The 114,342-nt window shown below is 72.1% G+C and carries 99 protein-coding genes and 2 tRNA genes (1 of these 101 only partly in view); 37 read left to right on the forward strand and 64 right to left on the reverse strand.

What is annotated here, in order from left to right; all coding sequences use genetic code 11:
• The first annotated feature begins 942 nt into the window (after positions 1 to 942).
• The gene (locus tag HHX33_RS19195) at positions 943 to 1,335 is read left to right on the forward strand and encodes a hypothetical protein (protein WP_220501976.1); all 393 of its coding nucleotides are present in this window, start codon (positions 943 to 945) and stop codon (positions 1,333 to 1,335) included.
• 32 nt (positions 1,336 to 1,367) lie between these two features.
• On the opposite strand, the gene HHX33_RS19200 is transcribed toward HHX33_RS19195, so the two are convergent.
• A complete protein-coding gene (locus tag HHX33_RS19200; protein ID WP_182875813.1) occupies positions 1,368 to 2,963 on the reverse strand; it encodes an ABC transporter substrate-binding protein in 1,596 nt (531 codons plus the stop codon).
• A gap of 174 nt (positions 2,964 to 3,137) precedes the next feature.
• Here HHX33_RS19200 and HHX33_RS19205 point away from each other — a divergent pair, with 174 nt between their 5' ends.
• Together HHX33_RS19205 and HHX33_RS19210 are read left to right on the forward strand one after the other, a co-directional pair.
• Positions 3,138 to 5,144, forward strand: coding sequence for a nitrate- and nitrite sensing domain-containing protein (locus tag HHX33_RS19205; RefSeq protein ID WP_182875814.1), 2,007 nt, complete (start codon positions 3,138 to 3,140; stop codon positions 5,142 to 5,144).
• The gene (locus HHX33_RS19210; protein ID WP_310738361.1) at positions 5,141 to 5,512 is read left to right on the forward strand and encodes a DUF742 domain-containing protein; all 372 of its coding nucleotides are present in this window, start codon (positions 5,141 to 5,143) and stop codon (positions 5,510 to 5,512) included. Before HHX33_RS19205 ends, HHX33_RS19210 begins: the two co-directional genes overlap by 4 nt.
• Here HHX33_RS19210 and HHX33_RS19215 read toward each other — a convergent pair.
• The 13 genes from HHX33_RS19215 to HHX33_RS19275 form a co-directional block, all read right to left on the reverse strand.
• Positions 5,478 to 7,232 (reverse strand): hydantoinase B/oxoprolinase family protein, encoded by a 1,755-nt coding sequence (locus HHX33_RS19215; protein ID WP_182875815.1) that lies wholly within the window; start codon positions 7,230 to 7,232, stop codon positions 5,478 to 5,480. The two genes, HHX33_RS19210 and HHX33_RS19215, sit on opposite strands and share 35 nt — an antisense overlap.
• Positions 7,229 to 9,247 (reverse strand): hydantoinase/oxoprolinase family protein, encoded by a 2,019-nt coding sequence (locus HHX33_RS19220; protein ID WP_182875816.1) that lies wholly within the window; start codon positions 9,245 to 9,247, stop codon positions 7,229 to 7,231. The genes HHX33_RS19215 and HHX33_RS19220 overlap by 4 nt, the downstream gene beginning before the upstream one ends.
• A gap of 43 nt (positions 9,248 to 9,290) precedes the next feature.
• A complete protein-coding gene (locus tag HHX33_RS19225) occupies positions 9,291 to 10,730 on the reverse strand; it encodes a helix-turn-helix domain-containing protein (protein ID WP_182875817.1) in 1,440 nt (479 codons plus the stop codon).
• Positions 10,714 to 11,700 carry an ABC transporter ATP-binding protein gene (locus HHX33_RS19230; protein ID WP_182875818.1) on the reverse strand — a complete coding sequence of 329 codons (987 nt, stop codon included), beginning with the start codon at positions 11,698 to 11,700 and terminating at the stop codon, positions 10,714 to 10,716. Before HHX33_RS19230 ends, HHX33_RS19225 begins: the two co-directional genes overlap by 17 nt.
• Positions 11,697 to 12,473, reverse strand: coding sequence for an ABC transporter ATP-binding protein (locus HHX33_RS19235; RefSeq protein ID WP_182875819.1), 777 nt, complete (start codon positions 12,471 to 12,473; stop codon positions 11,697 to 11,699). Before HHX33_RS19235 ends, HHX33_RS19230 begins: the two co-directional genes overlap by 4 nt.
• Positions 12,470 to 13,327 (reverse strand): ABC transporter permease, encoded by an 858-nt coding sequence (locus tag HHX33_RS19240; protein WP_182875820.1) that lies wholly within the window; start codon positions 13,325 to 13,327, stop codon positions 12,470 to 12,472. Before HHX33_RS19240 ends, HHX33_RS19235 begins: the two co-directional genes overlap by 4 nt.
• Positions 13,324 to 14,340 carry an ABC transporter permease gene (locus HHX33_RS19245; protein ID WP_182875821.1) on the reverse strand — a complete coding sequence of 339 codons (1,017 nt, stop codon included), beginning with the start codon at positions 14,338 to 14,340 and terminating at the stop codon, positions 13,324 to 13,326. Before HHX33_RS19245 ends, HHX33_RS19240 begins: the two co-directional genes overlap by 4 nt.
• A 2-nt stretch (positions 14,341 to 14,342) precedes the next feature.
• Entirely contained in the window at positions 14,343 to 15,977 is a 1,635-nt protein-coding gene (locus HHX33_RS19250) for an ABC transporter substrate-binding protein (RefSeq protein ID WP_182875822.1), read from the reverse strand.
• Between the two features lie 16 nt (positions 15,978 to 15,993).
• A complete protein-coding gene (locus tag HHX33_RS19255) occupies positions 15,994 to 17,547 on the reverse strand; it encodes a hydantoinase/oxoprolinase N-terminal domain-containing protein (protein WP_182875823.1) in 1,554 nt (517 codons plus the stop codon).
• Complete coding sequence (locus tag HHX33_RS19260; RefSeq protein ID WP_182875824.1) at positions 17,544 to 18,611, reverse strand: DUF917 domain-containing protein; 1,068 nt, start codon at positions 18,609 to 18,611, stop codon at positions 17,544 to 17,546. Before HHX33_RS19260 ends, HHX33_RS19255 begins: the two co-directional genes overlap by 4 nt.
• Positions 18,612 to 18,711: 100 nt before the next feature.
• Positions 18,712 to 19,971 carry an NAD(P)/FAD-dependent oxidoreductase gene (locus HHX33_RS19265; RefSeq protein WP_182875825.1) on the reverse strand — a complete coding sequence of 420 codons (1,260 nt, stop codon included), beginning with the start codon at positions 19,969 to 19,971 and terminating at the stop codon, positions 18,712 to 18,714.
• Between the two features lie 112 nt (positions 19,972 to 20,083).
• Positions 20,084 to 21,613 carry a PucR family transcriptional regulator gene (locus HHX33_RS19270; RefSeq protein ID WP_182875826.1) on the reverse strand — a complete coding sequence of 510 codons (1,530 nt, stop codon included), beginning with the start codon at positions 21,611 to 21,613 and terminating at the stop codon, positions 20,084 to 20,086.
• 105 nt (positions 21,614 to 21,718) lie between these two features.
• A tRNA-Met gene (locus HHX33_RS19275) sits at positions 21,719 to 21,795 on the reverse strand.
• 112 nt (positions 21,796 to 21,907) lie between these two features.
• On the opposite strand from HHX33_RS19275, the gene HHX33_RS19280 reads away from it, so the two are divergent.
• Positions 21,908 to 22,171, forward strand: coding sequence for a hypothetical protein (locus HHX33_RS19280; RefSeq protein WP_182875827.1), 264 nt, complete (start codon positions 21,908 to 21,910; stop codon positions 22,169 to 22,171).
• Between the two features lie 163 nt (positions 22,172 to 22,334).
• Here the strand turns inward: HHX33_RS19280 and HHX33_RS19285 are convergent, their stop codons facing one another.
• The 7 genes from HHX33_RS19285 to HHX33_RS19315 all read right to left on the reverse strand — a co-directional run bounded on the left by HHX33_RS19285 (position 22,335) and on the right by HHX33_RS19315 (position 30,138).
• Positions 22,335 to 22,844, reverse strand: a complete 510-nt coding sequence (locus HHX33_RS19285; protein WP_310741442.1) for a GNAT family N-acetyltransferase — start codon at positions 22,842 to 22,844, stop codon at positions 22,335 to 22,337.
• Between the two features lie 109 nt (positions 22,845 to 22,953).
• Positions 22,954 to 23,880: an alpha/beta hydrolase gene (locus HHX33_RS19290; protein ID WP_259402640.1), complete on the reverse strand. Its 927-nt coding sequence runs from the start codon at positions 23,878 to 23,880 to the stop codon at positions 22,954 to 22,956.
• 231 nt (positions 23,881 to 24,111) lie between these two features.
• Positions 24,112 to 24,185: transfer RNA gene (locus tag HHX33_RS19295), tRNA-Met, on the reverse strand.
• A gap of 83 nt (positions 24,186 to 24,268) precedes the next feature.
• Positions 24,269 to 27,247: a UPF0182 family protein gene (locus HHX33_RS19300; protein WP_310741443.1), complete on the reverse strand. Its 2,979-nt coding sequence runs from the start codon at positions 27,245 to 27,247 to the stop codon at positions 24,269 to 24,271.
• Between the two features lie 239 nt (positions 27,248 to 27,486).
• Entirely contained in the window at positions 27,487 to 28,536 is a 1,050-nt protein-coding gene (locus HHX33_RS19305; protein WP_182875830.1) for a PDZ domain-containing protein, read from the reverse strand.
• Between the two features lie 28 nt (positions 28,537 to 28,564).
• Positions 28,565 to 28,993, reverse strand: a complete 429-nt coding sequence (locus HHX33_RS19310) for a molybdenum cofactor biosynthesis protein MoaE (protein WP_111697882.1) — start codon at positions 28,991 to 28,993, stop codon at positions 28,565 to 28,567.
• Between the two features lie 56 nt (positions 28,994 to 29,049).
• Positions 29,050 to 30,138, reverse strand: coding sequence for an NAD-dependent epimerase/dehydratase family protein (locus tag HHX33_RS19315; protein ID WP_182875831.1), 1,089 nt, complete (start codon positions 30,136 to 30,138; stop codon positions 29,050 to 29,052).
• 64 nt (positions 30,139 to 30,202) lie between these two features.
• On the opposite strand from HHX33_RS19315, the gene HHX33_RS19320 reads away from it, so the two are divergent.
• The 3 genes from HHX33_RS19320 (at position 30,203) to HHX33_RS19330 (ending at position 33,154) form a co-directional block, all read left to right on the forward strand.
• On the forward strand, positions 30,203 to 31,507 hold the full coding sequence (locus HHX33_RS19320; protein ID WP_396785162.1) for a zinc-dependent metalloprotease: 1,305 nt from the start codon (positions 30,203 to 30,205) through the stop codon (positions 31,505 to 31,507).
• Between the two features lie 31 nt (positions 31,508 to 31,538).
• Positions 31,539 to 32,081 carry an NUDIX hydrolase gene (locus HHX33_RS19325; RefSeq protein WP_111697884.1) on the forward strand — a complete coding sequence of 181 codons (543 nt, stop codon included), beginning with the start codon at positions 31,539 to 31,541 and terminating at the stop codon, positions 32,079 to 32,081.
• A 71-nt stretch (positions 32,082 to 32,152) separates the two neighbouring features.
• The gene (locus tag HHX33_RS19330) at positions 32,153 to 33,154 is read left to right on the forward strand and encodes an endonuclease/exonuclease/phosphatase family protein (protein WP_182875832.1); all 1,002 of its coding nucleotides are present in this window, start codon (positions 32,153 to 32,155) and stop codon (positions 33,152 to 33,154) included.
• A gap of 51 nt (positions 33,155 to 33,205) precedes the next feature.
• Here the strand turns inward: HHX33_RS19330 and HHX33_RS19335 are convergent, their stop codons facing one another.
• On the reverse strand, positions 33,206 to 33,808 hold the full coding sequence (locus HHX33_RS19335) for an NTP transferase domain-containing protein (protein ID WP_259402641.1): 603 nt from the start codon (positions 33,806 to 33,808) through the stop codon (positions 33,206 to 33,208).
• Positions 33,802 to 34,317 carry a M48 family metallopeptidase gene (locus tag HHX33_RS19340; RefSeq protein WP_111697887.1) on the reverse strand — a complete coding sequence of 172 codons (516 nt, stop codon included), beginning with the start codon at positions 34,315 to 34,317 and terminating at the stop codon, positions 33,802 to 33,804. The genes HHX33_RS19335 and HHX33_RS19340 overlap by 7 nt, the downstream gene beginning before the upstream one ends.
• A gap of 200 nt (positions 34,318 to 34,517) precedes the next feature.
• On the opposite strand from HHX33_RS19340, the gene HHX33_RS19345 reads away from it, so the two are divergent.
• Together HHX33_RS19345 and HHX33_RS19350 are read left to right on the forward strand one after the other, a co-directional pair.
• A complete protein-coding gene (locus tag HHX33_RS19345; RefSeq protein WP_220501977.1) occupies positions 34,518 to 35,600 on the forward strand; it encodes a ThiF family adenylyltransferase in 1,083 nt (360 codons plus the stop codon).
• A gap of 119 nt (positions 35,601 to 35,719) precedes the next feature.
• The gene (locus tag HHX33_RS19350; protein ID WP_111697889.1) at positions 35,720 to 37,063 is read left to right on the forward strand and encodes an ABC1 kinase family protein; all 1,344 of its coding nucleotides are present in this window, start codon (positions 35,720 to 35,722) and stop codon (positions 37,061 to 37,063) included.
• Positions 37,064 to 37,119: 56 nt separating this feature from the next.
• Here HHX33_RS19350 and HHX33_RS19355 read toward each other — a convergent pair whose 3' ends face one another.
• The 6 genes from HHX33_RS19355 to HHX33_RS19380 all read right to left on the reverse strand — a co-directional run bounded on the left by HHX33_RS19355 (position 37,120) and on the right by HHX33_RS19380 (position 41,890).
• Positions 37,120 to 37,614 (reverse strand): hypothetical protein, encoded by a 495-nt coding sequence (locus tag HHX33_RS19355; RefSeq protein WP_182875833.1) that lies wholly within the window; start codon positions 37,612 to 37,614, stop codon positions 37,120 to 37,122.
• A 244-nt stretch (positions 37,615 to 37,858) separates the two neighbouring features.
• Entirely contained in the window at positions 37,859 to 38,026 is a 168-nt protein-coding gene (locus tag HHX33_RS19360; RefSeq protein ID WP_165900460.1) for a hypothetical protein, read from the reverse strand.
• 52 nt (positions 38,027 to 38,078) lie between these two features.
• Positions 38,079 to 38,342 carry a WhiB family transcriptional regulator gene (locus tag HHX33_RS19365; RefSeq protein ID WP_111697892.1) on the reverse strand — a complete coding sequence of 88 codons (264 nt, stop codon included), beginning with the start codon at positions 38,340 to 38,342 and terminating at the stop codon, positions 38,079 to 38,081.
• 121 nt (positions 38,343 to 38,463) lie between these two features.
• Positions 38,464 to 38,772, reverse strand: coding sequence for a hypothetical protein (locus tag HHX33_RS19370; protein ID WP_182875834.1), 309 nt, complete (start codon positions 38,770 to 38,772; stop codon positions 38,464 to 38,466).
• A gap of 140 nt (positions 38,773 to 38,912) precedes the next feature.
• Complete coding sequence (locus tag HHX33_RS19375) at positions 38,913 to 39,809, reverse strand: acyl-CoA thioesterase (protein ID WP_182875835.1); 897 nt, start codon at positions 39,807 to 39,809, stop codon at positions 38,913 to 38,915.
• Between the two features lie 14 nt (positions 39,810 to 39,823).
• The gene (locus HHX33_RS19380) at positions 39,824 to 41,890 is read right to left on the reverse strand and encodes an ATP-dependent DNA helicase UvrD2 (RefSeq protein WP_259402642.1); all 2,067 of its coding nucleotides are present in this window, start codon (positions 41,888 to 41,890) and stop codon (positions 39,824 to 39,826) included.
• Between the two features lie 139 nt (positions 41,891 to 42,029).
• On the opposite strand from HHX33_RS19380, the gene HHX33_RS19385 reads away from it, so the two are divergent.
• Both HHX33_RS19385 and HHX33_RS19390 read left to right on the forward strand, forming a co-directional pair.
• Positions 42,030 to 43,052, forward strand: coding sequence for an alpha/beta hydrolase (locus tag HHX33_RS19385; RefSeq protein WP_310741444.1), 1,023 nt, complete (start codon positions 42,030 to 42,032; stop codon positions 43,050 to 43,052).
• A 105-nt stretch (positions 43,053 to 43,157) separates the two neighbouring features.
• Positions 43,158 to 43,397, forward strand: coding sequence for a mycoredoxin (locus HHX33_RS19390; RefSeq protein ID WP_150938033.1), 240 nt, complete (start codon positions 43,158 to 43,160; stop codon positions 43,395 to 43,397).
• A 4-nt stretch (positions 43,398 to 43,401) separates the two neighbouring features.
• Here HHX33_RS19390 and nudC read toward each other — a convergent pair whose 3' ends face one another.
• Positions 43,402 to 44,316: an NAD(+) diphosphatase gene (gene nudC, locus HHX33_RS19395; protein ID WP_396785216.1), complete on the reverse strand. Its 915-nt coding sequence runs from the start codon at positions 44,314 to 44,316 to the stop codon at positions 43,402 to 43,404.
• 117 nt (positions 44,317 to 44,433) lie between these two features.
• Between nudC and HHX33_RS19400 the strand changes: the two genes are divergently transcribed.
• Genes HHX33_RS19400 through HHX33_RS19410 form a run of 3 tightly spaced genes read left to right on the forward strand, consistent with a single transcriptional unit; the run spans position 44,434 to position 50,371 of the window.
• The gene (locus HHX33_RS19400) at positions 44,434 to 45,765 is read left to right on the forward strand and encodes an ATP-grasp domain-containing protein (protein ID WP_182875837.1); all 1,332 of its coding nucleotides are present in this window, start codon (positions 44,434 to 44,436) and stop codon (positions 45,763 to 45,765) included.
• Entirely contained in the window at positions 45,750 to 49,154 is a 3,405-nt protein-coding gene (locus tag HHX33_RS36225) for an IucA/IucC family protein (protein WP_259402643.1), read from the forward strand. The genes HHX33_RS19400 and HHX33_RS36225 overlap by 16 nt, the downstream gene beginning before the upstream one ends.
• The gene (locus tag HHX33_RS19410; protein ID WP_182875838.1) at positions 49,151 to 50,371 is read left to right on the forward strand and encodes a type III PLP-dependent enzyme; all 1,221 of its coding nucleotides are present in this window, start codon (positions 49,151 to 49,153) and stop codon (positions 50,369 to 50,371) included. Before HHX33_RS36225 ends, HHX33_RS19410 begins: the two co-directional genes overlap by 4 nt.
• 43 nt (positions 50,372 to 50,414) lie before the next feature.
• Here HHX33_RS19410 and HHX33_RS19415 read toward each other — a convergent pair whose 3' ends face one another.
• The 4 genes from HHX33_RS19415 to HHX33_RS19430 all read right to left on the reverse strand — a co-directional run bounded on the left by HHX33_RS19415 (position 50,415) and on the right by HHX33_RS19430 (position 56,747).
• Positions 50,415 to 52,190, reverse strand: coding sequence for a copper resistance protein CopC (locus HHX33_RS19415; protein ID WP_182875839.1), 1,776 nt, complete (start codon positions 52,188 to 52,190; stop codon positions 50,415 to 50,417).
• The gene (locus tag HHX33_RS19420; RefSeq protein ID WP_182875840.1) at positions 52,187 to 52,957 is read right to left on the reverse strand and encodes a YcnI family protein; all 771 of its coding nucleotides are present in this window, start codon (positions 52,955 to 52,957) and stop codon (positions 52,187 to 52,189) included. The genes HHX33_RS19415 and HHX33_RS19420 overlap by 4 nt, the downstream gene beginning before the upstream one ends.
• Positions 52,958 to 53,054: 97 nt before the next feature.
• Entirely contained in the window at positions 53,055 to 54,440 is a 1,386-nt protein-coding gene (locus HHX33_RS19425; protein ID WP_182875841.1) for a multicopper oxidase domain-containing protein, read from the reverse strand.
• A 147-nt stretch (positions 54,441 to 54,587) separates the two neighbouring features.
• Entirely contained in the window at positions 54,588 to 56,747 is a 2,160-nt protein-coding gene (locus HHX33_RS19430; RefSeq protein WP_220501979.1) for a hypothetical protein, read from the reverse strand.
• Between the two features lie 1,126 nt (positions 56,748 to 57,873).
• On the opposite strand from HHX33_RS19430, the gene HHX33_RS19435 reads away from it, so the two are divergent.
• A complete protein-coding gene (locus HHX33_RS19435; RefSeq protein ID WP_182875843.1) occupies positions 57,874 to 58,302 on the forward strand; it encodes a hypothetical protein in 429 nt (142 codons plus the stop codon).
• 49 nt (positions 58,303 to 58,351) lie between these two features.
• Here the strand turns inward: HHX33_RS19435 and HHX33_RS19440 are convergent, their stop codons facing one another.
• On the reverse strand, positions 58,352 to 58,552 hold the full coding sequence (locus tag HHX33_RS19440) for a hypothetical protein (protein WP_182875844.1): 201 nt from the start codon (positions 58,550 to 58,552) through the stop codon (positions 58,352 to 58,354).
• 107 nt (positions 58,553 to 58,659) lie between these two features.
• On the opposite strand from HHX33_RS19440, the gene HHX33_RS19445 reads away from it, so the two are divergent.
• Positions 58,660 to 59,352, forward strand: a complete 693-nt coding sequence (locus HHX33_RS19445; protein WP_182875845.1) for a Uma2 family endonuclease — start codon at positions 58,660 to 58,662, stop codon at positions 59,350 to 59,352.
• 34 nt (positions 59,353 to 59,386) lie between these two features.
• Here the strand turns inward: HHX33_RS19445 and HHX33_RS19450 are convergent, their stop codons facing one another.
• Together HHX33_RS19450 and HHX33_RS19455 are read right to left on the reverse strand one after the other, a co-directional pair.
• Entirely contained in the window at positions 59,387 to 60,148 is a 762-nt protein-coding gene (locus HHX33_RS19450; protein ID WP_182875846.1) for an ABC transporter permease, read from the reverse strand.
• Positions 60,135 to 60,986 carry an ABC transporter ATP-binding protein gene (locus HHX33_RS19455; RefSeq protein ID WP_182875847.1) on the reverse strand — a complete coding sequence of 284 codons (852 nt, stop codon included), beginning with the start codon at positions 60,984 to 60,986 and terminating at the stop codon, positions 60,135 to 60,137. Before HHX33_RS19455 ends, HHX33_RS19450 begins: the two co-directional genes overlap by 14 nt.
• Positions 60,987 to 61,031: 45 nt before the next feature.
• Here HHX33_RS19455 and HHX33_RS19460 point away from each other — a divergent pair, with 45 nt between their 5' ends.
• Positions 61,032 to 61,664, forward strand: coding sequence for a TetR/AcrR family transcriptional regulator (locus tag HHX33_RS19460; protein WP_182875848.1), 633 nt, complete (start codon positions 61,032 to 61,034; stop codon positions 61,662 to 61,664).
• A 59-nt stretch (positions 61,665 to 61,723) separates the two neighbouring features.
• Here HHX33_RS19460 and HHX33_RS19465 read toward each other — a convergent pair whose 3' ends face one another.
• From HHX33_RS19465 to HHX33_RS19515, 11 genes are all read right to left on the reverse strand, one after another.
• The gene (locus HHX33_RS19465) at positions 61,724 to 64,999 is read right to left on the reverse strand and encodes an ATP-dependent helicase (RefSeq protein ID WP_182875849.1); all 3,276 of its coding nucleotides are present in this window, start codon (positions 64,997 to 64,999) and stop codon (positions 61,724 to 61,726) included.
• Positions 64,993 to 68,211, reverse strand: coding sequence for an ATP-dependent helicase (locus tag HHX33_RS19470; RefSeq protein WP_182875850.1), 3,219 nt, complete (start codon positions 68,209 to 68,211; stop codon positions 64,993 to 64,995). The genes HHX33_RS19465 and HHX33_RS19470 overlap by 7 nt, the downstream gene beginning before the upstream one ends.
• 128 nt (positions 68,212 to 68,339) lie before the next feature.
• Positions 68,340 to 69,002, reverse strand: coding sequence for a Uma2 family endonuclease (locus tag HHX33_RS19475; RefSeq protein WP_182875851.1), 663 nt, complete (start codon positions 69,000 to 69,002; stop codon positions 68,340 to 68,342).
• 221 nt (positions 69,003 to 69,223) lie between these two features.
• Positions 69,224 to 69,775 carry a signal peptidase II gene (locus HHX33_RS19480; protein WP_220501980.1) on the reverse strand — a complete coding sequence of 184 codons (552 nt, stop codon included), beginning with the start codon at positions 69,773 to 69,775 and terminating at the stop codon, positions 69,224 to 69,226.
• Positions 69,776 to 69,792: 17 nt separating this feature from the next.
• On the reverse strand, positions 69,793 to 72,651 hold the full coding sequence (locus HHX33_RS19485) for a CDP-glycerol glycerophosphotransferase family protein (RefSeq protein WP_259402644.1): 2,859 nt from the start codon (positions 72,649 to 72,651) through the stop codon (positions 69,793 to 69,795).
• A gap of 202 nt (positions 72,652 to 72,853) precedes the next feature.
• Positions 72,854 to 73,165 carry an MGMT family protein gene (locus tag HHX33_RS19490; protein ID WP_182875853.1) on the reverse strand — a complete coding sequence of 104 codons (312 nt, stop codon included), beginning with the start codon at positions 73,163 to 73,165 and terminating at the stop codon, positions 72,854 to 72,856.
• Positions 73,158 to 73,526, reverse strand: coding sequence for a hypothetical protein (locus HHX33_RS19495; protein WP_117409452.1), 369 nt, complete (start codon positions 73,524 to 73,526; stop codon positions 73,158 to 73,160). Before HHX33_RS19495 ends, HHX33_RS19490 begins: the two co-directional genes overlap by 8 nt.
• Before the next feature lie 101 nt (positions 73,527 to 73,627).
• Positions 73,628 to 74,836 (reverse strand): S8 family serine peptidase, encoded by a 1,209-nt coding sequence (locus HHX33_RS19500; protein ID WP_182875854.1) that lies wholly within the window; start codon positions 74,834 to 74,836, stop codon positions 73,628 to 73,630.
• On the reverse strand, positions 74,830 to 75,702 hold the full coding sequence (locus HHX33_RS19505; protein ID WP_138462742.1) for a hypothetical protein: 873 nt from the start codon (positions 75,700 to 75,702) through the stop codon (positions 74,830 to 74,832). The genes HHX33_RS19500 and HHX33_RS19505 overlap by 7 nt, the downstream gene beginning before the upstream one ends.
• Before the next feature lie 9 nt (positions 75,703 to 75,711).
• On the reverse strand, positions 75,712 to 76,986 hold the full coding sequence (locus tag HHX33_RS19510; RefSeq protein WP_244302370.1) for a S8 family serine peptidase: 1,275 nt from the start codon (positions 76,984 to 76,986) through the stop codon (positions 75,712 to 75,714).
• Positions 76,980 to 77,699 (reverse strand): hypothetical protein, encoded by a 720-nt coding sequence (locus HHX33_RS19515; protein WP_117409094.1) that lies wholly within the window; start codon positions 77,697 to 77,699, stop codon positions 76,980 to 76,982. Before HHX33_RS19515 ends, HHX33_RS19510 begins: the two co-directional genes overlap by 7 nt.
• A 156-nt stretch (positions 77,700 to 77,855) precedes the next feature.
• Here HHX33_RS19515 and HHX33_RS19520 point away from each other — a divergent pair, with 156 nt between their 5' ends.
• Both HHX33_RS19520 and HHX33_RS19525 read left to right on the forward strand, forming a co-directional pair.
• Positions 77,856 to 78,323, forward strand: a complete 468-nt coding sequence (locus HHX33_RS19520; protein WP_182875855.1) for a hypothetical protein — start codon at positions 77,856 to 77,858, stop codon at positions 78,321 to 78,323.
• Positions 78,323 to 78,655, forward strand: coding sequence for a winged helix-turn-helix domain-containing protein (locus tag HHX33_RS19525; protein WP_182875856.1), 333 nt, complete (start codon positions 78,323 to 78,325; stop codon positions 78,653 to 78,655). The genes HHX33_RS19520 and HHX33_RS19525 overlap by 1 nt, the downstream gene beginning before the upstream one ends.
• A 71-nt stretch (positions 78,656 to 78,726) precedes the next feature.
• Here the strand turns inward: HHX33_RS19525 and moeZ are convergent, their stop codons facing one another.
• Positions 78,727 to 79,905, reverse strand: coding sequence for an adenylyltransferase/sulfurtransferase MoeZ (gene moeZ, locus HHX33_RS19530; RefSeq protein WP_117409097.1), 1,179 nt, complete (start codon positions 79,903 to 79,905; stop codon positions 78,727 to 78,729).
• A gap of 112 nt (positions 79,906 to 80,017) precedes the next feature.
• Positions 80,018 to 80,935, reverse strand: coding sequence for an alpha/beta fold hydrolase (locus HHX33_RS19535; RefSeq protein ID WP_182875857.1), 918 nt, complete (start codon positions 80,933 to 80,935; stop codon positions 80,018 to 80,020).
• A 392-nt stretch (positions 80,936 to 81,327) separates the two neighbouring features.
• Here HHX33_RS19535 and HHX33_RS19540 point away from each other — a divergent pair, with 392 nt between their 5' ends.
• The 6 genes from HHX33_RS19540 (at position 81,328) to HHX33_RS19565 (ending at position 87,279) form a co-directional block, all read left to right on the forward strand.
• Complete coding sequence (locus tag HHX33_RS19540; RefSeq protein WP_117409099.1) at positions 81,328 to 81,915, forward strand: hypothetical protein; 588 nt, start codon at positions 81,328 to 81,330, stop codon at positions 81,913 to 81,915.
• 428 nt (positions 81,916 to 82,343) lie between these two features.
• Positions 82,344 to 82,952: a hypothetical protein gene (locus tag HHX33_RS19545; RefSeq protein WP_182875858.1), complete on the forward strand. Its 609-nt coding sequence runs from the start codon at positions 82,344 to 82,346 to the stop codon at positions 82,950 to 82,952.
• A 542-nt stretch (positions 82,953 to 83,494) separates the two neighbouring features.
• Entirely contained in the window at positions 83,495 to 83,962 is a 468-nt protein-coding gene (locus HHX33_RS19550) for a hypothetical protein (RefSeq protein ID WP_182875859.1), read from the forward strand.
• Between the two features lie 708 nt (positions 83,963 to 84,670).
• Complete coding sequence (locus HHX33_RS19555) at positions 84,671 to 85,195, forward strand: hypothetical protein (protein ID WP_182875860.1); 525 nt, start codon at positions 84,671 to 84,673, stop codon at positions 85,193 to 85,195.
• A gap of 679 nt (positions 85,196 to 85,874) precedes the next feature.
• On the forward strand, positions 85,875 to 86,420 hold the full coding sequence (locus tag HHX33_RS19560) for a hypothetical protein (protein WP_182875861.1): 546 nt from the start codon (positions 85,875 to 85,877) through the stop codon (positions 86,418 to 86,420).
• Between the two features lie 550 nt (positions 86,421 to 86,970).
• Positions 86,971 to 87,279, forward strand: coding sequence for a hypothetical protein (locus HHX33_RS19565; protein ID WP_182875862.1), 309 nt, complete (start codon positions 86,971 to 86,973; stop codon positions 87,277 to 87,279).
• Positions 87,280 to 87,392: 113 nt separating this feature from the next.
• Here the strand turns inward: HHX33_RS19565 and HHX33_RS19570 are convergent, their stop codons facing one another.
• Positions 87,393 to 88,352 (reverse strand): Ku protein, encoded by a 960-nt coding sequence (locus HHX33_RS19570; protein WP_182875863.1) that lies wholly within the window; start codon positions 88,350 to 88,352, stop codon positions 87,393 to 87,395.
• Positions 88,353 to 88,588: 236 nt separating this feature from the next.
• On the opposite strand from HHX33_RS19570, the gene ligD reads away from it, so the two are divergent.
• The 4 genes from ligD (at position 88,589) to HHX33_RS19590 (ending at position 90,777) form a co-directional block, all read left to right on the forward strand.
• Positions 88,589 to 89,470: a non-homologous end-joining DNA ligase gene (gene ligD, locus HHX33_RS19575; RefSeq protein WP_182875864.1), complete on the forward strand. Its 882-nt coding sequence runs from the start codon at positions 88,589 to 88,591 to the stop codon at positions 89,468 to 89,470.
• Between the two features lie 80 nt (positions 89,471 to 89,550).
• Positions 89,551 to 89,751, forward strand: a complete 201-nt coding sequence (locus HHX33_RS19580) for a hypothetical protein (protein ID WP_182875865.1) — start codon at positions 89,551 to 89,553, stop codon at positions 89,749 to 89,751.
• Positions 89,752 to 89,823: 72 nt separating this feature from the next.
• Positions 89,824 to 90,444, forward strand: coding sequence for a TetR/AcrR family transcriptional regulator (locus HHX33_RS19585; RefSeq protein ID WP_117409108.1), 621 nt, complete (start codon positions 89,824 to 89,826; stop codon positions 90,442 to 90,444).
• Between the two features lie 102 nt (positions 90,445 to 90,546).
• Entirely contained in the window at positions 90,547 to 90,777 is a 231-nt protein-coding gene (locus tag HHX33_RS19590) for a DUF3107 domain-containing protein (RefSeq protein ID WP_182875866.1), read from the forward strand.
• A 401-nt stretch (positions 90,778 to 91,178) separates the two neighbouring features.
• Here HHX33_RS19590 and HHX33_RS19595 read toward each other — a convergent pair whose 3' ends face one another.
• Entirely contained in the window at positions 91,179 to 91,838 is a 660-nt protein-coding gene (locus HHX33_RS19595) for a ferritin-like fold-containing protein (RefSeq protein ID WP_182875867.1), read from the reverse strand.
• 464 nt (positions 91,839 to 92,302) lie between these two features.
• Here HHX33_RS19595 and HHX33_RS19600 point away from each other — a divergent pair, with 464 nt between their 5' ends.
• The 3 genes from HHX33_RS19600 to HHX33_RS19610 all read left to right on the forward strand — a co-directional run bounded on the left by HHX33_RS19600 (position 92,303) and on the right by HHX33_RS19610 (position 96,654).
• Positions 92,303 to 94,501, forward strand: coding sequence for a DEAD/DEAH box helicase (locus HHX33_RS19600; RefSeq protein ID WP_259402645.1), 2,199 nt, complete (start codon positions 92,303 to 92,305; stop codon positions 94,499 to 94,501).
• A 346-nt stretch (positions 94,502 to 94,847) separates the two neighbouring features.
• Positions 94,848 to 95,726 carry an alpha/beta fold hydrolase gene (locus HHX33_RS19605; RefSeq protein WP_117409111.1) on the forward strand — a complete coding sequence of 293 codons (879 nt, stop codon included), beginning with the start codon at positions 94,848 to 94,850 and terminating at the stop codon, positions 95,724 to 95,726.
• Between the two features lie 10 nt (positions 95,727 to 95,736).
• On the forward strand, positions 95,737 to 96,654 hold the full coding sequence (locus HHX33_RS19610; protein ID WP_182875869.1) for an oxygenase MpaB family protein: 918 nt from the start codon (positions 95,737 to 95,739) through the stop codon (positions 96,652 to 96,654).
• A 24-nt stretch (positions 96,655 to 96,678) separates the two neighbouring features.
• Here HHX33_RS19610 and HHX33_RS19615 read toward each other — a convergent pair whose 3' ends face one another.
• The 3 genes from HHX33_RS19615 to HHX33_RS19625 are packed head-to-tail and all read right to left on the reverse strand — an operon-like array spanning position 96,679 to position 99,058.
• The gene (locus HHX33_RS19615) at positions 96,679 to 97,656 is read right to left on the reverse strand and encodes a PD-(D/E)XK nuclease family protein (RefSeq protein ID WP_310741445.1); all 978 of its coding nucleotides are present in this window, start codon (positions 97,654 to 97,656) and stop codon (positions 96,679 to 96,681) included.
• Between the two features lie 4 nt (positions 97,657 to 97,660).
• A complete protein-coding gene (locus tag HHX33_RS19620; RefSeq protein WP_117409113.1) occupies positions 97,661 to 98,371 on the reverse strand; it encodes an MBL fold metallo-hydrolase in 711 nt (236 codons plus the stop codon).
• A gap of 39 nt (positions 98,372 to 98,410) precedes the next feature.
• On the reverse strand, positions 98,411 to 99,058 hold the full coding sequence (locus HHX33_RS19625) for a DUF6758 family protein (protein WP_182875870.1): 648 nt from the start codon (positions 99,056 to 99,058) through the stop codon (positions 98,411 to 98,413).
• A 72-nt stretch (positions 99,059 to 99,130) separates the two neighbouring features.
• On the opposite strand from HHX33_RS19625, the gene HHX33_RS19630 reads away from it, so the two are divergent.
• Entirely contained in the window at positions 99,131 to 99,568 is a 438-nt protein-coding gene (locus HHX33_RS19630) for an NUDIX hydrolase (protein ID WP_182875871.1), read from the forward strand.
• On the opposite strand, the gene HHX33_RS19635 is transcribed toward HHX33_RS19630, so the two are convergent.
• The 4 genes from HHX33_RS19635 to HHX33_RS19650 all read right to left on the reverse strand — a co-directional run bounded on the left by HHX33_RS19635 (position 99,555) and on the right by HHX33_RS19650 (position 106,212).
• A complete protein-coding gene (locus HHX33_RS19635; protein WP_182875872.1) occupies positions 99,555 to 102,938 on the reverse strand; it encodes a hypothetical protein in 3,384 nt (1,127 codons plus the stop codon). The two genes, HHX33_RS19630 and HHX33_RS19635, sit on opposite strands and share 14 nt — an antisense overlap.
• A 135-nt stretch (positions 102,939 to 103,073) precedes the next feature.
• A complete protein-coding gene (locus HHX33_RS19640) occupies positions 103,074 to 104,174 on the reverse strand; it encodes a CPBP family intramembrane glutamic endopeptidase (protein WP_182875873.1) in 1,101 nt (366 codons plus the stop codon).
• Between the two features lie 67 nt (positions 104,175 to 104,241).
• Positions 104,242 to 105,180: an HpcH/HpaI aldolase/citrate lyase family protein gene (locus tag HHX33_RS19645; RefSeq protein ID WP_182875874.1), complete on the reverse strand. Its 939-nt coding sequence runs from the start codon at positions 105,178 to 105,180 to the stop codon at positions 104,242 to 104,244.
• 87 nt (positions 105,181 to 105,267) lie between these two features.
• Entirely contained in the window at positions 105,268 to 106,212 is a 945-nt protein-coding gene (locus HHX33_RS19650) for an EamA family transporter (RefSeq protein WP_182875875.1), read from the reverse strand.
• 85 nt (positions 106,213 to 106,297) lie between these two features.
• Between HHX33_RS19650 and HHX33_RS19655 the strand changes: the two genes are divergently transcribed.
• From HHX33_RS19655 to HHX33_RS19665, 3 genes are read left to right on the forward strand one after another with little or no spacing between them, the layout of a single operon-like run.
• Positions 106,298 to 107,503 carry a magnesium transporter MgtE N-terminal domain-containing protein gene (locus HHX33_RS19655; protein ID WP_182875876.1) on the forward strand — a complete coding sequence of 402 codons (1,206 nt, stop codon included), beginning with the start codon at positions 106,298 to 106,300 and terminating at the stop codon, positions 107,501 to 107,503.
• The gene (locus HHX33_RS19660) at positions 107,500 to 107,994 is read left to right on the forward strand and encodes a DUF1003 domain-containing protein (protein WP_182875877.1); all 495 of its coding nucleotides are present in this window, start codon (positions 107,500 to 107,502) and stop codon (positions 107,992 to 107,994) included. The genes HHX33_RS19655 and HHX33_RS19660 overlap by 4 nt, the downstream gene beginning before the upstream one ends.
• Positions 107,995 to 108,011: 17 nt before the next feature.
• The gene (locus HHX33_RS19665; protein WP_182875878.1) at positions 108,012 to 109,151 is read left to right on the forward strand and encodes an Mrp/NBP35 family ATP-binding protein; all 1,140 of its coding nucleotides are present in this window, start codon (positions 108,012 to 108,014) and stop codon (positions 109,149 to 109,151) included.
• A gap of 5 nt (positions 109,152 to 109,156) precedes the next feature.
• Here the strand turns inward: HHX33_RS19665 and HHX33_RS19670 are convergent, their stop codons facing one another.
• The 4 genes from HHX33_RS19670 to sigE form a co-directional block, all read right to left on the reverse strand.
• On the reverse strand, positions 109,157 to 109,510 hold the full coding sequence (locus HHX33_RS19670) for a sec-independent translocase (RefSeq protein WP_182875879.1): 354 nt from the start codon (positions 109,508 to 109,510) through the stop codon (positions 109,157 to 109,159).
• 107 nt (positions 109,511 to 109,617) lie between these two features.
• Positions 109,618 to 110,919, reverse strand: a complete 1,302-nt coding sequence (locus tag HHX33_RS19675; protein WP_182875880.1) for a S1C family serine protease — start codon at positions 110,917 to 110,919, stop codon at positions 109,618 to 109,620.
• A gap of 81 nt (positions 110,920 to 111,000) precedes the next feature.
• Positions 111,001 to 111,555 (reverse strand): anti-sigma factor family protein, encoded by a 555-nt coding sequence (locus tag HHX33_RS19680; RefSeq protein WP_182875881.1) that lies wholly within the window; start codon positions 111,553 to 111,555, stop codon positions 111,001 to 111,003.
• Positions 111,552 to 112,160 (reverse strand): RNA polymerase sigma factor SigE, encoded by a 609-nt coding sequence (gene sigE, locus HHX33_RS19685; protein WP_111701367.1) that lies wholly within the window; start codon positions 112,158 to 112,160, stop codon positions 111,552 to 111,554. Before sigE ends, HHX33_RS19680 begins: the two co-directional genes overlap by 4 nt.
• A 185-nt stretch (positions 112,161 to 112,345) precedes the next feature.
• Here sigE and HHX33_RS19690 point away from each other — a divergent pair, with 185 nt between their 5' ends.
• On the forward strand, positions 112,346 to 112,975 hold the full coding sequence (locus tag HHX33_RS19690) for an O-methyltransferase (protein WP_182875883.1): 630 nt from the start codon (positions 112,346 to 112,348) through the stop codon (positions 112,973 to 112,975).
• A 7-nt stretch (positions 112,976 to 112,982) separates the two neighbouring features.
• Here the strand turns inward: HHX33_RS19690 and HHX33_RS19695 are convergent, their stop codons facing one another.
• On the reverse strand, positions 112,983 to 114,342 hold the 3' portion of the coding sequence (locus HHX33_RS19695; RefSeq protein WP_310740622.1) for a leucyl aminopeptidase. Its footprint extends 77 nt past the window's final position; the window shows 1,360 of its 1,437 coding nt (coding positions 78-1,437); its start codon lies off the right edge, out of view; its stop codon occupies positions 112,983 to 112,985.

Below are 114,342 nucleotides of genomic sequence, written 5' to 3' on the forward strand. Positions count from 1 at the left end.
TGTTAAGCACGCCGCCAGCGTTCGTCCTGAGCCAGGATCAAACTCTCCAAACAATGTCTGAAAAGTGTCACCCCTGGCCGGCACCCCCCGGCTAAGGAAAGGCACCGTCAAAGGAATCCGCCACCAATCAACGGTGACGGGGTCATGCATGATTCATGCACTGGCTTTTAGCACACTGTTGAGTTCTCAAGAAACGGACGCGACCACCATCACCCGAAACCCGTCAACCAGGTCCCACGCTCCGGGGCGTTTCGTTTCGCTTGTGGTCTTAATCCTTCCCGATCAGCCATTCCGTGTCAAATCCGCCCTGTTCAGAACCGACTTGACCCGAAACCCGCCAACCGACAGGAATTCGACCGCCCCGTTTCCGGGGCAACCCCTCTAACTTACCCGAACCCTCACCCCGGCGCAAAACCACCGGTGCGAAGACCCAGAAGCCACAGGAGACGCCGGCCAACCGGCCGCGCACACACAACACAACCACCAAGGTGATCGAAGAGGAGTGCGCCGGACCGCGCCGACACCAGAAGATTACCAGGCTCCGGCAGCACCATGACCCAGCCCGAGAAGAACGCTCCCGGGGCCGGACCTATTCCCGCAGGTCGAGGGGTGGGTTGACGGGCACGAGATCCGGCCCGTACCGGATCTCTCGAAACGCGGGGGCGCGCGCGGACAACCAGATCCGGTCCTCAGGCATCTACTTAGCGCTGCGGCGATCACGCCGGTGTGGCGCGGAGGATCGGGGAGGTGCGACGTGCGGGACAACGCTCCGGACGCACCCGTCGCTCCTCGTCCGGTGACGGTCCCGCGGGGACGTCGCCTACCCGGTCAACCAAACGTCAAGCCGCCCGCAATCGCCCCGCGGTACGTACAAGACGCGGAAGTCTCCGTTCGGCGCCAACCCGGCCGCCCGGACTTCCGCCGCTGGAGGTGGCCATCATCATGCGGTCGGAGTTCGACGACATCCGTGCCCACATCGCGGCCGAGCCGGCCCGCGCGGGCGACCTGCTCGAGCTCGCGCACGCCCTGCTCGACGATCTGGAGCAGCTCCGCACGCGCGAGGCGATCCTGCGTTCGCACTATCTCGGGCTGCTCACCGCCGCTCGCGCCACCGTCGCCGCCGACGTCGTCGGAGACCAGGCGCCGCTGACCTTCCTGGAGCACGAGCTGGCCAGGCACGGGCAGCTTCCCGACGGGGAGCAGGCGCCGCGGATCCTGGCGGACGCCGCGGGCGCGCAGGCCATGCTCACCCACCTCGACGAGCCGGCTCCCCCGCGGCCCCGCGCGCCCCGCGGCCCCCACTGCGGAGGCGTCAGCCGCCGCCTCCGGAGCTGAGTCACCCGCCGTTCATCCCTGCGCGCCGCCGCTCACCCTCCTGGGATGAGGTCGTGCACGAAGACGACGTTGGAGTAGGCCGGGTTGTCGGTGTAGCCCTGGACGTTGCCCAGGTAGGCCCGCTGATAGGTGGACACCCACGGCACGGCGACCACCGCCTCCTGCTCGACGAGCCTCTTCTGGAGGTCTGCGTACGCCTTCTCCGCCGCCACGCGGTCGCTCGTCACGAGTGACGGCAGGGTGTCGATCCGCTCGTCGAGGTTCTTGTCCTTCAGGTAGGTGAGGTTGAAGGACACCGGCTCCGCGCTGTGGAAGACGTTCAGGAACCACGAGTAGGCGTCGGCGTAATCGGGGTACCAGTACATGACGAAGATGTCCTGGCGTTTGGCGGGATCGGTGGCCTTGCCCCGGCTCCACTGGTCGTTCCACTGCATCGCCTTGGCCTGGACCTGGACGTTCAGCGGCTTGAGCGCCTGGGTGAGCAGGCGTACGAGCAGGGCCTCGTCGTCGTCGCCCTCGGCGTAGGTCAGGGTGAGGCGCAGCGGCGCGCTGCCGGGGCCGTACCCCGCCTGGGCGAGCAGCTCGGCGGCGCCGGCCAGATCCTGCCGGGCCTGCCGCCCGGGCACGTGACCGAGCAGGCCCTCGGGCACCAGGCCGGAGGCGGGGGCGGCCGCTCCCCTCATCCGGGTGATCAGGCCGTCGTAGTCGATCGCCTTCTGCACCGCCTTACGCAGCCGTACGTCGGCCAGCGGGCCGGAGGCGGTGTTGAACAGCACGAGCATGTTCTGGAACGACGGCACCTGGATCGTCCGCACGCCCGCGGTCGCCTTGGCCCGCAGGAACAGCTCGGTGTTCAGCCGCTGCACATAGCTCGCCTCGCCCCGCAACAGCATCCGGTACGCCCTGGCGGGGTCGGGGGTGACGCGGAACTCGACGTTCCGGTAGTGCGGACCGTCCCAGCCGCCCCAGTAGCCGTCGAAGGCCCGCAGGACCAGCTCCCTCTCCCTGCCCTTCTTCCAGCTCGCCACGGTGTACGGCCCCGAGCCCGCGTCGCGGCCGGCCTGGAACCACTTCCCGAGGTCGCCCGAGCCCGCCGCGTGGGTGTCGTAGACGAACGCGGCGTAGCCGGAGGAGGCGATGATGTCGAGCGGGGCGGCGTACTTGAGCCGGAACTCCACGGTGAGCGGGTCCCGCACGACGATCTGCTGGACGGAGTCCCAGATGTAGGCCGCTCCGGCGCCCAGCCGTTTGGTGCGCTCGACGGACGCCTTGACCGCCGCCGCGTCCACCGGCCGGCCGGTGTGGAAGACCACGCCGTCGCGCAACGTGAAGGTCCAGGTCTTGCCGTCGGCCGACGACGTCCAGGCCACGGCCAGGCGCGGGCCGGCCCGTCTCGTCCGGGGGTTGTACATCGTCAGCGAGTCGTAGATGTTCTGCATCGCGACGATCTCGTTGGAGTAGGAGCTGGCGGGGTCCCAGTCGGTGACGATGTCGAGATGGTGCAGGTAGACGAAGGTCGAGTCCTTCGCCGAGGGCAGCCCCGCGGCTGAGATCGCGGCGGGCTCACCCCCGCCGCACCCCGTGAGGGCCAGCACCGCCATCACTCCCAGGACGAGGAAACGGCGCATGCGGGCGGGTCCTTTCCGTGTCTATCATGATCGAACCTACTGCAAGATCACGATTGGACGTGATATTTCCGGCAATTGATCACGAGGGCGGCGTGCTGGCGATCTCACTGCTAACCTCTATCTCTGTCGCAAAAGTGTTTAATGTGAGGCTTGTACCTCACGTGGCGAGGTGCCATGAGTGCGCGCGGGCGTGACCGGCCGATCAGGTCCCGGATCATCGGCCTGCTGCTCGTCCCCCTGTTCTCTCTGGTCACACTGTGGGCGGTCACCGCCGGTGTGACCATCGAGGAGAGCCTGAGCCTGCGCACGTACAACACGCTGTGGTCCACCCTGCGGCAGCCCGCCGACTCCCTGATCGTCGAACTGCAGGCGGAGCGGCTGGCGACGGCCCGCTCCCTCGGTTCGCGCAGCGAGAGCGACCGCACCGCGCTGGGCCTCCAGCGCCAGCGCACCAACGCCGCCAGGGAGCGGGTGCGCACCCTGGCGCTCTCCCGGGAGTCCCGCTCGGCCACCACCACCGCCATGCGCGCGCAGGTGGACGAGATGCTGCAGGGGCTGGCCCGGGTGGACGAGATCCGCGCCGAGGTGGACGAGGGGCTGTCGGAGCGGCTGCACGCCATCGAGACCTACAACCTCGTCAGCGACGCGATCTACCGGATGCACTACAGCCTCGCCCTGATCAACGACATCCCGATCTACCAGCAGTCGCGGGTCGTGATCTCGCTGGGGTACGCCAAGGAGCTGCTGACCCGGGAGCAGGCGCTGGCCGCGGCCGCGTCGGGCGGGCTCACCGACGAGGAGCGCAAGCTGTTCACCCAGCTCGTGGGCAACCGGCGGTTCCTCATCGACCAGGCGTTGCCCGAGCTGGACACCAGCCTGCGGCAGCTCCACGTGAACCTGATCACCACGCCCCTCTACCAGCGGTTGCGGCTCCAGGAGGAGCAGATCATCAGCGCGCCGCGGATCTCGCCGCGTACGCAGCGGGTCTGGCAGTCGACCTCCGACGACCTCGCCGAGTCGTTCCAGAAGGCGCAGACCGAGGCGGCGTCGCTGCTGGCCCGGCGCGCCGCGCCGATCGCCGACTCGATCCTGCGGCGGGCCGTGCTGGCCGGCGGCTTCGGCCTCCTCGCGGTCGTCGCCTCGATCCTCATCTCGATGCGCGTCGGCGGCCGTCTCGCCCGCGAGCTGGCCGGGCTGCGGCAGGCCGCGCTCGACCTCGCCAACCAGCGGCTGCCCCAGGTGCTGGCCAAGCTCAGGAGCGGCGACGACGTCGACGTGGCGTCGGAGGCGCCGCCGATCCGGACCATGGGCGGGACCGCCGAGATCCAGGACGTGGGGCGGGCCTTCTCGACCGTGCAGGAGGCCGCGGTGGAGGCCGCCATCGGCCAGGCGCGCCTGCAGCGCGGGGTCAGCCAGGTCTTCCTCAACCTCGCCCGGCGCAGCCAGACGCTGCTGCACCGGCAGCGGACCCAGCTCCACGGCATGCAGCGGCACGCGACCGAACCGGACATGCTGGAGGAGCTCTTCCGGCTCGACCACCTGACGACCCGCATGCGCCGCCACGCGGAGGGCCTGATCATCCTGTCCGGCTCGGCCCCGGGCCGCGCCTGGCGCAAGCCCGTCCCGATGTACGACGTCGTGCGCGGCGCCGCGGCCGAGGTGGAGGACTACGCCCGGGTGAACGTGCTGCCGATGGAGGATCACGGGCTCGACGGGTCCGCGGTGGCCGACGTCATCCACCTGATCGCCGAGCTGATCGAGAACGCCACGGTCTACTCCCCGCCGCACACGCCGGTCGCGGTACGCGGCGAGATCGTGGGCACCGGCTTCGCCGTGGAGATCGAGGACCGCGGGCTCGGGCTGACCAAGGAACGCCTCGCGGAGCTGAACGGGCGCCTGGCGAACGCCCCGGAGTTCGACATCGCGGACACCGACCGCATGGGGCTGTTCGTCGTCGCGCGGCTGGCCGCCCGGCGGGATATCCGTGTGACCCTTCGGCCCTCGCCATACGGAGGAACGACCGCCATCGTGCTGATCCCATCCGCGCTCATGGTCTATCCGAAGGACGACGACCTCACCCGCCTGCAGACGGAGGAGGTCACCCCGGAGGACATCATTCTCGCCTCGTTCAACCGGGGGCCCAAGAACGACAAGCACGCCGGCCAGGAGGACCCGAGGTGAGCGACCGCATGCAGGACCAGTGGCTGGACGAGGACGCGGGACCCGTCGTCCCGGCCTACGCCCTGACTCGCGGGCGCGTCCGGCCGTCCAACAAGGACATCGACATCATCGCGATCGTGACCGCGATCGGCGGGCCGACGCCGGTCAGCCTCGGTCCCGAGCAGTGGATGATCCTCAGCCTGTGCGCGCGTGCGGCGTCGCTGGCGGACATCGCCGTGGCCATCGACCTGCCGCTCGGCGTCGTACGAGTGCTCGTGGGCGACCTCCACGAGCAGGGGCTCGTGGAGGTGCGCCCGCCCGCCAACGTCGCGCGCTTCCCGACCGAGAAGCTCCTCACCGAGGTGATCGGCGGGCTGCAGGCCCTGTGATCCCCGGCTCTCCGACCGCGTGGGGGTAGTGGCGCCGGGCGTGCCCGGGGGTGATGTAGCCCTCCCGCAGGTCCGCGCGCACGGCCTCCGGGTCGCGCTCCTCCGGCGGGCCGTACCCGCCGCCCGAGCCGGTGCGCAGGTGCACGACCGTGCCCCTGGGCAGGAAGATCCGCGTCTTCAGCGAGAACTCCTCGGCCCGCCCGTCGGGATACTCCACGGTCAGCCGGTTCGGCCGGCCCGGCAGGCCGCCCTCCAGGCCCCAGGGCGCGAGCGCGGTCCTGGCCAGGCCCGCGGTGAGGTACTGGTCCTCCAGCACCCGGAAGGACAGGTCGAGCCCGAGCCCGCCGCGGTGGCGGCCCGGGCCGCCGGAGTCCTCGGCCAGCGCGAGCCGTTCGATCCGCCAGGGGTTGCGCGCCTCCCAGACCTCGGCCGGGGTGAAGCGGGTGGCCGACTCGGAGATGTACATCAGCGCGCTCGCGCCGTCGGCCGAGCGTGAGGCGCCCTGGCCCACCGGGTGCGGCGCGCCGTCCGCCCAGGGCTCGCCGGTGGCCTCGCGGTTGCCCCACCACACCAGGGCGTTGATGTCCCCGCCGCTCGCGGCGGGCACCGATCCCGGCACGGCCCCGGCGAGCGCCCTGATGATCAGTTCGATGGCGTGGTCGGACGGGATGCCGTACATGAAGCAGGGCGCGGGCCGCAGAGGGTGGAACAGCGAGCCGGGCCGGGTGAGCAGCTCCAGCGGGCGGAAGTGGCCCTCGTTGGGCTGCTCGCCCGCCCCCGCGAGGAAGGACACCGCGATCCGCACCGCCGCCACCGTCGAGGGCAGCGGGCAGTTGACCGGCCCGCCCACCTGGTCGGGGCAGCCGGTCAGGTCGACCGTCACCGACGAGCCGTCCACGACGACCTCGACACCGAACGGGATCGGCCTGCCGGTGACGCCGTCGGAGTCGATGACGCTTGACGCCTGGTAGACGCCGTCCGGGAGGCGCTCGAACCAGCCGCGCACCAGCGCCTCGCCGTGCGCGTACATCCGGGCCACGCACCGGCGGAAGGTGCCGAGGCCGTGCCGCCGCACGAGCGCGCCGAGGGCCTCGGCCCCGGTCCGCGCCCCGGCGACCATCGCGTTGATGTCCCCGATGACCATCTCGGGCATCCGGCTGTTGGCGAGGATCATCCGGTAGACGTCACTGACGAGGCGCCCCGCGTCGTACAGCTTGACCCCGGGGAAGATCGTGCCCTCCTGGTGGACGTCGATCGTGTCGGTGCAGTAGGGGTCCTTGCCGCCGATGTCGAGCCAGTGGGCCTTGATCACGGAGTAGCCGGCCAGCACGTCCTCGTGGAAGATCGGCACCACCATCGCCGCGTCCTGGGGATGCGAGCCCGTGCCGTACGGGTCGTTGTAGAGGATGACGTCGCCGGGGCTGAGGGCGGCGGACCCGCCGACGCCCTCGACGGCCTCCCGGACGCAGAAGCCGAGCGTGCCCATGAACGCGGGCAGCGTCGGGGCCTGCGCCAGCATGCACATGTCCGCGTCGTAGAAGGCGACCGCGAAGTCCAGCGCCTCGTAGATGATCGGCGAGAACGCGGTGCGGATCAGCGACTGCTTCATCTGGTCGGCCGCCGCGTTGAGGCCCTGCCGGATGATCTCCGTGGTGACCGGGTCGGCGCCGTCGCCCAGCCCGGGGTGGACCTCCGCGTAGCGGGTGCGGACGACTGTCATCGCCGGTCCTTCCTTGTGATGACGAGGCTGCCGCTCTCGTGCGTCTCCACGGCGAAGCCGGCGTCCACGTAGGTGGTCGCGGTCGGCTCCACCACCAGCAGGGGGCCCTCGGTCACGCCGCGCAGGTCCTCCCGGCGGACGACCGGAGCCTCGGCGAAGGACTCCCGGCGGAACGACCACAGCCGTGTCGTCCCCCGCCCGGCCACGCCCTCGCCCGACGGCGGGGCCGGCACCAGGGGGCGGGCGTCGTCGAGCACGACCCGGCTGGTCGCCCGTACGGTGACGACCTCCAGCGGGTCGGGCAGTGTGTGGCCGAAGGCCCGGTGGTAGGCCTCGGAGAACCGGGCGGACACGGCCGCCACGTCGTCCTCCGCCGGCCGCACCGGGATCGTCAGCGTGTGCTCCTGTCCCCGGTGGCGCAGGTCGAGGTCGACCTCCCGAACGGCCTCCGGCTGCGCGAGCCGTTCGAAGAGCGTCTCCGCCAGCCGTTCGATCACCGGCAGCGCCGCGTCGTCCAGGGGACGCACCAGTGTGCGGGCGGCCGAGCGGACGACGTCGGCCTGCACCAGGCCGACGGCGGAGAAGTTGCCCGCGTTGGGCGGCACGACGACGACGTCCACGTCGAGTTCGTCGGCGAGCAGGCAGCCGAACACCGGCCCGGCGCCGCCGAAGGCGACGACGGCCGCACCGCGCGGGTCCACGCCCCGCTCCACGGTCACGCCGCGCACGGCCTGGGCCATGTGCGCGGCGGCGATCCTGATCACGCCCACCGCGACGGCGTCCACGCCGTCGATGCCGGTCGGGCCCGCCAGCGGCGCGAGCGCGCGGGCGGCCGCGTCCTCGGACAGCTCGATGCCGCCCGAGATGTGCCCGCGCGGGATCATGCCGAGGTGCAGGGCCGCGTCGGTGACCGTCGGCTCGGTCCCGCCGCGCCCGTAACAGGCGGGCCCGGGGTCGGCGCCCGCGCTGCGCGGGCCGACCCGCAGCAGGCCGCCCGCGTCGGCGTACGCCACGGACCCGCCGCCCGCGCCCACCGACCGCACGTCCACCCAGGGGCTCTGCAGCGGCAGGCCGACGACCTCCCCCTGGTAGAGCAGCGGCAGCCGCCCGTCCTCGACGAGCGCGGTGTCGAAGCTGGTGCCGCCCACGTCGGCGGCCACGGCCGTGCCGATGCCGAGGGAGGGGCCGAGGGAGGCGGCGAGGCGGGCGGTCGCGGCGGCCCCGGCCACCGGGCCGGACAGGATCGTCTCGAACGGCCGGGCCGCGGCCTCGGCCAGCGTCAGCGCCCCGCCGCCGGAGCGGGTGACGAGCAGGTCGCCGGCGAAGCCCCTGGTCCGCAGCTCACGGTCGAGGTCGTGCAGGTAGGGGCCCATCCGGTGCCGGACGAACGCGTCCACGACCGTGGTGCAGGTGCGCTCGTACTCCCGGTACTCCCCCGAGACCTCGTGCGACAGCGAGACCGGCCCCGCGAACCCGGCCCGCGCGAGCAGCTCGGCGGCCCTCGTCTCGTGCGCGGCGTTCGCGTAGGAGTTCACCAGCACGATCGCGACGGCGTCCACGCCCTCGGCGGCGAACACCTCCGCGGCCCGGCGCACGTCCTCCGGCTCCAGATCCCGTACGACCGAGCCGTCGGCGGCCACCCGTTCGGTCACCTCCAGGCGCAGCCGGCGGGGCACGAGCGGCGGCGGCGGGGTCCAGAACAGGTCGTAGGGGTCGTCGCGGTCACCGCGGCGGATCTCCAGCACGTCGCGGAACCCGGCCGTGGTGATCAGGCCGACGGTCGCGCCGCGCCGTTCGAGCAGCGCGTTCAGGCCGACGGTGGTGCCGTGCACGAAGTGGCGGCAGCGGGCGAGCAGGTCCGGCGGCACCGCCGCGTCGACCGCGGCGAGCACCCCGCGCTCCGGCGCCGTCGGCGTCGTGGGCCGCTTGGCGACCCTTATCTCGCCGGTCGCGGCGTCGTGCAGGACGAGGTCGGTGAAGGTGCCGCCGACGTCCACTCCGATCACGGTGGTCATGCCCGGCACGGTAGGACGAGGCGCACGGCGCGTCGATGTGCCCTCACGACGACGTGATCGGAGTTGTTGTCCCCGGGAGACAGTCGTGGTCGAGCACCACGTGGCAGGCGAGCTGGAGCGCGAACCGGGTCTGCGGATCGGACAGGTCGGCGTCGAGGGTCTCGGCGATGCGCCTGATCCGGTGGGCCACCGCGTTGGGGTGCAGGCTGAGCAGCTCCGCCGCCCTGGTCCGGGAGCCCCAGCAGTCCAGGTACGCCTTGAGCGTGGGCACCGCGTGGGCGCTGAGGGCGCCGAGACGCTCCAGCGGGGCGAGCAGGTCGCGGGCGGCCATCAGGGCGCTCTCGCTGCCGCCCAGCTCCGCGAGGAGCGCGTGCACCCCCAGCCGGTCGAACGCCACGGCCTGCCCCGCCTCCGCGCGGGCGGCGGCGGCGCGGGCCTGCGACGCCGTACGGCGCAGCCCGTCGGGCCCCGCCTGACAGGTCCCCACTCCCGCGCCCAGGTCCGTGCCCAGGCCCGGCGGCCCTTCCGCGGGCGCGCGGGCGGTCGTCCGCTCGTCGGTGGTGAGGACCACGAGCACGCCGTCCTGCCAGCGGGTGACCAGCGGCGGCGCGGCCAGGTCGGTGGCCTCGCCGAGGCCCAGCAGGCCGGGCAGGGTCGCGCCGGCCGTCCTGCGCACTTCGCGGAGCACGGCATCGGCCACCCCGGCGGCGGGGTCGCGCAGGAACACCGCCACGTGCCAGCCCTCGACGGGCACGCCGGCGTGCCGGGCGCGGCGGGCGGCGGCTCCGCCGTCCCTGGCTCCGAGCAGGGCCAGCAGCGCGCGCTCGCGGGCCGCCTCCGTCTCGCGGGCGGCGGCCCGCACCCGGCCGAGCGTGGTGGCGACGACCTGGGCGACGATCGCCGCCGCGGGATCCTCGCCGTCCCAGCACACGTAGCCGTCCGGCCGTCCGCCGATCCGGATCACGGTGGCGTTCGCCCCCGGCGCGGCCAGGCCGGACGCCTGGTAGGCGACCCCGACCGAGGCGGAGGCCGCGCGCAGGATGTCGTCCTCGCCCGCGCCCTCCATGGCGCCGAGCCCGTCGATCGCCTCCCGCGTACGGCGCAGCAGCAGCCCGGGGTCGGCTCGCACGGCGGCGCTGAGGCCGAGCACGGTGTCCGACAGGGAGTGGTCGGAGGCCCCGGCGAGCAGGGCGACCCTCTCCCGCCGGGCCACCTCCACCATCTCCGGGGAGGTGCCCGAGGGGCCGGGCAGCACGATCCCGGCCAGCCCGCGGCCTCCGGCCAGGCGCAACGCGCCGGCCACGTCGCACGACCGCATGGCGTGGCGGGACAGGATCGCAAGGGCCCCGGGGGCCGCCGCGGCGAGTTCGCGCATCTCGTCGACGAGGACGACGCTGTCGACCTCCCGGGCGTCCCAGGGCCCGGCGACGAGCGTCAGCCTCCGGCCCGCGGGGGTCCTCAGCAGGTCACTGACGCGGCGCATCGGGTGCCTCTCCTCCGTCGCGGGGGACGCGCGCGACCGAGGAGGCCGGGGTGGTCAGCACCTCCTCCGCGCGGTGACACGCCACCTTACGTCCTGCCAGCTCGCGAAGCTCCGGCGCCTCGTCCCGGCAGCGGTCCGCCGCCCAGGGGCAGCGCAGCCGGAACGGGCAGCCGGTGGGGGCCGGCGCCGCCTCCGTCCGCCCGGCCGTACGCGGCGGCTCGCCGCCGAGGCGCGGCACCGCGTCACGCAGCGCCCGGGTGTACGGGTGGGCCGGCCGGGTGAGGAGGTCCGCGGTCGGGCCCGACTCGACCACCCGCCCGGCGAAGAGCACCGACGACGTGCGGCACAGCCGCCCCACGACGCCGAGGTTGTGGGTGATGAGCAGATAACCCAGCCCGCGGTCCGCGGCGAGGCCCTCCAGCAGTTCGAGGATCCGGGCCTGCACGGTGACGTCGAGCGCGCTCGTCGGCTCGTCGAGCACCAGCAACCGGGGCTCCACGGCGAGGGCGCGGGCGATGGCCACCCGCTGCCGCTGGCCGCCGGACATCTCGTGCGGCCTGCGGACGGCCAGCGCGGGATCGAGCCCCACGCCGGCGAGGAGCGCGGCCACCCGGTCCCGCCGCTCGTCCCTGGGCACGCGGTGATGGGTGGTCAGCGCCTCGGCGATCGACGCCCCCGCGGTCATGCGTGGGTCGAGCGCCTCGCTGCCGTCCTGGAAGACCGGCTGCACGGCCCGGCGGAACTCCGCCCGGCCCGCGCGGCCGAGCCCGGCCAGGTCGCGGGAGCCGTACCGGACGACGCCGGAGCGCGGGCGCAGGAGACCGAGCAGCGCGCGGGCGAGCGTGGTCTTGCCCGAGCCGCTCTCCCCGATCAGGCCCACCCCGCCCTCGTCCACGGTGAGGCTCACGTCGTGGACCACCGCCGTCGTGCCGTACGCGAGGGTGACCCCCTCGGCGGCGAGCAACGTCACGACCCCTCCTCAGGCTCGGGCAGCCGGGGGACGGCGGCGATCAGCTCGCGGGTGTAGGGATCACGCGGCCGGGCGAACACCTCGGCGGCGGGCCCGCTCTCCACCACCGCGCCGTCGCGCATCACCACGACCCGGTCGGCGATCGTGGAGACCAGCGCGAGGTCGTGGGAGACCAGCAGCACGGCGAGGCCGCGCTCGTCGCGCAGCCGCCGCAGCACCGCGACCACCTCCGCCTGCACGGTGACGTCCAGCGCGCTGGTCGGCTCGTCGGCCAGCAGGACCTGCGCGCCGAGCGCGAGGGCCAGCGCGATGACGAAGCGCTGCGCCTGGCCGCCGGACACCTGGTGAGGGTGGCGGCGCAGGATCTCGGGGTCGAGCAGCACCGCGCGGACGGCCTCCTCGGCCCGTTCCCGCGCCCGCGCGCCCTTCACCCCGTGCCGGGCGAGCGCGCGGCGCATCAGCGTGCCGAGGCGCATGGTGGGGTTGAGCGCGGCCTGCGGGCTCTGCACGACCAGGGCGGCCCGCGAACCGCGGATCTCCCGCAGCCGCGCCGGGCTCGCCGTGAGCACGTCGACCTCGCCGACGCGGATCCTCCCCGCGATGTCGGCGCCGTGGACGAGGCCGAGCGTGCTGAGCAGGGTCGTCGTCTTGCCCGACCCGCTCTCGCCGACGATCGCCACGCACTCCCCGGCGGCGACGTCGAGCTCGGGGACCGACGCGATGACCCGGTCGCCGATCCGGACGACGAGATCCCTGACGCTGATCAGGTTCATCGGGCCAGCCTCGCCCTCAGCCCCTCGCCGAGCACGTTGAACGCGAACGCGGTGACCAGGATGGCGAGGCCGGGGAAGGTCACCACCCACCAGTCGGTGGTGAAGAGCGACTGGCCCTGCTGGACCATCAGGCCCCACTCGGGGGTCGGCTCGTGGGCCCCCAGGCCCAGATACGACAGCGCGGCGGCGGTGAGGATGACCCCGCCGCCGTCCAGCGACAGTTGCACCAGCACGGGCGTGAGCGAGTTGGGCAGCACGTGCCGCAGCACGATGAGCGGCGCGGGCACGCCGAGGCAGCGGGCGGAGTCGACGAACCCCCGGGTGGCCACCGACGCGGCGACCGACGCCGTGAGCCGGGCGTACCAGGGCCACCAGGTGATCGCGATCGCCACGATCACGGTGGTCACGCTCGGCTGGAGCACCACGGCGAGCGCCAGCGACAGCAGCAGGGCGGGGAAGGCGAGGAAGACGTCGGTCACCCGCATGATCACGTCGCGGGCCCAGCCGCCGGCGTACCCCGCGACCACTCCGAGGAGGACCCCGGCCACGCCGCTGACGGCGAGCACCGCGACGGCGATGAACAGCGAGGTGCGGGCGCCGAACAGGACCCGGCTGAACACGTCGCGGCCGACCTGGTCGGTGCCGAACCAGTGGGCGCCGCCCGGCGGCAGCAGGGACTCCAGGGGATGCGTGGCCGAGCCGCCATCCTCCGGGTAGGGGGCGATCCACGGCGCGAGCAGCGCCGCGAGCACGACGATCCCGAGCAGCACGCCGCCCGCCACCGCCAGCCGGTCCACCCCGGCCAGGCGCCGCAGCGGCGTACGGCGGTAGACGGGCAGGGCGGGGGTGGTCATCGCGCCCTCACCCTCGGGTCCACCACGCCCTGGAGGAGGTCCACGGCGAGGTTGGCGACGACGTACAGCACGGCGACCAGCAGCGTCACCCCGGCGATGGCGGGCGTGTCGAGCGAGCGGATCGAGTCGGCGGCGTACCGCCCGAGGCCCGGCCAGTTGAAGACGGCCTCCACGAGGAAGCCGTTCACGATCGAGTACGCGAAGACGAGCGCGATCAGCGCCAGCACCGGGTTCAGCGCCGGGCGCAGGGAGAAGCGGGTGAGCACGGCGGTCTCCCCGAAGCCGAGGGCGCGCTCCAGCCGGGCGTGCTCGCGCGACGACTCCTCGATGAGCGCGGCCCTGGTCATCTGCGCGACCACCCCCGCCGGGTACGCCGCGATCACGAGGGCGGGCAGCACCAGATGCGACAGCGTGCTCGTCAGGATCGGCCAGTTGCCGGTGATCAGCGCGTCCACGGCGGTGACGTTCGTGTAGAGGTGCAGCGGGCTGGTCCGGTCGAGCGACGCGTCGTACTCCCCCGCGACGGGAAACCAGCCGAGGCCGCTGGCGAAGACCGTCTGCAGGGCCAGCGCCAGCCAGAACACCGGCACCGAGACGGCCAGCATCGACGACAGCCGTACGGACAGGTCGGGCAGGCGGCCCTTGTGGCGGGCGGCGGCGATCCCCAGCGGGATGCCCGCGGCCAGCGCGACGACCAGCGCGGCGCCGACGAGTTCCAGGGAGGCGGGGAACGCCTGGAAGAGGTCGTCGCGCACCGGCCGCCGGGTGTGCAGGCTGGTCCCCCAGTCGCCGCCCAGCAGGTCGCGCACGTAGTTCCACAGCTGCACCGGCAGCGGGTCGTCCAGCCCGAACCGCCGCCGGGCGTCGGCGAGCTCGGCCGCCGTCGCCTTGGGTCCCGCGTACGCCACCGCCGGGTCGCCGGGGACCAGGCGCATGACGGCGAACGTGAGGACGATCACGCCGGCCACGACCAGGAGGGCCTGGCCGAGCCGGCGGATCAGGTACCCCGGCATGGTCAGGCGCCGGGCTTCAGGTCGTAGGCGAACACCACGTTCGGATAGGCCGGGTTGTCCGTGTAGCCCTGGACCGACTTGGCGAACGCCCGCTGGTAGGTCTGCACGTACGGCACGGCCACCGCGGCCTTCTCGTTGATGATCTTCTCCTGGAGGCCGGAGTACGCCTTCTCCGCGGCGGGCTGGTCGGTCGCGGTGAGCGCGGGCAGCCCGTCGATCTCCTTGTCGACCGCCGCGTCCTTCAGGTAGGAGAGGTTGAACTGCACCGCGTCCTCACCGTGGAAGACGTTGACGAACCACGAGTAGGCGTCGGCGTAGTCGGGGAACCAGTACATGACGAAGACGTCCTGCCGCTTGGCGGGGTCCTTCGCCTTGCCCTGGTCCCACTGGGTGGTCCACTGCAGCGGCTTGGCCGACAGCTTGACGTTCAGCTTGTCGAGCGCCGAGCTGAGCAGCGTGACCAGCAGCTCCTGGTCGCTGTCGCCCTGGGCGTAGGTCAGCGACAGCTCCAGCCGCTTGCCGCCGGGGCCGTAGCCGGCCTCCTTGAGCAGCGCCTCGGCGCCCGCGAGGTCCTGCTTGGGGGTCATGCCCTGGGTGTGGCCGAGCAGGCCCTCCGGCACCAGGCCGCTGGCGGCCACGCCCGCGCCCTTCAGCGCCGCCACGAGGCCGTCGTAGTCGATCGCCTTCTGCAGGGCCTGGCGCAGCTTCACGTCCTTGAGCGGGCCGTCGGCCGTGTTGAACAGCACGAGCAGGTTCTGGAAGGACGGCGTCTGCGAGGTCTGCACGGTGCCGGTGTTCGCGGCCTCGCCGAACAGCTGCGCGTTGAGCCGCTGGACGAACGTCACCTCGCCGCCCCGCAGGAGCTGCCAGGCGGTGGTCAGCTCGGGCGTGACGCGGAAGGCGAGCTTCTTGTAGTGGGGGCCGTCCCAGCCGCCCCAGTAGCCGTCGAAGGCCTTGAGCGTGAGCTCGGTCTCCTTGCCCTTCTGCCAGCTCTCGACCGTGTACGGCCCGGAGCCCGCGTCGTGGCCCTCTCCGAACCACTTCTTCAGGTCGCCGGAGGCCGCCGTGGTGTCGTAGACGTACGCCGCGTAACCGGCCGAGGCGACCAGGTCGAGCGGGGTGGGGTACTTGAGCGTGAACTCCAGCGTCGTGGCGTCCTTGGCCTCGATCTTCTTGACCGCGCTCCAGATGTAGGCCGCGCCCTGGCCCTCCTTGATGGTGCGCTCGATCGACGCCTTCGCGGCGGCGGCGTCCACCGGCTTGCCGGTGTGGAACGTCGCGCCCTGCCGGAGGGTGAAGGTCCACTTCTTGCCGTCGGGCGAGGAGGTCCACGACGAGGCCAGGCGCGGCTCGGCCTTCTTCGTCTGCGGGTTGTACCGGGTCAGCGACTCGTAGATGTTCTGCATCGCGATGATCTCGTTGGAATACGAGCTCGCGGGGTCCCAGTCGGTGACGACGTCGAGGTTGGGGACGTACGTGAACGTGCTGTCGGCCGCGTTCCCGGCCCCGCCCGCCGCCGAGGGGGCGGGCTCGGTGGAGTCGGCGGCGCCGCGGACCTGCCCGCCGGCGCAGGCCGCGGCGGAGAGGGTCACTGCGGCCACGGCTCCCGCCGCGAGAAGACGCTTGTGCCAGCGCATGAAGGGGGTTCCTTTCCTATCCGGCCAGCCGGGCGAGAGGGCCGGCGGCCTTGACGTGCAGGCGCACCGCGGGCTCAGGCAGGTAGCTGAGGGGGATCTCGCTGAGCTCGACGATCTGGACAGACTCGGGGTCGGCCCCGGCGGCGACGGCCCTCGCGGCCGCCTCCTCCTTGGCGTTGTCGATCAATCTAGCCCTGGCGCTCCCGCCCCCCGCAGCGGGGACGATCGTCTCGATCCGCCCGCTGGCGAGCGCGATGGCCGCCCCCACGGCGTTGGCGACCTCCGCGTGTTCCGGCCGGATCACCTCGCGCGCCCCCGGCACCCGCTCGGCCAGCAGGAACGCGCCGCCGCCGACCGCCACGAGCGGCCGGTCGGCCCGGCCCGAACGCGAACGGCCCAGCGCCACCCGGTCCACCGCGTCCGCGACGGCCTCGTCGGCGGCGCGTACGGCTCGCTCCAGCCTGTCGCGCCACTCCCCGGGGACGGGGTGGGTGCCGACCACGCCCCGCCCGGCCGCCACGGCCGCGTCGGTCATGGTCGGCGTGGAGCCGCCGAAGACGAGGGCCTCGGCGCCGATGCGGTAGCCCACCGAGCGCGGCTCCTCACCGACGATCGTGCCGCCGCCGAGCGCGATCGACAGGATGTCGGGCATCCGGAAGTTCGTCGCGACGCCGCCGATCTCGACCGCCGCGGCCGACTCCCGGGGGAAGCCGCCCACGAGCACGCCGAGGTCGGTCGAGGTGCCGCCGACGTCGGCGACGATCGCGTCGGCGACGCCCGACAGGTACGCCGCGCCGCGCAGCGAGTTGGCCGGGCCCGAGCCGATGGTGAGCACCGGGTAGCGCGCGGCGTAGCCGACCGCCATCAGCGTGCCGTCGTTCTGCGCGAAGTACGTCTCGACCTCCAGGCCCCTCGCCTCCAGGGCCTCGCGCAGCGCGGCGGTGACGTCGCGCGCCACGCCGTACAACGCGGCGTTGAGCACCGTCGCGTTCTCGCGCTCCAGCAGGCCGAGCGAGCCGATCTCGTGGCTGAGGCTCACCGGCACGTCGCCGATCTCGGCCCGGATGATCTCGGCGACCCGGTTCTCCTGGTCGGCGCTCGCCGGGCTGAACACGCCGGTGACGGCGACCGCGTCGGCGGGCGTGCCGGCCACGAACCTCCGCACCGCGTCCTCGTCCAGGGGCGCGATCTCGCTCCCGTCGACGAAGTAGCCGCCCCGGACGATCGCCGTCCCGGCCGCCACGGTGTCGCGCAGGTCGTCCGGCCACTCGCTGAGCGGCGGCACGGACGTGGTCGCGGGAGCGCCGAGACGCAGCACGGCGACCCGGCCGAGCGCCCGCCGCTCCAGGATCGCGTTGGTCGCGTGGGTGGTGCCGAGCATCACCCGGGTGACCAGGCGCGGGTCGGGCAGCCCGGCGAGGACCGCGTCGAGCGCCGCGCGCAGGCCCTCGGTGACGTCGGGGCTGGTGGGACGCTTGGCCGTGGCCAGCACCCGGTCGTCGTCGTCCAGCACCACCGCGTCGGTGTTGGTGCCGCCCACGTCGATCCCGACACGCAGGCTCGCGCTCATGCGATCTTCTCCACCGGCAGATAGTCGAGGTCGTAGCCGAAGGCGCGCGGGCCCGCCGTGTCCAGGCCCTTGGGCGTACGCCACAGGGGATCGCAGGGCCAGGCGAGCACGGTGACCCGCTGGCCGTACCGCAGCGCCTCGGTCTGGACCGCCGTCGCCGTCTGGGTGTCGACCACCGTGATCAGGTCGGGCACCATGGCCCGGACCCGGCCGTCCTCCAGGGCGACGAGGTTCTCGTTCTGGATCTCCAGGGTCAACGTCCTGCCCCGGTCGTCGCCGGTGCCCTCGACCGTCGCCGTGCCGCGGGCGAAACCGCCGGTGGTCCGGCGGTCGAGATCGGCCAGCTTGCCGGTGAGCAGCCGTACAGCGCCCAGCTCGGCGGTGAGGGCGGCGAGCGGGTCGGCGGCGCCCTCGGTCGCCCGGCCCACCGCGATCGCCCGGCTCACCGTCCCCTCGATCACCGCTCCCGCGCACTCGCGGGCGGTCAGCACGTAGTCGGCCATCAGCGCGCTCGACCCCGCCGCCACGCAGACGGCCCGCGCGATCCGCTCCGACCACAGTCCGTCGACCGGCCGGATCGTCACGACGTTGCCGGCGACGTCGGCCATGACCACGAGGTCGGCCGGGATGCCCGCCACGTACATCGAGACCATCTGGACCTCGGGGAACGCCCGGCCCATGGCGTCGGCGTCGAGCAGCGGCAGGCCGAGCCGCGCCGCCCAGGCGACCGGCGCGACCCCGTTGCCGCCGCCGATCTCCGAGGACATCACGGCGGCCGGCGGCCGGCCGAAGATCCGCTCGACCTCCTCGGCGATCCGTACCGGTTCGTCCTCGCCGTGGATCATCTCGTGGCTGACCGTCGGCGCGCCGATGCCCGACAGCGGCAGCACGAGGGCGTCATCGGGCAGTTCGTCCAGGGACACGAGCGGCACCTCGCCGTGCTCGCGGATCGCGCGCCGGGCGGCGATGGCGCCGGGGCGCACGTCACCGCCGCCGCCGGTGCCGAGCACGGCGCAACCCCGGGCCAGGGCGGCGACGTCCTCCAAGGTGATGCGGGCCTGCATGCGGGGAGCCTTCACTACCGGGGGGTGCCGCCTCAATGTCACAGTGCGACATCTATCACCAGAATGTTGTCGCCCCACGACAAACCCGGAAAAACGGCTATCAGCGCAGCGGGTCGAACTCCCGCAGAGCGGCCGGCTGCTTGCCCGTGGTGATCTGCTCGGCGAGGAGCCGGCCGGTTGCCGGGCCCTGGGCCAGGCCCCACATGCCGTGCCCGCCGGCCACGTAGATCCCCGGGGCGTCCGTCGCGCCGACCAGCGGGCGCCCGTCGGGCGTGACCGGCCGGGGACCGACCCAGACGTCCGTGTGCTCCTCCCAGCGCACCCCCCGCAGCAGCGGGCGGGCGGAGGCGGTGATCGCCCGCAGCCGGGCCTCGACGGCCGGGGCGTCGGGGTCGCGGAACTCCATGGTCCCCGCCACCCGCAGGCCGCCCTGGTAGGGCGTGCACGCCACCCGTACGTCCGGCAGGTAGATCGGGCCGGGGACGGGGTGGTCCACAGGGACGGTGAAGGAGTAGCCGCGGCCGGCCCGCACGGGGACGCGTACGCCCCAGCGGCCCGCCAGCCTGGACAGCCAGGCGCCGGTGGCCAGCACCACCGCGTCGGCGGACAGGACGGCGCCGTCACGGGCCACCACGACGACCTTCCTGCCGTCGCTGCGCACGTCGGCGACCTCGTGCATCTCGACCGTGGCGCCCCGGGCCGTGACGGCCTCGCCCAGCGCGTGGACGAAGCGGCCGGGGTCGATGTAGCGCTGCCCGTCGATCCGCACGCCCGCGGTCAGGGCCTCCGAGGCGAGCGGCACGGTCTCAACCAGCTGCCGGGCGTCCAGCGGCGTGTGGTCGACCGGCTGCCCGGCCTCGGCCATCCTGCGCAGCTCATGGAGCAGGCCCTCGGCTTGGCGCGGCGTGCGGAACCCCGCGGTGATCGGCGCGTCCTCGACGGGGGCGGCCACGCCGTTGGCCGCGAGCACGCCGTACGCCTCGATGCACTCGTCGTTGAGCGGCAGGTTGGCGCGCACCGCCCGGGTCCAGGACGACCACCGGCAGTTGGCGGCGAAGCGGGTCAGGAACGCCCACAGTCCCGGATCGACGGTCGCCGGGATGCGCAGCGGCGCGGCCGGATTCAGCAGCGAACGCAGGCCGTAGCGCAGGACCGAGGGCTCGTTTAGGGGGATGGCCAGGCCCGGCGCGATCCATCCCGCGTTGCCCCAGGACGCGCCGGCCGCGACGCCCCGGCGGTCGACCACGGTGACCTCCACACCGCGTTCCTGCAGGAACCACGCGGTCGACAGACCCACGATCCCCGCGCCGACCACGATCACCGACCGCGGCCACTCGTTGACGCGCTCGGCGCCGGACATACCCCACCTCCATACCAGGCGATCACTTCCCCCAGCGTGGCCCGTACGGCGCCGCGAACCGTTGTGGCAGCCGCACAATCGCAACGTCCGTCTTGTGGGTTCCAGACAACCCTTATTCGTCCTCGGCGGCCAGAGTGATGACCATGGCGAGGCGCTTGCGCGGGTCGTCCAGGTTCAGCAGAGTCACCTCACTCATCCTGCGCAGCCTGTTGCGGACCGTGTTGGTATGTACGCCGAGCCGTTCGGCGGCGACAGCGAGATCGCCCTGGGCCTCCAGCCATGCCCGCAACGTCGGCACGTAGTGGGTGTCGTGGAGGGCGTCGTGCCGTCGCAGCACACTCACCGGCCCGCGTGCCGGGGTCCGGCCCGCGCGCGCCGCGGCCCGCAACCGCTGCAGCAGGATGTCGTCCCAGGACTCGTCGTACGCGGGTGGCTCGGCCTGGGGTGCGCCTCTCTCATGCAGCGCCAGGCACTCCTCCGCCTCCTGCCGGCTGGCCGGCAGCTCCGCCGCCTGGGCCACGCCGCCGATCCCGGCCGTCATCCGCACTCGCGACGGCAGCGCGGCCCGCAGCGCGTCCACCCACTCCCGCGCCGCCGACGCCCGCGTGCCCGGCAGGATCGTATGGAGCGTGTCGCCCAGCAGGGCGCTCCGCCCGGGCCTGGACCAGCCGAAACCCGCGGTGGCCCGGTCGAAGGCCAGCAGAAGCATGGCGTGCCGGTCCTCGGCCGTGTGCGCGCGGACCGCGATGACGCGCATCTCCCGCGGGGCCAGCCCCAGCTGGCTGACCACCGTCTCAGCGTCGGCGGTGCCCTCAAGCAGCCGGATGACCAGGTCGGACTCCACCTTCCGCTCCAGGTCGGCGCTCGCCCGGGAGCGGAGCAGGTGCAACGCCACCGTGCGCGCGCCGTTCGCCAGCGCGGTGTGCGCCGCCCCGGTCAGCGGGCCGGCGCAGGTCACCCACACCGAGCCGAGCAGTTCGCGCCCGGCCCGCACCGCCACCACCATCCGTCCGGTCAGGCCGTGGTCCGGGTCCGGCTCGACGAAGATCGGCTCGTCCGTCGACGACAGACGAGCGAACACCCCCCGTGACCGGAAGAGGGCCCGCAGCCGGTCCGGAACCTGCCGCACCAGGATCGTCTCCAGCCGGGCCGGGTCGCCCGCCTGCTGGGAGCGGGAGTACGCGAGCACCCGCGAGAGCCGATCCTCGATGGTCACCGCGCCGCCGACGACGTCCGCCAGGCTGTCGGCCAGCGCGAACAGGTCCGTGGGCCCCCGCCCCGACTCGGTCTCCCGCCCTTCCAGCACCAGGCCGTAGACCAGGCCCACCAGGTGGCTCCAGGGCACCGCGGGGTCGGCCCGCATCACGGCCACGCCCTGGGCGTCGCCGGTCGCGGCGGCCTCGCGCTCGCTTTCGGCTCCGGCGCGCACCAGGACCGCCTTCGCCTGCGCCGCGACCGCCCACCGCACCGCCTCGGTCACCGACCCGGCTCCCACGGCCACGAGCACGTCACCGGTGACCCGGCTGTCGGTCGCGTCCGGTATCGCCACACTTCGCAACTGTGCCGAACGCGTCTCGGGCCGCCCGCACAGCCGTACGCCGTACCCGCCCAGCACGTTGACCAAGCGATCCAACCTGATCATGTGCAACTCCACCGTGGTGGAAGGTTTTCGAACGTTCGTGGTGGATTGGGCCCGAAAATGACCAAAGGCCCGATCTCCGATTCGGAAGACCAGGCCCTTGACTCTTGGTAGCGGGGACAGGATTTGAACCTGCGACCTCTGGGTTATGAGCCCAGCGAGCTACCGAACTGCTCCACCCCGCGTCGTTGTGTCTCAACCATACCCGTCACCGGGGCCAGGCGGCAAATCGGGCCAGAGGAAGGCCGGCTCGTCCGCGAGTCCGGGTGTGCCGAGTCGCGGCCGGACGTCGTGCTGGTGGACGTCGACCTCGGGCAGGCGAGCGGACTCGACGCCGCCCGAGAGATCGACGGCACAGACGCCGGAGGCCGGCCGCACATCATCTTGATCTCGGCCCGCCACGAGCAGGACCTCGCGAAGCTGGTCGAGACCTGCCCCGCCATCGCCTTCCTGTCCAAGCTGGACCTGTCCGGGGCGGCGGTCAACGAGATCCTGGCGACGGCGGGCCCGCGATCGAGTGGTCCGGGAACATCCGACCTCGCGACCGAAGCCGGTCCGTGATGCGCCGGCGGTGCCCCATCAGGGCCTGCCTGACCAGGGTCTCCGGCGAAGACAGCGGCCAGGCGCGCGGTTCGTGCTGCGGATCCCCACCACTCGCCCACGGCGACCGGCCGACAGCCCATGAGTCACGCTTCCGGGGTGCCGGACGGGGGAGAGGCCGGGGTCAGGGGAGAGACAACTCGTACTCGACCTGCTCGATGGGGTTGCCGTCGCCGAAGTCGTGGTCGCGGACCGCGCCCGATTCGGTGAAGCCGCTCTTCCGGTAGAAACGGCGCGCCTGCGGGGTGTCCCGGAGCGTCCAGAGGTGGGCCCGGCCGAAGCCCTGTTCGCCGATCCTGCGCAGGGTCGCGGCCATCAGCGCGTTGGCGACACCGGTTCCCCAGCCGTCCGGATGGGCGTAGCAGCCGAAGATCTCCGCGGCTTCCGGCCGTGCCGGCGAGGAGCCGAAGTAGGTGAAGGCGAGCGGCCGGCCGTCCAGCGCGCCGAGCAGGACGGTGTCCCTCTTCTGGAGAAGCACGTCACGCCATTTGCCACGCCGATGCCTGATCGCCTCCGCGGCGAACTCCGGGGAGAAGAACCCCACGTAGACCGCCTGCCACGACTCCGCGTGGATCTCGCCGACCACGTCCCCGTCCTCGGGCGCGGCCTCGGTGACCGTCAACACTCCACTCACACCACGACGCTAGAGAACCCCGCGTGCTCCTGGCAACGCGAAGGCCCCGTGCCCGTTCCCGGGGCACCGGGCCTTCGGCTTCAGCGGCGCGGAGCCGCGACCGAGGCGATCAGGGCTGCGCGAGCACGCCGCGCAGGAACGCGACGGCCTGGGCGATGGCCGCCCCGGCGGCGTGGGTGTCGCGCAGGGCGTTCAGCATGACGAAGTCGTGGATGACGCCGAGATAACGGACCGCGGTGACGGGCACGCCCGCCTCGCGCAGCTTCGCCGCGTAGGCCTCGCCCTCGTCGCGCAGCACATCCGCCTCGGCCGTGATGACGAGGGCGGGCGGCAGACCGGCGAGCTGCTCGGCGGTGGCCCGCAGCGGAGACGCGGTGATCTCGGCCCGCTGCTCCTCGCTGGTCGTGTACTGGTCCCAGAACCACTGCATCGCGTCCCGCCGGAGGAAGTAGCCCTCGGCGAACTGGTGGTAGGAGCCCGTGTCGAAGCTCGCGTCGGTGACCGGGTAGAACAACACCTGACCGGCCAGTCGCACGTCGCCGCGTTCCTTCGCCGTCAGGGTGAGCGACGCGGTCATGTTGCCGCCGACCGAGTCGCCGGCGACGGCGATGCGGGCCGGGTCGAGCCCGTGCTCGGCGCCGTGCTCGGCCACCCAGCGCAGGGCGGCGTAGTTCTCGTCGGTGGCGACGGGATAGCGCGCCTCGGGCGAGAGGCTGTAGTTGACGAACACCACGGCGGCGCCGACGCCGAGCGCCAGTTCACGGGCGAGACGGTCGTGCGTGTGGTCGTTGCCGAACACCCAGCCCGCGCCGTGGATGTAGAGCACGACCGGAAGCGGCCCGGCGACCCCGGTGGGCCGGAAGACCGTCACCGCACCCAGGCTCTCCTTCTCGGTCCCGGGCACCTCGATCTCCGGGCTCTGCACCTCGTCCACCGTCTTGCGGCCGTCCACCGGCCCGAGGTCGAAGAGATAGGGCGGATTCGCGGTGGCCTCCACGAACGCCTGCGCCGCGGGTTCCAGGACGGGACTGCTCAAGGGATACTCCTCGTTCTCACGATCGACGGCCACAGCAGGAGGACAGGCCGCCCAGGGCATGCGTCATCCGACTCAGTGTCCAGTACGCCGCATACGCTAACTGACGCACACAAATGTGGATAATTGGGACATATGGCCATCGAAGGCGTCCGGGGCGACGATCAACCTCGCGGACTCCGCACAACGCGAAGGCCCGGTGTCCGTTTCCGGGCACCGGGCCTTCGACTTGAGTAGCGGGGACAGGATTTGAACCTGCGACCTCTGGGTTATGAGCCCAGCGAGCTACCGAGCTGCTCCACCCCGCGTCGGCTCTACGAGATTATCCCGCCACGGGCCGGGAGGCAAACCGGAGCCTCGCGCCGCGGTGGGCGCGAGGCTCCGCGCCTGCTCAGCCGCTCGGCGCCGGAGTGGGAGCGGCGGCCGAGGGACCGCCGCTCGGGCTCGCGCTCGCACTCGGTGCGGCGCTTCCGCTCGGGGCCGGGGTCGCCGTCGACGACGGCGTTGCCACCTTGAGCTTGGCCAGGTCGTCCAGCGCCTTCTTGAGCGCGTTCTGCGCGTCGCCGTACGCCTTCCAGTCGGGCGGGGTGTCCGACAGCGCCTTCTGCGAGTCCTGGAACGCCCGCTCCGCCCGGTCGAGCGCGGACGCGAGCGCCGAGGAGTTCGCCGGCTGCTGGCCCGCCTGGTCCGGCGGCTGGTTGGGCTGCTGGTCGGGCGTCTGCTCCGGCGGCGTGGCCACGGTGCCGCCGAACACCTGCTGCAACGCCTCGCTCAGGTTGTCGCCGAAGCCGACCTTCTCGCCGAACAGCACGAGGACCTTGCGCAGCGTCGGATACTTGCCCGAGCTCTCCGCACGCGGCTGGATGTAGACCGGCTCGACGTAGAGCAGGCCACCGCCGAACGGCAGCGTGAGCAGGTTTCCGTACAGCACGTCGGTCGCGCCGGCGGTGCCGCGCAGCAGGTTGAGCCGCTCCGAGACCGTGGGGTTCGACTCGAACAGGTTCTGCGCCTGCGGCGGCCCCTGGACCGCGGTCGTGCTCGGTAGCTGGAGGATCTCCAGTTGCGGGTTCGGTGTCGCGGCGGTCGCGTCGACCGCCATGAACGCCGCCATGTTCTGCCGCTGGTTGGGCACGAACGTGGACGTCAGCGAGAACCGCTCGGTGTCGCTGCCCGGCATCTTCATCGTCACGTAGTACGGCGGCTGCTTGCTCTTCTGGGTCGCCGGGTCCTCGGGGACCTTCCAGAAGTCCTGCGCGCCGAAGAACGCGTTGGCGTCGGTGACGTGGTAGGAGGTCAGGATCTCCCGCTGGGCCTTGAACAGGTCGGCCGGGTAGCGCAGATGGTTGCGCAGGTCCTGGCTGATCTCCGAGGCCGGCTTGACGACGCCGCCGAAGGCCTTCCGCCAGGTCTGGAGGACGGGGTCCTTCTCGTCCCAGGCGTAGAGCGTCACCGTGCCGTCGTAGGCGTCGACGGTGGCCTTCACCGAGTTGCGGATGTAGTTGATCTCGTCCCTGGGCACCTGCGGCACGCCGAGCCGGCTGCTCTGGACGTCCGTGGTCAGCGACTCCAGGCTCTTGCGCTCGGAGTAGGGATAGGAGTCGGAGGTCGTGTACGCGTCCACGATCCACACGATGCGGCCGTCCACCACGGACGGGTACGGGTCGCGGTCCAGCGTGAGGAACGGCGCGACCTGCTGGATGCGCTCCACCGGCTCACGGTTGTAGAGGATGCGCGACTCGGAGTTGATGTTCGAGTTCAGCAGCAGGTTGGTCTCGCCGTACTTCACGGCGTAGAGGAGGCGGCGGAAGAAGTTGCCGACCGAGACGCCGCCCTTGCCTTCGTAGGTGCTGTTGACCTGGCCCGTCTTGTTCTGCTGGTCGTCGCCCTGCTGCCCCTGCTGGGGGTAGTCGAGCTCGATCGGCTTGGCCGACTTGGGGCCGCCGACGATCGAGTAGTCGGGCGAGTTCTCCCCGAAGTAGATGCGGGGCTCGTAGTCGCCGAGGTCGCCGGCCGGCGGGATGTCCTTCTCGCTGAAGACCGGCAGGCCGCTGCTGTCCACCTTGTTGCCCGGCGCGGCGACGAACCCGAAGCCGTGCGTGTAGACGAGGTGACTGTTGATCCAGTTGCGCTGGCCCTCCGGAGGGAGGCCGATCTCCCGGACCGCCACGACGGTGTCGCGCAGCTTGCCGTCGACCATGTATCTGTCGATGTCGAGCTGCTCGGGGAACTGGTAGTAGCCGCGGATCTGCTGCTTCTGCTGGAAGGTCGGCGACAGCAGGCTGGGGTCGAGCAGGCGCATCCCGGGGATGGCCGACGCCTCGGTCTGCAGCACGGAGGCGTCGGTGTCGGTCTTGGCGCTGTACTCCGTGACCTTCGCCGTATCGACGCCGTACGCCTTACGGGTCGCGTCGATGTTGCGCTGGATGTACGCCTGCTCCTTGCTCTGCTGGTTTGGCCGCACCTGGAACTGCTCGACCAGCGAGGGATAGACGGTGCCGATCAGCACGGCCGACAGGACGAGGAGCCCGAACGCCGCTCCCGGCCACATCCCGCCGGGCCGGATGACGCCGGCGAAGAAGATCAGCGCGCAGATGATGGAGATGGCCGCGAGGATCCCCTTGGCCGGGAGCACGGCGTGCACGTCCGTGTAGGAGGCGCCGAAGACCTTGCCCCGGTCGGAGAAGACCAGGCTGTACCGGTCGAGGAAGTACGCCGCGCCCTTCAACAGGACGAACACGCCGAGCAGCACCGACAGGTGGACCCGGGCGGCCCGGGTGGCGTGCACCCCTCCGGGCGAGGAGATGCGGAAGCCGCCGTACAGGTAGTGCACGGCGGTGGCCGCGATGATCGACAGGATCACGGCGGTGAACAGGAAGTTCAGCAGCATCCGCAGGAACGGATACGTGAACATGAAGAACGAGAGGTCTAGCCCGAACTGGTCGTCCTTCTGGCCGAACGGCGTGGCGTTGGCGAAAAGGAGCCAGGTCTTCCACTGCCCGGCCGTGGACGATCCGGTGAACAGGGCGAGGACGCCCATGCCGACCAGGAAGACCAGCCGCCGGTGCGGGTCGAGGGCCACCCGGTAGCGGTCGGCGCCCTGCGGCGCGCCGAACATCCCCGGGCCGAACATCGGGCGGGTGCGGTGCGCGAGCACCATGTTGCCGCCCACGATGGCCAGCATCAGGGCGGCGCCCACGACGAACAGCAGCACCTGCGTGAGCAGCATCGTGGAGAACACCGAGGAGAAGTGCACCGAGTCGTACCAGAGGTAGTCGGTGTAGATCCCCGCGAAGACGAGCAGTAATACGACGATCGCCACCACGGCGATCAGTACGGGTATCAGCAGGCGCGGCCGTCGGGGCAAGCGCACCGCCCGTCCGGCTCCGGGGCTCCGGAAGCTCAACGCTCAACCCCTTGTCTCGGATTGTCGGAAACTCAGATGGGTGTCAGATTGTCGCGGCGCAAACGGTCCGTGCTTGGAAACCTACACCGCGGGGAGCGTGCCCGCGGTAACGGATCTGATCGTTATGGTGGCGCCCCGTCGCCACGTGACGAACGCGGGACGGGAGCGGAAGGGCCAGGTCAGCCGCCCACGCGCCCGCCGCACGCTCAGCCCGCGGGGCAGGAGGGCACGTCGCCCGAGTGGTCACGCAGCGCGTCGATGGCCTTGACCGCGCTTTCGAGGGTGTCGGCGCGCACCAGGCGCAGCCCTTCGGGCACGGCCTTGACGGCGTCGGCGCAGTTGTCCGCGGGGGTGAGGAACACGGTGGCGCCCGCCCGGCGCGCGCCGACCATCTTCTGCTCGATCCCGCCGATGGGCCCAACCTTCCCGTCGGGCTCGATCGTGCCGGTGCCCGCGATGGACATGCCGCCGGTGAGCGCGCCCGGGGTCAGCTTGTCGTAGATGCCCAGCGAGAACATCAGCCCGGCGCTGGGCCCGCCGATGTCGCCGACGCTGATGTCGACCTTGAAGGGGAACCGGTAGGAGCTCGACCGCATCTGGACGCCCACGATCGTCGTGCCGTCCTTGCCGGCGATGGTGGAGACCGGGATTCGCGTCTCCGACCCCCCACGCTTGACGGTGAACGTCACCTGCTCGCCTGGTTTGTGCCTGCGGACGGCTCCCGCGACAGAGTCCAGCGCGGTCGCCGGGGCGCCGTCCACCGCGGTGATCTCGTCGCCGGGCTTGAGCTTCCCGTCGGCGGGCGTCCCCTTGTTGGTCGAGACGACCGTGACCGTCTTCTCGATGGGGATCTTCAGCGCGTTCAGCGCGGCGGCGGTGGCCCACTGCTGTGAGTCGGTCATCTCCTGGGTGTTCTGCTCCTCCACCTCCTTCGGCGAGGAGGTCTTGGGGAACAGCGTCTCCTCCGGCACCACCGCGACCGTGGGGTCGAGCCAGCCGCGCAGCGCGGTGACCAGGTCGAGGCGGTTGCCCGGCCCGCCCTGGTAGGCCACGGTGACCATGCTCAGCCTGCCCTGCGTCGGGTACGTCTCATGCCCCGAGATCGAGATGACCGGCTTTCCCTTGACGTCCCCGATCGTGTTCTCCGTCGGCCCGGGGCTCAGCACGACGTACGGCACCGGGACCATGGCGCCGATCACCGCGAACGCGAGCGTGAGGAAACCCGCGACCAGCAGGGTCAGAGCGCGTCGGGACATGGACGAACTCTATGCGTTCCGGACCGCTCTATTCGCAGGCACCGACCCATTCGGCGCCGCCGTCGGCGAACACCTGGTGCTTCCAGATGGGCACCTCGCGCTTGAGATCGTCGATCAGCCTGCGGCACGCGTCGAACGCCTCGGCGCGGTGCGGACAGGCGGCGGCCACGACCACGGCGATCTCTCCGAGTCTCAGGTCGCCCACCCGGTGGACCGCCGCCAGCGCCGTCACCTGATGATCGGCGGCCACCTTCTCCGCGACCCTGCGCAGGTGCTCCTCGGCGGACGGGTGCGCCGAGTACGACAGGAGCGTCACCGGCCTGCCGCCGTCCTGCTCGCGCACCGTCCCGACGAAGACCGCCGTGCCTCCGGCCGCGTGGTCCTCGACGGCGCCCAGCACCTCGTCGACGGACAGGGGGGTGTCCCGGATCCCCAGCAATCGGATGACGTCCACCATCCCGAGGGTAGTACGTGAACGTCACGTGACCGGGGACCGGGACCACCGGCCCGGGCTCAGGTACGGCGCTTGCGGCGGGCGGCGCGGACGATCGCGGCGGTGCCGATGACCGCCACGGTCGCGCCGGCGGCCGTGATCGTGGCCTCCTTGCCCGACAGGCGGCGGCCGACGACCGCGTGCCTGCCCTCGACCAGTTCGAGCAGTTCGCGCAGGGCCGCCTCGTTGGACCAGGCCGGTTTCCAGCCCGCCTCCCGCAGCGCCACGCCGTCGACCACCCAGGGATAGACGACGTAGTGCAGGTCGGTGGCCGCGGTCGGGGTGATGCCGAGCCGGTGCAGCCGCTGCGCGGTGCCGAACGTCACCCCTGCCGGAAGCTCGAATCGTTTCAGGCCCGAGATCTCCTCCACCTGGTCCATCTCCAGCCAGCCCTCGGAGCCGACCGCCACCACCCCGGAGACCCGGCCGAGCGCGGCGGCCTCCAGCGCCGACACCAGGTCGTCGACGTGGCAGAACTGCCAGCGGGGCAGGCAGCCCTTCACCACCAGCAGCCGGGGCGCCTCGAAGTGGCGGGTGATGACGGTGTCGACGCCCGGCCCCACCAGGGCGGCGGGCCGCAGCACGGTCACCTCCAGGCCGGGATGCGCCCGCAGCGACCGCCGTACCAGTGCCTCGATCTCCAGGTGGTCGCCCACCAGGCCGGTGTCGGGCTCCGCCGCGACCGGGGCGTCCTCCCCCAGCGGGACCGGGTTGTCGGCGGCGGCGCCGTACACCATCGCGCTCGTCACCAGCACGACCCGGCGCACCCGCGCCGCCGCGCAGGCCGTCAGCACGGTCTGGGCCGCCCGGATGTTGTAGCGCCGGCGCTCGGCGGCGTCGGTGTCGAGCGACTCGTCCGCGCCGAGATGCACCAGGACGTCCACGTCGGAGATCCGGTTCGCCAAGAGCGGATCACGAATGTCGAGGACTCGCCAGGTGACGTCCTGGACGTCTCCGCGCTGCTCGTCGATGGCCACGACGCGGCGGAAATCCGCAGACGAGGCCACTTTCGCGAGGAACGCACGGCCGAGACCGGAGGCGGCGCCAGTGACCGCGACGACGGGGGGACGCAGGCGTTTCGAGGTAGGCACGAGGTCCTCACTTTGCACTGATCCGCCCCACGGCGGCTAACGTGGCGGATGTGGACTCCTCCATCCTGCACGAGGTGGCGCGGTGACTGACCTGCCAGGTCGCGAAAACGACCCCAACGACAATCCGTTCGCCATGTTCGGCAGCCCGGAGCAGATGGCCGCGGCCATGCGGCAGTTCGCCGACATGCTGTCGGCCTCGCCGGAGGCCGGGCCCGTCAACTGGGACATGGCGAAGAACATCGCACGGCACGCCGTGGTCGCCGAGGGTGATCCGAGCGTCATGGAGGGCGAGCGGCGGCAGATCGCCGAGGCCCTCAACCTGGCCGACCTTTGGCTGAACGAGGTGACCCCGCTGCCCGGCGGTGTGACGGCGCCCCAGGCCTGGAGCCGGTCGGAGTGGATCGAGAAGACGATCCCGGTGTGGAAGCAGCTGTGCGATCCCGTCGCCGCCCAGATGGTGGAGACGATGGGCGGCACGCTCGGCGCCGCCGGTCTGCCGCCGGAGGCGCAGGCCGTGGCCGGGCCGCTGATGGGCATGCTGAAGCAGATGGGCAGCATGATGGTCGGCCAGCAGATCGGCCAGGCCCTCGGCTCGCTCGCCCGGGAGGTCGTCGGCTCCTCCGACATCGGCCTGCCGCTGTCCGACACCGCCGCCCTGCTGCCGGGCGGCGTGGCCGCCTTCAGCAAGGGCCTGGAGACACCCTCGGACGAGATCCGGCTCTACCTGGCGCTGCGCGAGGCCGCGCACCACCGGCTGTTCCAGCACGTGCCGTGGCTGCGGGCGCACCTGCTCGGCACGGTCGAGGAGTACGCCCGGGGCATCACGGTCGACGTGTCCGCGCTGGAGGAGAAGCTCCAGGGGCTGGACATCAGCAACCCGGAGCGGATCCAGGAGGTCCTGGGCGGCGGCGAGTTGCTCAAGCCCGAGGAGACCGAGCGGCAGAAGGCCGCCCTCACCCGCCTGGAGACCGCGCTGGCGCTGGTCGAGGGCTGGGTGGCCACGGTGGTGGACGCCGCCGCCGAGGGCAAGCTCCCGTCCGCCGCGGCGCTGGCCGAGACCGTACGGCGCCGCCGCGCCACGGGCGGACCGGCCGAGCGGACCTTCGCGACGCTGGTGGGCCTGGAACTGCGGCCGAGGCGGCTCCGTGAGGCGGCCGCCCTGTGGAGGGCGCTCGGCGACGAGCGCGGCGTCGACGGGCGGGACGCCGTCTGGGGCCACCCCGACCTGATGCCCACGGCCGACGACCTCGACAACCCCGAGCCGTTCGTGAAGGGCGGCGCCGCCTTCGACCTGTCCGCCCTGGAAGAGCCCGGGGAGTCGGGTGAGCCCGGTGGTGGGTCCGATGGGTCCGGCGAACCCGGTCCCGGCCCGGAGCGCGACCGATAGAGGGACCGGCGGCGGCCGGTAGGCTGCGCCGGTGAGCCTGAACCGTGACGCGTGGGCCGTGCTGACCGGGTGGACGGCCCCCACCCCGGAAGAGGAACGGCTCCGCGCGGACTTCCTCGCGCACCTGGACGCCCACGAGGACGCGATGTGGCGCGAGTGCGTGCCGGCGCACCTGACGGCGACGACGGCCGTCCTCTCGCACGACGGCGCGCGGGTGCTGCTGACCCTGCACGCCAAGGCCGGAATGTGGCTGCCGATGGGCGGGCACTGCGAGGCGTCCGACGCCACGCTTGGTGAGGCCGCCCTGCGCGAGGCCACCGAGGAGTCGGGCATCCCCGGGCTGGTGCTGCTGGACGGCCCGCTCGCCGTCGACCGGCACAAGGTGTGGTGCCACCCGCCGCACAGCTGGCACCTGGACGTCGAGTACGGCGCGGTCGCGCCGCCGGGAGCCGAGGCGGTGATCAGCGACGAGTCGCTCGACCTGCGCTGGTTCCCGGTGGACGAGATCCCGGAGCTGAGCGACGAGGCCACCCGGCGGCTGGTCCGCCGCTCCCTGGCCCTGCTGCGCGCCTGAGCACCGTTCCGCACCGTACGCGCACGTCAACGTTACGCCCGCTTTCGACGGCGTTCATTAGGGTCGGGTTCATGACCAAGGTGGACGTGGGCGGTGAGATCGTCGTTCCGCCCCGCCGGAGGCTGCGGGTCTCCCCTCCGCTGGCGTGGCTCACGGTGACGCCGTTCGCCCTGTGGGCGGTGGCCCGGCTGGCCGGTCTCGACGCCGCCGGTGCGGGAGTCGCGCTCATGACCGGCACGCCGTACGTCGCCGCCGCGTCGACGGTGGCGGTGCTGGCCGCGCTGGCCGGCCGCCGCCGGGCCGTGATCGTGACCGCGGTCGCGACGACGGCCGCGCTGGCCGCCGTGGTCCTGCCCCGGGCGATCGGAACGGCGCCGGCGGCCACCTCCGCCACCGGGCCGGTGCTGCGGATCCTCACCGCCAACCTCTTCTACGGGGTCGGCGACGCCGAGGCCGTGGTCGGCCTGGTCCGCAGGCTCAAGCCGGACGTGCTCAGCACGCAGGAGCTCACGCCCGCGGCCGTCGAGGCGCTCGACGACGCGGGCCTGGGGAGGCTGCTGCCGTACCGGCATCTGGAGGACGCTCCCGGGGCGTCCGGCAGCGGCGTCTACTCGCGGCACCCGCTGACCAGGCTGCCGGACTTCGCGCCCGAGGGCAGCCACAACATGCCGCGGGCCCGGATCGCCCTGCCGTCCGGGCCGCCCGTCGAGATCGTCGACGTGCACACCCTCTCGCCGGTCGTCCGCGACGTGGCCCTGTGGGCCGCCGACCTGGCGGCGCTGCCGGCCGCCTCCCCCGGCGTCGTACGCGTGCTGGCCGGCGACTTCAACGCGAGTCTCGACCACGCGGCGCTGCGCGCGGTCCTCGCGCGCGGGTACGTGGACGCGGCCGGCGCGACCGGGAACGGCCTGGCGGCCACCTGGCCCGCGAACAGGCGGTTCCCGCCGCTGATCACGATCGACCACGTGCTGTACGACCGGAGGGCGGTGGCCGTGGACACCGGCGTCCACGCCGTCCCGGGGAGCGACCACCGCGCGTTCTTCGCCGAGATCCGCCTGCCCGGACGCCTCTGACGGCATTGGTCTCCGGCCGGGCCCGGATACCGGTCCCCGGCCGGCCGGCGGTCACATGAGCAGGGCGCGGGTGTTGTCCCAGCCTTCGAGGCCGGGGTCGAGGCGGGCCACGTCCTCCGGCTTCCGCAGGCGGTGCCAGCCGGGACCGGTGGCGACCATGCGCGGCCCCGGCGCCCGGCGGCGCATCGCGGCGACGACGTCCGGCTCGTCGAGATCGGGCGCGGCCCAGCCGGGGACCGGCAGGCGGGCCGCGACGGCCACGGCTCCGCCGCCCTCGGCCGGGCAGACGGCGAGGTCCGCCCGGCCCAGCTCGCGGAACAGCTTGCCGATCAGCAGCGGCGGCAGGTCGGGGGCGTCGCCGCTGACGACGACCGCCTCGTCCGCTGTCTCCGCCCCCGCCTCGTACAGCGCGGCCAGCGCCGCGAAGGCGCCGGCCGGCGAGCCGATCGTCAGGACCGGCGTGCCCGGCCAGGCGATCTCGGCGAGCCCCGGCACTCCGGCCGACAGGATCACCGGCCGCACGAGTTCGAGCCCGGCGATCATCTCGTAGGTGTCCTCGGCCATCGCCGTCAGGAACTCGGCCGGGTCCACGCCGGGCGGAGCCGCGCCGGCCATGCCGGGGGTGACCAGCACCGCGGCCACGCGGGTCAACATTCCTCCGTCGAACCGTTGGCCGCCATCGAGAAACCCTCGAGGAACCCCCTGGCACGTTCCGCGCGAGGGTAGCGCTCGACCAGCGCCCAGAAGCGCGGGCCGTGACTCGGCACGAGCAGATGGACGAGCTCGTGCATGATGACGTAGTCGACGACCCAGGCCGGCATGCCCCGCAGCCGCACCGAGAGCCTGATCGTGCCGTGGTCGGGCGTGCACGAACCCCACCGGTGGAGCTGGTTCTCCACCCACCGCACACTCGCCGGGACGGCCTTGCCGTCCAGGTAGCGCGCGGACAACTCGCTCGCCCGTTCCAGGAGGTCGTCGTCGCTCGGACGTCTTCGCTGCTCCTTGGCCGCAAGCCGGTCGAGCATGCGGCGTACCCACTGCTCCTCGTCGGTCGTGCTCAGACCGGCCGGAAGCAGCACGATGGTCTTGTCGCCATCGCGGTACGCGGAAACGGTTCGCCGCCGTCGTGCGCTCCGACGAACCTCGACTGTCTCGGGGGGCACATATGAAAGGTAGCCGACAGACGCCGATTTCCACAGGGGGTGGTACACGTTCTCCCTGGTCAATCGGGCGAACGTTACCTTGCGGGCGTGGAAGTTACGGGGTTGCGGATGTTCACCAACCACGATCACCCCGGTAATTATCCACAGCCCCGACCGTTCCGGCGCCGGGCCGCGCCCGGCTGTGCCAAGGTCTGGCGACCATGGGACACACCATTCGACCACGCCTCAAGCCCGTCCTGCGCAGGGTCGAGCGGGACGGCCGCACGCTGCAGTTCGGCGTCCATCCGCTGCGGGCCGTCGTCCTCACCGGTGTCGAACCACCGGTGCGCCGCCTGATCGACGGGCTCGACGGCACCCGCACGCTCGGGCAGGCGGTGGCCGGCAGCGGGCTGGACGAGGCGTCCGCCCACGAGGTGGTCGCCCGGCTCACAGCCCACGGCCTCATCGAGGACGCCGCGACCCGGCCGGGCCCGCTCGCCGACCTGCCGCCGGCCGAGCGGGACCGGCTCCGCCCCGACCTGGACAGGCTCTCGCTCACCTGTTCCGACGGCGGCATGAGCGGTCTGGCCGCGAGGAGGGCGGCCCGGGTCCGCGTGTACGGCGCCGGCCGGGTGGGCGCCCAGGTCGTCACCCTGCTCGCCGCCGCCGGCGTCGGCCACATCTGCGTGGTCGATCCCGCCGTGGCCGGGCCGGGCGACGTGGTCCCGGGCGGTCTCAGCCGGAGTGACACCGGCATGTCCCGGGAGGACGCCGCGGTGCTGGCGGCCCGGCGGATCTCCCCCGGCGTCAACGCCTGGCCCGGCCGGACCGCCTCCCGCCTGGCGGACGGCGGCGCGCGCCCCCACCTCGTGATCCTCGCCCCCACCACGCCGCTCAGCGCCACGCTGGTCGGCGAGATCGTCGCCTCGGGCGTGCCGCACCTGCTCGCCTGCGCCTTCGAGGGGTACGGCTCGACGGGCCCCTTCGTCGTCCCCGGCCTCACGCCCTGCCTGCGGTGTCTCGACCTCGCCCGCCGCGACCGGGACCCGTCCTGGCCGGTGGTGGGCGCCCGGCTCGGCGGTTACCCCGCCGGCGAGATCGCCTGCGACGTCGCCCTGTCCTGCCTGGTCGCGGCGCAGGCGGCCGGCCAGGCACTGGCGTACCTCGACGAGGGGAGCGTGCCGGGCGGCCTGACGGAGGTGTCGCCCGCCTGGCGCTGGCGGCACCGCCGCCTCGCCGCCCACCCCGGCTGCGGCTGCCTCGGCGACGACGTCGCCGGCCTCCACAAGGAAGATCGGCCATGAATGTGACGAAAGACACACCTGACGGAATCCTCGCCCGCTGTTGGCGTCACCGGGCTCCTGTGGGTGATACGAACAGGGAATTGTGGTCGAAAGGCCCCGCCATCGCTAAGAATGGTTGAGTGAGTGACGTTCCCCACGGTGCCGTGACACGCTCGGCCAAGCTCGCGACGCTCCCCCTCGGGTTCGCCGGCCGTACCGCGCTCGGACTGGGCAGGCGGATCGGCGGCGCCTCCGCGGAGATCGTCGCCCAGGAGATCCAGCGACGCACGGCCGACCAGGTCTTCAAGGTCCTCGGCGAGCTCAAGGGCGGCGCCATGAAGCTCGGCCAGGCTCTGTCGATCTTCGAGGCGGCGCTGCCGCCCGAGATCGCCGGCCCGTACCGGGCGACACTGACGAAGCTGCAGGACGCCGCGCCGCCGCTGCCCGCCTCCGTCGTGCACCGGGTTCTGACCGAACAGCTCGGCGACGACTGGCGGGAGAACTTCCTGGAGTTCGACGACAGGCCGAGCGCCGCGGCGTCCATCGGGCAGGTCCACCGCGCGGTGTGGCACGACGGCCGCCAGGTCGCCGTGAAGATCCAGTATCCCGGCGCGGGCAAGGCCCTGATCTCCGACTTCAACCAGCTCTCGCGGCTGGGCAAGCTGTTCGGCGCGCTGCTGCCGGGCCTGGACCTCAAACCGGTCCTGGCCGAGCTCAAGGAGCGGGTGGCCGAGGAGCTCGACTACTTCAAGGAGGCCGAGGCCCAGCAGGCCTTCGCCGAGGAGTTCCGCGACGACCCCGACTTCCGGGTCCCGGCGGTCATCGCCGCCAACGAGCAGGTGCTGGTCACCGAGTGGATGACCGGGACCCCGCTGTCGAAGATCATCACCGACGGCACGCAGGAGGAGCGCAACCACGCGGGCCTGCTGTTCGTCCGCTTCCTGTTCTGCTCTCCGGCCCGGGTGGGGATGCTGCACGCCGACCCGCACCCCGGCAACTTCCGGCTGATGGAGGACGGGCGGCTCGGCGTGCTGGACTTCGGCGCCGTCAACCGGATGCCCGGCGGCCACCCGGTCGCCTTCGGCAGGCTCACCCGCATCTTCAACCAGGGCGACATGGACGCCGTCGTGCACGGGCTCCGCGCGGAGGGCTTCATCCGCCCGCACATCGAGGTGGACGTCGACGCCCTGCGGGCGTTCCTCGCACCGTACGTCGAGCCCACCCGCGTCGAGGAGTTCACCTTCAGCAGGGAGTGGCTGCGCGAGCAGGCGGCCAACGTGGCCGACCTACGGCCGAACAACGTGGTCCGCCAGCTCAACCTCCCCGCGTCCTACGTGCTGATCCACCGCGTTCACGCCGCTGGCGTGGGCGTGCTGTGCCAGCTCGGCGCGACCGCCAGGTTCCGGGACGAGGTAGTCCGCTGGGTCCCCGGCTTCGCCGACGACCCCGGCGCCCCTGAAACCACCCCTCTCGCCCTCGGCTAGCGGGACGCCCACGAACTCTGGCACCTCCACCCCGGTGAACGGCGGCGGACAACGCCCTAGCCGGCATGGGCCCGGCCGCCGCGGCCCTCGACGGCCCGCAGCGTCTGGTTGATGACGCAGCGGTCGATGCCCCGCCTGCAGTTGCCGTTGACGGTGTTGGTGAAGACGCTGACGCTCGACACCTGCTGGACACCGGCGAACGTGACGGCGCTGTTGGCAGCCGGAGCGTTCACGTTGCGCCGCCCGGTCGCGACCTGCCGTGCGGGGCTGCCGATGCTGGGCGAGCTCGAGGTGCCGGTGCCGCCGGTGCTCTGGGTCGCCCCGCGCCCGTGCTCACCGCCATGATCATTGCCGTGAGCGCGGGCATGAGCATGGACGTGCCGAACCGTCCGCAGGCCCGCAGGGAGCTGCGCGGCGCCGGCCGGCGACACGGCGAGAAACGGCAGGCCGGCGACGATCAGACCGGCGGCGACCAGACCGGTGATCTTGGTGGAGGGCGGCCGCCGTGCTCTGGTGGTCGGGCCGCGGAAATGTCTCGCTCTGTCGCTCATCCGCATCCCGTCCGCCGCTCGTCTGCCCACTCGGCCGCCACATGCCGTCGCTCCCGCCCGGCGTCGTCAGCGGCCGTCCGGCTCATACCCCGCGGCCCGGGGCACCTCCCGCGGCAGGCGCTCTGCTGCGCGGCCGATGACTCATTCTTTGCGGCAGGCCGGGTTAGATGCCCGATATGGGCGAAGGCCCGGGCCGGTCACCCCGGCCCGGGCCTTCTCTGTTCACTCTGCTCCGGTCACGGCGTCAGACGCGCGCCAGCGCGGACCGCAGCCGGCGGGACGCGCGCTCCACTTCCCGGCGCGCCTTCTCGACGCTCCTGACCCGGCCGGCGAGCCGCTCCTGCTCCGCCTCGCGGTGGAGGGTTCGTATTCGCTCGTGTACCAGTTCTTGATTCAGATACATGGTCGTCATGGGGGCGATGTTCATTTCGGTCGGTTTCCTTCCGGATTCGATGTCGTGCGGTTCAGGCGGCGACAGGGGTCTTGCGCGGGCGCCCACGGGGACGCTTGCGGGGGACGACGACCCCCCGCAGGATGAGCTCTCCGCCCCAGACGCCCCACGGCTCCTCGCGCTCCAGCGCGCGGGCCAGGCAGGCCTTCTGGATCGGGCAGCCGCCGCAGAGCGCCTTGGCGAACTCCACGTCCTCGGGAGACTCGGCGAACCACAGGTCGGGCTCGGTACGGCAGGGGATTTCGGCTTCGATCAGGTCCATGACCGGGGCCGCCATCTGCGTCACCTCTTCGAGTGTTTCTGGTCTGGTGTCCTCGTTGCGGGGTGTGGATTCGTGGCCGACAAACAAAAGGGCCGCGGATCCTGGTGCGGATCCGCGGCCCGGAGAGGGAGACCGGTCAGGGTATGACTGGTTCTCTCCAGGCGTGGTGCGGACCCTGGGCGGCGCCGCCGCGAGCGGCGGCGCGGATCTGCTCATCACCCATCGGCCGGTTCACGTACACCGGAAGGTGGGTGGGGGTGCTGTGGCCGGTCCGGCCGGCGAACGCGCCGAAGGCGGCCGAGCCCGCGACTCCGCTCACCGGAGCCAGGGCGGCGACGGCCTCGTCACGCCGCAGTTTCACCGGCGTTCCAGCCGGCGTGACAGTCGACGCGACAACGGCGGCCGGGCGCGCGGAGACGAGCCACAGCACACGGGACGTCGTCATGTTCCTCACTGGACTCACCTCCATTTCTCTGCGCTCTACTGTTCGTCGTGCGTCTCGGCCGGGCAGGAGCGTCCGGCTGACTTGTCCAAGACCCTAAACCGCCGCGACAGACCGGGCAACCTATTTTCTACCTGCGATTTTCACGACTTCGTGACACGAGGATGTGGCTCCGGCGACACCCGGATCAGGCACTCCTGGACCACGGAGACGACGAGCTCCCCCGAGGCGCTGAACATCTGCCCGCGGGCGAGCCCTCGCGCCGCCCCGGACCAGGGCGACTCCTGGGCGTACAGCAGCCAGTCGTCGGCCCGGAAGGGCCGGTGGAACCACATGGCGTGGTCCAGCGACGCGCCGGACACGGCGGAGGACCCCCAGGCCAGCCCGTGCGCCAGCAGCACGGTGTCCACCAGTGTGAAGTCACTGGCGTACGCCGCGAGCACGATGTGCAGCAGCGGGTCGTCGGGCAGGTCGGCGTCGTACCGGAACCAGACGCGGTTCTCGGGGGTGACCAGGCTCGGGTCCTTGGCCGCCTCCCAGGGCAGCGCGTTGACGTACCGGACGTCGACCGGGCGCGGCTTCGACAGCAGGTCGCGCCACCCCGGCTCGTCGCCGAAGACGTCGCGCATCCGCTCCTGGAAGGTCGGCAGCGTCTCGGGGGCCGGCGCCTCCGGCATCCGGGCGGCCTGGTGGCTCACGCCCTGTTCATCGACGTGGAACGACGCCGACATCGAGAAGATCGCCTTGCCGTGCTGGATGGCCGTGATGCGCCGGGTGGTGAACGACCGGCCGTCCCGCACCCGCTCCACGTTGTAGACGATCGGCACGGCGGGGTCGCCCGGCCGGATGAAGTAGGCGTGCAGCGAGTGCACCATCCGGTCGCCCGGCACCGTGCGCCCGGCCGCCACGAGCGCCTGCGCGGCCACCTGGCCGCCGAAGACCCGCTGGAACCGCTCCTCCGGGCTGCGCCCCCGGAAGATGTCGAGCTCGATCTGCTCCAGGTCGAGCAGGTCCAGCAGCTCCTTCAGGGCCGAGTTCACGGGAGGCCTCCAGCTCAGGCGGGGGAATACTCGCCGGTAACACTACCGTCGCCGCGGCACAGCCCCAGGACCGCGTCGCCGTACCGCTCAAGTTTGACGCGCCCGATTCCCGCGATCGCGAGCAGGTCCTCCTCGGCGGTGGGCACCCGCTCCGCGATGGCCTGCAGGGTGACGTCCGTGAAGACGACGTACGCGGGGACCTTGGCCTCCTTCGCCGCCGTCGTCCGCCACGCCTTGAGCCGTTCGAGCAGCGCCTCGTCGTAGTCGGCCGGGCAGGTCGCGCACCGGCCCAGCTTCTGCTCGGCGGCGACGGACAGCGTCTTGCCGCAGATCCGGCAGTGCAGCGGCACCGCCGCCGCGCGCCTGCCCTTCCCCCCGCCGCTTGGCCGCTCGGCCCGGCTCACGCTCGCCGTACGCGGGGAGAGGCCGTCGAGGAACCGGGACGGCCTGCGGGCGCGCCGCCCGCCGGGCGACCTGGCGAGGGCCCACGACAGGTGCAGGTGCTCGCGGGCCCGGGTGACCCCGACGTAGAGCAGCCGCCGTTCCTCCTCGACCTGGTCCGGCGTCTCCGCGTAGACGATCGGGACCATGCCGTCGGTGAGGCCGACGAGGAAGACCGCGTCCCACTCCAGGCCCTTGGCGGCGTGCAGCGAGGCGAGCGTCACGCCCTCGACCGGCGGCGCGTGCTGCTCGGCCGCCCTGCGCTCCAGTTCGCCGACGAAGCGGGGCAGGTCGGCGCCCTCGGCCGCCATGTCCTCGGCGAGGTCGGCGAGGGCCTTGAGCGACTCCCACTTCTCCCTCGCCTTGCCGCCTCCGGGCGCTTCCGCGGTGAGCCCGATGCCCGAGAGGATCGCGTGCACGGCGGGCGCCAGCGGCTCCTCGCCCGCCGACCGCGCGGCGCCGCGCAGCAGCACCACGGCCTGGCGCACCTCGGGGCGCTCGAAGAACCGCTCCGCCCCGCGCAGCAGGTAGGGCACGCCGGAGTCGTTGAACGCCTGCTCGTACGCCTCCGACTGGGCGTTGACCCGGAACAGCACCGCGATCTCGCGGGTGGGCACGCCGTCGGCCATCAGCTTCTTGACGGTGAGCGCGACGCCGAGCGCCTCGGCCTGCTCGTCGTCGTACTCGGTGAAGACCGGTTCGGGGCCGTCCGGCCGCTGGGCGACCAGTTCCAGCCGGTGCCGCGAGCGGGCCATGACCCGGTTGGCCAGCGTGACCACCTGCGGCGTCGACCGGTAGTCGCGCACCAATCGGATCACCGCCGCCGAGGGGTGCTCGACGGCGAAGTTCGTCAGGTAGTGGGGCGTCGCGCCGGTGAACGAGTAGATCGTCTGGTTGGGGTCGCCCACCACGCACACGTCGTCGCGCCCGCCGAGCCACGTGTCGAGCAGCAGCTTCTGCAGCGGGTTGACGTCCTGGAACTCGTCGACCACGAAGTAGCGGTACTGCTGGCGGATCTGCGCCGCGACCTCCCGGTGCTCGGTCATCACGGCCGCGGTGAGCTCCAGGATCGTCTCGAAGTCGATCAGGTTCCGCTGGCGGCGCACACTCTCGTAGCCCTCGTACAGCCGCGCGACCTCCTCGGGCGCGATCGGCGGGGTGCGCCGCGCCTTGACGGCGGCGGCCGGGTAGTCCTCCGGGGCGACCTGGGTGACCTTCGCCCACTCGATCTCGCTCGCGACGTCGCGCAACTCGCCGCGCTCGGGGTTCCTGCGCAGCCGCCGGGCCGCCTCGATCAGCAGCGGCAGCTTCGACTCGACCACCTGCGGCGGGTCGCCGCCGATCACCCGGGGCCAGAAGTAGCTGAGCTGGCGCAGGGCCGCCGCGTGGAACGTGCGGGCCTGCACCCCCGGCGCGCCGAGCCGGCGCAGCCGCTGCTTCAACTCGCCCGCCGCACGGGTCGTGAAGGTGACCGCGAGCACCCCCTGCGGATCGACGACCCCCGTGTGCACGGCGTACGCGATGCGGTGGGTGATGGCACGGGTCTTGCCGGTGCCCGCGCCCGCGAGCACGCACACCGGTCCGCGCACCGCCTGGGCGACCTCGCGCTGCTCGGGATCCAGACCGTCGAGGACGTCCAAGGAGCCGCTCCCAACATGCGTGGCGGACGTTGTTACTGGCATCATCCTTGCAGCAGCAGACCGAGCGTGTCCCATTGACCGGTCGGGGCACGACGCGACAGCGACGCGACATGGACGCGACATCGGGGAGGATGACGCCGTGGGAACCGCGGTCCGAACTGCCATGGGCATGGGCGCCGCCGCCCTCGCCGCGCTGATGCTCACCTCGCCCGGCGCGCGGGCCGCCACCGTGGCCGCCGCCCCCGCCGGCAACCCCGCACCCCAGCCGTCGGCCACTCCGGTCCCGTCCGCCTCCCCGGTGTCGTCCGCGTCGGCCACGCCGTCGGCGCCGCCGACGCCCTCCGCTAGCGCCTCGCCTTCGGCGTCTCCCACGCCGCCCGCCGGGGCGAGGATGCACACCTACTCGTACGGCCCGCACCCCCGCCAGATCATGGACGTGTGGTGGCATCCCACCGGCCCGCGGCGTCCCGCCGTGTTCGTCGTCCACGGCGGCTGGTGGTCGGGGGGCGACAAGAAGTACATGACGTCGGTCACCCGCTACTACGTCCAGCAGGGCTACACCGTCGTCAACCTCGACTACCGCCTGTCCGGCGACGCGCCGTGGCCGGCCCAGCGCACCGACGTCCTGTCCGCGGTCGCCGCCGTCCGCAGGCACCCGGCCCTCTTCAACACCGACCCCGGGCGCTACGTGCTCCTCGGGTTCTCCGCCGGGGGCCACCTCGCCGCCGCCGTCGGCACCTACGGCGACGGCCGGCCGGGCCTGCGCGGGGTCGTCGGGATCTCCCCGCCCGTCTCGCCGCTCTCGGCGTACGAGGACGGCACCGCGGCCGGCACGTTCGACCAGCGCAAACTGCGCCGGGCCGCGGTACGGCTGGCCGGAGGCTGCTCCCCGGCCCGGTGCCCGCGTGTCTGGTCGAGCATGGAGGTGCCGTTCCACGCCACCCCCGGCGACGCGCCGATGCTCGCGGTCCACTCGGCCGACGAGTTCGTGCCGCCGTACCAGAGCGAGGTGCTCAAGGAGTCGCTGGAGAACGTCGGGGTCCCGATGACCGTCAAGACGATGGCCGGCACCTTCCACAGCGCGCCGCTCTACCGTGAGCCCGGGGTCGCCGAGACCGTCCGGGCGTGGATCGCCGCCCGGCTGGCGCAGCCGGCCCGCTGACCGGAGGACCGGCGAGGAACCGGGAACAGCCGGGGCGTCCGCGATGTTGCCATGACTGCTCAATCAACGCGTTGCCCCACGAAGCTGCCCGGGAAAGGGACGAAGATGGCGCTCACGGTTTACACCACGAGCTGGTGCGGCCCCTGTAAGCGACTGAAGAGCCAGCTCACGCGGGAGGGCATCGCCTACAGCGAGGTCGACATCGAGCGCCACCCGGACGCCGCCGAGTTCGTAATGAGCGTGAACAACGGCAACCAGGTCGTGCCGACCGTGGTCACCGACTGCCACACCATGACGAACCCCTCGGTCGCCGAGGTCAAGCGGCACCTCCAGGGCGCCTGCTGACGACCTACCAGCCGGTGTCGGGGATCGGCCCTCCGTACCAGGTCTCGATCATCCGCCGGGCGATCGAGACCTCGGTCGGCAGGAGCAGCTCACCCGACCGCACCTGGGCCGCGAGCTCCTCCCGGGACAGCCAGCGGGCCTCGGCGATCTCGTCCAGGTCGGGGCGCAGGTCGGTCGTGACGGCGCGGGCGAAGAAGCCGAGCATCAGGCTGCGCGGGAAAGGCCAGGGCTGGCTGCCCAGATAGCGGGGGGTGACGACGGCGATGCCGACCTCCTCCAGGACCTCGCGCACCACCGCGTGCTCCAGCGACTCGCCGGGTTCGACGAACCCGGCGAGCACCGACATCCGGTTCGCCGGCCACGCCGGGCCGCGCGCCAGCAGTACGCGGCCCTCGTCGTCGTGGACCAGCATGATCACGGCGGGGTCCACGCGGGGGAAGTGCTGACTGCCGTCACGCGGGCACACCCGCATGTGCCCCGAGGCCGTCACGTTCGTGGGGCCGCCGCACCTGGGGCAGAACTCGTGGGTGGCGTGCCAGGCCTCCAGGGCCACCGCGTAGACGAGCAGCCCCGCGTCGCGGTCGTCGAGCAGCACCGCGGCCTCCCGTAGGCCCACCGTGTCACCGGCGCCCTGGGCGGGCTCGGGCAGCGGCGCGTTCACCGCGAAGTAGGGCACGCCGTCCTCGTCCACGCCGAGGAGATAACGCGTGCCCTCCGGCGCCTCCGCCGGAGAGGTGAGCACCAGCGCCGCGCCGTCGGTGAAACGGCGGATCAGCGTGCGGCCGTCCTGGACGAGGAGGACCCTCGTCTTCTCCGCCTCCCAGGCCTGCCGCAGCCACTCCTCGTCGCCGCGCAGGGCCGCCGACCGGTCGATGGCGCTCCGCGCGAGGAGCAGGGGGCCGAGCAGTCCGTCCGCGATTTCCACCCCGTCATCCTTCCACTGGCGCCGCCGCGGCAATCTCCCCGTCAAGCCCGTTCCCCGCGCCACCGCGCTAGGATGCACTCACTTAGGTTAGCCTTACCTATCGGAGGGCCGGTGCGGCTGTACCTCACCACGCTCAACCCGACCGACTCGGTGACCGGCGGTTTCCTTCCCGCCGCGACCGCGCTGGGCTGGGACGTGACGATACTCACCGACCGACCTGATCGGTATGCCGGGTACCCGGGATGCGAGGTCGTCGCGGCCGACGTCCGCGACGCCAGGGCCGTGATCGACGCCGTCGCCGCCCGTCACCCGCCTGGCGTGATCTTCTCGAACTCCGACCACCTCCAGGCCCCCGCCGCGCTCGCCGCCGAGTATTTCGGCCTGCCGGGCAAGGACTGGCGGGCCTGCGTCACCGCCAAGAACAAGGCGCTGACCCGCCGCGCCCTCGCCGCCGTGGAACCGGTCAGGTCCGTACGGATCCCTCCCGGCGGCGACCTGCCGCTCGACCTGCCGTACCCGGTGGTGGTCAAACCCGCGCTCGGCGTGGCGAGCGAGGACGTCGTGCTCGTGGACGGCCCGGACGCGCTGCGCGCGGAGGTGGCGGAGATCCGGGAGCGCCGCCCGGCCGAGGTCCTGGTGGCCGAGGAGTTCCTGGACGGGCCGGTGCGCACGCTGGAAACCCTCGGTGACGGTGGCGGCGGCGTCCGTGGCGCCGGTCGTGACGCCGGTCGTGACGCCGGTCGTGAGTCCGGCGGCGGCCGGCACAGCGGTGGCGGGGGTGTGCGGCGGGTCCTCGGCGGGTTCGCCACCACGCTCGGCCCGCCGCCGCGATTCATCGAGGAACGCCTGGACTGGCGGCCCCCGGACGCCGGGCATCTCCCCCATCTGAACGCCGCGCTGGACGCCGTGGGCGTCGGCTTCGGCGTGTGCCACACCGAGTACGCCGTCACCCGGGACGGCCCGCGGATCATCGAGATCAACTATCGGCTCATCGGCGACAACTGCGACTTCCTGCTGGCCGACCTCCTCGGCGTGCCCCTGCACGAGTGGATCCTGCGGATCCACGCCGGCGAGCCCCTCTCCGCGTTCGACCTCGCCGCGTTCGACCTCGACGCGTTCGACGCCGGTGCGTTCGGCACGGACGGCCCGCGCCCGGCGTACGGGTCCGTGGTGAGCCTCGTGGCCGAGCGCTCCGGCACGGTCACCGCCGCGCCGCCGGACCTTCCCGCGCCGGACCTCCCCGCGCTGAGCCTTTCCGCGCCGGACGCCGGGGACGGCGTACGGCTGTGGCACCGGGCGCTGCGCGAGGTCGGCGATCACGTGGAGGTGACCGGGACCAACCGCGACTACCTCGGCCTGCTCCGCGCCGTCGGCCCGGACCGGGAGCGCGTCGACGCCGCCGTGGACGCGTTCCGGAAGGAGCACCCTTGGGTGCTCGCATGACCGCGGAGCGCTATCTCGCCGCCCGGGTGCTCGACGCGCTGCTGCGGGAGGACTACGGCGGCATCTCCTCCCGGGTGACCCGCGACCGGGACGGCGTCGCGATCGTCCTCGCCTCGGGGCGGCGGGCCGGCCTCACGCCGGGCAGCCCGTTCCAGGACTTCTCGACGGCCCCGGACGAGCGCCTGAGCCTGGCCGAGGTGCTGGACACGCTGCGGGAGGTCGCCGACCCGGCCGACGCCGAGGGGGTCGCCGCCTTCGCGCGGGAGTGCCGCGAGACGCTCGCGGCCCTGGCGGCCCGGCACCGGCTGCGCGGCGAGGTGGACCGGCGGCTGCGCGGGCGGGACGGGCTGATCCGCTACGAGTCGCTGGCCGCCTCGGTGGACCACCCGCTCTATCCGACGGCCCGCTGCCGCCTCGGCGTCTCCCCCGGCGACCTCCCGTCGTACGCGCCGGAGTTCGCCCCCGAGTTCGCGATGCGCTGGACGGCGGTGCCCCGGGAACTCGCGACGCTGTCGCGGCCGGAGCCGCCCGAGTGGTGGCCCCGGCCCGGCGACGTGGGGCTGCCGCCCGGCCTCGCTCGCACGCACGTGCTGTTCCCCGTACATCCCCTGGCAGAGCCGCTCGTGGCGGGGCTTCCCGGGGCGGTGCCCGAGCTTTCCGGGCTGGTGCCGGGGCGGCGTCCGTACCTGGTCGTGCGGCCGACCCTGTCGATGCGGACGGTCGAGGCCGGCCCGCGCGTCCATCTCAAGGTGCCGCTGCCCACCAGCACGCTCGGCCTGCGCAACCGCAGGTCGATCAAGCCGGGAACACTGCTTGACGGCGCGCTGGCCGAGTCGCTGCTGCGCCGGATCCTGCTGCGCGAGCCCGCCCTGCGCGCCACGCTCGCCGACGAGCAGACGTACGGGCACGCGGGGCACGAATACCTGGGCTGGCTGGTGCGTGGGCTGCCCGAGGGGGAGATCGTCCCGGTCGCGGCCCTCCTCGCGCCGCTGCCGGACGGGGACGGCCGGCTCGTCGCGCACGAGGTGGCCGGGCGGCACTACGGCGGCGACGTGCGCGCGTTGCTCGACGACTACCTCGCGGCGCTGTTCGCCTGGAACGTCACACTCTTCGTGCGGTACGGCGTCGCACTGGAGGCCCACCAGCAGAACCTGGCCCTGCTGTTCGGCGACGGGCCCATGCGGCTGCTGGTCAAGGACAACGACGGGCTGCTCGCCTCCCCCGGGCGGCTGCGGGCCGCCGGGCTGGACGCGCCGGAATTCGACGACGCGCGCATGCTGACCGACGACCCCTACGCGCTCGCCGACGTCTTCGTGACGATCACGCTGCACCTGGCCGCCATGGCGGTGGCCCACGGCCTGCTGCCCCACTCCGGCGCCGCGCCGGTCCGGCGGGCGCTCACTGCGGCGCTGGAGCCGTACGGGGACGACCCGATGGCCCGGCTGCTGCGGGCCCGCACGCTCGACGCCGCCCGCCTCACCGGCAAGTCGATGGTGGTCGCCGGGACGCTCGTCGCCAAGGAACGCACCGGGGCCCGGGACGTCAACAAGTTCTACGGCACGACCGGCCCCAACTATCTGAGAGGCGCCCGCGCCGTCGACCCCACAGCTGCGGATCTCACAGCTTCGGATCTCGCAGCCGAGGAGACCGCGCTGGGGGCGCTGCTGCGCTGCTGGCTGCGTGAGGTCGGCGGCCCACGCGGCGACGTGCGCGCCGCCGGGCCGCATCTGACGCTCCGATTGGCCGGGACGCCGGTGCGCGTCCGCGCACGCGGGGGCATCGCCCTGCGATTCGACGGCCCGCCCGAATACCTGGCCGAGGGGCGGTGGCGGCCCCTCGGCCTGCCCTCCCTCCTCGCCCTCGTGGAAGGCGATCTCGACGGCGGCAACGAGGAGTTCGCCGACCAGGTCCGCGCCGGGCGCGACGCGACGGCCGCGATCCTGGCCGCCCGCGAGCGGGCCGCCCCGCCCGCCGACCCCTGGCTCGCCTCCGAGCAGGCCCTCGTGGCCGGGCACCCGTTCCACCCCGCGCCGAAGGCACGCGCGGGTGACGGCTGGCTGGACCACGCGCCCGAGGCGCACGCGCGGTTCGCGCCGCGGCTGCTCGGGGTGCGCGCCGACCTGGTGGCTCAGGAGGGCGACACGACAGCACTGGACGGCTTCGGCGAGGCGCCGCCGGGCTACCTGCCGCTGCCCGCCCATCCGTGGCAGCTCCGCCTGCTGGCCGCCGAGCTGCGGGAGCCGCTCGCGGACGGGCGGCTCGTGGACCTCGGGCCCGGCCCTCGCATGGTCGTGCCCACGTCCTCGGTCAGGACCGTTTACGACCCCGGGGCCGGCGTGTGCCTGAAGTTCAGCCTGGACGTGCGGATCACCAACTGCGTGCGCAAGAACGCGTGGTACGAGCTGGCCGGCGCGGTGGAGCTGACCCGGCGGCTCGCCCCCGTCTTCGAACTGCTGGACAGACGCTTTTCCGGCACGCGCTGGCTGCCCGAGCCCGGTTACCGGTCGGCCGCGCTCGGCACGCGGCTGCTCGAAGGACTCTCGGTGATCGTCCGTACCGGGCCGTGGGCCGTGTGCGGGCCGGGAGTCACCCCGGTCCTCGCCGCGGCCCTGGCCGCGGGCGGCGAAGGGGTGCCGAAGGCCGTCCTGGCCCGCCGGGCGGCCGATCCGGTCGCCTGGTTCGAGGCATACGTCGAGCGTGTGGCATACCCGGTGCTCGACGCGTACGTCCGGCACGGCGTCGTGCTCGAACCGCACGTGCAGAACGTGCTCGTCGGGTTCGACGCGGACGGCCTGCCCGCCGAGGTCGTCTTCCGCGACCTGGAGGGCACCAAGCTGGTCACCGGCCGCCACGACCTGACCGGCCTGCCGGGCGAGGTCGCGGGCTCCCTGTCGTACGACGCCGGGCGCGGCTGGGACCGGGTGGCCTACTGCCTCTTCGTCAACCATTTGGCGGAGGTCGCCGCCACAGTGGCCGCCGCAGTGGCCGACGCGGTGGCCGACGCGGTGGCCGACGCGGTGGCCGACGCGGTGGCCGACGCGGTGGCCGACGCGGTGGCCGACGCGGCGACGGACCGGACGGCGGACGCGGGGGACGGCCGTCTCCTGCGGGACCTGTGGGCCGCCGCCCGCGCATCCCTGGAGCGCTACGTCGCCGGCCACGCACCCGACCACGCCGCCGGGCTCGTTGCCGGTTTCGACGCCCTCGCGCCGCTGACCCGGCTGCTGGCGGGGGCACCGTTGCCCGCCAAGGCGAACCTCACCGTGCGGTGGGCGAGGGCGGCCGACCGGGAGGCCGGATACGTGCACGTCGCCAACCCGCTCGCACCGTCCGGGCCCCGCCTCGGCCCGCTCTGGCCCGAGCCGACCCACGCCAGGGGGCGCGGATGAGCCTGGACATCCCATCGGGCGTGCGGCAGATCGCCGAATCGCTGGACGACGTGCCCGCCTACGTCTACGACCTCGCGGGACTCTCGCGCCACGCGGCGGCCGTACGGGCCGCCCTGGCGGGGACCGAGCTCTGCTACGCCGTGAAGGCCAACCCCGACCCCGAGGTGCTGCGTGCGCTCGCGCCGTACGCGGACGGGTTCGAGGTCTCCTCCGGCGGCGAGTTCGAGCACGTCAGGGCGCTGCTGCCGGACGCCCGGCTGAGCTTCGGCGGGCCGGGCAAGACCGGCGCGGAGCTGGCCCTGGCCCCCTCGGCACACCGGTGGCACGTCGAGAGCCCGGCCGAACTGCGGCGCCTGCGCGGCCCGGCGGACGTGCTGCTGCGGGTCAACCTCGACGTGCCCGTCACCGGCGCGGCCCTCGCGATGGGCGGCGGCGCCACGCCGTTCGGCATGGACCCGGACGGCGTCGCCGAATGCCTCGCCCTGCTCGGCCATCCCGCCCCCGGCGACGCCGCCTCACCCGGCCTTCCAGGGATGCGCCCAGACGAGCTGTCGGGGTCCCCGCCAAGTCCTGTCTCGGCCGACGTCTCAGGCGGCCTCTCAGGCGAGCCGAAGGGGCGGGGGGCGCTGCGGCTGAAGGGCGTCCACGCCCACCTCGCGAGCGGCCTGGCCGCCCCCGACCTGCTCACCCTCGCCGAGGCCGTGCTCGCGTACGGCAGAAGCCTGGGCCTGCGGGAGTTCAACCTCGGCGGCGGAATGGCCGTCTCCTACACCCGTCCCGAAGAGCGGTTCGACTGGGCGGCGTACGGCGCGGGCCTGCGGGCGCTCGCCCGGCCGGGCGAGACGCTGCGCGTGGAACCGGGCCGGGCCCTGACCGCCTACTGCGGGTGGTACCTGACGACCGTGCTCGACGTGAAGCGAGTCCACGGGGAACGCTTCGCCGTGCTCTCCGGCGGCACCCACCACCTGCGGACCCCCGTGACGAAGGGACACGACCAGCCGTTCGCCGTGCTGCCCCGAAGCGGGGAGGGCGAGGACGACCCGGTGACCCTCGTGGGACGGCTCTGCACCCCCAAGGACGTCTTCGCCCGCCGCGTCACCGCCGCACTCGCCGTCGGCGACGTCGTCGCCTTCGCGATGGCCGGCGCGTACGCCTGGAACATCTCCCACCACGACTTCCTCATGCACCCGAAACCCGAGTTCCACTACCTGCGCTGAGGGCCGAGAACCTTCGCGGAGTCGGCGAGGCGGGCCGCGTTCCTCAGGCGCTCACGTCGACCACGACGCGAACCGTGGCCTGGTCCGTCTCCGTGGTGCGGACCGTGAGAACGGCCTGCCAGCGACCCGGGAACGGCAGGTTCAGCTGGCCGATGTAGTGCCCGCCGGCGCCCTGGAGCTCCACCGGGATCGGCCCGAGGTCCCGGTCCGGGAGGGTCATGGCGGCATGCACCTCCGGCACGTTGAGCGGCGCGCCGTTCGGGTCGAGCACCGACAGGTGCAGCTGCGCCGGCCCCACCTTGGGCGGAAATACCACGAGCAGCACCGCACCGCGCGAGTGGGGGCCGGAGCCGGCCGAGAACGGCACGGGTGTGGGCACGGCCGGCACCGGCGCCACTCGATTCGCGGGCACCGCCGTATTCGCGGGCGCCGCCGTCGAGCGGTGCTCGGCGTACGCCACGCGGGCCGGCTCCATGGCGACCAACGCGGCGGACAGGCCCAGCACGACGGCGCCCACCGCCGTCTCGGTCAGCAGCCGCCGGTAGAACGCGTAGAGCTGGTGCGGGTCAGGGCCACCGCGGCGCCGGTTGCCGCCCGCGCCGTAGTGGCGGGCGACCCATCCCCGGGCGGCGGCGCCGAACGCGACCAGCACGACCACGAGGGCGACCTTCGCCAGCAGAACCCGGCCGTACGCGGTGGCGAACAGCGTCGGCGGCGACCCGACCTGCCGCCATGCCTGGAACAGGCCGGTGGCGACCATGAGCGCCACGCACACCAGCGCCGTGTGCGAGAACCGGGGCACCGCCACGCGCAGGGTGACGGCGTCGCGGGTCGGCACGTGCGTCATGGCGAGCGCGACGAGCCCCCCGAGCCAGACCGAGCCGGCGACGAGGTGCACGACGTCGACCGGCACGGCGAACCCGCCGGCCTCGCCCGACACGCTGTGGTTCGCGATGCTCCAGGTCACGGCGAGCGCCGCGGCGGCCGCGAGCACCGCCGCCGCGGCCGTCCACCGTGTGCGGCGGTCCGGCGCGTCCGGGTAGCGGTTCAGCAGCCAGACGAGCGCGGGCACCGCGGCGAGCAGCAGAGCGACGCGAATCCCGAGGGCACGGCCCAGGCCGGTGGCCCACGTCGTGGACAGCAGCCGCGGGTCGAAGGCGCCCGCCACATCGCCGTCGGCCACGTACGGCCCGTACAACAGGCCGCAGGCGATCGCGGCGGCGAGGCTGGCGCCCCAGCCGGCCCACAACACCCGCCGGGCCAGCCGTCGCCGCGCACCGGCCGGCCAGCACCACGCCAGGTAGAACGCGGTGCCGAGCAGCACGGCGAACCCTGCGAACGCGGCCCACCGGGCGGCGCCGTACGCCGTCGCGGCATCGCCGGAACGATCGCCCGAGGGCGTGACGGCGGCCGGGCGGCTGCCCGGCGTACCGACGGTGAACGTGTAGGCGCCCTGCACCGGGTGGCTGTCGGAGGACACCACCCGCCACGAGACGGTGTAGACGCCGTCGGCGAGTTTCCCGTTCAGCGGGGCCTCCACCGACGTGTCGTCGCCCACGCGGTGGACCGGTGCGCCGATGCCGATGCGGGCGCCGTCCGGGCCGAACAGCCGCAGGCCGTCCGGCGGCACGGTCACCGGGTCGGTGAACTGCAGCAGCAGCGTCCGAGGGGAATCCTGGTAGATCTGGCCGTTGGCCGGCGCGGCGTCGACCAGTTCCGCGTGCGCCCAGGCAGGGCTCGCCACCACGAGGGACACGGCGGTGGCGAACCCTGCGAGGAGGACGGCGAGCCCTGCGCCGCGCGTCCTGGTGAGGGTCATCGCGAGAGCCGCGCCGCGGTGTCCGCCTCCGCGAGCGGCGCCGAGGCCGGCGCCGGGGTGCGCCGGCGCAGCCCGGTCGCGGCCGCCGTCAGCAGCGCGAGGGCGCCGAGCGCGAGGCCGGCCCAGCCGAGCAGGCGAGCGACGCCGTCGCCGGTGGGGGTGGCCGCGGCGGCCGCGGCGGGCGCAGCGGGCGCGGCGGGCGCAGCGGGCGCGTTGGCCTGCGCGTCCGCCGGCTTGACGTCGATCATCGGCGCCGGGTGTTCGGGCCGTGGCGCGCCGGCCTCCGGGATGTCGATCCAGCGGACGACCTCACCGTCGCTGTAGGTCTGCAGCGCTTTGAACACGAGCTGGCCGGGCGTGGTGGGCAGCGGACCGAGGGACACCTCGAAGAGCTGGAACTCGCCGGGCTTGATGGCGCCGCCCTCCCACACGATGCCCGTGACGGCCTTGTTGGCGGCCTCCTCGTCGTCGTCGTGCCCGGCGGACGCGGCGTTCGGCAGTTGCCGGGTGGCGACAGTGGCCTTCCAGCCCGGGACGGGACGCAGGGAGACGCTGGTGAGCTGGGCGTTCTCCGGGAAGACGACCTCGACGCGGGTCGTTTTCGCGTCCGCGCGCTCGTCGGGCACCTTGAACGCGAACGTGCCGTAGCCGCCGGTGGTGGCGACCGAGGGGGAAACGGTGACGTGGGCCCACGCCGGCGAGGTGGGGGCGAGCAGGACGGCGACGCCGGCGACGAGCGTCGCGGCGACGACACGGATGGGCTTCATGCGCGGACTCCTTGCGCGTATCGGTATGTGGAGCCCGTGCCGGTCAGGTGCGCTCACGGCTGACCGGCACGGGTTCGGAGGCGGGTTCAGCCGGCGATTACGGCGTTACATTGATGATCGTCACGAGGCCGATCATGCCGTTGGGTCCCTCGGAGTGGGAGAAGATGTGGCAGTGCAGCAACCACTTCCCGGGCTCTTTGGGCTGGAACACGATGTCGTACGTCTGTCCGACGCCGACGTTGAGCGTGTCCACGGTGTACGGTGAGGCGAGCTTGTTGCCGTCCTGGGCCACGACCTGGAACGGCACCCCGTGCAGGTGCATCGGGTGGATCATCTCGGGGCCCGTGCCGATCAGCCGGACGTGGACCTTCTGGTTGACCGCCGCCGTCAGCGGCACGGTCGCCGGGTACGACTTGCCGTTGAAGGTGAACCCGTTGGAACCGTCGCCGATCTCGATGGTGTAGTGCTTGTCGGCGGCGATGTCGCCCAGCGTCGGGGTCACCAGGAGCGCGCCGTAGAGGCCCCGGCCGACCTGGCCGCCACCCATGTGCGAGTGGTACCAGTGCGTGCCGGTGGACTTGGCGGTCCACTCGTACGTGTAGGTGTTGCCGGGCATGATGTGCGGCTGGGTGATGTCCGGCACGCCGTCCTGCGCGTTCGGCAGTTGCATGCCGTGCCAGTGCACCGCCGTGTGCTCCGGCAGGTCGTTCTGCACGATGACCCGCACCTGGTCGCCCTCGTTGACCTTGATGGTGGGGCCGGGCACTATGCCGTTGAACGTGTACGCCTGCTTCACCACCCCGGGCGAGACCTCCCAGTCGGTCTGCGACATGCACAGCTTGAACACCTTGACAGTGCCGACCAGGCTGTAGGCGGCCAGCCGGGTGCCATCGCCCTGGTCGGCGCCGAGGGCCGGGTTGTCGCAGGGCGCGGAGCCGGGCGGCGGCGTCGTCGGAGTGACGCTCGGGCTCGGGCTCGTGCCCGGGCTGCCGCTCGGCGACGGGCTCGCGCTCGGTGAGCGGGACGGTGACGGGCTCGCGCTCGGCGACCGGGACGGCGACGGCGACGGCGACGGCGGTGCCGTTCCGGCGTTGATGATGCCGGTCATGTACGGGTGGAAACTGCAGTAGTAGTTGTACGAGCCGGCGGTGGCGACGGTGACCATGAAGCTCGCCCCGGGCGGCAGGTCCGGGGACGTGAAGTCGCCGCGGATGGCGTGGACGGTACCGTCTGTCTCCTGGTTGACGAACGTGACCGTGTCGCCGGGTGCCAGCGTGAGCACGTCCGGCGTGAACGCGAAGTTCTTGATCGCGATCGTGTGGTTCGTCGCGCCCGCGGCCTTCGGCGCGAACAGTGCCGCGCCGGGGACCAGGATCGAGAGCGCGATCACGCCGATCAGCATCAGCCGCCGTACCGGTGGCGAGGCGTCGGAGAGGGCGCGCCGGAGGGCCGCGAAGGGCTCCGGCGCGGTCGTATCAGACATGGGTGTACTTCCTCGTCTACTGTGGGATGCACGCGCCCACGTGTCGGCGGCCGAATGGACCGGCGTGGGTGGTGCGCGATCGGGGGCCCTGGTCAGGGGGAGGGACCGTCCGCTTTACGGTCCCTCCCCCGCAGTACGGGCCCGCAGTTACTCGCAGACCCCCTGGTTGATGGGGTTGAGCTGGGCACACGTGAGCTGGTCCGCCATCTCCGGCGTGGCGTTCTGCACCCAGCCGTTGTAGACGATCGGATAGGGCAAGACGCCCTGCCCGCCCATGCCGTTGTAGCCGGTCACGACGTCGTCCACGGCGGTGCCCGCGGCCGAGTCGAGAACCATCTTGCCGACGATTGTGGAGTCGGCGGGGCTGCCGTCGCCGTTGGGGTCGGGGTCGATCACGGCGAGGGTGTTGGCGAACTTGCTCGACACGTAGGCGTAGTAGCCGCCGCCGCGCTTGGCACCGAAGTTGATGCCGTGGCAGCCGGAGTCGCACGGCAGGTACTTGATGACCTTGTCGGTCTTGGTGTCGATGACGGCGATGTTGCTCGTGAGCGTGTTCGCCACGAACGCCACGTTGCCGTCAGGGCTGACCGGGATCTGGATCGGCAGGCCGCCGAAGCCCCCGGTCGTCGCCCCGGTCACCATGTCGTAGTTCGCCCACAGGTTGATGGACTTGTAGCCGACCTTCGTGCCGCTGTCGGAGTGGCACGCCGGCCCGTCCAGCGAGATGCAGGAGACGCTCTGGCCGAGGAAGTTGGCCACGTAGTACTTCGAGGAGTCCGGCATCATGCCGGTCGCGATGGGCAGCTGCTCGGTCTGCACCTCCTGGATCGAGCCCGACGGCACATCGACGATCGTCGAGTTGTTGTGGTTGACGTTCGGCGTGACCATGGTGTGCCCGTCGGCGCTCATCCAGTGCGCGTGCGGGTGGGCCGGTGTCTGGCCGGGACCCTGCACCAGGATGCGTCTGTCGATCTGCGTGGCACCCGGACTCAGTTCGACCACCGCGTTGCCGGCGTTGATGGCGACGTGGAGCTGGTCGGTGTCGGTCCGGGTCATCACATGGGATGGGTCCGGGCCGACCTGGATAGTTCGCACGAGCTTGCCCGTGGTCCGGTCGAACACGGTCAGGCGGTCGGAGAACCATTCCGTCTGATAGATGTACTTTCCGGCGCGATCCGACCACATATTGTGCGGGTTGTTGAGGTTGATCTGTGGCAGCGCCACCTTCCGGTCCACGGTCCAGTTCTGCACGTCGACCTTGGTCGCCGCGCCGGACTTGACCTTGCCGGCGTACTGCTCCATCTGGGTGTCGACCCAGAGCTCACCGACGCCGGGCGTGCTCGGCCGCTGGGTGAGCGCGGGCAGCGTGACGCCCTCGTTGAACTTGCTGTTGTAGTACGCGTCGAGGCTCGGGATGATCACCGGCTGCTCGTTCGCGTCGTACTCCAGGATCGGCGCGGGCGGGTAGTAGGGGTTCCAGTTCTTGGTCTGCGTGTTGCTGAAGACCTGCCAGTTGTCGGGCGTGGTGATCCGGAAGAACTTCTGCACGAGCTCCTGCACCACGTCGGCCGAGCTGGGCACGACGATGCCGCCCTTGACGTTGACGTTGAGCTTCTTGCCGAAGTCCAGGCCGGGCGTGAGCGGGTCGTCCACGACCACAGCGCCGAGCATGTACGGGTGGATCTTGCAGGCCCACGCGTACAGGCCCGGTTCGGTCAGGTTGGCCTCGACGTTGCCGATGAACGCACTGTTCTGGTCGATCGGCTGCGCGCCGACCGGCCAGATCAGGCTGGTCACCGAGTGGGCCGAGGCGGCCGCCGGTGCCGCCACCGCGAACTTCGCCTTCGGCGCGAGGCTCAGGTCCGAGGGCGCCAGCGCGGCGACCTCCTTGAGCGTGCGCATCAGGTCGAGTCCCACGGGCAGGCTGCCGAGCGGGGTGGCGCTGCTGTCCGGCACCGTCGACAGCTGCTGGCTGAGCTGGTTGATCTGCGTCTTGGCACGCTGGATCGTCGGGTTCAGGAATCCGAGCGCGCCGCCCGCCGCGTCGACCGCCGAGTTGAGCTGGTCGAGGTTGAGCAGGCTGTTGACGTTCACACCGAGCTGGCCGATCAGCGGTGCGTCGCCGTTGAGCAGCGGCAGGTTGAGCAGGCCGCCGCCGAGATCGCCGTTGAGCAGCGTGTCGGTGTTCAGCGGCAGCGACGCGAGCTTGGTCCGCGGCGTCACGGCGACGCCGAGCGACCGCGTGCCGAACAGCGTCGCACCGGTGTCGAACCACGCACCCTGGTTGTCGGTTAGCGTGAATTGCACCGGCGTTCCTACACCGATCGGAAGCGCCTGGGATGAGGAAGGACTGACCCCAATTGTTACGAGAGCAAGGATGGGGGTCAGTAGCCAAGCCAGTCGTCGTCGATTGGCCCGGCGTCGGGCGGCGAGAATGCCGCGTGGGGGAGAATGCATGCACTCCTCCTGAGGTGGGGTGAATTGATGACGCCAGCCGGATGTTTCACGCTGCAGCTAGGCGCAGTTAACTCGCTGTGAACGGGCGCTCACGCGCAACACGGTTACGAACGCCTCAACGTGGCGCGGCGGGGTCCGTGAATGGGGTTGGTTCAGTGCCAAGCTCAGGCCGAACCGACCAGGGCGAGATTTGCGCCGCTCAGGCGGCTGATGGACAAATACAACAGACGCAACAACCCCGAAACAATCGGCGTCAGATGACCCGACGGCCAGGGTCCACCGATTACTCCGTCGCCGGCGACGGGACGCACGGCGTGACACAGACCGGCACCCTTCACGACTCATGAGACGCCAAAGGCCGCGTGGGAGAAGGACCGCGCTGAGCTGGAAAAACGAGCGTGATGTTCTCAAGCGTTCAGTGGTCTTGTGGGTGAAAGAGGCGATGGGCCGGTGAGCGCCCGTCGGCGCACCGGTGGCACGTCGAGAGCCCGGCCGAACTGCGGCGCCTGCGCGGACCGGCGGACGTGCTGCTGCGGGTCAACCTCGACGTGCCCGTCACCGGCTCGGCCCTCGCGATGGGCGGCGGCGCCACGCCGTTCGGCATGGACCCGGAGGCCGTGCTCGCGTACGGCAGAAGCCTGGGCCTGCGGGAGTTCAACCTCGGCGGCGGGATGGCCGTCTCCTACACCCGTCCCGAGGAGCGGTTCGACTGGGCGGCGTACTATCTCCCATCACGACTTCCTCATGCACCCGAAGCCCGAGTTCCACTACCTGCGCTGACGGTGACAGCAGGGCGACCGGCCACCACATCAGCCAATCACTGCGGCACGCGCTCCGTCTTTCCGGAGCTCCCGGTGTCGGCCCCGCCGTGCTGCCCGTTTCCTGTCCTCGCGGCCTCAAGAATGTGCCTGTTCCGGTTGATCACCTCATCCCATACTGAGAACGCTGCAGCCGTCGCCATTATCTGGAGTGCCCCATGCGTGGTCGTCGCTTCCCTGCGTTCACTTACGTCGTTGCGGGCAGCGTGCTGCTCAGCGGGCTTCTCACCGCCACGCCGGCCAATGCCGGTGCCAGTGCCCTGATCCCGACGCGGTTCGTCGGCCTCAGCAAGGTCGACGGTGGTCCTTTGGTGAACTGGCTGGGCAGCCAGGTTTGTGCGGACACCGTCTTCGGCCGCCTGGTCAGGACCGATGTCAGTCTCCCGGTGCCGAATGTCACAGTCGTACTGACTGGTGTCCCAATCGGTATCCACCAGAACGTGGTGACGAACTCCACCGGCAACTTCTCGGGAACTGTGTACACCAGACCAAGATTCGACCGTAATCCGCCGTGCCGCGGAATCGGAGGAACCGTGACCTTCGCCGGAAACTCCGTCTACGCCGGCTCGAGCGCCACTTACGCCTGATGCTCCGGACGGCCGACGGGAGCGGATGCCTGGGCCCGTGGGAGCGCCACTACCTGCGCTGAGGGCCGAGAACCTTCGCGGAGTCGGCGAAGCGGGCCTCGTTGAGCGACCTGATGACGTCGAGCCAGGCACGATCGCGGCCGATGACCCGCTGCTGGGCCTCGACGTAGACCGTGCGGCGTACGTCGGAGTAGCCGGTCTCGGCCCGGCACTGCGCGTCCGCGACCGCCGTGTCGTGAGCTTCCTCCACTTCGCCCGCCTCCTGAGGCACGCACGCCATCACGTATCGATTACCTTCCGTGTCGACACAAGAGCGTTCCGTACCATCGACATGGAGGAGTAGGAGAGGATGGCGACATGGCCCTCACGAAGCCGAGCCGTCGCGGCAGGCACGACCACTCCGTCCCGCACAAGCAGGACGGTCCCGTCCCCGGCGAGCACGAGCCCCAGGAGGCCGGGAAGCCCGAAGAGCCCCAAGAGCTCCCAGACGAGGTGCTGCAACTGTTCATGCAACTCAACGACGCCGGTTACCGGGCGGAGATTCGTCTCGGGCAGGTCGTCGTGACACCTCCGGCAACCATGCAGCACGGCGACGTTCTCGACCGGCTCACCGAACTTCTGTACCCCTTGAAGCTGGCTAACCGCTGGCGCTTTCACTACCACTGGGGGGTGCACATTCCACCGCTACTCGACCATCGACTGCCCGACATGATCGTCGTACCACCCAAAGTCGAGAGCCTCGATCCGATGCGCGTACACGGGCACAGCGTCCTGCTGGTCGTGGAGGCCTGCTCGCCTGGCACCCAAGTGGCCGACTGGCAGGAGAAGCCGCTCGACTACGCGCGAGCGGGCGTACCGCTCTATCTGATCGTGGACCCCGTGACGTCTCCGCGCAGAGTGACGCTTATGAGCGATCCTCTCTCCGATCTGAAGCCCCTCGACTACCACCGGCAGGCGTACCGGCAGATCGTCACGGCGGAGGAGGGCGAGGTCCTGGAACTGCCGGAACCGTTCGGGATCAAGATCGAGACGAGCGTGCTGTTCGACTAGGAACTCTGCCCGGAGACCGTTGGAGGCGGACGGATCACAGCGCGACCAGGCGTCCGCCGCGCCCCTGGAGACGGACAGCGGCCAGGGCGCCGGAGGCCGACGCCACCACGAGCAGCACGCCGCAGGCCGTCACCACGGTGTGCGTGTCCCCGGTGACGGCGGCGCGCAGGCCCTGGACGGCCCAGTACCCGGGAGAGACCGGTGCCGCGGCGGCGATCCACCCCGGCATGGCGCCGAGCGGGACGAGCGCGCCGCCCAGGCTGCTGAGCAGCATGCCGCCGATGTCGTAGGCCGCCGACAGTTCGCCCATGCTCCGTACGAGCACGCCGAGCAGCGCGCCGATGCCGAGCAGGGTGCAACTCCAGCAGAGCAGGACGCCCAGCAGCGGGAGCGGATGGGGAACGCTCATGTCCAGGACGCACACGCCGAATCCGACGATGAGCAGTTGCTGGACGAGTAGAGCGGCGAAGACGGGCACGGCCTTGCCGACGAGCATCTCCGCCGGGTGGAGGGCCGTTCCGCGCATGCGGTCCCAGGTCCGGCCGAGCCGTTCGGTGAGAATCGAGTTGCCGGAGATGCTGAGGGCGAGCAGCGAGAAGGTGACCAGGGTGCCGACGACGGCCTGTTCCGTGCCCGCGGCCCGCCCCTGTGCGGCGACGTAGAGCGGGCGCAGCAGGGTGAGGAAGGCGAGCGGCAGGATCATCCTGCTCAGCAGCGGGCCGGGCTCTCGGAGCATCAGCAGCAGGTTGTGACGGACCAGGACACCCGTACGGAAAACGGACTCACGCGGCGACATCACGAGCCTTCCCGGCTTCCAGCGCGCGGTAGAGGTCGTCCAGGCTGGGGCGGCGTACGTCGACGGACGTGGGCGTGCGGCCCGAGGCGAGCAACGCGGCGAGGTCGGCGCCGGGATCGGTGGTCGGCAGACGCAGTTCGGGATCGGCGGGATCGGCGAAGGTCACCCTGAGCTCGCCCGGCAGCCCTCGGGTCAGCTCCCGCTGGGTGCCGCGCGCGACGACCCGACCGGCTCGGGCGAGCGCCACGGTCGCGTCGAGATCCACGAGTTCCGGCAGGTAGTGCGTGGTGTAGAGGACCGCGGCCCCCGCCTCCGCGCGGGCCCTGACCGCTGCCAGCAGGGCCGAGCGGGTCTCCGGGTCGGCGCCCGCGGTCGGCTCGTCCAGCAGCAGCAGCGGTGGCGAGCCCACCATGGCGGTGGCCGCCTGGACGCGGCGGCGCTGGCCGCCGGACAGGACGCCGACGGGCCGATCCGCGATCGGGGCGAGGTGAAGCTCGTCCAGGACGCGAGTGATCTCCGTGTCCCGGCGCCGCCCGCGCAGCCCGGCCAGTCCGGCGAACAGCCGCAGGTTCTCGCGCACGCTGACGCCGCTGTAGAGCGCGAACTCCTGCGGGGCGACGCCGAGCAGCCGACGTACGGCACGACCGGAGCCACCCGCTATGCGTACACGGCCCGCATCGGGGCGTACGAGGCCGGTGACGACTTCGACAAAGGTCGTCTTGCCCGCTCCGTTGTGCCCGATCAGGCCGACGATCTCGCCGGACGCGACCGCGAGGTCGAAGCCGTCGAGCGCGCTGCGCCGGCCGTAGCGCTTCACCAACCCCTCCGCGACGAGCATCCCGCCCCCTCTGGTCTACGGTGTATACGTCTACACTGTATACGTGTGAGTGGCCGGAGAGAAGAGATCCTGGACGCGGCGCTGGCGATCGCCGACGAGCACGGCATCGGCAAGGTCTCGATGCGCGCGCTGGCCGAGCGGGTCGGAGTGACGCCGATGGCGCTGTATCGGCACGTCAGCGACAAGGCCGAACTCCTGGACGGCATGGTCGGCCGGCTTCTCGCCGGGCTCCTGCCACCGGACGCGGGGAAGGGCCGGGCGTGGCACGAACGACTCGCCGCCCTCGGGTACGCCGTCCGCGGGATGGCCCGGCGACATCCCTGGGCGGCGCAACTGCTGTTCTCCCGGCCGGCCGTCACACCGGACGCCGTGCGGGTGGTGGACCTCATCTACACCGCGCTCGTCGAGGCCGGTGTTCCGGACCGCGAGGTGCCCCGGCTGGAGCGCCTGATCTCCACCTTCGTGATCGGTTTCGCCGCCTCCGAGGCCTCCGGCCGCTTCGGCACCGGCTCCGTCGATCCGCGCGGCCGGCGCGGCCGGCTGCCGGAGGGCGAGCTTCCCGGCCACGGCAGGCTCGCGCCGTGGCTTGACCTGCCCTGGGACCTCGACACGGAGTTCGAGGCCGACCTGGACGACCTGCTGCGTCTGATCAAGGCGGTCGCGGGCGGGCGCGACTGACCGCAGCCCCTGCGGCGGGAAAGCCTCCTGAATCCGACGACGGCCGGCGGCTCCCTTGGTCACTCCTCGGGAACGCGCTGGATGAGGATGGTGAGGCCGTCCGCGTCGAGGAGGTCCACGGGACGGATGGTCTCGTTCGAGCGGACGTAGTGGAAGGCCGCCCCGACCTGCTCCAGGGGCACCTCGGCCAGGGCGGCCCAGGCCACCCGGTACGCCGCGAGCTGCACCGACGCCGTGTCGGCGGCCCGGCCGTGCGGCCGTTCGCCGGTCTTCCAGTCGACCACCACGTAGCCGTCGCGCTCGCGGAAGACCGCGTCCATCCGCCCGCGCACCAGCCGGTCTCCGATCATCGTCTCGAACGGGACCTCCAGGTCGACCGGCTCCCGCACGGCCCACTCGCTCTCCTCGAACCGCTCCTGCAGCTCGGCGAGCTGCACGTCGGTCTCCGACAGCTCGTCGGCGGCGCCCGGCAGCTCCAGGTCGTCGATCAGCCGTTGCTGACCCCAGCGCGACTCCAGCCACCGGTGGAAGGTGGTGCCCCTCCGGGCCAGCGGGGCGGGCCTGCGCGGCACCGGCCGCCGCACCTGCCGGGCGAACGCCGCCGGGTCCTGGGCCAGTGTCACCAGTGACGACACCGACAGCCGCGACGGCAGCTCCACCACCGCGCCGGCTCTCTGGCGGTTCGTCTCGCGCTCGCGCAGCAGCAGGTCGGTGTCGCGGGCCCAGGCCCGCATCCGTTCCAGGTCCCGGTCCCGCAGCAGAGCGGGACCGTCACCAGCCGAGGCCGTCGCGGGCGTGGCGCCGGTCATCGCCTCCTCCACGAGGCGGGCGCCGTCGCGGATGGCGTCGTGGACGGTGACGGACGGCCACTTGGCCGCCGACGGCTCGGCCAGCAGAGGGTTCTCCAGGCTCCGCGCGTCCTCGTCCTCCGCCCAGTGAGCGACCCCCGCACCCGCCTCGCGGATCTCCCGCAGGAAGTCCGACGGCTCCAGCGGCCGGGACGAGCTCCCCCAGCGGTAGCCGGAGGCGATGAGCAGATAGTGGGCCCGGGTGACGGCGACGTACGCCAGCCGCCGCTCCTCCATCAGGTCGCGGTCGCGGCAGCGCTCGTCGAACGCGCCGAGCGCCTCCCGGTCCAGCCCGGCCAGCTCGGGCAGGTCGGAACTGTCCCCCCGCAGCGGGTACGGCAGCTTGCGGGGGTTCTCCGTCCAGCGGGAGTTGGTGACCGGGGTCGCCGGAAAGACGCTGCCCTTGATCAGCCCGCCCTTCTGCGAGGTGAGCTGCGACAGCCCCGGCACCACCACGACCGGCCACTCCAGGCCCTTGGACGCGTGGACGGTCATCAGCTTGACGGTGTTGCTGTCGCCGACCCGCCCGGCCTCCAGGCCGAACTCCTCGCTCTCGGCCGCCTTCAGGTACGCCAGGAACGCGCCGAGCGTCGGGTCCTCCGAGTCGCCGGCGAACCGGGACGCCGCGTCGAGGAAGGCGTCCAGGTCGGCGCGGGCGGCCAGCGGGCCGCCGCCGCGGCCCCGGGCGGCCACCTCGACGTCGAGCCCGAGGCGGCGTTCGATCTCGCTGATGAGGTCGGGCAGCGGCTGCCCCGCGTGGGCGCGCAGCTGACGCAGCTCGCGGGCGGCGGCGGGCAGCCGCTCCTGGGCGAGCGGGGAGAACCGCGCCAGCCAGTCGGGCCGGTCGGGCAGCTCGTCGAGCGCGTCGACCAGGCTGCCGCGCTCCTCGGCGAGGTCGGCGACGACCTGGTCGAGCGGGTCCTCCGGCCGCGGCCCTCCCCTGGCCGCCCTGATCTCGCGGTTGAGCTCGCGGGCCAGGTCGCCGAGCACCTTGAGGTCGGCCGGGCCGATCCGCCGGCGCGGCCCGGCGAGCAGCCGGACCAGCGCGTCCCCGGCGGTCGGGTCGTACAGCGTCCGCAGCGTCGCCACGATGTCGGCCACCTCGGGCACGGTCAGCAGCCCGCCGAGGCCGACGACCTCGACCGGGATGCCCCGCGCCTCCAGGGCCCGGCGCAGCGCCGGGAACTGCGACCTCTTGCGGGCGAGGATCGCGACGTCCTGCGGCTGCAGGGCCGGTCCGCGTCTGGCCCGCTCGCCCTCACCCCAGGGCAGGCCGTCCGGGGCGCCCTCGCCGTGCAGCATCGCGGCCAGGCCCCCGGCGATCCACTCCGCCTCGTCCTCGGCCGTCTCGTGGAAGGCGCACACCACCCGCCCGCGCCCGCTCCGGTTGCCGCCCGGCACCAGCACCGGTACCTCCCGGGCCTCCCGCCGCAGGGGCGCCTGGATCCGGGCCGCGACATCCAGCACGTGTTCGCCGTTGCGGAAGCTGACCGAGAGGCGCCGCACCTGCGCCGGTTCGCCGGACGCCGCCGGGAAGTCCTGCGGGAAGCGGGAGAGGTTGCCTGCCGACGCGCCGCGCCAGCCGTAGATCGACTGGCAGGGGTCGCCGACCGAGGTGACCGGGTGCCCCCCGGCGTACAGGGACCGCAGCAGCACGAGCTGGGCGTGGCTGGTGTCCTGGTACTCGTCGAGCAGCACGACCGAGAACCGCGACCGCTCGGACGCGCCGACCTCCGGATGCCGGGAGGCGATCCGGGCCGCCAGCGCCATCTGGTCGCCGTAGTCGATGACCTCCCGGCCGCGCTTGAGCCGGCCGTACGCCTCGACCATCGGCAGCAACTGCTCGCGCACGGCCTGGGTGTCGACCGGTTTGCGCTGGTCCTTGATGATCCGCCCGGTGAGCGAGGCGAGGCGCTCGCGCAGCCAGTCGCCGACCTCGCGCACCTCCCCCGGCTCGCGCAGGTGCTCGGCCAGCTCCCCGGCCAGGTCGAGGACGGCGGCGGTGACGCTGGGCGGGGACAGGTCCACCCGGTCCATCGGCCCGTCGTACTGGCCGACCACCCGCGCCGCCATCTGCCACGCCACGGCGGGCGTGACGAGCCGCATCGTGGGCTCCAGCCCCTCACGCAGCGCGTGGTCGGTCACCAGCCGCGCGGCGTACGCGTGGTAGGTGGAGACCGTCGGCTCGGAGTCGAGCATCTCCGGCTCGACCAGCCCGGCCTCCGCGAGCCCGGCCAGCCGCCGGCGCACCCGCTCGGCAAGTTCGGCGGCGGCCTTGCGGGTGAAGGTGAGGCCGAGGATCTGCTCGGGGCGCGCGTAGCCGTTGGCGACGAGCCAGACCACCCGCCCCGCCATCGTCTCGCTCTTGCCCGAGCCCGCACCCGCCACGACCACCATCGGCTCCAGCGGCGCCTCGATGACGGCGGCCTGCTCGGGCGTGGGCGGGAGGATCCCGAGCCGGCCGGCCAGCTCACCCGGCGTCAGCACACCTGTCCCCCGTTGTCGTTCACCGGGCAGGCGATCCTGGCGGCGCAGTTGCGGCAGCCGTCGTTGACCGTGGCGACGAACACGTTGGCGGACATGCCGGTCGCCACCGTCTTGACCAGGTCGTCCGCCCACCCGGGAGCGTGGTCGTCGGCGAGCGCCCGCTGCGCCTGCTCCCGCGCGTCCGCGCCCTGGCCCGCCGCCTTGCCCAGGTGCAGCAGCGACGCGCCGCCCGGCTGGGTGAGGCCGTGCCGCTCGAACGCCCCGAGCGTCGTGGCGAGCTGGTAGACCCCGAGCTGCGGATGCCGGTCGATCTCGGTGTCCTTGGGCCTGCCGCTGCCGGTCTTGATGTCGATGATCACGGCCCGGCCGGCGCCGTCCCGCTCCACCCGGTCCACCCGGCCGGTGATCTGGATGTCGTGACCCGGCACCCGTACGGTGAAGGCCTCCTCGACCGCGACCAGGTCACGCTGCTTGTCCTTCTGCCACCGGACGAAGCGGTCGACCATCTGCTCGGCGACGCGGCGCTGCTTGCGGTTGAACCACAGCCCGCCGAAGTCGAACTGGTCCCAGATGTCGTCGAGCCGCTTGACGTAGTCGGTCCCGTCCTCGGTGGCCATCGCGGCGATCGCGTGGACGACCGTGCCGAGGCTCTGGGTGACGTTGCTCGACCCCGCCCCGACCGCCGTCTCCAGCATCCAGCGCAGCCCGCACTTGGTGAAGTTCTCCACCGACGACGGCGAGATCTGCACGATGTCGTCCGGCCAGCCGAGCGGCCGGTCGTCGGAGATCGGGGTCAGGGCGTACCACTCGCCGGGGTTGGCCCCCGGCACCCCGGCCTGGGCCAGCCGGGCGAGGTGCGCGGCGGCCTCCCGGCGCACCGCCTCCGGCTTGGTCGTGTCGCACACCGCCGCGCGCAGGTCCGCGACCAGCGCGGACATGCTGAGCCACCGCGCCCGGTCGTCCACGGTGGCCGCCTCCACGCCGTGGGGCAGCAGTTCGGTGAGGAAACGCGAGGGCCGCTCGTCGGTGTCCTCGCCGCCGACTGCGGTGACGACGAGCCTCCGGCGGGCCCGGGTCGCCGCCACGTAGAACAGCCGCCGTTCCTCGGCGAGCAGCTTCGACGCCAGCGCCGCCGCCGCGGCCTGGGTGGTGTCGAGCGCCGACCCGCCCGCGAACTCCACCAGCGCCTCCGTGCCGAGGAGCGAGCCGCGCAGCCGCAGGTCGGGCCACAGGCCCTCCTGCACGCCCGCGACCACCACCACGTCCCACTCCAGGCCCTTGGACCGGTGCGCGGTCAGGATCCGTACGGCGTCGCCCTCGGGGGCCGACTCGGCCAGCGAGTCACCGGCGATCTCCTGGGACGTCAGGTCGTCGAGGAAGACCGCGACCCCGGCCTTGGGCAGCCGGTCGGCGAAGCGGGCCACGTGGTCGAACAGGGCGACGACGGCGTCGAGGTCCCGGTCGGCCTGGGCGCCCCGCGCCCCGCCCGCGAGGCTGGCCTCACTCCAGCGCTCCGCGAGCCCGCTGGCCTGCCAGATCTCCCACAGGGCCTCCTCAGCGCCCCGGCCGTGTCGTACGGCGTCCCGGGCGGTCGTGAGAAGCCGTGCGAGGCGTTCCGCGGGGGCCGCGACGTGTGGCTCGACCCCGGTCAGCTCCCGGGCGTCGCGCAGCGCCGCGACCAGCAGCTCGTCCGACGAACGCGAGGTGAAGGGCAGCGCCGGCTGGCCCGCCTCCTCCTTGGCGGCCTCCGCGGCGACCGCCTCGTGCTCGGCGATCCGCAGGGCCCGGCGCAGGCGGCGTACGCCGATCATGTCGGTGCCGCCGAGCGGGCCGGTCAGCAGCTCCTCGGCGGTCGCCACGTCGAGCGCGGACGGCGAGACCGCGACCCGCAGCAGCGTGATCAGCGGCCGTACGCCGGGCTCCTGCACGAGCGGCAGCTCGTCGCCCGCGACCACGACCGGGACCCCCGCCGACACCAGCGCCCGCCGCAGCAGCGGCACCTGCCGCATGGCGCTGCGCACCAGCACCGCCATGCGCGACCAGGGCACCCCGTCGAGCAGGTGGGCCCGGCGGAGCGTGTCGGCCACCACCGCGGCCTCCTGGCTGACGCTGTCGGCCAGCAGGACCCTGACCTCACCCGGGTCCGCGTCCCCGACGGGGATCAGGTCACGGTGGCCGCCGGCCCTGTTGTCATGACCCGGTACGGCGGGCAGGCGGGAGGCCACGCGGCGGGAGGCCTCCAGCAGGGCCGGGCCGCTGCGGCGGCACACGCGCAGCGCGACCACCGGCGCGTCGCGGCCGTCCCGGGCCGGGAACCGCTCGGGGAACCGCAGGATGCCCTGCACGTCGGCGCCACGGAAGCCGTAGATGGACTGGTCGGGGTCGCCCACGGCGATGAGGTCGCGGCCGTCCCCGGCGAGCTGCCTGAGCAGGAACTCCTGCGCCGGGTCGGTGTCCTGGTACTCGTCCACGAGCACCACGTCGTAGGCCGCCCGTTCGCGCCGCCGCACCTCCCCGTCGGTCAGCAGGCCGGCCGCCTCCCGGATCAGCTCCGAGTAGTCCAGCGCCGGCACGGGATCGAGGTCGAACCGGTCCTGGTAGCGGAAGGAGAACAGCCCGGCGGCCTCCCAGTCGGGCCTGCCGTGCTCGCGGCCCAGCCGCACCAGCGCGTCGCCGTACAGGCCGCGCTCGGCCGCCCGGGACAGGAAGTCGCGCAGCTCCTCGGCGAACCCCCGGGTCTTGAGCAGCTCCCGCATGTCCGCCGGCCAGTGCCGGGCGCCGTCCTCCAGCTCGCCGTGCAGCAGCCGCCGGACCTCCAGCAACTGCTCGGGACCGGTGAGCAGGCGCGGCGGCGGCTCACCGGCCAGCACCGCCTCCCGCCGCAGCAGCGCGTACGCGTAGCTGTGGAAGGTGAGGGCCAGCGGGGTCCTGGTGGTCCGGCGCATCCGCGCGGTGATCCGCTCACGCAGCTCCCCGGCGGCCTTGCGGCTGAACGTCAGCACCAGCACCCGTTCGGGATCCACACCCCGCCGTTCGACCCGGTCGACGACGGTCTCCACTATCGTTGTGGTCTTTCCGGTGCCCGGCCCGGCGAGCACGAGCAGCGGCCCGCTCTCGTGCTCGACGACGGCCCTCTGGTGCTCGTCCAGCACGGGAGCCGCGCGCCGTCCCACGCCTCCACGCCGCACCAGCCGGTAGTTCTGACCACTCACAACACAGCATTCCACCAGATCCCTGCGGCAGATCGTGCCCGAATGCCCAGTACAGCGCTATCCGGTCTCGCCCGACGCCCCGAATCCCATGCTCATCGCCCCAGCTCACCCTCTCCGGCCGCTTCCGGTCAGGCGAACAGCGCCCCGGTGTCCAGGTCGATGTCGAACGGCGCCGGCAGCCGGAGTGCCTCTCCGGCGTTGACCACACTGATCCGCTGGTACGGCTCGCGGAGGTCGTCCGGCGCGAGATCCTTGCGCGGTTCCTGCATCAGCGTGACGGTCGCGGGGTCGGTCACCGGATCGACGATCAGGAGGAGCGGCACGCCCGCCCGGGCGTACTCCAGCGGTTTCTCGTCCCAGTCGATCGACCGGGTCCCCTTGGAACACACCTCGACCACCAGCAACGCGCCGTCGCCGAAAATGTGCATGTCGTCGTACTGCTCGGCGTCCTGTGGCGCGATCATAAGGTCGGGAAGCCGCATATCGGGGAACGGCGGGATGTGGACTCCCCAGTTCGAGTGGATGACCCACCGATTCTCACGAACCGAGTCGAAAAGCTGGTTCATCAGCCTGAAGGTGATGTTCGACTGCTCCCGACTGACCATAGGGCTCACGACGACCCGGCCATAGGTGATCTCGGCCCGATAGCCGGCGTCGTTGAGCTCCTGGCACAACCGCTGGATGTCGTCCTGGCCGTCGATCGGCTCCGGTTGAGGCTCGGCCGACGCCGAGACTTCCGATCTCGGGACATGCCATCGCCTGCCCCGCCTCGTCGGCTTAGTAAGCGCCATACGATCGCCATCCTCTCCGGCTCCCTACGCTCCGATGGTACTCACGGCGATCCGATAGACACCGAACGTAACAGAGATTGACGACGCGACGACCGATGGAAAGACGCCTGTGCGGCCGTAGTAGAAGAAAGCACCACCCGATGTGAGAAAAAGCATCGGGCGCATGAGGTCGGCCGACGCGTACTACGGCGGGATCGGCCAGCGGAGTGGGGTGGTCTGGCTTACGGGGCGGGGCGGGCCTGGTCGGCCGGGTCTCCGAGGGGGACGTCGCGCAGGTTGAGCAGCAGGAGGAGGGCGCAGCCTCCGACCAGCGCGATGTCCGCCACGTTGCCGACGAACAGGCCGCCGTAGTCGATGAAGTCCACGACATGGCCCTGGGCGAAGGCGGGCGGACGGAAGAGGCGGTCGAGCAGATGGGAGGTGGCGCCTCCCAGCAACGCGCCCAGCACCAGGGTCCAGGCCGGTGAACGCAGCCGCCGCCCGACGTAGAGGATGCCGCCGACCGCGCCGGCCGCGGCCAGGGTGAACACCCAGGTCGCCCCCTCGCCGATCGAGAACGCGGCGCCGGGGTTCAGCAGCAGCCGGAAGCGCAGCAGCCGCGGGATCACCGTGATGGCCGCACCGTCGGAGAGCGCGGAGGTCGCCCAGAGCTTGGAGGCCTGGTCCACGAGAAGGACCACCGCGGCCAGCACGAGCATCCGCCCGTACGGCCGCGTTCCTGGTCCCGTCCCCGGCGAACCTCGTCCGTCCGGCACCTCTTCCCCGCTGTCCACCACGTCCTCGGTGCCGGTCAGGATGTGAAGACGTGGTCGACGACGCGGGCGGCGGCCTTGCCGTTGTCGTGGGGGGCGTAGGTGCGGACGAAGGCGGCGTAGCGGTCGTGCAGCTTCGCGGTGACCGTGTCGATGTGGCGGAGCGTCTCCACCACCTCGGCGGAGGTCTCCAGGCGCGGCCCCGGCCGCTGCGACTCCAGGTCGAGGTACAGCCCGCGGGACGAGCGATACTTGGCCAGGTCCGGCGTGAACAGCACGACCGGCCGCCCGGTCGCCACGAAGTCGAACACCACCGACGAGTAGTCGGTTACCAGCACGTCGGCGATCAGCATCAGGTCGGCGGTGTCGGGGTAGGTCGTGACGTCGATCGCGAACCCGCCGTGCGCGTGCACGTGCGGGAAGGCCTGCATCATGTGCCCGCGGACCAGCACGACGTGGTCGTCGCCCAGGGCCTGCCTCGCGTCGGCCAGGTCGAGCTTGACCGCCGCGTTCCTGCGGTCCCAGTCCCGGAAGGTCGGCGCGTACAGGACGACCCGCTTGCCCTCGGGGACGCCGATGCGGCGCCGGATCTCGGCCGCGATGACGTCGCGGTCACCGGCGAGCAGCACGTCGTTGCGCGGGTAGCCCGACTCGAGGATCTCGCCCTCGTAGCCGAACGCCTTGCGCAGCACCGACGACGCCCAGGGGCTCTGCGACAGCAGCAGGTCCCATCCGCGCACCTCGACGGCCTGGCGGTGCCAGACCGGGGGCCGGGGCTCCCGCTTCATGTGGGCCTGGTCGCGGCCGATGTGCTTGATCGGCGTGCCGTGCCAGGTCTGCACGCACACCTGCTCGTCACGGGCGCGGAACCACTGCGGCAGGAAGCCGTTGGAGACGACGTACCGCGCCCGGGCCAGCGCCTCGTAGTGCTCCCGGCTGCCCTCCCGGACGACGGTGGGCGTCACGCCGTCGCCGAGCCCCAGCTCGCGCGAGCCCGGCGGAACGAACGCGCCGTCCCGGACGACCCAGATGTGCTCGCTCTCGTCGCCGCGGCGCAGCCGCTCCTCGTAGATGGCCCGCGGGTTGTCGGAGTAGGCGCGGCCGTCGAAGGAGACGTAGACCGTGGCGTCGCGCACCGGCCGGGCCCGCTCGGCGGGGTAGAACGTGCGGCTGAGCGCCCAGACGCCCGCCGCGCTCCGCTCGTCGCCCGGCCGGTCCTCGGCCGTGACCAGCACCGGCACGTCGAACCGGGTGGCGACGAACCGGTAGACCCGGCCGCCGATCGTCCGGGGGCCCTCGTCCAGCCCGTCGAGCGCCGCGTGGTCGAACCGGGTGGGCACCATGGCGGGGCCGTACTTGCCGGGCGGGGCCACCGAGATGTTCCAGGTGCCCTCGGCCAGCGGCACGGCCGTGCCGAAGCGCGGCATCGCGCCGGGCGACAGCCGTACGGTGAACCGCTCGCCGTCGCGCTCCAGCGGGACGCGGATGGTGAGCCCGCCCCGGTGCCGCAGCACGAGGTCGCGCGGGCCGTCGTCCGGGTCGGGGTAGCGCCCGCTCAGCGTGAGCGACTCGTCCTGCCACACGGCGGAGGTGATCACGGGCAGGATCTTGTGGCCGGAGATGACGACCCGGTCGCGCCGGTCGCCCTGCACGGTGATCTCGCGGTCGCCCACGAGCAGCCGCGTCTCCTCCGCGCCCTCCAGCATCACCGCCGCCGCCGGGTCGCCCTTCGGCTCGACCCACAGCCGCCGGGACTCGGCGCTGAGCAGGGTGTTGACCGCGAGCGAGAGCGAGAAGCGGCTGCCGCCCTCGGCCGGGGTGAAGTCGGCCGACATCCGGTGCCCGCCGACGCGGGCCTTGCCCCTGGCGACCGGCCGGCCCGGCAGGAAGCCGGTGAGCTCGACGCTGTCGCCGTTCAGCCGGACGCCGGTGAGCTCCGCGCGGGTGGGCTGGTAGACCACCTGCAGCGCCTTGTCGGAGGTCCACACCGGGCGCACCCACCAGCGCGGGCGCACCCGCAGGCCGGCCGGGCGCTCGGTGCGGCCGATCACGGGGCCGCGCAGCACGCCCCTGGACCGGGCGGCGCGGCTCCAGATGACGATCTCGGCCCGCCAGGTGGTGGTGTCCTGGACGGTGTGGCGGCGGCGCAGCAGCCGCTTGCCACCGCGCACCAGGGCCCGCACCCCCGCCCGCCAGCGCAGCGAGAACGGGTGCAGTTCGGCGGTGAAGCCCGCCCAGTCGTAGTTGCACCCGGGCTCGCGGGCGGCGTGGGTGGCCTCCGGGCGGTAGATCCGCCGGGTCCGCAGCGTGACCCGGGGCAGCCAGCGGGGGCCGCGCAGCACGACCGTGGCGTGGTTGAAGCGCCGGCCGCGGACGGACAGGCCCGCGATGTAGGCGTGCCCGGTGATCCGCAACCGGTTGCCCGCCCAGGTGATGTCGTCGATCTGCGTCACCGGCACGAGGTCGGCCGCCCGCAGGCGCAGCAGCGAGGGGTCGCCGACCTCCACCGGCAGGTCGGCGTACCACCGCAGGCCCCGGCGGACCCGGCGGGACGGCTCGGCCGCGGCGGCGGCCAGCTTGACCAGCGCGTCGCCCTCGGCGAGCGCGCCCGGATCCTGGGTCTCGATGAGGTGGCAGGCGACCCGGCGCCCGACCGGCAGCTCCCGCTTGACCTTCGGATCGACCTGCGCCAGGTACGGCCGGAGCACGTCGACGGCCTGGCGGCGGCGGGCCGCCCCGCGCTTGGCCGCGGCGTCGAGGCGCAGGCCCAGGGGGCCGACGATCGCCTCACGGTCGAGCTCTCTGCGCTGCGCGGGGCTCAGGCCCTCCGCGCGCACGAGCGCGACCAACGCGTCGATGGGCTCGCCCCGGTCGTAAAGCTCCTGGACAGCCCGCAATCGTTCAGCGACGGCGTCGCTCGTGGGTGCGGGTGTCATAAGGGAGGCACCGCCCTTCGCCAGACCTGTGTTCAGAAAATGGTAATGCTGTCAGGACACTGCCAGACCTGACTCCGCGCAGCCTGTGAATTTCGTGTGATCCGGCGCGTGACGCGCCGACGGCGAAGGGTGACCCGTCAGGGGCCGGGCCGGATCCTGGGCGTCACTCGCGACCGTCCCAGCGGGCCCTGCGCATGTCGGCCCGCGCGCCCCGGGTCGGGGTGCCCTCGGCCCGCCATCTCGCCAGGCATTCGGCCTCCAGGCCGGCCGCCGGGGTCCCGTCGGCGCGGATGACCCGCCACCACGGCACGGCGCCGCCCCACAGGGACATCACCCGGCCGACCTGCCGGGGACCGCCCTCGCCGAGATACTCGGCGACGTCTCCGTACGACATGACCTTGCCGGGCGGGATCCGCTCCACCACGTCGAGCACCCGCTCCGCGTACGGCGGGGGCTCGCGGCCGGCCTCAGACACCCCAGTCGGTGGGCCCGGCCGCGATGATCTCTTCGAGCTTGCCGAACTCGTAGGTCGCCGCCCCGTTGATCTGCTCGACGACGCCGTTCCTGATGCCGTACGCCTCGCCGTCCTCGCCCACGAGCCGGGCTCCCATGAGATCGGTGAGCCGGGCGAGCTGGGCGACCTGCCAGTCCGACCCCGGCTGGCCCACGAGTCGTCCGGACCAGGTCGCGATCCGGTGCTCGGAGTCTCCGTGGCGCGCCAGGACCTCGCCCGCCTCGTGCGACCCCCGCAGCTCGAATCCGGCCTGCGCCGAGACGTTCGCGAGTTCTGCGTAGGCGAGCGGTGCATCACGCTCTACGCGCAGCTCGTACCCCATGAGCCGCGACCTTAGCGAAAATTGACCCGGCTTTGTGACCGGAAACGCGAACAACGGGAAGACCGCGCCCGAAATGCGGCCGAACGGCGGCCAACATGTGATCACCGGCGGCTGAGCGCGAGGGCGGCCGCGCAGAAACCGCCGATCCCGAGAACGACGGCGATGCCGTAGACCCAGAGCCTAACGGGATCCGGCCCCGGGCGCGCGGGCGCCCGTGAGACCGGGCCCTTGCCGAAGTGCGCGTCGTCCTGCACCGCCGACGCGTGGCCGTATCCGACCAGTTCTCCGGCTTTCGCGAGGGCCGCCGCCGCGTCCACAACCCCGAATCCGACTTTGTCGTCATAACCGGCGAGCGGATGGGGACGCGACGTCGCGGTCAGTGCCCGTGATACCAATTCCGGCGGCAAATCCGGATATTTCGCCTTAATTAGCGCGATGGTGCCGGCGACAATCGCGCTGGCCACTCCGGTCCCCGACGCCGTGCCCCTGCGTCCGCCGGGAAGCGCGACCGGCACCCGCTCTCCGGGCGCGGCGACCAGGACCGAGAGGTTGTCGCTGCTGCCGGAGGTCTTGCCGCCCCGCCGGTCGACGGCGCCCACGCCCACCACTCCGGGATATCCCGCCGGGAACGCCCAGAAGGAGGTGCCGTTCTGGCGCGTGTACGCCGACTGGCCCGCGTCGCCCGCCGCGGCCACGAGCACGACGCCTCTGGCCAGCGCGAAGGAGATGGCGTCACGCTCCACGCGGTCGACGCCGTACGCCGGGACGGGCAGGCAGATGACCTTGGCTCCCTGGGCGGTGGCGTACCGGATGCCGCGGGCGAGCGGGCTGTCCCGCGTCTCCTCCGGCCGTTCCTCGGGATCGACGTAGTCGCGCTCCGGCCGGTCGACCGTGACGGGAAGGGACAGCACCCGCGCCTCCGGCGCGACCCCGGAGAACCCGCCGCCGCTTCCGCTCCCCGCGATCACCGATGCCAGCCCGGTCGCGTCGTCGCCCGGCCGCTGCGTCTCGTCGCCGATCACGGTGCCCGTCATGTCCGGTCCGCGCTCGACCCGGCCGGCCAGTTCGGGCAGGCCGGTGTCGGGCTGGCCCTCGCCGAGGAGGGCCACGACCACCCCGGCGCCCTTGGTCACCTTCCAGGCTTCGGCGGCGTCGACGACGTCGAGCGCCCACCGCTCCTCCCCGCCGCCCGGCGCCGCGACCCGTGCGGCGGCGGGGATCTCGTCCGGCAGGGCCGCCGCGGAGACGGCCGGGCCGGTCCCGAGCAGGAGGGCCGCCAGCCCCGCGCGGAGCGAGACGGCCCTCAGCACGCGTTCCCCTGGGTGCAGCGGGGGACGTCCGGGGGCTCGCCGAGGGCACGCGCGATGCGCCCGGCCACGGTCTGGGCCAGGGGCCACATCTCGCTGTTCACCTGTTCCTCCAGGGGGACGGACGCGCGTGTCCTTCCGTCTGTGTACCCCACTGTGAGGAAGACGATGTACGGTCCCGCGCCGACCCAGCCGGTGCGCTGCCGCTGGGCCGCGCCGAACGAGTCGGTGACCGTGCCGGGGAAGGCCACCGGCCGCACCCCCACCCGGTCGTCCACGGGCAGGTCGGCCGCCGCGTCGGCGCGCGCCTCCTCGCTCGGCATGACGGCGACGCCCACGGTGACGGCGAAGGTGGCCGTCTGGTCGACGTACGTGGCGCGCAGCAGGGTCAGGCAGCCGTGCTCGCTCAGCACCGGCGCCACCGTGGCGTCGACCACCGACCCGCACGCCGCCTCGGGCGCGATGCCGACCCTGCGCGCGTACTGCTGGGTCCGGCCGAGCCCGGTGTAGGGAAGCTCCTCGGGGAAGACCATCCCCGCGGGCCAGGCCTGCCATCGGCGGGCCACGTCCTGCGCGACGTAGCGGGCGCGCTCGGCGTCGGTGAGCGGCCTCGACCGGGTCTCGCGGAAGAGCCCGAACGCCCCGAGCAGCACGTTGACCGCGGCCACGGCGAGGACGACACCCATGATCGTGAGATAGGCCGACCGGAACCGGACCCCGCGCGCCAGTTCCGCCCGCTCCCTGGCCGCCAGCGCCGCGGCGGCGCGTCCCCGCGACGCCGTCCAGGGCCGCGCCCGCGCCCGGCGCGGCAGCCGGGCCGTCTGCGGGATCCGCGCCCTCTTGGGGCTGTGGGACTGCTCGGGCGGCATACTCCGATGCTACGTCGGCAGGCTCGACGGCCAGGGAGCCGGAGGCAGTGCGTCGTCCTCTCGTTCCCGCCGGCTCGCCCGCCGGGCGAGCACGAGCAGGACGGCGAGTCCCGCGCCGGAGCCCGCGAACGCGGCGAGCGCGATGCCGCCGTAGAGCAGGATCGCGCCGGTGTCGCGCCGTACGACCACGATGGGCTCCTGGCCGCGCGCCGCCGTACGGAGCGGGCGCGCGGGGTTCAGCACGCCGGCGCCGGACGCGACGGCGCGGTGCCGCGCGAGGGTGGCCGCGACGCTCAGCGCGCGGTACGCGTTGACCACCCCGAAGCCGGTGCCCGTGTTGTAGGGCCCCTTGCGGGCGGGCGACGAGGTGAGCGCCTGCGCGACGAGCGCGGGCGACATCCGCGGATGGCGCGACTTGATGAGCGCGGCGATCCCGGAGACGAGCGCGGTGGCCTGCGAGGTGCCCCGGCCGACCCAGTACTCGTCGCCCGGGCCCGCCCCGAGGACGTCCACGCCGGGGGCGGCCACCATGACCGAGGAGTTGCGGTTGGAGAACGAGGCCCGCCGCAGCGTGGAGGTGACCGCGGCCACCGAGATCACGCCGGGGATCGCCGCGGGGTAGGAGTACGGCGCGGTCTGCTTGCCCGCGCCGTCGTTGCCCGCCGCGGCGACCAGGACCACGCCCTTGGAGATCGCGTACCGGATGGCCGCGCGCTCGTCCTCCGTCGGCATGTCCTTCGACAGCGACAGGTTGACGACCTCGGCGCCGTGGTCCACGGCGTACCTGATGCCCTTGGCGACCACGCCCTCGTAACGCGCGTCGGAGTTGAACGTGCGGAACCCGGGCTCCTCGTCCTCCAGGATCACCCGCACGGACAGCACCCTGGCCTCCGGCGCGACGCCGATGATGCCGTCGGCCCCGCCGGGTCCGTGTCCGTGCCCGGCGATGAGCGAGGCCATGTACGTGCCGTGCAGCCGCACCGGCTGCACCCCGCGGGGGTTGGCGCCGGCGGTGAAGTCCCTGCCGGTGACGACCGAACCGGCGAGGTCGCGGTGGTCGGGGTCCACCCCCGAGTCCAGGACCGCCACCGTGACGCCCGCGCCCTTCGTCAGTTGCCACGCGTCGTCGACGTCGAGGGTCCGCAGCACGTCCTGCTGGCTGAGCCGTACGTCGTCGGCCCGGGCCGCGTGGAGGAACGCCCCGCCGGGCAGGGTGAGCGTCCCGGCCGTGAGCGCGGCCAGGACGCACCTCCGGATCTTCGTCCGTGCGCGGCGGGTCAGCACTGCCACTCCCGGGCCCGGCAGTCCGGGGACACCGGTGCGGTCAGGATCGCGGCGACGTCCCCGGCCAGGTCGCCGGCGAACGAGAAGATCGTCGCCCGCTGCTGCCCGACCCCGCGGGCCGGCCGCCCGTCGACCTGGCCCGCCGTGGTCAGCACGAGGTAGGGCCCGGCCTGCCGTACGGTCGCGGCCTGCCGTCCGCCCGCGGTGAAGCGGTCGGTCACGGTGCCGGGGAACGGGAGGGCGCGCAGGCCCGGGACGGGCGCCCCCTCGCGGGGGAAGGCGGCGAGCGCGGTGCGCGCCCGGGCCGCGTCGGGGAAGGCCGCCACGCCGATCGTGACCACGACGCCCTGCAGGCCGTCGAGGTAGGTGGCCCGCAGGACCGCCCGGCACCCGGCCGCGCGCAGCGCCCTGACGGCGGCGGTGTCGACGGCCGACCGGCAGTCGGTGCGCGTGGAGACGCCCACCCGCCGCGCCAGCTCGCGGCCGCCCTGCTCGCTGTTGTACGCCAGGCTCGCGGGGAAGACACGCCCCACCGGCCAGCGTTCCCAGCGCAGCGCCGTCTCGGCCGCCTGCGCCTCGCGCAACTCGGCCCGGCTGGGCCCCCGGGTGAGCTCGGCGACCGCCGCGCTCGCCGCGATGCCGCCGACGATCGCGCAGATCAAGGTGATCGCGGAGGCCACGGCGACGGCCGGCCAGGTGCGGGTCTCGCCCACTGCGCCTCCGTTCGCGTCTCGGCCTCCTCTCCTACGTGACCTTAACGCGACCAACCGCCCGCCATACCCCCAAATGCGACGGAAAGTACTTGACGCCATGGAAAGCGAAAAGTACTTTCCATAGTGGAAAGTGGTTGTCGCGCGAACGGAGTCCCCATGAACGTCGAGGAAGCGGAGCGGAGCCTGGCGCTCATCCGGCGGACTCAGGCCAAGGCGGTCAGGTCGCAGCCCTGGTTCCCGGCCTGGTACGCCGCCGGGGTCGGGCTGTTCGTGACCGGCGTGCAGTTCGTCACGGAGCCCGGCACGCCCGTCGTGGTGATGATGGTCACGGGCCTCCTGCTGGCCGCCGGCATGGGCGCGCTGATCGCCCTGCTGGTGCGCACCCGCACCATGACGGCCCACCGCAGCCTGGTGCGGGCGAACGTCATGACGCTCTTCATGCTCTGGCTCGCGCTGGGCATCGGGCTCTGCCTCGCCGTCGCCTTCCGGCTCGACGCGGCGGAGGTGGCCTACGCGCGGACGTACGCCGGCCTGGTCATGACCGCGTTCCTGCTGGTCACCGGACCGTTCGTCGGCCGGTGGATGTCGGCGATGCTGGCGCGCCGGATCGAGAGCGGCTCGTGATGGACCTCGACCCCGTCATCCACGCGCCCACCCGGCTGCAGATCGTCTCGCTGCTCGCCGCGGCCGAGGAGGCGGAGTTCGCGTTCGTCCGCGACACCCTGGGCGTCAGCGACTCGGTCCTGTCCAAGCAGGGCAGCGCGCTGGAGAACGCGGGATACGTCCACGTACGCAAGGGGTACGTGGGCAAGCGGCCCAAGACCTGGTTCAAGCTCACGGACAGGGGACGGGCGGCGTTCACGGCGTACGTCGCGAACCTGCAGCGCATCGTCTCGCCCAGCGGTCTCAACGTGGTGCCGGAGGAACGCGGGCAGCCCGCGGGCAGGCCCCTGTGAGCGCGGGGGCCGGAACGACGCGGCCGCCGCCTCCGGGGTGGAGGCGGCGGCCGCGGCCGTCGTGGCGGCGATCAGTAGGTCGGCAGGCTGGGGTCGACCGTCTTGACCCAGCTCAGCACGCCGCCGCCCACGTGGACGGCGTCGGAGAAGCCGGCGTTCTTCAGCACCGCGAGAACCTCCGCCGAGCGGGCGCCCGACTTGCAGTGCAGCACGATCTTCCGGTCCTGCGGGAGCCCCTCCAGGGCCGAGCCGTTGAGGAACTCGCCCTTGGGGATCAGCACGGCGCCGGGGATGTTGACGATCTCGTACTCGTTCGGCTCGCGGACGTCGATGATCATGATGTCGTCGCCGCGGTCGCGCATCGCCTCGAGCTCGGCCGCCGTGATCGTGCTGCCCGCGGCGGCCTGCTGGGCCTCGTCGGAGATCGTGCCGCAGAACGCCTCGTAGTCGATCAGCTCGGTGATCGAGGGGTTCTTGCCGCACAGCGGGCACTCCGGGTCCTTGCGGACCTTGACGTCCCGGTACTTCATCTCCAGCGCGTCGTAGATCATCAGGCGGCCGACGAGGGGCTCGCCGACGCCGGTGAGGACCTTGATGGCCTCGTTCACCTGGATGGAGCCGATCGACGCGCACAGCACGCCGAGCACGCCGCCCTCGGCGCAGCTCGGCACCATGCCCGGCGGCGGGGGCTCGGGGTAGAGGCAGCGGTAGCAAGGCCCGTGCTCGGCCCAGAAGACGCTCGCCTGGCCGTCGAAGCGGTAGATGGACCCCCACACGTACGGCTTGCCCAGCAGCACGGCCGCGTCGTTGACCATGTAGCGGGTGGCGAAGTTGTCCGTGCCGTCCACGATCAGGTCGTAGCCGGAGAAGATGTCCATCACGTTGTCGGTCGTCAGAGCGACGTTGTGGATGATGACGTTGACCAGCGGGTTGACCTCGCGCACGCTCGCGGCGGCCGACTCGGCCTTCAGCCGGCCCACGTCCGACTGGCCGTGGATCACCTGGCGCTGGAGGTTCGACTCGTCGACGACGTCGAAGTCGACGATGCCGAGGGTGCCCACCCCGGCCGCGGCCAGGTACAGCAGGGCGGGAGAGCCCAGGCCGCCCGCGCCCACACACAGCACCTTGGCGTTCTTGAGCCGCTTCTGACCCGCCATGCCCACATCGGGGATGATCAGGTGGCGCGAGTAGCGGCGCACCTCGTCGACCGTCAGCTCTGCTGCCGGCTCTACCAGCGGTGGCAACGACACAGTTCCACTCCTGCTTTGCGTGTCCGTCTTCGTGCCAATGGTCGCGCTCGGCTCCATGGGCCCATCACAAGCTCTTCTCACAACTTAACCGGGGTGGCCCCGCATTCCCCAATCACGCTGTTCGGCGCGGGGACATCCTCGTGTAGGCCAGCAGGCGGCGCGCCTCCCGCGCGACGAGCTCGGGATACTCCATCTGCGCCACGTGCCCGGCGTGCGGGAGTGTGACCAGGCGCACGTCACGGAAGGCCCGCCCGGACCGGTGCACCATGCGGGCGTGGATCAGGCGGTCGCGCAGGCCGTAGACGACGAGGGTGGGCGCGGTGACCCGGCCGGCCTGCCGCCAGAGGTTCTCCTCGCCGAACCTGAAGTACTCCCGCACGATCGCGCGGGTGCAGCCGACCATGGACAACACCGCGTGCGGAAGCGCGTCGCGGCGGCGCAGTTCCTCCACCGCCTCGCGCAGCCGGTCCGGATGCACGCGGCCCGTGTCGGCGTAGCACATGCTCACCGTCGCCAGCACGCGCCGCTCGGGCGGGAGCGCGCTCAGCCACCGGACGGCCAGCTCGCCGATGGACGGGGCGGCCGACAGGGCGATCCTGGCCGGGCCGTACCTCGGCCGCAGGTCGGGCAGCGCCGGCGAGACCAGCGTCAGCGACCTGACCAGGTCGGGCCGCGTGGCCGCGACCCGGACCGAGACCGCGCCGCCCATGGAGTGACCGAACAGGTGGACCGGGCCGTCCCCGAGCGCCTCGGCGAGCCTGACCACCGCGGTGGCGTTGGCCGCGACGGAGTAGTCGCCGTCCGGCGGCTCCGGGGAGTGCCCGGCACCGGGCAGGTCGACCGCGACGCCCCGCACCTCACCGCCGAGCTCGCCCATCAGGTCCGTCCAGTTCGTCGCCGAACCCGCCAGTCCGTGTACGTAGACGGCGGTCTCCCGCGGCCCCTCCGGAGTCGCCCGGAGATGGAGGCGGCCGCCGCCCTCCACGTCGATGAACCGGCCGGGCCACACCGGAATCGGCTCGTCTCGCACGTGTCCTCCCCCGTTCACCTCGCGTTTCCGACCATAACCCCGCCCCTGCGACACCTCGGCGGGCGCTCCCCCTACCCAGGCGAGACGGGAGCGATCATCCGGTTCATCCCGATCGGCCGGGAGCGACATAAGCCCAATATCCACCCCATTCGGACATTTCGAAATGCGGATATGAATGACATTCCACGCCAAACCGAGCGCTAGCGGTTCAACGGAGCCAATAAAGCGATAAGCAGAAGGCAAAAGCCGCCGATCGCCGTTTGTCGCTCGGACACCGAGGAAATCAAGACAATGCAGGGATGATCCACCAAGGGTCATCAGTAAGGGCATTTTCCGAACGACTTGGAAAACGCCGGAGTGTCGGGGCAACAATCCTTCAAGGAGGACATGAAATGCCCAAGTTCAACAACCTGGTCGGGATCCTCGCGATCAGCGCCGCGCTCACCGGTGGTGCCGTCACGCTGGGCACCGCGGTCGCCGCCGGCAGCGCGAACGCGGCGACCGTCATGGGCGGCTACGTGGGCGGCGGTGGCTACCCGTACCCCTACGGCAACTTCAACGCGAACCGCAATTCGCAGCGGCAGAAGCACAAGGCGCTGAACGGCAACAAGAACAAGAACAAGAACAAGACGAAGCAGTGGCAGCACGAGCGGCAGAACCAGGGCCAGCACCAGTTCCTGCTGCGTGACTTCACGCTCGTCCTCACGCCGTTCCAGAAGACCGACACCGACGCGCGGGCGCTTCCGTACAACTGGCAGTACGGAAACACGCAGTCGTACCCGTACACCCGCACGAACAGCTTCAGCGACCAGTTCAACAACCCGCGTCAGGGCCAGGACGCCCAGGCCCAGCCGAAGACGAACACGGCCACCGAGATCAACCCGCGCATCAAGAAGAAGGACATCGACGCGGACATCGACGTGGACGTGGAGAAGGAGAAGAAGAAGGACTACGGCAGCGAGCCGGAGTTCGTGCGCTGACGCGATCGGCACGAGCGGCCTCGGCAGACGTCCCGGCCACGACGGGTGACGCGCCGGCCGACGGCCACCCGTACTCGTGACCGGCGGCCTCACCCGAGCCGGAACCCGCGAGCGGCGGGAGACACACGCGAGCGGCGGAGCGGCGGACACACCCGCCCGGCGGGACGGGCGGCGACCGGATGACCGTGAGACACGGCACCGGCGCCACCCGCGTCCGCCGCTCCGTCCGCGGCCGAGCGAGCAGTCGAGAGCAGTTGAGAGCAGTCGAGAGAACAGAGCACCGGAGGCGTGTTTCGAGGAGAGGACCGCCGGTGCCAGGCGAACGCACCGCGCCGCGTCACACACGACGGCGCCGAACCAACTACCACCCGCCCTGGTCCCCCACCGGACCGGGCCGGGGTCGCGATATTCAGAGGAGAAACACCCAAATGTCCGTGTTGAAGAACATCGCCGGGGCCCTCGCTCTCGGCACCGCGCTGAGCGGCGCGGCCATCGTGCTCGGTGGCGTCGCCGCCGGCACAGCCGGCGCGGCGACCGTCATGGGCGGCTACGTTCCCGCTCCGTCCGGTGGCGCCCGCTACGTCCCGCGGGCCTACAACTACAACTACAACACCAACCGGCAGCGCCAGGGGCACAAGGCGCTGAACCGCAACAAGAACAAGAACAAGAACAAGAACCACGAGTGGCAGCACGCCCGGCAGTCGGAGTACCAGGACCAGTTCCTGATGCGTGACTTCACGCTCGTACTCACGCCGTTCCAGAAGTCGTCGAACGGCTCCGCCGCGGTGCCGTGGAACGCCCAGTGGTCGCAGAACTCCACCAACCCGTACACCAACACCAGCGACTGGAACCAGATGCACAACCGGCCCTGGCAGGACCAGTCCTCGCAGGCCGACCCTCGCACGAACACGGCCACCGAGATCAACCCGAAGGCCAAGACCAAGAACGTCGACATCGACGTCGACGCCGACATCAAGAAGAAGGAAGAGGAGAAGAAGAAGGACTACGAGCGGCCGGGATACGACGCCATTCCCTGATCCGCGGCGTCCTTCGCGTGACCGGGACGACCGGTCGCGCTGAGCCTCGGGCCGCCGGCCCGGGTGCCGATGTATGTGCCCGTGCTCACCTGAGCGTGAAGTCACACGCCCACCGTGAGCACGGGCACTCTTCGTCTCCCCCACCCCGACCGCTTTCCCCGCGCCCGCCCCGGGGGTTCGTCATCCGGGTCGCGGCCCCCCTGCCGCCACCTCCGGGTCGCCGTCCAGCCGCCCCCGCCGCGGCCCGCCCCATGCCCTTTCGAACCCCTCTGGAACACCACCAGACGCATCCGGTCTCCACTGAGCACCCCACGTTCAAATCGGACATTATGGGACAAGTCGCCCCTTTTATCTCCAATTCGTGCCATAGCCTGCTAATAGCTGACCAAAAGCCATAAGGGCGCGTTTGTCGGGTGATGTCGCCGGATATCAACGTATCGCAGGAACCCGGCCCACGGGGGCCATAGAGGTATTTCTCTCGAATCTCCACGGAGAAATACCGAAGGATGCGGGGAATTCCAATCCTTTCAAGGGGGACAGCAATGCCCAAGTTCACGAAGCTTTTCGCCGGACTCGCACTCGGCACCGCGATCGCCGGGGGCGCGATCGCCATGAGCGCCACGGCCGCGAGCGCCGGCTGTGGAGACGGCCTCATGGGTCTCGGCGGCATGCCCTGCAACAACAACAACTTCGTTCCCTTCAACACCAACAACAATAACAACTGCGGGAACAACAACAACGAAAACTTCGCGAACAACAACTGGTGCAACAACAACCAGAACAACAACTTCTGGAACAACCAGAGCTTCTGGAACCAGAGCGCGTTCTGCGACAACCTGGACAGCGACTCCAACTTCGCCATCGTCGGGCCCTGCGCGACGATCGCCTTCAGCGACAAGACCAACCGCGAGAGCAACTGGTTCAACAACGGCTGGTTCCAGAACAACTCCTGGTGGAACAACAACAACTGCAACAACTGGAACAACAACAACAACAACTTCGTCAACTGAGAAGGCGGGGCCGGCAGCGGCCTGCGAGACGACCGCGCCGCTCGGAATCCTGCCGGGTGAAGGGATGACTGATACGGCCGGCCACCCGGTCGTCCACCGCCTCGACAGGAGAACGGCGCCCTGAAGCGCAGCCACGTTCCCACAGCGCCGAAAGATCCGTAGCACTTCACGCTCAGGGAACGGCCGTTCGATCCAGCAGAAAGCAGAAACAAGGGCTCCGGCGAGACTCTCGCCGGAGCCCTGACTTTTTCCCCCGTACGGCGGGCTCAGGCACGGAGCCCGAAGGGACGGGTTCGCCGGCGGGTTCCGGCGGCACGGAGCCCTCCAGGTCGCCTTTCCCTGCCCCGGCAGGATTTCCCCCGGCCATGCGGCGGCGGTGCGTCAGCGGTACGCGGGCGAACGACGCCTGCCGGGACACCCGCGACGACGCACTCAGGCCGCCGCCTCCGTTTCCGCCGCGTGGCCAGGCCGGTGAACACCCTTCCAGAAATCGGTCAATCGCGACATTTCACTTTCAATACCTCTAAGTCAGTCCATAAGAGTCTAACTGGTGATCAAAAGGCTTAGATGGCCGTTTGTCTGCCCACCACGCTGGAAATCATCACAGCACAGGAAGTTAGGGCTCAATTAAGAGCCCGAAGGGCCTTTCTCTCAAAGAAACGCCCTTAACAAATTCAGGGATACTGAATCCTGTCAAGGGGGACACGCATGTCCAAGCTCCACAAGATCATCGCTGGCCTCGCGCTCGGCACCGCCACCGTCGGCGGCGCACTGGCCCTGGGCGCCGGTGCCGCCGGTGCCACGACCAGGACCGGCGACGTCGACCGTCCCATCGTCCGGAATGGCCTCGCCAACGGCGTCGACGACAGCACGGGCGGCATCGCCCAGGGCAACAGGGGTGTCGGCGAGCGCGGTGATCAGGAGAACGTCTTCCCTGTCTTCTCCAGCCCGAACAACAACGTCGACAGGAACAACCAGAACCACAACCTCAACCAGAACGACAACAGCAACTGGTGGAACAACCAGCAGTTCTGGAACCAGGGGGCGTTCTCCGACAAGCGGGACGACTTCTCCGGCTTCGGTCTCGTCGCCAAGGACGTCGCGATCGGCTTCCAGGACAAGACGAACAAGGACAACACCTGGTTCAACAACGCCTGGTGGAACAACAACAACTGGTGGAACTGCAACGACAACAACTGGTGGAACAACAACAACAACGACCACGTGAACTGAGAAGGCAGGTCCAGCGGCTCCTGCGAGACGATCGCGCCGTTCCGGGAAGACGACGGATCCCGAAGACCTCCCACGAGGTCTCCGACTCCGGCTGAGGGACTGGCGCCGTTGAGTGCAGAGACACGCTCCCCGACCGGCCGGCCGCTCGCTCACCGAGCGGCGGCGGCCTGAACGGGAACGGCCGTCAATCCTCCTACAGGGACAACCAAGGGCTCCGGCGGGAAGGTTCCGCCGGAGCCCTGCTCTTTCCCCGACCGTGGTCGCCGCCGCCACCACGTCCTTCCGCGGCCTTTCCCCGCCCGCGATCGCGCCGCTCCCCACCTCCCCGGCCTCCCCGGCCTCCCCGGCCTGCCCGGCCTGCCCGCCGACCGCGATGGCGGACGCGGCTGAGCGGGCGCCCCCGCTCACGGGGCGTCGGGCCGCGTCCGCGCCAGGGAACAAATCGTACCTATCACTACATAAGGCGCATTATCCATCGAATCAAGCCTATACGCAGCTAATCATTAATCAAAAGCAGCAGACGTCAGTTTGTCGGGCCACCCGGCAGGAAATCACCCTAGCGTCGGGAGCAGGGCCCAATAAGGGCCATGAAGAAAAAATCCTGACCGCAGTAGGCGGCCAGGAAACGCCGACAGACACAGGGCAATTCGAAATCGAATCCTGTCAGGGAGGAACCATAATGCCCAACCTCAAGAAGATCTTCGCAGGGCTCGCGCTCAGCACCGCGGTCGTCGGCGGCGCCGTCGCCATGGGTGCCGCGGCCGCCAGCGCCGACGACAGCCCCTTCTACACGAAGAACGAGGACCGCCCCATCGTCAAGGACGGCGCGGCCAACGGCGTCGACGACAGCACGGGCGGCATCGCCCAGGACAACAAGAAGGGGGTGGACTTCCCGCGCGCGTTCTTCCCGAACAACAACAACCGGGAGCGCAACGACCGCAACCACAACATCAACGACCGCAACCAGAACAACTTCTGGGACACCAACAACTGGTGGGGCCAGAACCTCTACAAGGACGACAAGGCCCAGCACGACGCCTTCGGCCTCGTCGCCAAGGACGTCGCCTTCGGCTTCCAGGAGAAGGACGACAAGGCGTTCAACTGGCTCAACAACAACTGGTGGGCCGACCAGAACTGGTGGGACCACAACAACAACGACTGGTGGAACCGCAACGACCGCGAGCACACCAACAACGGCAACAACAACAACGGCAACAACGTCTGATCCGCGAGGCCTGACGCCTCGCGCGGCACCGCGCCGTCCGGTCGGGTGACGGGAGCCGGTGGGCGGGACCACCCACGAGTGCCTCTCCGCCACCGGCCGGGGACGACGGCGCCGGTGAGTGCAGCCAGGTGTTTCCAGCGCACCCGCGCGCCGAGCGACCGGAAGTCTGGAGACGCCTTCCACCGGATGGCATGAGACAAGGGCTCCGGCGAGATCCTCGCCGGAGCCCTGACCTTTCCACGCCCCGGACGGGCGGGCGAGTCCGCGGCCGCGAGGATCGGGGACCGGCGACGGGGAAAACGGCCCGGCGAGTACCCTCCGGATCGATCGGCGAATCGCGGGCCGGACACCGACTGCGTCAGCGGCCGGCCAAGCCGCGCCATGAGTCGCGACGAGAGGTCAAACTCTCCCCCGCCGAGTTTGGCCGGGGGCCCCTTCGGCAATCAAGACACCACGGCGATGACCGGACATATAGGTCATAACCGGACATCTCCGGTTCCCACCGGAGAAGTCAGAAGTACGGGCAATCCATCCTTCGAGGAGGGCCTCTATGCCCAAATTCCGGAACGTCATCACCGGCCTGGCGGTCAGCACGGCGATGGCCGGCGGCGCGCTCGCTCTGAGCACCGTCACCGCCCACGCCTCCACCCCGACCACCGCCACCATCAGCGCCAACGGGGGCTGCGGCTGGAACGGCCACGGACGTGGCCGCGACTACAACAAGAACAAGAACAAGCTCGTGAACCGGAACGAATTCCGCAGCTTCAAGTACTACAGGATCAAGAAGGTCCACCGGGACAACACCGCCTTCGCGTCCGGCGACGCCGTCGTCGACATCGACGGCGACGACGACGACTGATCCCGGACGGCGCTACCCTGCGCCGCTTCCGTACCGTGAACAAGCCGTACCGTGAACAAGCCCCGGCGGGACAGCCGCCGGGGCTCCCGTGGAGCGGCGAAGAAGGCGGACGTTCAGGCGGAGCGGCGGGTCTTCCGCTTCCTGGGCGCGCTCTCCTCCTCCGCGCCTTCCGGGGCCGCCCTGCCGTCACTCTTCGCGGCACTCTTCGCAGCGCTCTTCGTGGCACTCTTCGCAGTGCTCTTCCCGGCGGTCTTCACCGGAGTCTTCGCCGCGCTCTTCTCGGCCGCCCCGGCGCCTTGGCGTTCCCGCTTGGCGGCCTCGACGCTGGCGCGCAGCGCGGCCATGAGGTCGACGGCCGGGCCCTGCTCGGCGGGCGCCTCGGGCGCGACGATCTCCCTGCCCGCGACCTTGGCCTCGATGACCTCCTGCAGAGCCTCCCGGTAGGCGTCGGTGTACTCCGCCGGATCGAAGTCGGCCACCATCGTGTCGATCAACGACTCGGCCATCTTCAGTTCCTGGGGCCGCACCTGGACGTCCTCCTCCAGGAAGCCGAACTCGGCCTCGCGGATCTCGTCCGGCCAGAGCATCGTCTCCAGCACGAACACGCCGTCCCGGACCCGCAGCGCGGCCAGCGACTCCCGCTGGCGGAGGGCGATCTTCACGACCGCCACCTGCCCCGACCTCTCCAGGGCGTCCCGCAGCAGCACGTACGGCTTCGTCCCCTGCCCGTCGGGCTCCAGGTAGTACGACTTCGCGAAGTAGATGGGGTCGATCTGGGCGGCGGGGGTGAACTGCAGCACGTCGATCCGGCGCGAGGTGGTCAGCGGCAGGTCGGCGAAGTCCTCGTCGGTCAGCACGACCATCTCACCGGTCGGAAGCTCGTACCCCTTGGCGATGTCGGAGTACTGCACCTCCTCGCCGTCGACCGAGCAGACCCTCTTGTACTTGATCCGCCCGCCGTCCTCCCGGTGCACCTGGTGGAAGCTGACGTCCTTCTGTTCGGTCGCGGAGTACAGCTTGATGGGAATGGTGACCAGACCGAACGAGATGGCGCCCTTCCAGATGCTCCGCATGGCTACATTCTCGTCTCTGTGTTCGAATACCGCTATGGTGGGATCCAAGGGAGTTACCTCATGGGCAGGTACCCACTAATGGCGGCGCCGTACCCGGTGGAACCCGCGCTCGGGGCCTCCGGCGCTCTCCCGCGTGCCTGATTGAGCCGCCCGAGATCGGGCAGAGCCCCTTCTCTGGCGGGCCGCCAAGGGCGATCTCCGGGAATGCCCGCCGGGGGCCGGCGGGAGGAGCGGTGATGACGGAGAAGGTGCGGGTGAAGGTCGAGGACCGGATGCTGGTCCTGACCAACCTGGACAAGGTCCTCTATCCCGGCACCGGGTTCACCAAGGCCGAGGTGATCGACTACTACACCCGGATCGCCCCGGCCCTGCTCCCTCATCTGCGGGGACGCCCGCTCACGGTCAAGCGCTACCCGAACGGCGCGGACGCCGCGTTCTTCTTCGAGAAGAACGCCCCCGACCACACCCCCGCCTGGGTCCGTACGGTGACCCTCCCGGCGCCGGGCAGCACGAAGAACCGCGAGGAGATCGAGTTCGCGGTCGTGGAGGACCTGCCGACGCTCGTCCACTACGCCAACCTGGCCGCGCTGGAGATCCACGTGCCGATGTGGCGGGTGGCCAAGGACGGCGAGCCGCAGCCGCCCGACACCCTCGTCCTCGACCTCGACCCCGGGGCCCCGGCCACGATCGTCGACTGCTGCCGGGTCGCCGTCCTGCTGCGGCGGGCACTGGCCGACGACGGCCTGGAGAGCCATCCGAAGACCAGCGGCAACAAGGGCATGCAGCTCTACGTTCCGTGGGACCGCGGGCCCGGCACCTCCGACTACGCCAAGGAGCTGGCCCGGCGGATGCAGGCGGAGCACCCGTTCGTCACCAGTGTGATGGCCAGGAAGGAAAGGCCGGGCAAGGTCTTCATCGACTGGAGCCAGAACAATCCGGCCAAGACCACCGTCGCGCCGTACTCGCTGCGCGCGAACCCGTTGCCGACCGTGTCGACGCCCCTGCGGTGGGAAGAGGTCGAGGCGTGCGAGAACCCGGAGCAGCTCGTCTTCACCTCCTCCGACGTGCTGAAGCGCGTCGCGGAACACGGCGACCTGTTCGTGGCCCTCGGCGCTTAGCCGGGCCGCACCCCTGGCCGTAGTGTTGGACCTGAGTGTCAGACCTGTCGCAGCCGACCGTCGAACGGAAGGAAGATCACATGCCAGAGATGGAGCCCCTCGACGAGGCCGCCGAGGAGATCTCGATCGAGGCGCCGGAGGCCGACGCGGTCGAGCAGCACCAGCTCGTCAAGGTCGCCGAGGACAGGCGCTGGCCCGAACACGTCCCGTTCGACGCCGACCCGGCCGACGTGACCGAGCAGGAGCGCACGGTCGACCTCGACGACGACGACTATCGCTGATCACAGATACCGACACGTAGGATGAGGCCCCGGGGCGGGAGCCCCCGATGCGCTTCTTGCAAGGAGACTGCCGTGACCGCTACCCCGGACGCCAAGCCCCGGGGCACCCGGCTGCCCCGGATGGCCCGCCGCCGCCAGTTGCTGAGCGCGGCGCAGGAAGTGTTCGTGGAGAACGGCTACCACGCAGCGGCGATGGACGAGATCGCCGAGCGGGCCGGGGTCAGCAAGCCGGTGCTCTACCAGCACTTCCCGGGCAAGCTTGAGCTGTATCTCGCGCTGCTCGACCTGCACGTGGACGACATGGTGAACCGGTGCCGCCAGGCGCTCGAGTCGACCACCGACAACAAGCAGCGGGTGCAGGCGGCCATCGGCGCCTTCTTCGACTTCGTGTCGAGCCAGGGAGAGGCCTTCCGGCTGGTCTTCGAGTCCGACCTGCGCAACGTGGCGCCCGTACGGCAGCGCATGGAGCGCTCGCTCTACGAGAGCGCCGAGGCGATCAGCCGGGTGATCCAGGAGGACACCGGCTGCTCCAGCGACGAGGCGCACCTGCTCGGCGTCGGACTGGTCGGCATGGCCGAGGTGAGCGCGCGCTACTGGCTGAGCAGCCACGGCTCGATCCCCAAGGAGGCGGCGACGCAGCTGATGGCACGCCTGGCCTGGCGCGGCATCAGCGGCTTCCCCCGCACCGGCTGACCGGGCCTCCGGTTCCCTGTTCGCTTGACGCGATCACAGGGCTCGCCGCGCCGCCGGGCGACGACGATGGGGAGAGAACAGCCCTCGCGAAAGGGGAGCCTTATGGAAATAAAGATCGGCGTGCAGTCGGTGCACCGCGAGATCGTCGTGGAGACCGACCTGTCGGCCGAGGAGATCGAAGAGGAGCTCCGCAAGGCACTCGCCTCGGACAAGGGCGTCTTCTCCCTAACCGACACGACGGGACGCCGGGTGGTCGTACCCGTGACCTCGCTCGGGTTCGTCGAGATCGGCGAGGACGAGACGCGTCCCGTCGGCTTCGGCGGAACTCTCTGACCCGGAGACGCTCCGGCTCGGAGACGCTCTGACGCAGAACGCCCTGACTTCAAACGCTCTGACTTCAAACGCTCTGACGCGGAAACAGTTTGACGGCGGCCGGAGCCGACCGGCGGCGCGGGTGTCCCAGGACGCGCGGCGTGCCGGCGGCCGGAGCCGGCCGCCCGGGTCAGGACCGCCCGTAACCGCATCCGCGGGGACGCCGGGTGAGATCCGCCCGATGCGGATCGTCCCGTCTTCCGCCGATCGTCGGACAGCCCGCGCTTCCTCTCCGCAGAATCGCACGGGGGGTCCAGCTGTTCGGCCCACATCTTGTCAAGGAACTGCCGTAGCGGCGCGAGGCCCTCATGCTCGCACCGTACATCCGTTTGCCGGGTGCGCGAATCAGGAACGGCGAGGTTTCACCCGTTGGGGGTGAGGCCGAGAGCCGTCATGCGCCTGCCGTGCTCCTCGGTCAGCCGGGCGAACATCCGCCCGATCTCCGCCAGATCCTCCCCCTGCTCGCCCACGAGCAGCGCGGCGAGGTGCGGACGGGCGGCGGCCAGCCGCTGCCCCTGGCTCAGCGCCTCGCCGACCATCCGGCGGGCCCACAGCGCGAGCCGCCCGCACAGACGCGGATCGGCGTCGAGCGCCGCGCGCATCCGCTCCACCGCGAACTCCGAACGGCCCTCGTCGGCCAGCACCTCGTCGACCAGGGCGGTGGTCGAGGGATCGGCGTGGCGGGCGGCCTCGCGGTAGAAGTCGCCCGCGATCCCCACGCCCACGTAGGCCTTCACCAGCGCCTCGTACCAGTCCTTCGGCCTGGTCTGGGCGTGCCAGGCGTCGATCGCCTCGACGAAGGGAGCCATCGCCTCCTCCGGATCGGCCCCAAGCGAGGCGATCCGGTCGCGCAGCACCCGGAAGTGCCCGTACTCGGCCGCGGCCACGTCCCCGAGCGCCGCCCTGTCGTTCAGCGTCGGCGCGAACAGCGCGGCATCCTCGGCCAGCCTGAGGAAGGCGGTGAGCTCGGCGTACGCGAGGACGCCCAGCAGGTCGACGATCCCGGGAGACGAATCACTCATGGATGCAGCGTAAGGGTCGGCGCGACGCCCGCGGAGCCGGCCGCTCCGGTCCGGCGGAACCCCGGCGCGACCCCCGGTGGAACCCCGTACGGCCGCCCACAGGACAACAGTTTTTAGCGAGAAGACGCGGAAATCGGTTCCGTGTTGTGGTATCGAGTAGACTGGTTCGTGGAAGTGCGACCGCACTGGCCAACAACCAGCGCTGGCCTACAACCGAGTCGATCCGGGGTTTGCCCCGGACCTCTGGAACCAGTGGATGCCGCGGTCGCTGTTCACGACGAGGGCGCGACTGTCCGCGAGGACCCGGACCGGGAAAGATCTGCCGGCCGGATGTCCCGGAGGGCCGCCTTCACAGATTGAGGCAGGCCACGCTGACAACGACGTTCCGAGACCTGGGAGTCATCCCGGAGATCGCCGATGCCCTCGAGACCGAGGGCATCACTTCACCGTTCCCGATTCAGGAGATGGCGCTCCCGCTGGCGCTGGCCGGCCAGGACGTCATCGGGCAGGCGCGCACGGGCACCGGCAAGACCTATGCCTTCGGCGTCGCCATGCTCCAACTGGTCGGCAAGCCGAGGAAGAACCGCAAGAAGCCCCGCGGTCTCGTCCTCGTCCCCACGCGCGAACTGGCCCTTCAGGTGACCGAGGACCTCGTCCTCGCCGCCGGGAAGCTGGGGTCGCGCATCCTCACCGTCTACGGCGGGCGCGCGTACGAGCCCCAGATCGAGGCGCTCAAGAACGGCGTCGACGTGATCGTCGGCACCCCTGGGCGGCTGCTCGACCTCGTCAAGCAGAAGCACCTCGACCTGAGCCAGATCACCATGCTCGTCCTCGACGAGGCCGACCGCATGCTCGATCTCGGGTTCCTCCCGGACATCGAGCGGATCATCAAGCTCGTGCCGGACGACCGCCAGACCATGCTGTTCTCGGCCACGATGCCCGGCGAGATCGTGAACCTGTCCCGCCGCTACCTCGACCGGCCCACCCGCGTGCGCGCGGAGAGCGGCACGGCCGAGGCCGAGACGACCACGCTCACCACGCAGTACGTGTACCGCACGCACCGCATGGACAAGATCGAGATTCTCGGGCGGCTGCTGCAGAGCAGGGGCGCCGGGCTCACGATGGTGTTCTGCGAGACCAAGCGGGCCTGCGACATGGTCGCCGAGCAGCTCAAGGACAAGGGCTTCGCGGTGGCGGCCGTCCACGGCGACCTCGGTCAGGGCCAGCGCGAGCAGGCGCTGCGCGCCTTCCGCAACGGCAAGATCAACGTGCTGGTGGCGACCGACGTCGCGGCGCGCGGCATCGACATCGACGACGTGACCCACGTCGTCAACTACGACTGCCCGCAGGACGAGAAGGCCTACGTCCACCGGATCGGCCGCACCGGCCGGGCGGGCCGCACCGGCGTCGCGGTGACCTTCGTCGAGTGGACCGAGCTGACCCGCTGGAAGGTCATCAACAACGCCCTCTCGCTGGACTTCGCCGATCCCGTCGAGACCTATTCGAGCTCGCCGCACCTGTACGGCGAACTCGACATCCCCGAGGGCACCAGGGGCGTGCTGCCGCGCGCCCAGCGCTCGCGCGCGGGCCTGGAGTCCGAGGAGATCGAGGACCTCGGCGAGACCGGGCGCACCCGTTCCCGCGGCAAGTCCGACCGGGGCGGGCGCGGCAACGGCCGTGACCGCGACCGTGATCGTGACCACGACAACAGCGAGGAGCGCCGGGAGCGCCCCGCCCGCACCCGCGAGCGGCGGCGCACCCGTGGCGGGCGCCTCCAGGAGGCCGGAGCGTCCTCCCCCGGCGACGCCGACGCCCTGACCTCGCAGGTGGGGGACGGCTCCGAGTCGCCCGAGCAGCCCGCACAGGCCCAGACCCAGACCCAGGGGCGCAGGTCCCGGCGAGGGGGCGCCAACACCGACGCCCTGACCGGCGCGCTGGCCGAGGTTCCGGGCGCACGGCCACAGGAGGAGCAGGCGGACGGGCCATTGGCCGGTGCGGCGTCCGAGCCGGAGCCGGCCCCGCGCCGGGCCTCCCGCCGCAGGACCCGTGCCGCCGACACGGCCGGCACCCCGGTCGCCGAGCCCCGAATCGACGAGCCCCGAATCGACGAGCCCCGAATCGATGAGCCACAGGTCGACGAGCCCCAAAGCGTCGAGCCCCGGAGCGTCGAGTCACAGGTCGTCGAGTCACCGGCCGGTGAGCAGCGGAGCGGGGACCAGGCGGTCGCCGCGCCCGTCGAGGACCGGCCCGCCCGCCGGCGCGGAACCCGCGCCGCCGCGGCGGCCACCACGGGGGCCACCACGGGCGCGGAGGACGCCGCGGCGGCCTCTCCGGCCGTCTCTCCGGCTGTCTCCGTGGACCGGCCCACGCGCCGCCGTACGCGGAGCACGGACGCGGGCGCCTCGGACGAGGCGCCGTCCACGCCGTCTGTGCCGTCTGTGCCGTCCGGCGAGGCGACCGTGAACGGCGTGGCGGACGAGCCCGCCCGGCCGCCGGTCGCCCGGCAGGAGCCGGAGAGGATCATTCCGGCCAGCCCGTTCATGGTCGTGTTCAGGTCCCCCGACCTCGCGACCGACGACGACGATCCCGCTCCGTCCGCCGCGACCGAGCGCGCCCAGCAGCGGCGCCGCCCGGCCCGGCCCCGCCCGCGCCGTACGGGGTGAGGGGCCGGCCGCGGCCCGCTCGTCGATGAGCACGACCACCAGGGCAGGGAGAGCGCCGGACACCCGGCGCCCTCCCTGCTTTCGCGCGTGGGCGCCTTCACACGTGGGCGCCTTCGCACGTGGGCACGGTCCCCCCGGCGGGCCGCCACGTTCGCAGTGGGTATGACCTGGACAGGAGGCACGCGTCATGACACCCGGACTCTCTCTGCCCGGCCGGTCCGCAACCGGCTTGGATCTTTCGGCGGTGTCGCCGGAGTCCCCGCTGGGTATCGTGATGCCACGTGAGTGAGCGAGCCTTCAGCAGACGGTCCATGCCGGGGAACCCGGGTGAGATGGAGGAGGTCTCGTGAGCACGCCACGGTTCCTGACCCTCCCTCCGGGCGTCAGCAGCGAGCAGATCGAAACGCCGCTGGGCTCGTTCGCGGCCCTGGAGGCGCTTCCCGTGAGCGGGATCCCCGAGCGCTGGCCCGCCCTCCTCGTCCCCGGCTTCACCGGATCGAAGGAGGACTTCATCGCGGTGCTGCAGACCCTCGCGCAGGCCGGCCGCCGGGTGATCGCCGTGGACATGCGCGGGCAGTACGAGACGCCGGGCCCCGACGACCCGGCGGCGTACACGTGCGGGGCGCTCGGCGCGGACGTCGACGCGATCGCCGCGGTCGTCGGGCAGGGCGAGCCGGTGCACCTCATGGGGCACTCCTTCGGCGGCCTCGTCGCCCGGGAGGTCGCGCTGAACGGAGCCGCCAAGATCGCCTCGCTCACGCTCATGAGCTCCGGGCCCGCCGGCATCGTCGGGCCCCGGGAGCAGATGGGCCGGGTGATGCTCGCCGAACTGCCCGAGTACGGCCTGGACTACATGTGGTCCAACCGGATGGAGCCGGAGGCGCTGAAGGCGGGCGTCCCGGACGACATCGTGGCGTTCCTGCGCAAGCGGCTGCTGGCCAACCACCCCACCGGGCTCATGACCATGGCGCACGAGGTGCTCGGCGCCGCCGACCGGTGCGACGAGCTCGCCCAGTGCGACCTCGACCTCCTGGTCCTGTACGGCGAGCACGACGACGGCTGGCCGCCGCCGCTGCAGGCCGAGATGGCCCGCCGGCTCGACGCGGAGTGCGTCGTGGTGCCCGGGGCGCTCCACTCACCCGCCGTCGAGGCGCCCGAGACCACCGCCGCCGCCCTGACCCGGTTCTGGAACGCGGCCGAGAGCCGGCTGCTCCAGCACGGCTGACGCGACGGCCATGACCGGGGTCAGCGGTCCGACCGTCCAGCCTCCCGAGTCCGTGACGTGGCTGGTCCACGTCGACCGGACCATGTGGGTGGGCGGCGTCCGCGGCCTGATGCTGCAGGCCCTGCATCCGGTGGCGATGCGGGGCGTGTGGCAGAACTCCGACTTCCGCGAGGACCCCTTCGGGCGGCTGCGCCGCACGGCCGACTTCGTGGGCCGCGTGACGTACGGCAGCCCGGAGGAGGCCGAGCGGATCGGCAGGCGGGTCCGCGCGATCCACCGGGCGCTGCGCGTCCACGACCCCGACACGGGCCGGGTCCACCGGGTGGACGACCCCGAACTGCTGCTGTGGGTCCACTGCGCGGAGGTCACGTCCTACCTGGAGGTCGTCCGCCGCGCCGGCGTCCCGATCACCGACCGGCAGGCCGACCGCTACCTCACCGAGCAGCGGCGCAGCGCGGCGTACGTCGGGCTGCGCCCGGAGGACGTGCCGGGCACGATGCGCGAGATGGACGACTACTTCGCCCGGATGCGGCCCGTCCTGCGGGTCATCCCCGAGTCGGCCGCCGCCGTCCGGTTCCTGCTCTGGCCGCGCCTGCCGGAGAACCTGCGGTTCCTGTCCCCGGCCAGGCCGGTCTACTTCCCGTTCGGCGCGCTCTGCTACTACACGCTGCCCCGCTGGGCCCGCCGCCTTTACGGCGTGCTGCCGGAGGTGCCGGAGATCGCGGTCACGGCGGCGCTGCGGGCGTTCCGGCTCACCATGAACACCATTCCCGACCCGATGCACCAGCGCGTGCTCGGCGAGGGCACCAGGGCCATGCTGCGGGCCTCCCGGGAGCGCCTCGGCGCGGCCGGGTACGACGTCGGGCAGGGCCTGCGAGGGCTGGCCGACCCACGCCGCCACCCCGCCGCGACCCCGCCCGGAGGCTGACCGGAGGCTGACCGGAGACACAGCCTAGCCGGGGACCTCCTCGGCCGTGGGGAGGCCGTCCCAGGGCAGGCGTTCGGAGGAGGCGGCCCGTCCCTCCGGGCAGTGCGCGCGGAAGTCGCACCACGAGCAGATGGGCCCCGGCTCGGGCGGGAACAACGCGTCGATCTCCGGCGGCACCGCGACGGCGGCGCCGTCCTCCACGGACCCGCCCTCCCCTCGCCTCGGGGCCGGCACGGCGCCCGTCGTACGGCCCCGCCCGCGGCCCGTCGTACGGCCGCTCTCGCGGGAGGAGGGCCCGGCCCACTCCCGGTAGGCGTCGTCGGCGTCCGCCGCCTCCAGGCCGATCTCCTCGGCCCGGCGCAGGTGGCGGGCCAGCGACTCGTCTCCGTGCTCCCACTCCGCGACCGAACCGGTGGGCAGGTGGTGCAGCTCCACCCGGTGGCAGGGGCGGCGCATCATGCGGGACGAGGCGATCGCGTAGACGGCGAGCGCGAGCGAGGACCGGGCGTCGTCGGGCGTCGGCGGGCGGCGGCCGGTCTTGTAGTCGACGACCACCAGTTCGTCCCCACGCCGGTCCAGCCGGTCGATCCGGCCGGACAGGGCGAGCACGGACGTGCGCGTGGCGACCGTCCGCTCGACGCCCACCGGCTCGTCGGCCGGGTCGAGCGTCGCGACGTAGGAGGAGACCATCTCGCGGGCCCGGTCCCGCCAGGCCGCCGACTGCTCCTCGTCCCTGAACCCCTCGCGGATCCAGCCGCCGGTCAGCAGGGTGGCCGCCACGACCGGCGTACGCCGCTCGTACGGCTCCCGCCACCACGCGGCCAGCGCGTTGTGCACCGAGGCCCCCACGCTGTTGTGCGCCCATGGAGGCCCCTTGCGCGGGGCCGGCCGGTCGAGGTAGGTGAAGCGGTAGCGGCGCCGGCAGTCGAGCCAGGTGTTCAGGCGTGACGGAGTGCAGGTGTAGAGCCGCCTCGGCATGCCCTCGAGGCCGAGCTGCTCCACGGCACTACTCGTCGCGGTTCAGCGTGATGCCGGACGCGCCGGTGCCGTCCACCAGCGGCGAGATCGGCTCGGCCTCCTCGGCGCCGGTGAGCGACCCCGACAGCCAGCGGTCGAACTCGGGCTCCAGGTCGCCGATCCTGCCCTCCTCGCCGTGCGCGGGCAGCACCCTCGTCTCGTGCGGCAGCGTGAACAGCCGCTCGCCGATGGAGGTGAGCTGGTCGGCGAGGGCGGGATACTCCCCGCCGAGCTTGCCCGGCCCGTCCATGAGCAGGGTCTTCCCGGTGAAGACCGCCGCGAGCTCCTCGCAGTAGAGCGAGACGCCGCCCGCGGTCACGCCCGGGGTGGCGAGCACCTCAAGCTCGACGTCGGCCACGGAGAACAGTCCCTCGTCCTCCATCTCGATGTCGGGCCAGGTCTCCTCCCAGGTCTGCCGCCACAGGCGCCTGTCCTTGGCGTGGACGGCGATCACCGCCTCGTCCCTGGCCGCCACCTCGATCGCGGCGCCCACGTGGTCGGGCAGCCCGTGGGTGCAGATGACGGCGAGGACCTCGCGGTCGCCGACCTTCTCCAGGATCTTCTCGGCGTCCCGTGCCGGGTCGATGACGATCACCTCGTCGTCGTCACCCAGGATCCAGGTGTTGTTCTCGACCTTGTGCTCGTCGCCCTCGATGTCCACGAGGCCCGAGGTCACCACTCGTTCGATACGCGCTGTCACGGCTCAGAACCTTACTATCCCCGGCGCTTCGGACCGGCTTTACCGCGCATCCCCGTCCAGTCTCGGCGAGAGGGCGCCGAAGGGCGGAGCCACCGCCTGTTCCTGGTCGCGCAGGTCACGCAGCGAGAGATCGGCCAGCGCGATGAAACAACCGGCCTCGGCCGGCCAGGCGACCGTCCACAGCCAGTTTCCGAGGGCCTCCCCGACATAGGCGGCACGGTCGTCGGGCACGCCCGGCCCCGCACACCACAGCGCCGTCGGGTGGCCGCGTACGTCGATCTTCGCGTGCGGCGGACCGGCGTCGAAGCCGGAGCCGGGATCGGGCCCGGGCAGCCCCGCGTACGCGGCCCCGAGGCCGATCCCGGGCTCCTCGGCGACGATCAGCATGTCGGCGGGCCCGTGGGTGATCGAGGGGCCGGTCAGCGCGACGACGCTCGCCCTCGCACCGGTCCGTTCATCGCCCACCTCGGCGAAGCCGGTCACCAGCCACCCCGTGGGGAGCGGCCACGGAAGCCACACGGGAACCCGGGCGGCCTCGCACATAGCGTCGAGCGCGGGCTGAGAGGGCCGGTGGGGCGGCTGGAACGGCAGGACGTCGCCGTGGGCGGCGCATCGCCATGAGCTCGACCAGACGTTCGGTTCGTGCAGCGGCCCGAAGCACCGCGGGCAGGTTGGCGCGGTTCTCACAAATATTCACGGTGCGTCGGTGATGTCCATCAGTCAAGAGCCTGCCCGTTATCTAGTCGTAATCTTGGTGTTGTGCGACATCTTGGTCTTGGAAAGCGCGTCAGATGCGTCGGGGCGATCATCACCGATCCGGACGGGCGGCTTCTGCTCGTGCGGCGGGGCCGCCCGCCCGGCGAGGGACTGTGGTCGCTGCCCGGCGGCAGGGTCGAGCCCGGCGAGACCGACGAGCAGGCGGTGCGCCGCGAACTGCGCGAGGAGACCGGCCTCGACGTCGCCGTCGTACGGCTCGCCGGGACCGTGCTGCGGCCCGGCCCCGGCGGCGTGACGTACGAGATCCACGACTACGTGGCGACACCCTCGGGAACGGCCTCGGGGACGCCGGTGGCCGGGGACGACGCCGCCGACGCCCGCTGGTGGGCGCCGGCCGACCTGGCCGGCCTCCCGCTGACCGACGGCCTCGCCGACGCCCTCGCCGAATGGGGGGTCGTCTCCAGGATCACCGGTCCGTGACCGTGCTGCGCCAGATCGTCAGGTGGTCGTCGGCGTAGTCGGTGGACCTGCCGACGGCCACGACCCGGCTGCCGGAGACGGCCACCGCGCCGAGCCACTGGGCGCCCCGCCCGCCCAGGCCGTCCTGGGTGAGCGTGTGCCGCGACCAGTCCAGGCCGTCCTCGGAGATCCAGGCGGTGCTGTCCCCCTCGCCGTCCGCCTCGGCGGAGCGGTGCGATCCCACCGCCACCACGCCCTTCGCGGTCGCGGTCAGGTCGAGGACCGAGGCGTCCGCCTCGGCGGGCAGCATGGCGTACTCCCAGTGCTCGCCGTCGTCGGTGGACACGGCGGAGAACGGGCGGGGGCCGTCCTCGGTCACGGCGACGCCCACCGCGACGACCCCGGCCTTCGTCGCGACCACGTGGCGCAACCCGGCCGAGGTGGCGTCCGGCGGCAGGACCCTGCCGCGCGCGGTCCAGTTGAGCCCGTCGGAGGAGACCCAGACCACTCCCGACTCACGGTCGGCCGAGCCCGAACCGCCGACCGCCATGAACCCGTGGGACGTCGCCGTGACCCCGGACAGGCGCACGTTGACCCCGCCCGCGGGCAGGCTGCCGGCCGCCGAGCGGGTGATCCGCCTGAGGTCCGGGCTGAACCACAGGGCGGCGACCACCCCCGCCGCACTCCGGTCCTCACCGGCGAGGACGTAGCCCTTCTCCCCCGCGGCGACCACGCGGGGCGCGAGCAGGAAGTGGCCCGGGGGCACCTCGATCGGCGGGCCGGGCCGCCAGGACCTGCCGTCCGCCGAGGTGACCAGCAGCGGCCGGGTCACGGCGGGGTCGGTCATCGTGCCGCCCACGGCGAGCCACCCCTTCGGGCCGTGCGCCACGCCGCCGAGGGCCTGCCGTCCGGGGCCGCCGAGCAGGTCGGGGAAGCCCGCGTCCTTCCAGTTCGCCCCGTTGTTGCCACTCGTCCAGATGGCGGCGTCGCCGTTGGCGGAGCCCACCGCCACGAACGTGCCGCCGGCCGCGGCGAGGTTCGCCGTCTCCCTGGCCAGCCGGTTGAGTCCGCCGATCTCCTTGAGCGGCACGGGGTGGGCCGCCTCGCCCTTCCCCGCCGTGATCAGCACCGGCAGGTTCTCCACGTCGCCGGGGCCCCGCTTGTCGCCGCCCGCGACCAGCGTGCCGCCGTCGGTGATGGCGAGCCCCCGCACCGTGCCGGGGATCTCGCCGAGGTCGGCGCTCTTGGTCCACTCGCGCCCGTCCCGGCTGGTGTAGACGGCGTACCGCTCCCAGGCCGACTCGGCGACCGCCGCGATCCCCGCCGCCGACGAGGCGAGGCCGCGTACGCCCGTGCCCTGCGCGCCGAGCGGCCCGATGGCGCCGCACTGCGTCCAGGCGGCGCCCTCGGGCGAGCAGTACACCCGCACCTCGCCGCCGGCGTCGCGCTGCCGGGTGGGCACGAGCACGAAGCCCTTCTCCGCGGCGGCGAGCGCGCCCGGCTCGGGCCGTACGTCGGAGATCGCCGCGGCCGTACGCAGCCAGGTGCGGCCGCCGTCGTCGGACCGCAGGATGACCGAGACCGTGTCGCCGGAGCCGGGGTCGGCGAGCGCCACCACCCGGTCGCCGCGCGCCGCCACCGCCCGCATGCCGCGGACCTTGTCGGGCGTGCCGATCTGTTCGGTGTCCACCCGCGTCCAGCCGGTGCCGTCGGCCGACACCCAGGCCACCGGGCCCGCCGTGCCGTCGCGCAGGGTCGTCGCGCCCACGGCCAGGAAGCCGGTCGCGGTCCGCGCCACGTCGGTGATCCTGTCCTGGCTCCAGAAGGCGGTCAGCCGGAGCGGGTCGACCGCGGCCCAGGAACGGCCGTCGGAGGAGACCCACATGCCGCGGGCGGCGGGGCCCGCGGGGCCCGGCGCGTCGGTGCCGACCGCGAGCCAGCGGCCGTCGCCGCCCGCGACCCGGCCCACGGCCGCCGCCGCGGTCTCGTAGCCCGGGGCTCCCGCGACCCGGCCTAGCTGCCAGTGCGCGCCGCCGTCGGCGGAGACGAGGAACAGCGGCCGGGCGAGCGCCCCGGTCATGTCGCTGCCCGCCGCCACGACGGTCGAGCCCGCCGAGGCGAACGCGTTGAGCACCTGGCTGGAGCCGTTGCCCGGCAGGCCCGGCGCGGCGAAGGCGGTGTCGCCCGACTGGCCGTCGCCCGCGGCGAGCCGCAGCCCGGTCGTGGCAGGGCCCCTGGACCACTTCACCACCGCCACGCCCAGCACCGCCGCCACGACGAGGACCGCCGCGACGACCAGCGACGTGACGAGCCGGGGCAGCCCCCGGACCGGCGAGCCGCGGCCCGGCAGCACCCGCCTGTGGTGGCGCCCTCCGCCCGGTCTCGGCGGCCCGACGGCCACGAGCACGTCGTGCCGGGCCGGGCGGCCTCCCGGCGGGCGGCCGATGCGCTCGACCGGCCCGGCCTCGGGTCCGGGCCGTGGCCCGGGCTCCGGCCCGAGCTCAGGGCCGGACTCAGGCCCGAGCTCCGGCCCGGGCTCCGGCTCGACGGGGATCTCCGGGCGCATCCGGATGCCCGGCTCGGCTGTCTCCGGCTCACCCGGTTCCCGGTCGTCTGTGTCCGGATCGTCGCCGTGTCCGTGGCCGTGGCGGGAGGCGGGCTCGGGGGGCGTGTGCGCCCACACGTGCTCCTGTCCCGCCGTCTCCTGTCCAGCCGGGGGACGCAGCGGGCCGGACGGCGGAGTGTCGATCTCGGGGGCCCCGGGGCCGTCGGGGTTCTCACGCGGGATCTGCGCCCGCCGCTGCCGGGGCGGGCCCGAGGCGACCAGCTTGTCCGGCCGGTCCACGACGCGCCGCCGCCGGCCCGCTTCCTCCGACGGTCCGGCCTCCGACGGTCCGGTCGACCTGGCACCCTCGCCGTGCCAGGTGGTGGAGTCCTGAGGGGAGCCCGGTGGGCCGGTGGCTCCGGTGTCTGTGGCTCCGGTGTCTGTGGCTCCCGTGTCCGCGGCGGCGCCGTACGGGGCCGAGTAGGGCCTGCGGCCGGTCCGGTGCGGGTGACCGCCGGATAAGTGGGGCGGGGCCTCCGCGTCCGGCCGCGGCGCCCAGTCGTGCGCCTCGCCCTGAGACCCCGCCTGAGGCCCTGTCTGGGGTTCGGGGCGTGGCTCCGGGTCGCCGAATCTGCGGTAGGGCCGGGTGTCCTCGTCGTCCCCGGACAGGACGTCCCCGGACAAGGGCTCCTCGGGTAAGGCGTCCTCGGGTACGGGGGCGGCGAAGGGGGGCAGTGCCCACGGGGAGGGACCCGGCGGCCGGTGATGCAGCTCCGGAGGGGGCGCGGGCGTCTCCTGCTCACCGGGCGTACGCCGGCGGTCACGTTCGTCGGGGCCCGAGGCCACGCTCAGTACCTCCTCCCCGGAGAGGTCAATCCGGACCGTTCCACCTCTATTACGGCAAAGCGATCACAGTGATACCCCATCACGAATCCAGAGCAACACGGGAAAGCCCCGGGGACCATACCTCTCTAGTGAGATTTATCGGGAGAGAGTCTGAATTGCCCACTTTCGGGCGATTATTAGGACACCAAACCCGAAAACCGCGAACTGGACGGCCGATCCGATCAGAGCCTGCCACGGGACCGCACCCTGCTCCAGGGCGCCGTTCATGTCGCCGGAGGCGGCCACGAGCCCGAACGCCACGACGTTGTTCGAGGCGTGCAGGGCGATCGGGGCCTCCAGCCCGCCGGTGCGGACCGCGAGCCACCCCATGAGCACGCCGAACACGAAGACGTAGACGATCCCCCAGCCCGTGTAGCCGTGCGAGGCTGCGAAGGCCACCGCGCCCAGCAGGATCGCCGGCCACGGGCTGCGGAAGTACGCCCCCAGCCCCTGGATGATCCAGCCCCGGTAGGCGTACTCCTCGGCCGCCGCCTGGAACGGCACGAGCAGCAGGATGACGATCAGGGCCGGGAGGAACGCCCCCCAGCCCGCCCAGCCGTACCCCGGACCCACTCCGGCCGACAGCAGCATCCCGGCCTCGGCGGCCTGCCCGAGTACGACCGACACCACAGCGACCAGCAGGCAGGCCGCCAGCCACCTCCACCGCAGGCGCAGGGCCACCGAGGAGAGCGACCCGGGCGGCCTCCGCTGGAACACCCACGCCGCGCCGAGCACCAGGGGGAGCAGCAACGCGATGACGCCCAGCTGGAACCCGAGGTCGAGCACGGGATCGGCGAACAGCCGGGGTCCCGACCCCGTCATCGGCACCCGGGTCACCAGGGAGACGAGGTAGGCCACCAGTCCCGCCCCGATGGAGATCACCACGAAGGTCGCCACGATCGCCAGGGTGCCCACGATGGGCCGCCACCAGCGGTTCAGGACCGTGCGCGCCATCTGGTCGTACGGCGTGCCGGGCGGCGGCGGGACGTCCCAGCGCGTCCGCGCGGGCGGCCCCCAGGCAGCGCCTCCCCAGACAGGGCCTCCCCAGGCCGCGTCCCCCCACTGGGGCCCGCGCGGGTACCGGCCGGGGTGCCATCCCGGCGGCGGGCCGGCCGGCCACGCGGTCCCGCCCGCGTAGGGCCCGGGAGCCAGGTAGACCGCGGGAAGCCGGTGCGGATCCGGCTGTGTCTCGCTCATGTGTCCATTCTTCGCGGCCCTCGTACGCCCGCTTCAGGCGGGCCTTCGGGAGGGCTTCGGGAGGGCTTCAGGAAGGCGGGGTGAAGGCGCTCGTGCGGGCGAGCCCGGCGGCGCGGCCCCGGGCCGAGACCACCAGCGCCATCTTCCGCGACGCCTCGTCGATCATCTCGTCGCCCAGCATCACCGCGCCCCGCTTCTCGACCGTCGTGTAGTACTCGTACGCGTCGAGGATCAGTTCGGCGTGGTCGTAGTCCTCCTGGGACGGGGAGAAGACCTCGTTGGCCGCCTCGACCTGCGACGGGTGCAGCACCCACTTGCCGTCGAAGCCCAGCGCCGCCGACCGCCTCGCCGACCGCCGGAAGCCGTCCAGGTCGCGGATCTGGAGGTACGGCCCGTCCACGGCCTGCAGGCCGTACGCGCGGGCGGCCATCAGGATGCGCATGAGGATGTAGTGGTAGGCGTCCCCCTCGTCGTATCCGGGGGGCTGCTCCCCGACGACCAGCGTCCGCATGCCGATGGAGGCCATGAAGTCGGCCGGGCCGAAGACCAGGGTCTCCAGCCGGGGCGAGGACCGGGCGATGTCGTCGATCTCGACGAGCCCCCGGGCGTCCTCGATCTGGGCCTCGACGCCGATGCGGCCCTCGGGCAGCCCGACGGCCCGCTCGATCTGGCCGAGCAGGGTGTCGAGCCAGGCCACGTGCGAGGCGTCCCGGACCTTCGGCAGCATCAGGCAGTCGAGCCTGTCACCGGCGCCCTCGACCACCTCGACGACGTCCCGGTAGGTCCACTGGGTGGTGAGGTCGTTGACCCGGACGACGACCGTCTTGCCCGTCCAGTCGCCCTGCCGCAGGGCGGCGACCACGTTGCGGCGCGCCTCCTCCTTCGCGCCGGGGGCGACGGAGTCCTCCAGATCGAGGAAGACCTCGTCGGCGCCCAGGCCCTGGGCCTTCTCCAGGAATCGAGGGTTGCTGCCGGGCACCGCCAGGCAGGAACGTCGCGCGCGCATGGCCCTACCGTAGCGAGATCCGGTGGGTGGAAGGCCGCCGCGGCACGGCCCGCGCCCCCTGAACCCGCACCCCCTTACCCGCCCCCCTTACACCCGTACGGCCTGCGGCGCCTCGGGGGCGTGCTGCACGGCGCCGATCCGCGTGGTCGCCGACTGGGCGAACAACGCGCCGGCGAGCACGATCGCGCCCCCGGTGATCTGGGCCGCGCCAAGGTGCTCGCCGAGCAGCACCCAGGCGATCAGCGCGCCGGCGAGGACCTCCACCGACGCGACCGTCGCCCCGACCGCCGCCGACAGGCGCCGTACGGCGGTGACCCCCGTCGTGTACGCCACCACGGTGGCCACCACGATCATCCAGATGCCGGCCGCGGCGACCGGCACGGTGTGCCCGGAGACCTCGGCCGTGCGGGTGAACGCCGCCCAGTCGATCTGCCACGGCCGCGAGACGGGCAGCAGCACCACCGCGGAGCCGAGCATGCCCCAGCCGATCAGGCCCAGCGTGTCCACGTCGTCGCCGAACGAATCGCTCATCAGGAAATATCCGGCGCAGCAGGCCGCGGCCAGCAGGCCCAGCAGCAGCCCGAGCGCGTCCAGGCGCAGACCCTCCCAGACCTGGACGACGATCGCCAGACCGGCGACCGCGACCAGGGCTCCCAGGTAGGCCGAGCGCGGCAGCCGGACCCTCCGTACGAACCTCACCCACAGGACCACCAGCACCGGAGAGGTGTACTCCAGCAGCAGCGCGACGCCGACCGGCAGGCGCGTGATGGCGACGAAGAACAGGCCCTGCACGGCGGCGACCGCGATCACCGAGTACGCCGCGAAGAACGGCAGGCGGTCGCGGGGGATGCGCAGCGCCCGCGGCCTGAAGACGGCCAGGACCAGCAGCAGGAGCACCCCCGCCCCCGCCATGCGGACCCACACGGCCTCCAGCGGCGTGAGCCCCGCCATACCGAGGATCTTCGCCATCGGGCCGGAGAACCCGAAACAGAAGGCCGATACGCCCGCGATCGCCAGGCTGACCGCCCTCATCGCCACCTGCCCATGTAATCACCAATAAAAGGCTTTGATCCTGTCACAACACGGACCGGCCCGCATCCTTGCGTAACCTGGCAGGGTGGATCGGATCTTCGTGGCCCGCCTGGCGGGGGTGGCGGTCTTCGACCCGGCCGGCGACCAGATCGGCCGGATCCGGGACGTCGTCGTCTCGCTGCGGGGGCCGCTGCTCCCCCGGGTCCACGGCTTCGTCGTCGAGGTGCAGCCGCGCCGCCGGGTCTTCCTGCCGGTCACCAGGATCACCTCCATCGAGGCCCGCGCCGTCATCTTCACCGGCAAGCTCAACATGCGCAGGTTCGAGTGCCGGGACACCGAGACGCTGGCCATCGGCGAGATGCTCGACCGCAGCGTCGAGTACCGCGGCGAGCGGGTCACCGTGCAGGACCTCGCGATGGAGCGGACCCGCCCCTCCGACTGGCTGATCGCGAAGGTCGCCGTACGGCGGGGGTCGCGCCGCAGGGGCGAGACGCTGATCGTCGACTGGGGAGACGTCTCCGGCTTCGCCGGGGTCCAGAAGGACCAGGGCGCGGCCAACCTGCTCGCCGCCTTCGAGGCGCTGCGCCCGGCCGACCTGGCGAACATGCTGCACGAGCTGCCCGGCGAGCGGATGGCCGAGGTGGCCGCCGCGCTGGACGACGACCGCCTCGCCGACGTCCTGGAGGAGCTGCCCGAGCGCGACCAGGTGCTCGTGCTGAGCCGGCTGCACCGGGACCGGGCCGCCGACGTGCTGGAGGAGATGGGCCCGGACGACGCGGCCGACCTGCTCCAGGAACTGCCCGCCGAGCAGGCCGAGGGCCTGCTGCGCCTCATGATGCCCGAGGAGGCCGCCCCGGTGCGGCGGCTGCTGAGCTACCGCGAGGACACGGCCGGAGGCATGATGACGACCGAGCCGGTCGTCCTGCCCCCGACCGCGACGGTGGCCGAGGCCCTCGCGCACATCCGGCAGCAGGAGCAGACGCCGGCCATCGCCGCCCAGGTGTACGTCGCCCGGCCGCCGAGCGAGACGCCCACCGGGCGCTTCCTGGGCGTGGCGCACTTCCAGCGCCTGCTGCGGGAGCCGCCGTCGACGCTGCTCGGCAGCGTGATAGACATCACCGTGGACCCGATCAGGCCGGAGTTCACGGTGTCCGAGGTGGCGGCGTACCTCGCGACGTACAACCTGGTCGCGGTCCCCGTCGTGGACGAGCTGGGGCGCCTGCTCGGCGCCGTGACCGTCGACGACGTGCTGGACCACATGCTGCCGGACGACTGGCGGGAACGACCATGACAGAACGCCTCGACCAGCCGCGCGAGATCGGCTACCGCGTGCGGCTCTACTACGACCCCGAGGCGTTCGGCAGGTTCTCCGAACGGTTCGCGCGGTTCCTCGGCACCGCCCGCTTCATCGTCTACATGACCGTGTTCGTCGCGGTGTGGCTGCTGTGGAACCTGTTCGCGCCGGTCACGTTCGACCCGTACCCGTTCATCTTCCTCACGCTCATGCTCTCCCTCCAGGCGTCGTACGCCGCGCCGCTGATCCTGCTGGCCCAGAACCGGCAGGCCGACCGCGACCGCGTCCAGTACGAGCAGGACAAGACGTCGGCCGAGCGGAACCAGGCCGAGATCGAGTACCTCACCCGGGAGATCGCCGCCCTGCGCATGGCGATCGGCGAGGTGGCCACGCGCGACTACATCCGGTCGGAGCTCCAGCGCCTCCAGGAGGAGCTGGGCGGCGAACCGGCGAGATCGTGCGGGGCGGGTTCGGAGGATCCCCGCTGAGTCCATAGCATGGATTCATGGCACCATCCCCTGAACAGGTCACGGCCGCGCTCGCCACGGTGAACGACCCGGAGATCCGCCGGCCGATCACCGAGCTCGGCATGGTCAAGAGCGTCGACATCTCTCCCGACGGGGTGGTGCGCGTCGGCGTGTACCTGACCGTCGCCGGCTGTCCGCTGAAGGACACCATCACCCGCGACATCACCGGCGCCGTCTCCCGGCTCGATGGCGTGTCGCGCGTCCACGTCGACATGGACGTGATGAGCGCCGAGCAGCGCAAGGAGCTGCAGACGAAGCTGCGCGGCGACCGCGGGCCGGAGAAGGAGATCCCCTTCTCCAAGCCCGGTTCGCTGACCCGCGTCTTCGCCGTCGCCAGCGGCAAGGGCGGCGTCGGCAAGTCGTCGGTCACGGTGAACCTCGCCGCCGCGATGGCCTCCCAGGGCCTGAAGGTCGGCGTCGTCGACGCCGACATCTACGGCCACTCGGTGCCGCGCATGCTCGGTGTGAGCGAGAAGCCCACCAAGGTCGAGGACATGATCATGCCGCCGGTGGCGCATGACATCAAGGTCATCTCGGTCGGCATGTTCAAGCCCGAGGGCAACACCCCGGTGGTCTGGCGCGGCCCGATGCTCGACCGCGCGCTGTACCAGTTCCTGACCGACGTCTTCTGGGGCGACCTCGACGTCCTGCTGATGGACCTGCCGCCGGGCACCGGCGACATCGCGATCTCGGTCGCCCAGCGCCTGCCCACGGCGGAGATCCTGGTCGTGACGACCCCGCAGCAGGCCGCCGCCGAGGTGGCCGAGCGCGCCGGGTCGATCGCCGCCCAGACCCACCAGCAGATCGCCGGCGTCATCGAGAACATGGCGTGGCTGCCCTGCCCCCACTGCGACGAGCGCATCTCCGTGTTCGGCGAGGGCGGCGGCCAGTCCGTGGCCGACGCGCTGACCCGCACGCTGGGCTCGCGGGTGCCGCTGCTCGGTCAGGTGCCGATCGACATGCGGCTGCGGGAGGGCGGCGACGAGGGCAAGCCGCTCGTGCTGACCGACCCCGACGCCCCGGCGGCCGCCGAGCTGCGCCGGATCGCGGCCGGGCTCGGCCGCAAGCCGACCGGCCTCAAGGGCCTGAAGCTCGACATCTCACCGGTCAAGCACTAGAGCGGTCAGGTCGCCTCGTTGTCGTAAGGCGGGATCTCCCCGACGCCCAGCTCGGGCAGCTCGGGCGTCGGGGAGTCCGGCCCGTGGTCCGTGTGCCCGGAGTCGTTCCAGTCCTTCTCGAGGTCGTCGAGCAGGTGCTTGCGCACGAAGTTCTTGGGGTTGAGGTCGGCCGGGTCGAAGTTGGCGAACTCGGGACCCATGTTGGCCTGCAGGTCCGACTTGGCGTTGTTGGCCATCTGACGGAGCTGCCGCAGCGTGCGGCCCGCCTGCTGGGCGGCCTGGGGCAGCTTGTCCGGGCCGAAGACGAGCAAGGCGATCACCACGAGCGCCAGGGCCTCCGCCCAGCCGAGTCCGAACATGGCGATCTCCTCCAGCAAGTACGACTGGTTTCAGACTAATGCCCACGCCCCCGCGCTGGGGACGGGGGCGTCCCGGCAGGACCAGCCGCAGGATCAGGACGGGGCGGTCAGGACGGGGCGGCGCTGGGGACGGGTGCCGCGCCGACCGTGACGGTGGCGGTCCGCACCTCGCCGTCGTGCCGGAACCGCAGGCGGACCTGGTCGCCGGGTGCCTTGCTGCGGATGGTGACGACCAGTTCGCGGCTGTCGCTCACCGGCCGGCCGTCGACCTCCAGGATGACGTCGCCGGCCCGCAGGCCCGCCTTCGCCGCGGGCCCGCCGGGAGTGACCGGCACGGCGCCGCCCTCGGTCTCCGTGGCGATCCGCACCCCCTCGCCCTGATAGTTCTGGTCGATGGTGATGCCGATCCGGGAGGTGCGGGCGGCCCCGGTGGTGATCAGCTCCTGGGCGATCCGGCGCACCTGGTTGACCGGGATCGCGAAGCCGAGGCCGATGCTGCCGGACTGCTGGCCGAGCAGCGAGCCGCCGCCGACCGTGGCGATCGCCGAGTTCACGCCGATCACCTCCCCCGCCGTGTTCACCAGCGGGCCGCCGGAGTTGCCCGGGTTGATCGCGGCGTCGGTCTGGATCGCGTTGATCAGCGCGTAGTCGGACCCGGTGCTGCCGCCGGCTTCGACGGGACGGTTGAGCGAGCTGATGATCCCGGTGGTGACGGTGCCGGTCAGGCCGAGGGGCGAGCCGACGGCGATGACCGGGTCGCCGACGACCGCCCCGTCGGAGTTCCCGAGGGCGAGCTCCGGCGCCCTGACGGTCCCGTCGGGCTTGACCACCGCGATGTCGGAGTTCGGGTCGCGGCCCACGACCCGCGCCGCGGCGGAGGTGCCGTCGTTGTAGCGCACGCGGATGTTGCCCACCTGGCCCGAGACGGCCACGACGTGGTTGTTGGTGACGACGTAACCGCCCTTGATGACGAAGCCCGACCCGGTGCCGGCCTCGCTGTTGCCCTTCACCTCCAGCGAGACCACGCTGGGCAGGACCTTGGCGGCCACCCCCGCGACCGACCCGGGCGGCCGTGCCGTGGGGAGGGACGACGGCCCGCTCAGCGTGTAGCCGGGGTCGATCCCGGAGGTGGGGCGGGTCAGCAGGAACGTCCCCCAGCTCGCCACCCCGCCCGCCACGAGCGCGATCACCACGGCCAGCGCCGTGAACAGCGCGAGGTTGGGCCCGCGGGGCTCCGGCGCCGCCTCCGTGAAGGCCGTCTCCGTGAAGTACGGCTGCCGGGGGACCCCCGGCGGGGGCGCCCACCGGGCGCCCCAGGAGTCGTGGGACGGCTCCTGGGGCGCCTCATGTCCGGCGGGCAGGAACTCGGGCCGGTCCGACGCGCCGTGGGAACGCGTGTTGTCGGTCATCGCGACAGTGACTCCTCGCACACGAGCGCACTTCCCGCACCCAAACGGCTGCGGTGTCCGATCGTATGCCGTCTCCCCCGGTCAGCGCGAAAGACCCCTGGTCACGCTCTGCGACGGACTGGGCGACACGCTCACCACCGGCGCCTTGTTCGGGGCGGGATGAACGAACATCTGCCCGGGGGTCTGGCTGGGAGTGGCGCTCGATCCGCCGGCCATGAGCATGGTGCCGAGGGCGACGGCCGCGGAGGCCATTCCCACGGCCACGTATCCCGCGCGTCTGGCCCTGCCGGGCCGCCCGGGCCCCGATCGTCCGTCGTCCCGGCGCCGGGGCCGGTTGTCCATCGGCCCCGCGGCGTGCATGCCGGGAAGCCGGCCGAAGGCCGGATGGTCGGGAAAGGGCCGCATCCGCGGCGGCAACGGCCCTCCCGGCTCCGCCATGCGCAGGAGCGACATCGTGAGGTCCGCCGGCATGGCGGGCGGATCCATGGACCGCAGGCGGGTCTTCAGCGCCCGCAGCGCGTCGACCTCCGCGCGGCAGTCCGCGCAGAAGGTGAGGTGCGCCAGCGCGCGTTCCCGCTCGTTGTGACTGAGTTCGCCGTCGATGAGCGCGGAGACGCGCTCGCCAAGATGACTCACAGTCCCTCCCTGCTGAATGAAGGGGGGGTTTGGTCGCCGTTCCGGTTCGCCGAGGGCGCCCGGTGGTCGAGTGCCTCCCGCAGTTGCGCGCGGCCGCGGTGGATGCGGCTGCGCACCGTGCCGAGTTTCACGTCGAGAGTCCTCGCGATCTCCTCGTAGGACAGGCCCTCGATGTCGCACAGCACCACGGCCGCCCGGAACTCCGGCGCCAGGGCGTCGAGCGCGGCCTGGATGTCGGGCTCCATGTGCGCGTCGTCGTACGCCTGCGCCGGGGACGGCTCGCGGCCGTGCAGCCGCTCGGCGGCGTCGTCCGCCAGTCCCTCGAAACGGATGCGCTGCCTGCGCCGCGCCATGTCGAGGAAGAGGTTCGTGGTGATCCGGTGCAGCCACCCCTCGAACGTGCCGGGGGTGTAGCTCGACAGGGATCGGAACACCCGGACGAAGACCTCCTGCGTGAGGTCCTCGGCGTCGTGGACGTTGCCCGTCAGCCGATAGGCCAGCCGGTAGACGCGTGCGGAATGCGTTCTGACGACCTCCTCCCATGTGGGAGGCGTCCAGTCGGACACCGAAGTCTCCGCCTGGTGGTCGTGCTCGTCCACCGGCATTCCTCTCTGCAGGATCGTCGCTACAGCCATAGTGCCTGGTTTCGCCCCTTCCTGCGTACCGTGGGCCGAGCGGCCTTGAACAAAGACCGTTCAAAGCGTGCAACGTCCCCGTTGTGGCGTGAGTTCCCGTTCCGGGCCGACTCCCCTAGGCTGCGTGCAAGATGAAGCAGGGGAGGGAGAGGCCGATGGCGACACCGGCCAGCCTGGAGTACGCGGAGGAGTTCGTCCCGGAGGACGACATCCTGCGGACCGCGCGCCGGCGTGGCATCGAGGTCGGAGCGCGCCCGATCCTGCCCGGGTGCGGAGCGGCGCTCTGCTTCCTCGCCACGGTGGTGAACGCCCGCTCGGTGGTGGAGGTCGGCACCGGCTGCGGGGTCTCCGGCCTGTGGCTGCTGCGCGGGATGCGCCCGGACGGCACGCTCACGAGCGTCGACGTGGAGCCGGAGCACCAGCGCATGGCCCGCCAGACGTTCGCCGAGGCGGGCTTCTCCGGCAGCCGGATCCGGCTGATCGGCGGCCGCGCGCTCGACGTGCTCCCCCGCCTCGCCGACGGCGGCTACGACATGGTCTTCTGCGACGCGGCCAAGCAGGAGTACATCGACTACCTCACCGAGTCGGTACGGCTGCTGCGCCAGGGCGGCGTCGTGGTGTTCGGCGACGCCTTCGGCGGCGACCAGGTGGCCGACCCCACCCAGCGGGACCCCGACACGGTCGCGATCCGCGAGCTGGGCAAGCTCGTCCGCAACGACGAGCGGCTGCGCCCGCTGATGCTGCCGCTCGGCTCCGGCCTGCTGGCCGCCGTCAGGCTCGCCTGAACCGGCGTCAGGCGGTCAGGTAGCGCAGGAGCAGGCGGACGCCGAAGCCGGTGCCGCCCTTGGTGATCTCCCCCTCGTCGGAGCCCGCCCGGGCGGGACCCGCGATGTCCAGGTGCGCCCAGGGCCGCCCGCCGGCGAACTCGCGCAGGAACAGCGCCGCGAGGATCGACCCCGCCGACCCCGACATCGCCCGGTCGACGTTCGCCAGGTCGGCCACGTCGGAGTCGAGCATCGCGCGGTAGTCGTCGATCAGCGGCATCCGCCAGAGGCGCTCCCCGGTGGCCTCCCCCGCGCCGGTCAGGCCCGCGGCCAGCTCCTCGTCGGTCGAGTAGAGGGCCGCGATCGCCGGGCCGAGGGCGATCTTGGCCGCGCCGGTCAGGGTGGCGACGTCGATGACGACGTCGGGGTCGAGCTCAGCGTCCGCGTACGCCAGCGCGTCGGCCAGCACCAGGCGGCCCTCCGCGTCGGTGTTCAGCACCTCGACCGTCCGCCCGCCGTACTGCCTGATGACGTCGCCGGGGCGCTGCGCGGAGCCGGAGATGGAGTTCTCGGCGCAGGCCACGAGCCCGGTCACCCGCACCGGCACCTCGAAGTCCGCCAGCGCGCTCATCGCGGCGATGACGGCGGCGCCGCCGGCCATGTCGGTCTTCATCGTCTTCATGCCCTCGGTGGGCTTCAGGGACAGACCGCCGGAGTCGAACGTGATGCCCTTCCCGGCGAGCACCACGTGGGCGCGCGGGTTCTCCGGCGTGTAGGAGAGCCGGACGAGGCGCGGCGGGTTCACCGACCCCTGGCCGACGGCCCGGATGCCGCCGAACTCGTCGAGCTCGGGCCCCGCCCAGACGCGCACGTCCAGGCCGGCGCCGGCCGCCACCTCCGCCGCCCGGTCCGCGAGCCAGGCGGGGGTCTTCACGCTGGCGGGGGTGTTGACGAGGTCGCGGGCGAGCGCGGTGGCCCGCGCGAGCGCCTCGCCCCGCCGCAGCTCCCGCTCGTCGCCGCCGACGAAGACGATCTCCCGCACCGGCTTCCCCGCGCGGCCGTCGCCGATGGTGAACGAGTACGACGCCAGCAGCGCCCCCTCCACCAGGGGCGCCGTGGCTCCCTCGGAGGCGGGGACCACGACCGACAGCGACGCCTTGCGCCTGGCCCGTCTCGCGACGGCCGCCCCGGCCCTGCGCAGCGCGCCGGGCGAACCGTCGCCGACGCCGTACAACAGGACGCGCCGCAGCCCGCCCTCCCGCGGGGCGGTCGCCTCGACGACCTCGCCGGGCTCGCCCTTGGCCTCGTACTGCGCGAGCAGCGCGTCCGCCGGCACCGGCAGCTCCGCCCAGGGCGTGGCGGGCAGGGTCGGGCCGGGGCCGAAGGGC

The organism is Microbispora sp. H10670 (assembly GCF_014161385.1).
GTDB classification, from domain to species: Bacteria; Actinomycetota; Actinomycetes; order Streptosporangiales; family Streptosporangiaceae; genus Microbispora; species Microbispora triticiradicis.

What these genes read in the sequence shown, in the direction of transcription:
- HHX33_RS19495 (WP_117409452.1), bottom strand. Translation starts at nt 73,526, where the DNA reads ATGGGGTACGAGCTGCGCGTAGAGCGTGATGCACCGCTCGCCTACGCA.
- HHX33_RS19270 (WP_182875826.1), bottom strand. Translation starts at nt 21,613, where the DNA reads ATGATCAGGTTGGATCGCTTGGTCAACGTGCTGGGCGGGTACGGCGTA.
- HHX33_RS19195 (WP_220501976.1), top strand. Translation starts at nt 943, where the DNA reads ATGCGGTCGGAGTTCGACGACATCCGTGCCCACATCGCGGCCGAGCCG.
- HHX33_RS19265 (WP_182875825.1), bottom strand. Translation starts at nt 19,971, where the DNA reads ATGTCCGGCGCCGAGCGCGTCAACGAGTGGCCGCGGTCGGTGATCGTG.
- HHX33_RS19305 (WP_182875830.1), bottom strand. Translation starts at nt 28,536, where the DNA reads ATGTCCCGACGCGCTCTGACCCTGCTGGTCGCGGGTTTCCTCACGCTC.
- HHX33_RS19250 (WP_182875822.1), bottom strand. Translation starts at nt 15,977, where the DNA reads ATGCGCTGGCACAAGCGTCTTCTCGCGGCGGGAGCCGTGGCCGCAGTG.
- HHX33_RS19550 (WP_182875859.1), top strand. Translation starts at nt 83,495, where the DNA reads ATGCCCAAGTTCACGAAGCTTTTCGCCGGACTCGCACTCGGCACCGCG.
- HHX33_RS19260 (WP_182875824.1), bottom strand. Translation starts at nt 18,611, where the DNA reads ATGCAGGCCCGCATCACCTTGGAGGACGTCGCCGCCCTGGCCCGGGGT.
- HHX33_RS19590 (WP_182875866.1), top strand. Translation starts at nt 90,547, where the DNA reads ATGGAAATAAAGATCGGCGTGCAGTCGGTGCACCGCGAGATCGTCGTG.
- HHX33_RS19345 (WP_220501977.1), top strand. Translation starts at nt 34,518, where the DNA reads ATGGGACACACCATTCGACCACGCCTCAAGCCCGTCCTGCGCAGGGTC.
- HHX33_RS19670 (WP_182875879.1), bottom strand. Translation starts at nt 109,510, where the DNA reads ATGTTCGGACTCGGCTGGGCGGAGGCCCTGGCGCTCGTGGTGATCGCC.
- HHX33_RS19310 (WP_111697882.1), bottom strand. Translation starts at nt 28,993, where the DNA reads ATGGTGGACGTCATCCGATTGCTGGGGATCCGGGACACCCCCCTGTCC.
- HHX33_RS19475 (WP_182875851.1), bottom strand. Translation starts at nt 69,002, where the DNA reads ATGGCGCTTACTAAGCCGACGAGGCGGGGCAGGCGATGGCATGTCCCG.
- HHX33_RS19665 (WP_182875878.1), top strand. Translation starts at nt 108,012, where the DNA reads ATGGCACCATCCCCTGAACAGGTCACGGCCGCGCTCGCCACGGTGAAC.
- HHX33_RS19425 (WP_182875841.1), bottom strand. Translation starts at nt 54,440, where the DNA reads ATGTCTGATACGACCGCGCCGGAGCCCTTCGCGGCCCTCCGGCGCGCC.
- HHX33_RS19640 (WP_182875873.1), bottom strand. Translation starts at nt 104,174, where the DNA reads ATGAGCGAGACACAGCCGGATCCGCACCGGCTTCCCGCGGTCTACCTG.
- sigE (WP_111701367.1), bottom strand. Translation starts at nt 112,160, where the DNA reads ATGCCGGTGGACGAGCACGACCACCAGGCGGAGACTTCGGTGTCCGAC.
- HHX33_RS19410 (WP_182875838.1), top strand. Translation starts at nt 49,151, where the DNA reads ATGAGCCTGGACATCCCATCGGGCGTGCGGCAGATCGCCGAATCGCTG.
- HHX33_RS19690 (WP_182875883.1), top strand. Translation starts at nt 112,346, where the DNA reads ATGGCGACACCGGCCAGCCTGGAGTACGCGGAGGAGTTCGTCCCGGAG.
- HHX33_RS19225 (WP_182875817.1), bottom strand. Translation starts at nt 10,730, where the DNA reads ATGCGCCGCGTCAGTGACCTGCTGAGGACCCCCGCGGGCCGGAGGCTG.
- HHX33_RS19565 (WP_182875862.1), top strand. Translation starts at nt 86,971, where the DNA reads ATGCCCAAATTCCGGAACGTCATCACCGGCCTGGCGGTCAGCACGGCG.
- HHX33_RS19335 (WP_259402641.1), bottom strand. Translation starts at nt 33,808, where the DNA reads ATGTTGACCCGCGTGGCCGCGGTGCTGGTCACCCCCGGCATGGCCGGC.
- HHX33_RS19540 (WP_117409099.1), top strand. Translation starts at nt 81,328, where the DNA reads ATGCCCAAGTTCAACAACCTGGTCGGGATCCTCGCGATCAGCGCCGCG.
- HHX33_RS19650 (WP_182875875.1), bottom strand. Translation starts at nt 106,212, where the DNA reads ATGAGGGCGGTCAGCCTGGCGATCGCGGGCGTATCGGCCTTCTGTTTC.
- HHX33_RS19525 (WP_182875856.1), top strand. Translation starts at nt 78,323, where the DNA reads ATGGACCTCGACCCCGTCATCCACGCGCCCACCCGGCTGCAGATCGTC.
- HHX33_RS19205 (WP_182875814.1), top strand. Translation starts at nt 3,138, where the DNA reads ATGAGTGCGCGCGGGCGTGACCGGCCGATCAGGTCCCGGATCATCGGC.
- HHX33_RS19660 (WP_182875877.1), top strand. Translation starts at nt 107,500, where the DNA reads ATGACAGAACGCCTCGACCAGCCGCGCGAGATCGGCTACCGCGTGCGG.
- HHX33_RS19220 (WP_182875816.1), bottom strand. Translation starts at nt 9,247, where the DNA reads ATGACCACCGTGATCGGAGTGGACGTCGGCGGCACCTTCACCGACCTC.
- HHX33_RS19675 (WP_182875880.1), bottom strand. Translation starts at nt 110,919, where the DNA reads ATGACCGACAACACGCGTTCCCACGGCGCGTCGGACCGGCCCGAGTTC.
- HHX33_RS19245 (WP_182875821.1), bottom strand. Translation starts at nt 14,340, where the DNA reads ATGCCGGGGTACCTGATCCGCCGGCTCGGCCAGGCCCTCCTGGTCGTG.
- HHX33_RS19505 (WP_138462742.1), bottom strand. Translation starts at nt 75,702, where the DNA reads ATGCCGCCCGAGCAGTCCCACAGCCCCAAGAGGGCGCGGATCCCGCAG.
- HHX33_RS19600 (WP_259402645.1), top strand. Translation starts at nt 92,303, where the DNA reads ATGGCGCTCCCGCTGGCGCTGGCCGGCCAGGACGTCATCGGGCAGGCG.
- HHX33_RS19415 (WP_182875839.1), bottom strand. Translation starts at nt 52,190, where the DNA reads ATGACCCTCACCAGGACGCGCGGCGCAGGGCTCGCCGTCCTCCTCGCA.
- HHX33_RS19520 (WP_182875855.1), top strand. Translation starts at nt 77,856, where the DNA reads ATGAACGTCGAGGAAGCGGAGCGGAGCCTGGCGCTCATCCGGCGGACT.
- ligD (WP_182875864.1), top strand. Translation starts at nt 88,589, where the DNA reads ATGACGGAGAAGGTGCGGGTGAAGGTCGAGGACCGGATGCTGGTCCTG.
- HHX33_RS19595 (WP_182875867.1), bottom strand. Translation starts at nt 91,838, where the DNA reads ATGAGTGATTCGTCTCCCGGGATCGTCGACCTGCTGGGCGTCCTCGCG.
- HHX33_RS19330 (WP_182875832.1), top strand. Translation starts at nt 32,153, where the DNA reads ATGACCAAGGTGGACGTGGGCGGTGAGATCGTCGTTCCGCCCCGCCGG.
- HHX33_RS19360 (WP_165900460.1), bottom strand. Translation starts at nt 38,026, where the DNA reads ATGACGACCATGTATCTGAATCAAGAACTGGTACACGAGCGAATACGA.
- HHX33_RS19570 (WP_182875863.1), bottom strand. Translation starts at nt 88,352, where the DNA reads ATGCGGAGCATCTGGAAGGGCGCCATCTCGTTCGGTCTGGTCACCATT.
- HHX33_RS19240 (WP_182875820.1), bottom strand. Translation starts at nt 13,327, where the DNA reads ATGACCACCCCCGCCCTGCCCGTCTACCGCCGTACGCCGCTGCGGCGC.
- HHX33_RS19255 (WP_182875823.1), bottom strand. Translation starts at nt 17,547, where the DNA reads ATGAGCGCGAGCCTGCGTGTCGGGATCGACGTGGGCGGCACCAACACC.
- HHX33_RS19455 (WP_182875847.1), bottom strand. Translation starts at nt 60,986, where the DNA reads ATGCTCGTCGCGGAGGGGTTGGTGAAGCGCTACGGCCGGCGCAGCGCG.
- HHX33_RS19645 (WP_182875874.1), bottom strand. Translation starts at nt 105,180, where the DNA reads ATGCGCGCGCGACGTTCCTGCCTGGCGGTGCCCGGCAGCAACCCTCGA.
- HHX33_RS19215 (WP_182875815.1), bottom strand. Translation starts at nt 7,232, where the DNA reads ATGACAGTCGTCCGCACCCGCTACGCGGAGGTCCACCCCGGGCTGGGC.
- HHX33_RS19580 (WP_182875865.1), top strand. Translation starts at nt 89,551, where the DNA reads ATGCCAGAGATGGAGCCCCTCGACGAGGCCGCCGAGGAGATCTCGATC.
- HHX33_RS19450 (WP_182875846.1), bottom strand. Translation starts at nt 60,148, where the DNA reads ATGTCGCCGCGTGAGTCCGTTTTCCGTACGGGTGTCCTGGTCCGTCAC.
- HHX33_RS19555 (WP_182875860.1), top strand. Translation starts at nt 84,671, where the DNA reads ATGTCCAAGCTCCACAAGATCATCGCTGGCCTCGCGCTCGGCACCGCC.
- HHX33_RS19390 (WP_150938033.1), top strand. Translation starts at nt 43,158, where the DNA reads ATGGCGCTCACGGTTTACACCACGAGCTGGTGCGGCCCCTGTAAGCGA.
- HHX33_RS19445 (WP_182875845.1), top strand. Translation starts at nt 58,660, where the DNA reads ATGGCCCTCACGAAGCCGAGCCGTCGCGGCAGGCACGACCACTCCGTC.
- HHX33_RS19610 (WP_182875869.1), top strand. Translation starts at nt 95,737, where the DNA reads ATGACCGGGGTCAGCGGTCCGACCGTCCAGCCTCCCGAGTCCGTGACG.
- HHX33_RS19545 (WP_182875858.1), top strand. Translation starts at nt 82,344, where the DNA reads ATGTCCGTGTTGAAGAACATCGCCGGGGCCCTCGCTCTCGGCACCGCG.
- HHX33_RS19435 (WP_182875843.1), top strand. Translation starts at nt 57,874, where the DNA reads ATGCGTGGTCGTCGCTTCCCTGCGTTCACTTACGTCGTTGCGGGCAGC.
- HHX33_RS19235 (WP_182875819.1), bottom strand. Translation starts at nt 12,473, where the DNA reads ATGAACCTGATCAGCGTCAGGGATCTCGTCGTCCGGATCGGCGACCGG.
- HHX33_RS19355 (WP_182875833.1), bottom strand. Translation starts at nt 37,614, where the DNA reads ATGAGCGACAGAGCGAGACATTTCCGCGGCCCGACCACCAGAGCACGG.
- HHX33_RS19365 (WP_111697892.1), bottom strand. Translation starts at nt 38,342, where the DNA reads ATGGCGGCCCCGGTCATGGACCTGATCGAAGCCGAAATCCCCTGCCGT.
- HHX33_RS19560 (WP_182875861.1), top strand. Translation starts at nt 85,875, where the DNA reads ATGCCCAACCTCAAGAAGATCTTCGCAGGGCTCGCGCTCAGCACCGCG.
- HHX33_RS19420 (WP_182875840.1), bottom strand. Translation starts at nt 52,957, where the DNA reads ATGAAGCCCATCCGTGTCGTCGCCGCGACGCTCGTCGCCGGCGTCGCC.
- HHX33_RS19200 (WP_182875813.1), bottom strand. Translation starts at nt 2,963, where the DNA reads ATGCGCCGTTTCCTCGTCCTGGGAGTGATGGCGGTGCTGGCCCTCACG.
- HHX33_RS19370 (WP_182875834.1), bottom strand. Translation starts at nt 38,772, where the DNA reads ATGACGACGTCCCGTGTGCTGTGGCTCGTCTCCGCGCGCCCGGCCGCC.